At 70.7% G+C, this 92,398-nt stretch carries 82 protein-coding genes and 1 tRNA gene; 57 read left to right on the top strand and 26 right to left on the bottom strand.

Annotated elements, in window-relative coordinates:
- From AP234_RS02835 to AP234_RS02765, 15 genes are all read left to right on the top strand, one after another.
- A partial coding sequence (locus tag AP234_RS02835) for a pyridoxal-phosphate dependent enzyme (protein WP_152990236.1) occupies positions 1–435 on the top strand: 435 nt, incomplete at its 5' end.
- On the top strand, positions 432–1,745 hold the full coding sequence (locus AP234_RS02830) for an ATP-grasp domain-containing protein (protein ID WP_055477901.1): 1,314 nt from the start codon (positions 432–434) through the stop codon (positions 1,743–1,745). The genes AP234_RS02835 and AP234_RS02830, both read left to right, overlap by 4 nt.
- Positions 1,742–3,031: a hypothetical protein gene (locus AP234_RS02825; RefSeq protein ID WP_055477900.1), complete on the top strand. Its 1,290-nt coding sequence runs from the start codon at positions 1,742–1,744 to the stop codon at positions 3,029–3,031. Before AP234_RS02830 ends, AP234_RS02825 begins: the two co-directional genes overlap by 4 nt.
- On the top strand, positions 3,028–4,293 hold the full coding sequence (locus AP234_RS02820; RefSeq protein ID WP_200926192.1) for an MFS transporter: 1,266 nt from the start codon (positions 3,028–3,030) through the stop codon (positions 4,291–4,293). The genes AP234_RS02825 and AP234_RS02820 overlap by 4 nt, the downstream gene beginning before the upstream one ends.
- Before the next feature lie 63 nt (positions 4,294–4,356).
- On the top strand, positions 4,357–5,697 hold the full coding sequence (locus AP234_RS02815; protein ID WP_055477899.1) for an ATP-grasp domain-containing protein: 1,341 nt from the start codon (positions 4,357–4,359) through the stop codon (positions 5,695–5,697).
- A 5-nt stretch (positions 5,698–5,702) separates the two neighbouring features.
- Positions 5,703–7,016, top strand: a complete 1,314-nt coding sequence (locus AP234_RS02810) for an MFS transporter (protein ID WP_063842739.1) — start codon at positions 5,703–5,705, stop codon at positions 7,014–7,016.
- A gap of 42 nt (positions 7,017–7,058) precedes the next feature.
- Positions 7,059–12,785 (top strand): SDR family NAD(P)-dependent oxidoreductase, encoded by a 5,727-nt coding sequence (locus tag AP234_RS02805; RefSeq protein ID WP_055477898.1) that lies wholly within the window; start codon positions 7,059–7,061, stop codon positions 12,783–12,785.
- A 79-nt stretch (positions 12,786–12,864) separates the two neighbouring features.
- A complete protein-coding gene (locus AP234_RS02800; RefSeq protein ID WP_160330367.1) occupies positions 12,865–13,743 on the top strand; it encodes a 3-hydroxyacyl-CoA dehydrogenase NAD-binding domain-containing protein in 879 nt (292 codons plus the stop codon).
- Positions 13,744–13,781: 38 nt separating this feature from the next.
- On the top strand, positions 13,782–14,033 hold the full coding sequence (locus AP234_RS02795; protein WP_055477897.1) for a phosphopantetheine-binding protein: 252 nt from the start codon (positions 13,782–13,784) through the stop codon (positions 14,031–14,033).
- 10 nt (positions 14,034–14,043) lie between these two features.
- The gene (locus tag AP234_RS02790; protein WP_055477896.1) at positions 14,044–15,195 is read left to right on the top strand and encodes an acyl-CoA dehydrogenase family protein; all 1,152 of its coding nucleotides are present in this window, start codon (positions 14,044–14,046) and stop codon (positions 15,193–15,195) included.
- A complete protein-coding gene (locus tag AP234_RS02785; RefSeq protein ID WP_055477895.1) occupies positions 15,192–16,280 on the top strand; it encodes an HAD-IIIC family phosphatase in 1,089 nt (362 codons plus the stop codon). The genes AP234_RS02790 and AP234_RS02785 overlap by 4 nt, the downstream gene beginning before the upstream one ends.
- A 5-nt stretch (positions 16,281–16,285) precedes the next feature.
- Complete coding sequence (locus AP234_RS02780) at positions 16,286–17,608, top strand: aminotransferase class III-fold pyridoxal phosphate-dependent enzyme (protein WP_055477894.1); 1,323 nt, start codon at positions 16,286–16,288, stop codon at positions 17,606–17,608.
- A 210-nt stretch (positions 17,609–17,818) separates the two neighbouring features.
- Positions 17,819–19,870: an AMP-binding protein gene (locus AP234_RS02775; protein ID WP_083501701.1), complete on the top strand. Its 2,052-nt coding sequence runs from the start codon at positions 17,819–17,821 to the stop codon at positions 19,868–19,870.
- Positions 19,871–20,098: 228 nt separating this feature from the next.
- The gene (locus AP234_RS02770) at positions 20,099–21,784 is read left to right on the top strand and encodes a class I adenylate-forming enzyme family protein (RefSeq protein WP_055477893.1); all 1,686 of its coding nucleotides are present in this window, start codon (positions 20,099–20,101) and stop codon (positions 21,782–21,784) included.
- Positions 21,781–22,644, top strand: a complete 864-nt coding sequence (locus AP234_RS02765; protein ID WP_152990200.1) for a 4'-phosphopantetheinyl transferase superfamily protein — start codon at positions 21,781–21,783, stop codon at positions 22,642–22,644. The genes AP234_RS02770 and AP234_RS02765 overlap by 4 nt, the downstream gene beginning before the upstream one ends.
- 18 nt (positions 22,645–22,662) lie before the next feature.
- Here the strand turns inward: AP234_RS02765 and AP234_RS02760 are convergent, their stop codons facing one another.
- The 3 genes from AP234_RS02760 to AP234_RS02750 form a co-directional block, all read right to left on the bottom strand.
- On the bottom strand, positions 22,663–22,998 hold the full coding sequence (locus tag AP234_RS02760) for a hypothetical protein (protein ID WP_055477891.1): 336 nt from the start codon (positions 22,996–22,998) through the stop codon (positions 22,663–22,665).
- 127 nt (positions 22,999–23,125) lie between these two features.
- A complete protein-coding gene (locus AP234_RS02755) occupies positions 23,126–24,715 on the bottom strand; it encodes an SDR family oxidoreductase (protein WP_235557921.1) in 1,590 nt (529 codons plus the stop codon).
- Positions 24,712–24,918: a tryptophan-rich sensory protein gene (locus AP234_RS02750; protein ID WP_055477890.1), complete on the bottom strand. Its 207-nt coding sequence runs from the start codon at positions 24,916–24,918 to the stop codon at positions 24,712–24,714. Before AP234_RS02750 ends, AP234_RS02755 begins: the two co-directional genes overlap by 4 nt.
- Positions 24,919–25,163: 245 nt before the next feature.
- Here AP234_RS02750 and AP234_RS02745 point away from each other — a divergent pair, with 245 nt between their 5' ends.
- Both AP234_RS02745 and AP234_RS02740 read left to right on the top strand, forming a co-directional pair.
- On the top strand, positions 25,164–25,622 hold the full coding sequence (locus AP234_RS02745; RefSeq protein WP_235557920.1) for an Hsp20/alpha crystallin family protein: 459 nt from the start codon (positions 25,164–25,166) through the stop codon (positions 25,620–25,622).
- Positions 25,623–25,713: 91 nt separating this feature from the next.
- Positions 25,714–26,022, top strand: coding sequence for a MerR family transcriptional regulator (locus AP234_RS02740; protein ID WP_055477889.1), 309 nt, complete (start codon positions 25,714–25,716; stop codon positions 26,020–26,022).
- Between the two features lie 60 nt (positions 26,023–26,082).
- On the opposite strand, the gene AP234_RS02735 is transcribed toward AP234_RS02740, so the two are convergent.
- Together AP234_RS02735 and AP234_RS02730 are read right to left on the bottom strand one after the other, a co-directional pair.
- Complete coding sequence (locus AP234_RS02735; protein ID WP_152990199.1) at positions 26,083–27,150, bottom strand: hypothetical protein; 1,068 nt, start codon at positions 27,148–27,150, stop codon at positions 26,083–26,085.
- 458 nt (positions 27,151–27,608) lie between these two features.
- Positions 27,609–27,683: transfer RNA gene (locus AP234_RS02730), tRNA-Arg, on the bottom strand.
- 129 nt (positions 27,684–27,812) lie between these two features.
- On the opposite strand from AP234_RS02730, the gene AP234_RS02725 reads away from it, so the two are divergent.
- The 6 genes from AP234_RS02725 (at position 27,813) to AP234_RS02700 (ending at position 33,627) form a co-directional block, all read left to right on the top strand.
- Positions 27,813–28,205 carry a response regulator transcription factor gene (locus AP234_RS02725; protein WP_235557919.1) on the top strand — a complete coding sequence of 131 codons (393 nt, stop codon included), beginning with the start codon at positions 27,813–27,815 and terminating at the stop codon, positions 28,203–28,205.
- Between the two features lie 97 nt (positions 28,206–28,302).
- The gene (locus tag AP234_RS02720; RefSeq protein ID WP_235557918.1) at positions 28,303–29,466 is read left to right on the top strand and encodes an ADP-ribosylglycohydrolase family protein; all 1,164 of its coding nucleotides are present in this window, start codon (positions 28,303–28,305) and stop codon (positions 29,464–29,466) included.
- A gap of 317 nt (positions 29,467–29,783) precedes the next feature.
- Complete coding sequence (locus AP234_RS02715) at positions 29,784–30,770, top strand: siderophore ABC transporter substrate-binding protein (RefSeq protein WP_083501699.1); 987 nt, start codon at positions 29,784–29,786, stop codon at positions 30,768–30,770.
- Between the two features lie 113 nt (positions 30,771–30,883).
- On the top strand, positions 30,884–31,846 hold the full coding sequence (locus tag AP234_RS02710) for an iron chelate uptake ABC transporter family permease subunit (RefSeq protein WP_055477886.1): 963 nt from the start codon (positions 30,884–30,886) through the stop codon (positions 31,844–31,846).
- 3 nt (positions 31,847–31,849) lie between these two features.
- Positions 31,850–32,872, top strand: coding sequence for an iron chelate uptake ABC transporter family permease subunit (locus tag AP234_RS02705; RefSeq protein ID WP_083501698.1), 1,023 nt, complete (start codon positions 31,850–31,852; stop codon positions 32,870–32,872).
- The gene (locus AP234_RS02700; protein ID WP_055477885.1) at positions 32,869–33,627 is read left to right on the top strand and encodes an iron ABC transporter ATP-binding protein; all 759 of its coding nucleotides are present in this window, start codon (positions 32,869–32,871) and stop codon (positions 33,625–33,627) included. Before AP234_RS02705 ends, AP234_RS02700 begins: the two co-directional genes overlap by 4 nt.
- Before the next feature lie 12 nt (positions 33,628–33,639).
- Here the strand turns inward: AP234_RS02700 and AP234_RS02695 are convergent, their stop codons facing one another.
- The 3 genes from AP234_RS02695 to AP234_RS02685 form a co-directional block, all read right to left on the bottom strand.
- Complete coding sequence (locus AP234_RS02695) at positions 33,640–34,602, bottom strand: SMI1/KNR4 family protein (RefSeq protein WP_152990198.1); 963 nt, start codon at positions 34,600–34,602, stop codon at positions 33,640–33,642.
- 100 nt (positions 34,603–34,702) lie between these two features.
- Positions 34,703–37,405 carry a glycoside hydrolase family 9 protein gene (locus AP234_RS02690; protein WP_055477883.1) on the bottom strand — a complete coding sequence of 901 codons (2,703 nt, stop codon included), beginning with the start codon at positions 37,403–37,405 and terminating at the stop codon, positions 34,703–34,705.
- A gap of 231 nt (positions 37,406–37,636) precedes the next feature.
- The gene (locus tag AP234_RS02685; RefSeq protein ID WP_055477882.1) at positions 37,637–38,371 is read right to left on the bottom strand and encodes a protein phosphatase 2C domain-containing protein; all 735 of its coding nucleotides are present in this window, start codon (positions 38,369–38,371) and stop codon (positions 37,637–37,639) included.
- Positions 38,372–38,429: 58 nt separating this feature from the next.
- Between AP234_RS02685 and AP234_RS02680 the strand changes: the two genes are divergently transcribed.
- From AP234_RS02680 to AP234_RS02670, 3 genes are all read left to right on the top strand, one after another.
- Positions 38,430–40,445: an N-6 DNA methylase gene (locus AP234_RS02680; RefSeq protein WP_055477881.1), complete on the top strand. Its 2,016-nt coding sequence runs from the start codon at positions 38,430–38,432 to the stop codon at positions 40,443–40,445.
- 40 nt (positions 40,446–40,485) lie between these two features.
- Entirely contained in the window at positions 40,486–41,373 is an 888-nt protein-coding gene (locus AP234_RS02675; protein ID WP_055477880.1) for a serine/threonine-protein kinase, read from the top strand.
- Positions 41,374–41,524: 151 nt separating this feature from the next.
- A complete protein-coding gene (locus tag AP234_RS02670; RefSeq protein WP_055477879.1) occupies positions 41,525–42,418 on the top strand; it encodes a hypothetical protein in 894 nt (297 codons plus the stop codon).
- Here the strand turns inward: AP234_RS02670 and rodA are convergent.
- From rodA to AP234_RS02630, 8 genes are all read right to left on the bottom strand, one after another.
- Entirely contained in the window at positions 42,403–43,608 is a 1,206-nt protein-coding gene (gene rodA / locus AP234_RS02665; protein WP_063842738.1) for a rod shape-determining protein RodA, read from the bottom strand. The two genes, AP234_RS02670 and rodA, sit on opposite strands and share 16 nt — an antisense overlap.
- Entirely contained in the window at positions 43,605–45,578 is a 1,974-nt protein-coding gene (gene mrdA / locus AP234_RS02660; protein ID WP_055477878.1) for a penicillin-binding protein 2, read from the bottom strand. Before mrdA ends, rodA begins: the two co-directional genes overlap by 4 nt.
- Complete coding sequence (locus tag AP234_RS02655; protein ID WP_055477877.1) at positions 45,571–46,122, bottom strand: hypothetical protein; 552 nt, start codon at positions 46,120–46,122, stop codon at positions 45,571–45,573. Before AP234_RS02655 ends, mrdA begins: the two co-directional genes overlap by 8 nt.
- Positions 46,119–46,979: a rod shape-determining protein MreC gene (mreC, locus tag AP234_RS02650; protein WP_055477876.1), complete on the bottom strand. Its 861-nt coding sequence runs from the start codon at positions 46,977–46,979 to the stop codon at positions 46,119–46,121. The genes AP234_RS02655 and mreC overlap by 4 nt, the downstream gene beginning before the upstream one ends.
- Positions 46,976–48,001, bottom strand: a complete 1,026-nt coding sequence (locus AP234_RS02645) for a rod shape-determining protein (RefSeq protein WP_055477875.1) — start codon at positions 47,999–48,001, stop codon at positions 46,976–46,978. The genes mreC and AP234_RS02645 overlap by 4 nt, the downstream gene beginning before the upstream one ends.
- Before the next feature lie 221 nt (positions 48,002–48,222).
- Positions 48,223–49,236, bottom strand: a complete 1,014-nt coding sequence (gene speB, locus AP234_RS02640; protein WP_055477874.1) for an agmatinase — start codon at positions 49,234–49,236, stop codon at positions 48,223–48,225.
- A 197-nt stretch (positions 49,237–49,433) separates the two neighbouring features.
- Positions 49,434–50,876 carry an MFS transporter gene (locus tag AP234_RS02635; RefSeq protein WP_055477873.1) on the bottom strand — a complete coding sequence of 481 codons (1,443 nt, stop codon included), beginning with the start codon at positions 50,874–50,876 and terminating at the stop codon, positions 49,434–49,436.
- Between the two features lie 125 nt (positions 50,877–51,001).
- Entirely contained in the window at positions 51,002–51,529 is a 528-nt protein-coding gene (locus tag AP234_RS02630) for an ATP-binding protein (protein WP_055477872.1), read from the bottom strand.
- Positions 51,530–51,674: 145 nt separating this feature from the next.
- On the opposite strand from AP234_RS02630, the gene AP234_RS02625 reads away from it, so the two are divergent.
- From AP234_RS02625 to AP234_RS02610, 5 genes are all read left to right on the top strand, one after another.
- Positions 51,675–52,526, top strand: coding sequence for a helix-turn-helix domain-containing protein (locus tag AP234_RS02625; RefSeq protein WP_055477871.1), 852 nt, complete (start codon positions 51,675–51,677; stop codon positions 52,524–52,526).
- Positions 52,523–52,753: a DUF397 domain-containing protein gene (locus tag AP234_RS02620; RefSeq protein ID WP_055477870.1), complete on the top strand. Its 231-nt coding sequence runs from the start codon at positions 52,523–52,525 to the stop codon at positions 52,751–52,753. The genes AP234_RS02625 and AP234_RS02620 overlap by 4 nt, the downstream gene beginning before the upstream one ends.
- A 133-nt stretch (positions 52,754–52,886) precedes the next feature.
- Positions 52,887–53,045, top strand: a complete 159-nt coding sequence (locus AP234_RS37010; RefSeq protein WP_160330366.1) for a hypothetical protein — start codon at positions 52,887–52,889, stop codon at positions 53,043–53,045.
- A gap of 72 nt (positions 53,046–53,117) precedes the next feature.
- Entirely contained in the window at positions 53,118–53,339 is a 222-nt protein-coding gene (locus AP234_RS02615) for a DUF6158 family protein (protein WP_055478212.1), read from the top strand.
- A complete protein-coding gene (locus tag AP234_RS02610; RefSeq protein ID WP_055477869.1) occupies positions 53,336–53,602 on the top strand; it encodes a hypothetical protein in 267 nt (88 codons plus the stop codon). Before AP234_RS02615 ends, AP234_RS02610 begins: the two co-directional genes overlap by 4 nt.
- Before the next feature lie 85 nt (positions 53,603–53,687).
- On the opposite strand, the gene AP234_RS02605 is transcribed toward AP234_RS02610, so the two are convergent.
- The gene (locus tag AP234_RS02605) at positions 53,688–54,068 is read right to left on the bottom strand and encodes a hypothetical protein (RefSeq protein WP_055477868.1); all 381 of its coding nucleotides are present in this window, start codon (positions 54,066–54,068) and stop codon (positions 53,688–53,690) included.
- Between the two features lie 158 nt (positions 54,069–54,226).
- Here AP234_RS02605 and AP234_RS02600 point away from each other — a divergent pair, with 158 nt between their 5' ends.
- The 6 genes from AP234_RS02600 (at position 54,227) to AP234_RS02575 (ending at position 61,756) form a co-directional block, all read left to right on the top strand.
- Entirely contained in the window at positions 54,227–55,213 is a 987-nt protein-coding gene (locus AP234_RS02600; RefSeq protein ID WP_055477867.1) for a LacI family DNA-binding transcriptional regulator, read from the top strand.
- Between the two features lie 249 nt (positions 55,214–55,462).
- Positions 55,463–56,482 (top strand): LacI family DNA-binding transcriptional regulator, encoded by a 1,020-nt coding sequence (locus tag AP234_RS02595; protein ID WP_055477866.1) that lies wholly within the window; start codon positions 55,463–55,465, stop codon positions 56,480–56,482.
- Between the two features lie 245 nt (positions 56,483–56,727).
- The gene (locus tag AP234_RS02590) at positions 56,728–58,104 is read left to right on the top strand and encodes an extracellular solute-binding protein (RefSeq protein ID WP_055477865.1); all 1,377 of its coding nucleotides are present in this window, start codon (positions 56,728–56,730) and stop codon (positions 58,102–58,104) included.
- A 98-nt stretch (positions 58,105–58,202) separates the two neighbouring features.
- Complete coding sequence (locus tag AP234_RS02585) at positions 58,203–59,126, top strand: carbohydrate ABC transporter permease (protein WP_055477864.1); 924 nt, start codon at positions 58,203–58,205, stop codon at positions 59,124–59,126.
- 11 nt (positions 59,127–59,137) lie between these two features.
- Positions 59,138–60,136, top strand: coding sequence for a carbohydrate ABC transporter permease (locus tag AP234_RS02580; protein ID WP_083501697.1), 999 nt, complete (start codon positions 59,138–59,140; stop codon positions 60,134–60,136).
- 36 nt (positions 60,137–60,172) lie between these two features.
- Entirely contained in the window at positions 60,173–61,756 is a 1,584-nt protein-coding gene (locus AP234_RS02575) for a glycoside hydrolase family 13 protein (protein ID WP_055477863.1), read from the top strand.
- 99 nt (positions 61,757–61,855) lie between these two features.
- Here AP234_RS02575 and AP234_RS02570 read toward each other — a convergent pair whose 3' ends face one another.
- Positions 61,856–63,370 (bottom strand): serine/threonine-protein kinase, encoded by a 1,515-nt coding sequence (locus tag AP234_RS02570; protein WP_055477862.1) that lies wholly within the window; start codon positions 63,368–63,370, stop codon positions 61,856–61,858.
- Positions 63,357–64,361 (bottom strand): LacI family DNA-binding transcriptional regulator, encoded by a 1,005-nt coding sequence (locus AP234_RS02565; protein ID WP_055477861.1) that lies wholly within the window; start codon positions 64,359–64,361, stop codon positions 63,357–63,359. Before AP234_RS02565 ends, AP234_RS02570 begins: the two co-directional genes overlap by 14 nt.
- Positions 64,362–65,043: 682 nt before the next feature.
- Between AP234_RS02565 and AP234_RS02560 the strand changes: the two genes are divergently transcribed.
- On the top strand, positions 65,044–65,781 hold the full coding sequence (locus tag AP234_RS02560) for a DUF305 domain-containing protein (protein ID WP_055477860.1): 738 nt from the start codon (positions 65,044–65,046) through the stop codon (positions 65,779–65,781).
- A gap of 52 nt (positions 65,782–65,833) precedes the next feature.
- Here AP234_RS02560 and AP234_RS35840 read toward each other — a convergent pair whose 3' ends face one another.
- The gene (locus AP234_RS35840) at positions 65,834–66,538 is read right to left on the bottom strand and encodes a hypothetical protein (protein WP_235557916.1); all 705 of its coding nucleotides are present in this window, start codon (positions 66,536–66,538) and stop codon (positions 65,834–65,836) included.
- 91 nt (positions 66,539–66,629) lie between these two features.
- Here AP234_RS35840 and AP234_RS02550 point away from each other — a divergent pair, with 91 nt between their 5' ends.
- Positions 66,630–67,325 (top strand): response regulator transcription factor, encoded by a 696-nt coding sequence (locus tag AP234_RS02550; RefSeq protein WP_055477858.1) that lies wholly within the window; start codon positions 66,630–66,632, stop codon positions 67,323–67,325.
- 13 nt (positions 67,326–67,338) lie between these two features.
- Entirely contained in the window at positions 67,339–68,652 is a 1,314-nt protein-coding gene (locus tag AP234_RS02545; protein ID WP_055477857.1) for an ATP-binding protein, read from the top strand.
- Positions 68,653–68,776: 124 nt separating this feature from the next.
- On the opposite strand, the gene AP234_RS02540 is transcribed toward AP234_RS02545, so the two are convergent.
- A complete protein-coding gene (locus AP234_RS02540; RefSeq protein ID WP_055477856.1) occupies positions 68,777–69,691 on the bottom strand; it encodes a hypothetical protein in 915 nt (304 codons plus the stop codon).
- A gap of 47 nt (positions 69,692–69,738) precedes the next feature.
- Positions 69,739–70,275 (bottom strand): hypothetical protein, encoded by a 537-nt coding sequence (locus AP234_RS02535; RefSeq protein WP_055477855.1) that lies wholly within the window; start codon positions 70,273–70,275, stop codon positions 69,739–69,741.
- Positions 70,276–71,176: 901 nt separating this feature from the next.
- On the opposite strand from AP234_RS02535, the gene AP234_RS02530 reads away from it, so the two are divergent.
- The 17 genes from AP234_RS02530 to AP234_RS02450 all read left to right on the top strand — a co-directional run bounded on the left by AP234_RS02530 (position 71,177) and on the right by AP234_RS02450 (position 89,867).
- Positions 71,177–71,782, top strand: coding sequence for a hypothetical protein (locus tag AP234_RS02530; RefSeq protein WP_055477854.1), 606 nt, complete (start codon positions 71,177–71,179; stop codon positions 71,780–71,782).
- Positions 71,783–71,810: 28 nt separating this feature from the next.
- Entirely contained in the window at positions 71,811–72,614 is an 804-nt protein-coding gene (locus AP234_RS02525; RefSeq protein ID WP_055477853.1) for a glycosyltransferase family 2 protein, read from the top strand.
- Positions 72,611–73,840, top strand: coding sequence for a 2-phospho-L-lactate transferase CofD family protein (locus AP234_RS02520; RefSeq protein WP_055477852.1), 1,230 nt, complete (start codon positions 72,611–72,613; stop codon positions 73,838–73,840). The genes AP234_RS02525 and AP234_RS02520 overlap by 4 nt, the downstream gene beginning before the upstream one ends.
- Complete coding sequence (locus AP234_RS02515) at positions 73,837–74,529, top strand: HAD family hydrolase (protein WP_055477851.1); 693 nt, start codon at positions 73,837–73,839, stop codon at positions 74,527–74,529. Before AP234_RS02520 ends, AP234_RS02515 begins: the two co-directional genes overlap by 4 nt.
- Positions 74,522–75,271 (top strand): nucleotidyltransferase family protein, encoded by a 750-nt coding sequence (locus AP234_RS02510; protein WP_055477850.1) that lies wholly within the window; start codon positions 74,522–74,524, stop codon positions 75,269–75,271. Before AP234_RS02515 ends, AP234_RS02510 begins: the two co-directional genes overlap by 8 nt.
- A complete protein-coding gene (locus tag AP234_RS02505; RefSeq protein ID WP_055477849.1) occupies positions 75,259–76,548 on the top strand; it encodes a lipopolysaccharide biosynthesis protein in 1,290 nt (429 codons plus the stop codon). Before AP234_RS02510 ends, AP234_RS02505 begins: the two co-directional genes overlap by 13 nt.
- Positions 76,545–77,801 carry a glycosyltransferase family 4 protein gene (locus AP234_RS02500; protein ID WP_055477848.1) on the top strand — a complete coding sequence of 419 codons (1,257 nt, stop codon included), beginning with the start codon at positions 76,545–76,547 and terminating at the stop codon, positions 77,799–77,801. The genes AP234_RS02505 and AP234_RS02500 overlap by 4 nt, the downstream gene beginning before the upstream one ends.
- A complete protein-coding gene (locus tag AP234_RS02495; RefSeq protein ID WP_083501695.1) occupies positions 77,798–78,787 on the top strand; it encodes a glycosyltransferase family 2 protein in 990 nt (329 codons plus the stop codon). The genes AP234_RS02500 and AP234_RS02495 overlap by 4 nt, the downstream gene beginning before the upstream one ends.
- Positions 78,788–78,994: 207 nt before the next feature.
- On the top strand, positions 78,995–81,229 hold the full coding sequence (gene treY / locus AP234_RS02490; protein WP_055477847.1) for a malto-oligosyltrehalose synthase: 2,235 nt from the start codon (positions 78,995–78,997) through the stop codon (positions 81,227–81,229).
- Positions 81,230–81,281: 52 nt separating this feature from the next.
- Positions 81,282–83,135 (top strand): malto-oligosyltrehalose trehalohydrolase, encoded by a 1,854-nt coding sequence (gene treZ, locus AP234_RS02485; protein ID WP_055477846.1) that lies wholly within the window; start codon positions 81,282–81,284, stop codon positions 83,133–83,135.
- Between the two features lie 331 nt (positions 83,136–83,466).
- Entirely contained in the window at positions 83,467–84,138 is a 672-nt protein-coding gene (locus AP234_RS02480; RefSeq protein ID WP_055477845.1) for a hypothetical protein, read from the top strand.
- A 57-nt stretch (positions 84,139–84,195) separates the two neighbouring features.
- Positions 84,196–85,332 carry a transporter substrate-binding domain-containing protein gene (locus AP234_RS02475; protein WP_152990195.1) on the top strand — a complete coding sequence of 379 codons (1,137 nt, stop codon included), beginning with the start codon at positions 84,196–84,198 and terminating at the stop codon, positions 85,330–85,332.
- Positions 85,311–86,348: a hypothetical protein gene (locus AP234_RS02470; RefSeq protein ID WP_200926191.1), complete on the top strand. Its 1,038-nt coding sequence runs from the start codon at positions 85,311–85,313 to the stop codon at positions 86,346–86,348. The genes AP234_RS02475 and AP234_RS02470 overlap by 22 nt, the downstream gene beginning before the upstream one ends.
- Before the next feature lie 213 nt (positions 86,349–86,561).
- Positions 86,562–87,341, top strand: a complete 780-nt coding sequence (locus tag AP234_RS02465; RefSeq protein ID WP_055477842.1) for a helix-turn-helix domain-containing protein — start codon at positions 86,562–86,564, stop codon at positions 87,339–87,341.
- A complete protein-coding gene (locus AP234_RS02460; protein WP_055477841.1) occupies positions 87,332–87,622 on the top strand; it encodes a DUF397 domain-containing protein in 291 nt (96 codons plus the stop codon). The genes AP234_RS02465 and AP234_RS02460 overlap by 10 nt, the downstream gene beginning before the upstream one ends.
- 125 nt (positions 87,623–87,747) lie before the next feature.
- Positions 87,748–88,878, top strand: coding sequence for an acyltransferase family protein (locus AP234_RS02455; protein WP_055477840.1), 1,131 nt, complete (start codon positions 87,748–87,750; stop codon positions 88,876–88,878).
- A 104-nt stretch (positions 88,879–88,982) separates the two neighbouring features.
- Positions 88,983–89,867 carry a hypothetical protein gene (locus tag AP234_RS02450; RefSeq protein WP_055477839.1) on the top strand — a complete coding sequence of 295 codons (885 nt, stop codon included), beginning with the start codon at positions 88,983–88,985 and terminating at the stop codon, positions 89,865–89,867.
- A 1-nt stretch (position 89,868) separates the two neighbouring features.
- Here the strand turns inward: AP234_RS02450 and AP234_RS02445 are convergent, their stop codons facing one another.
- The 4 genes from AP234_RS02445 to AP234_RS37000 form a co-directional block, all read right to left on the bottom strand.
- Complete coding sequence (locus tag AP234_RS02445) at positions 89,869–90,543, bottom strand: hypothetical protein (protein WP_055477838.1); 675 nt, start codon at positions 90,541–90,543, stop codon at positions 89,869–89,871.
- Positions 90,540–91,370 (bottom strand): hypothetical protein, encoded by an 831-nt coding sequence (locus AP234_RS02440; RefSeq protein ID WP_055477837.1) that lies wholly within the window; start codon positions 91,368–91,370, stop codon positions 90,540–90,542. Before AP234_RS02440 ends, AP234_RS02445 begins: the two co-directional genes overlap by 4 nt.
- Positions 91,367–92,209, bottom strand: coding sequence for an ABC transporter ATP-binding protein (locus tag AP234_RS37005; protein WP_055477836.1), 843 nt, complete (start codon positions 92,207–92,209; stop codon positions 91,367–91,369). The genes AP234_RS02440 and AP234_RS37005 overlap by 4 nt, the downstream gene beginning before the upstream one ends.
- On the bottom strand, positions 92,206–92,398 hold a 193-nt coding region (locus AP234_RS37000), incomplete at its 5' end, for a hypothetical protein (RefSeq protein WP_160330365.1). The genes AP234_RS37000 and AP234_RS37005, both read right to left, overlap by 4 nt.

Genomic DNA, 92,398 nt, shown 5'->3' with positions numbered 1-92,398 from the left:
CTGGTGTGCGGCGTCGGCACCGGCGGGACGCTGAGCGGGACGGCGGGCTACCTCAAGGAGCGCAACCCGCTGCTGTGGTCGGTCGCGGTCGAGCCGGAGGCCTCCCCGCTGCTCTCGAAGGGGTACGCGGGAACGCACGCCATTCCCGGGCTCAACGGCGGTTTCATCGCCGACACCACCGATCGCGACCTCATCGACGAGGTGCTGACCGTGACCGACGACGAGGCCATGGACACCGCGCGCCGGCTCGCCCGCCGGGCGGGCGTGCTCGCCGGCGTCTCCTCCGGGGCCGCGGTCTGCGCCGCCCTACGGCTGGCCCGGCGCCCGGAGAACGCGGACAAGACCATCGTCACGATCCTGCCCGACACCGGCGAGCGCTATCTCAGCGTCTGGTTCCCGCCGGAGCGGGAGGCGAGCGAAGGAGCGGATCGATGAAGCGGGACGCGACCCTTCTGCTGGTCGGCGGCCACGATGAGACCGTGCGCAAGGCCAAGGAACTCGGCCTGCGCCTGCTGCTGCTCCAGCACCCCGACAAGGTCACGGCGGAGCAGGAGGGGCTCGCCGACGTCCTGCGGGTCGTCGACTACACCGACTGGACCGCGGTCGAGCCGGTCGCCCGGGAGCTGTGGCGCACACCGGGCTTCGACGTGGCCCTCTCCCTCACCGAGCCGGGGCTGGACAACGCGGGCCTGATCAACGATCTGTTCGCCCTGGGCGGCACCGGTTACGAGGTCACCCGGAGGTTCCGCGACAAGCTCGCCATGCGACGGCACCTCGCCGGGCTCGAACCGGGCGGGCCGCACGCCGCGCCGCTGCGGCGGCGCGAGGAGCTGGACGAGTTCGGCGCGCGCCACGGTCATCCGTTCATCGTCAAGCCGACCGACGCGACCGCCAGCATCGGGGTCTTCCGGGTCGACGGGCCCGAGGACGCCGAGCGGGTCTGGGCCGCGGTCGAAGGGCTGCGCGGCACCCGCACCGACCGCGTCTCGACGCTGTACGTGCTGGAAGAGTTCCTGATGGAGGAGTACGTCGACGGGCGCGAGTTCAGCGTCGAGTGCTTCAGCTTCGCGGGCCGCCACGTCATGGTGACGATCACGGAGAAGTTCGTCGACGAGACCTGCTTCGCCGAGCTCGGCCATGCCGTACCCGCCCGGCTGGAGGAGCCGGTGCGGGAGCGGGTGCGGGAGTGCGTGAGCCGCTTCCTCGACCTGGTCGGGCTGCGCGACGGCGTGTCCCACACCGAGATGCGGATCGGCGCGCGCGGTCCGGTGGTCATCGAGAGCCACAACCGCGTCGCCGGCGACGCCATCCCGGAACTGGTGCGCGGCGCGTACGGCATCGACCTCACCACGTACGCGCTCGGCTGGCCGTTCGGCCTGGTCCCGGAGCTTCCCGACCGGCCGCAGGCGCACGCGGGGGCGAGCGCCCGCTTCCTCGTGAGCGGGCCGGGACGGGTGGAGTCGATCGACGGCGTCGGCGACGCCCTGGCGCTGCCGGACGTGCTGGACGTCCGCATCACCGCCAAACCCGGCGACGTCGTGCACTCCCTGAGGGACAACTGGGACCGTCTCGGCCTGGTGGCGGTGACCGGACAGGACACCGCCGACGCGATCCGGCGCGGCGCCGAGGTCATCCGCGACCTCGTCCACATCCGGGTGGCCGGCGACGACGGGGAGAGCCGTCTCGCCCACCCGGCCGAGGTCGCGTCGCCGGCGTCGCCCGCATCACCGGCGGTGCCGGTATGAGCCTGCTCATCCTGCACCGCAACCCGCTGGAACCCTTTCCGTACGACCGGTGGCTGAGCGGGTACGAGGGCGACGTGGTGATCCTCGCGGCCCGCGACCGGATCGAGGCGGCCGGCGAGGAGGTGCCCGCCGGCGCTCTCGGCCGCGCGCGGCTGGAGGTCCTCGACGACTTCCACGACGAGGCGCTGGTCGCCCGGCGGGCGCTGGAGCTCGCGGCCGAGCACGGCGTACGGGACCTGATCGCCCACCACGAGGCCGACGTGCTGTTGGCGGCCACCCTGCGCGAGCGGCTCGGGCTGCCCGGTTCCTGGTCGGCCGACGTGCTGCCGTTCCGCGACAAGGCGCTGATGAAGCAGCGCGCCATGCTGGGCGGCATCGAGGTGGCGCCGCACGCGGTGCCGCGCACCCGCGCGGACGCGTCGGAGTTCGCGGCACGTCACGGGTTCCCCCTGGTCCTGAAGGACCGGGCGGGCTACAACTCCATCGGGCTGCGCATCATGCGCGACGCCGGCGAGCTGGAGGACGGCCTCGCCGCCGCCTACGGCGCGGGCTCCCCGCGGGACGACCTCCTGATCGAGGCGTACGTCCCCGGCCGCATGTGCCACGTCGACGGGCTTGTGGTGGACGGCAGGACCGTGCTGGTGTGGGCCTCCCAATACCAGTACGACCTCGCCTCCTACGGCACCGACCCGGGGGCCAGGGTGGACCTCACGCTGGATCCCGGCGACCCGCTCACCGGCCGCCTGACGGAGCTGACCGACCGGATCCTCGCCGCGCTGCGGTCACCGGGCGGACGCCTGCGCGACCACGCCTTCCACGCCGAGATCTTCCACACCCCGGACGACCGGCTGGTGCTGTGCGAGATCGCGTGCCGTACCGGAGGCGGGAAGGTACGCGAGCTCCTCGAGGTCGCGTTCGGGCTCAACATCGGGGAGTACGCCACGCGCGCGCATCTGGGCCTGCCCATGCCCGCGCTGGAGCCGACCCTGCGCGGCGGCCCGCGTCCGGAACCGGCCCGCATGGCCGGGCAGGTGCTGCTGATGAAGCGGCCGGGGCTGGTGCGGGCGGTGCCCGAGGTGCCGACGGAGCCCTGGGTGGAGCGCTTCTGGTTGTACGCCAGGCCCGGCGAGGTGATCCCGCCCGCCGCCGGCTCGGCCGACTTCCTGACCGTCACGATCGCGTCGGCCCCCAGCCGGGCGGAGTGCGAACGCCGGTTGCGCTCGCTCGGCGCACGCCTGGAGGAGCAGACCCGGATCGAGACCGGGCAGACCGTGGAGGTGCTGTGAGGGCGCCGTCCGTCAAGGCGCGGTACATGCTGGGCATGGTGGTCGACTCCGCGGGCAGCGGAATGTACCTGCCGCTGTCCCTGCTGTACTTCCACCATGTGACCGGGCTGCCGGTCACGCAGGTCGGGGCCATCATGAGCGCCGCCGCGCTGCTGGCCCTGGTCGGCAACCCGGTCGCTGGGGTGCTCATCGACCGGTGGGGTCCCCGCACCATCGTCGTCGGCGGCTACCTGGTGCGCGCCGCCGGGTTCGCCGCCTATCCACTGGTCGACGGACCGGTGGTGATGTTCGCCGCGGTGGCGCTGGTCGCGTTCGGGGACGTGTCGTTCCCGCCGTCGATCCAGTCGTTCGTCGCCGAGATCGTCCAGGGGGCCGAGCGGGACAAGCTCCTGGCCGCGCAGCGCAGCCTGCGCAACGCCGGGCTCGGGGCCGGCGGTCTCCTCGCCGGCTCCGTCCTCGCGCTGGACAGTGACACCGGCTACTACGCGATCGTCCTCGGCACGGGCGCCGCGTACGTGGTGGCAGCGGTGTTCCTCCGGACGATCCCCACCGTCGCGGCGGCGGCCCGGCGGCCCGCCGCCGCGACCTCGCGCAGGGGCGGCTACCGGCTGGTGGCGCGCAACCGCCCGTTCCTCGTGCTGGGCCTGCTGAACGTGCCGATCGCGTTCGGCTACATGGTGCTGTCGGTGAGCCTGCCCGTCTACGTCACCGGGGAGCTGGGCGCGCCCGACTCCCTGGTGGGCGTGCTGTACGCGGTCAACACCGTCGGGATCGCGGTGCTGCAGATTCCGGTCACCCGGATGCTCGTACGGTACCGGCGCACCCGGACCACCGCGCTCGGGGCGCTGGTGTTCTCGCTGGCCTTCCTGGCGTTCGCGGCGCTGGGCGCGGTCTCCACCGGTACGGTCCTGCTGACCGGGGTGTTCGCCGCCACGGCGCTGTTCACCCTCGGGGAGCTGCTGCACGGCGCCACCGCGTCGGCCCTGGTGGCCAGCGCGGCCCCCGAGGACACGCGCGGCCGGCATCTCGCCGCCTACCAGCTGTCCTGGGCGCTCCCGACCGCCCTGGCCCCGGCCGTGCTGACCGCGCTGCTCACGCTCTCCGCGACCGGCATGTGGCTGGTGCTCGCCGCGGGTGTCGTGGGCTCGGCCATCACCATGGTCCGGCTGGAGCCCCGGCTGCCCGCGCAGGCCGTACGGCCGTCCCCGCCTCCCGGGTCACCGGAGTCGGAGTCGCGGACCGCCGACGCCGCCACAGGCTGACGCCGCCATCTCCTGACGCCCCCTCCTCCTGTTCAACAGCTCCGCGTCCTCAGAGGAAGAAGCATGCAATCGGACGCCTTTATCCTCACCGGGTCATTCCTGGTCATCAGCCGTACACCCCGCTATATTCGCGAACTGGTTCGCCGGAACCTCAAGATCCTGGTGATCACACCCTCGGCCTGGCGGGAGGAGGCGCTCCGCGCCGCCGCCGACCCCGGGAATCCGGCGTCGGCGATCGCGGATTTCGCCTTCGTCGACGGCGACGTCAAACAAGAGAACTCCTACCTCCCCGGGGTGGCCGCCGCCGTCCAGAACTGGCGGCGCGAGTACCGCGTCGCCGGCGTGTGCGCCGTCGGGGAGACCCTGGTCGAGCCGACCGGCGTGGTGGCCGACGTGCTGGGGCTGCCCTCGCCGGGCCTGCGCGCCACGCGCGCCTGCCGGAGCAAGTATCTGCAGCGTCTCTACCTGCCGGAGTTCAGCCCCGCCTCGTGCACCATCCCGCCCGGCGCGCGGGCGGGCTTCGACACCCGCGACGTCGTCTTCCCGGCGGTCGTCAAGCCCGCCGCCCGGCACTCCAGCTCGGGGGTGTGGACGGTGCACGACGAAGCGGAGCTGCGAGCCCGGCTGGCCGGCTATCCGGAGTACGAGACGCTCCTCGTCGAGGAGAAGATCGCCGGGCCGGAGTTCTCGGTCGAGAGCCTGGTGCAGGACGGCAAGGTGTTCTTCGCCTCAGTCACGGCCAAGCGGACCACGGCGTCGCACGCCGACACCTTCGTCGAGCTGGGGCACACGGTCGGGGACCGGCCCGGCGCGGAGCAGGAGATCCTGCTGGAAGCCAACCATCGGATGCTGGAGCGGCTCGACTTCCGGGCCGGCATCGCCCACGCCGAGTGGCGGCTGGACGGCGCCGGACGGCCCCGGCTGATGGAGGTCGCGGCGCGCACGCCCGGCGACGGGATCACCGTGCTCTACCACCTCGCGACCGGGCGGCCGCTGGAACCGGAGATCATCCGCATCGCGCTCGGCGAGGACGCCGCCTACCCCCGGCCGCTCCGGCACGCCCGCGAGGTCTATCTGGAGCACGAGACCGGGGTGCTCGACGAGGTGACCGTCGACTGGCCCGGGGTCGTGCCGCACCTGGTCCGCCCGGGCGATCAGTGGCCGGAACTGACACCGGGGGCGGACGACGACCCGCCCACGCTGCGCGCCGTGTTCGTGCAGAAGGAGCGGGGCCGGCGGCTGGGGCCGCTGCACAGCTCAGAGGACCGGCTGGCGAACTTCTTCATCGACGCGTCGACGCTCGCCGAGCTCGACGCGCTGGAGCGCCGGGTCAGGGACGCCGTCACGGTGCGTCTGCTGCCCGACGGCGACGGCCGGTCGGCCCCCGCGCGTGAGGAGACCTAGGAGACATGACCACCCCAGAGCGGCGGCAGCAGGTCACGATCATCTCCACCTGGCGGGAGTCGCCCCTGGCCGTGAAGACGCTGCTGGCCGGGGTCTTCGTCAATCGGCTCAGCGGCTTCCTGAACATCTTCCTGGTCCTGTACCTGACCTCCAAGGGACACTCGGCCGAGGCGGCGGCGCTCGCGCTGGGCGCGTACGGCGCCGGCGCGATGGTCGGCGTCCTCATCGGCGGATCACTGACGGCCCGGATGGGCACGAGGAACACCACGATCGTCAGCATGGCGGGGTCGAGCCTGCTGATCGCGTCCCTGCTCTACCTCGACGGCTACGCCCTGGTCCTGGTGGCGGTGGCGCTGGCCGGCCTGATGGGGCAGATGTTCCGCCCCGCCTCGGCCGTACTGCTGTCGCAGCTGACCCGGGACGACCGGCAGGTCATGGTGTTCGCCATGTCGAGGTTCGGGTTGAACCTCGGGGCGATGGCCGCGCCGCTGATCGGTTTCGGGCTGTACAACCTCGACGAGCAACGCTACGACCTGCTGTTCCTCGGTGAGGCGCTGATCGCGCTGGTCTTCGCGGTCGTCGCGTGGGCCACGCTGCCCGCCCGTGACGAGCAGGACCCGGAGGCGGCCTCCGCCGGGACCGGCCGGCACGGCGGCTATCTCGCGGTGCTGCGGGACCGGCGGTACGTGGTGTTCCTGGTGTCGACCCTGGCGCACACCGCCGTCTACGGACAGTATCTGTCCACCCTGCCACTGGACGTCGAGACCTCCGGCCTGGAGATCTTCTGGTACACGATGGCGGTATCGCTCAACGGCTTCGTGGTCATCGCCTTCGAGCTGCTGACCACGAAGTTGACGCAGAACTGGCCGTTCCGGGTGACGATCGGCCTGGGCTTCGCCCTCATGGGCGTCGGGATCGCCGTGTACGCGCTCCCGCTGACGCCCGCCGTCATCGTCATCGGCACCCTCGTCTGGTCGCTGGGGGAGATTGTCGGCGGTCCGGCGATCTTCGCCTATCCGGCCGTCATCGCCCCGGCCCAGCTGAAGAGCCACTACCTCGGCGGATTCCATTTCGTCTTCGGCCTCGGCTCGGCGATCGGCCCGGTGGCGGGCGGCTGGCTGCTGGTCAGGCTCGGCCACGGCGTCTGGCTTCCCCTGGCGGCGGTGTCGCTGGCCGCCACCCTGCTCGTACTGACCGCGATCCGCGACCCCCGCGGGCCCGGCCAGGACCCCGCGGGATCGGACGACCCCGGCGGCCCGGAAGCCGTGGACGCCGGGACCGCCGCCGAAGCGGAGGCGCCGCCGGCCCGGCGGTCATGACCCACGCTCACCCATCCATCTGCCCGGAGGGGACCACTTCTCATGCCCGAAACCCTTGTCGGACAAGAAATCGCAGTGGTCGGCATCGGCTGCCGCTTTCCCGGAGCCGCGGGGCCCGCCGAGTTCTGGCGGCTCCTGCGTACGGGCACCGAGGCGGTCACCGTGTTCTCGGCCGCCGAGCTGGCCGAGGCCGGAGTGCCGCGGGAGCTCGTCGACGACCCGCACTATGTGCCCGCCGCCGGAGTGGTGGCCGATTCCGACATGTTCGACGCCCGGCTGTTCGGCATCAATCCCAGGGAAGCGACCCTGATGGACCCGCAGCACCGGATCATGCTCGAGTGCGCGTGGGAGGCGCTGGAGGACGGGGGCCGCGACCCCCGCGACCTCAAGGAAAGGGTGGGCGTCTTCGCCGGGTCCTACAAGAACGACTACCGGAGACTGCTCGGCCCGCTCACCGAGCCGTCCGAGCAGTTCCTGGCCGGGGTGTCCAACGACGCCGACTACCTGGCCACCAGGATCTCCTTCAAGCTCGACCTCACCGGGCCGTCGGTGTCGGTGCAGACGGCCTGCTCCACCGCTCTCGTCGCGGTGCACCTGGCCTGCGAGTCGCTGCTGGCGGGGTCCTGCGACCTCGCGCTCGCCGGCGGGGTGACGATCCGCTCCGGCGAGGCCCCCGGCTACCTGTTCCACCGGGGCGGCATCTACTCGCCCGACGGCCACTGCCGGGCGTTCGACGCAGGCGCGGAGGGCACCGTGATCGGCGAGGGCGCCGGGCTCGTCGTGCTGAAGCGGCTGGCCGACGCCCTGGCCGACGGCGACCGGATCCGCGCGGTCATCAAGGGATCGGCAGCGGGCAACGACGGCGCCGACCGGGTCGGCTTCTCCGCGCCCGGCGTGGCGGGCCAGTCCAGGATCGTACGGGCGGCGCTGGAGCGCTCCGGGGTCGACCCGGACACCATCGGTTACGTCGAGACCCACGGGAGCGGGACGCCGCTGGGCGACAGGATCGAGATCGACGCGCTGACCCGGGCGTTCCGCGCCGCCGGATGGTCGGGCGGCACCCGGGCGATCGGATCGGTCAAGACCAACATCGGCCACACGCACGCCGCCGCCGGCATCGCCGGGCTGATCAAGACGATCCTGACCCTGGAGAACCGGGAGATCCCGCCGAGCCTGCACTTCGCCGAGCCCAACCCGAGGATCGACTTCGCCGCCTCGCCGTTCCACGTCGCCACCGGGCTCACGCCGTGGCACACGGACGGCGCCCCGCGACGGGCCGGGGTGAGCTCCTTCGGCATGGGCGGCACCGGCGTCCATCTCGTGCTGGAAGAGGCCCCGCCCGCTCCGCCGGTAGCGGAGCCGGAGGGGCAGGGAGCGCGCCCGGATTCCGCGCGGGCCTGGCACGTCCTGCCGCTGTCCGCCGCCGACCCGCAGGCCCTGGAGGCGGCAACGGACCGGCTCGCCGACCACCTCGCCGCCCATCCCGGCGCCGAGATGGCGGCGGTCGCCCGGACCCTGCAGACCGGCCGGCACGCCTTCGACCACCGCAGGGTGCTGGCGGTGCGGGACCGCGACGACGCGGTCGAGACGCTGCGCGCCCGCACCCCCCAGCGTGTCCACACGCTCGGCTCGGCCGCGACCGCCCGGCGGGTCGCTTTCCTGCTGCCGGGGTTGGGCGAGCAGTACGAGAACATGGGCCTGGAGCTGTACGAGGCCGACCCCGTCTTCCACGATCGGCTCGACCACTGCCTGGAGATCCTCAGGGAGCGAGCCGGCCTCGACCTGCGGCCCGTCCTGTTCACGCCCGAGCGGCGGGACCGGGCCACGGAGAGAACCGGCCTGCGTGCGATGCTCGGCCGCTCCGGCCCGGAGCCCGGCCCGTCCGCGCTGGACGAGACCCGCCACGCCCAGCCGGCGATGTTCGCCCTCGAGTACGCGCTCGCGCAGGTGTGGCTGTCGCGCGGCGTCCGCCCGGACGCGCTGATCGGCTACAGCCTCGGCGAGTACGTCGCCGCCACGCTGGCGGGGGTGTTCTCGCTGGAGGACGCGCTGTCGCTGGTGGCGGAGCGGGCCCGGATGATCGACGGGCTGCCCGGCGGCGCGATGCTCGCCGTACAGCTGCCGGAGAAGGACGTGATCGGGCTGCTGGACGGTGAGACGTCCCTCGCCGCGGTCAACGGGCCCGACCTCTCCGTGATCGCGGGGCCAGATCGGTCGATCGCGGCCCTGCGTGAGCGGCTCGCGGCGGAGGGCGTCGCGGCCCGGCCGCTGCGCACCACCCACGCGTTCCACTCCACGATGATGGAGCCGATCTGCGCCGCCTTCACCGAACTCGTCGGGAGCGTCGCGCGCAACCGCCCGGAGCTGCCCTACCTGTCGAACGTGACGGGCGACTGGATCACCGACGCCGACGCGACCGACCCCGCCTACTACGCCCGCCACCTGCGCGAGGCGGTCCGGTTCTCCGACGGGGTGCGCAGGCTCTGGGAGCAGCCGGGACGGCTGCTGCTGGAGGTGGGGGTCGGCCAGTCGCTGGGATCGATGGCGCAGCAGGCCAGGCCGCGTACGGCCGATGCCGGGTCGCTGGTGCTCGGCACGCTGCCCGGCGCGGCCGAGCGGGACTCGGACGCGGCGGCCATCGCGGCCACGACCGGCAAGCTCTGGCTGTGCGGCGTCGACGTCGACTGGGACGGCGTACAGCCCGGGCGGCGCAGAGCGCCGCTGCCGACCTATCCCTTCCAGCGCCGCAGGTTCTGGCCGGCCGGAGGTCTCGCCGTGGCCGCCGCGGGGGAGGGCGGCCGGGCCGCCGACGGCGCATCGGCCGGTGGGCGGCAGGAACTCGCCGACTGGTTCCATGTCCCACGCTGGGAGTCCCTGCCGCCGGCTTCCCCCGGCCGCCGCGACGCCGGTGCAGGTGACGGCGCCGGGCCCGAGCGGTGGCTGCTCTTCGCCGACGAGCTCGGCGTCGCCGAGCGGCTCGGCCGGGAGCTGGCGGGCCGCGGCGACGAGGTGATCACGGTGCGGCGTGGCGCCGGCTTCGCCGCGACCGACGAACGGTCGTACCGCATCGACCCCGGCAACGACGACGACTACGTCGAGCTGCTCCGGCGGGTCAGGGCCGACGGCGGCCCGCCGACCAGGATCGCCCACCTGTGGCTGGTCACCGAGCGGCCCGACGACCCGACGGACCCCGCCGTGGTCGACGAGGTCACCCGGGACGGTTTCACCGGCCTGCTCGCGCTCGCCCGGGCGATCGGCAGGGAGACCCTCGCCGACGGCGTCGACGTCGCGGTGGTCTCCAGCGAGATGCACGCCATCGCCGACGGAGACGTGTCGCAGCCGGCGAAGGCCCTGGCGCTCGGGCCGTGCCGGGTGTGGCCGCTGGAGAATCCCGCGCTGACCTGCCGGAGCATCGACATCGGCCGCCCGGCGCCCGCGATCGCGGCGCGGCTCCTGACGGAGCTGGACCGGCCCGTGACGGCGGACACCGGCGCCGAGGTCGTGGCGATCAGGGGACGACTGCACCTGAGGCAGGAGTTCCACCCGGTCCGGCTCGACCACCCGGCCGAGCCCCGGCACTTCCGCGCCGGAGGCACCTACCTGATCACGGGTGGGCTGGGCGGGGTCGGCCTGTCCCTGGCCGAATACCTGGCCGGCCACGTGCGGGCGAACCTGGTGCTCGTGGGCCGGGCCGCCCTGCCGCCCCGGCAGGAGTGGGACCGCTGGGCGGACCGGCCCGAGGGCGACGTGGTCGCCGACCGGATCAGGGCCGTACGGCGGCTGGAGGAGGCCGGCGGCACGGTCATGGTGGCGGCGGCCGACGTCACCGACGCCGACCAGCTGGGCGGGGTCGTACGGCAGGCGGTCGAGCGGTTCGGCGCGCTGCACGGTGTCGTGCACGCTGCCGGAGTCCCCGGCGGCGGGCTCATCCAGCTGAAGGAGGCGGGGGCGGCCGAGGCCGTCCTGGCGCCCAAGGTGCGCGGCGCGCTGGCACTGCGCCGCGCCTGCGCCTCGCTCCCGCTCGACTTCGTGATGCACTGCTCGTCCGGCATAGCGGTGAGCGGCGGCGTCGGACAGGTCGACTACACGGCCGCCAACGCCTTCCTGGACGCGCTGGCCCACCACGACGACGAAGCGGACGGCCCCGCGGTCGTCTCGATCAACTGGGACGCCTGGCAGGGCGTGGGCATGGCCGCCAGGACCATCGGCGGCGCCGCCGACGGCGAGCGGCCACGGGAGGCCCCGGTGCGCCACCCGTTCCTCGAGCGGCGGCTGACGAGCGCGGACGGCGACTGCTTCGGCTACGTCGCGCACTTCGACGCCCGGGAGTCCTGGCTGGTGGACGAGCACCGCATGCTCGGCCGGCCGGTCGTCCCCGGGGTCGGGCACCTGGAGCTGGTCCGGGCGGCCTTCGCCGAGACCCGGCTCACTCGGGAACAGGGTTCGGTCGATCCGGGCGACCAGGGCGTCGAGCTGTCGGAGGTCACCTTCTACACGCCGATCGTGATCCCGGAGGACGGGCGCAGGCAGGTGCGCGTCGTGCTCGAACGGGACGGCGGCGGTCCTGAAGGGGACGACGGCATGAGGTTCGCCGTCGTCAGCGCGCACCGCGACGCCTCCACCGGCGGGGACGAACGCTGGCAGCTGCACTCGACCGGCCGGGTCGCCCGGCTCACCGGAGCCCGTCCGCGCCGTCTCGACATCGAGACGCTGATCGACGGCTCCGGGCTGCGCGACGTCGGCAGACCGGCGAACGACGGCCCGATGGGCTTCGGCGCCCGGTCGCAGTGCCTTCAGCGGATGTACGTCGGGGACGGCGAGTTCCTGGCCCTGCTGGAGCTGCCGGAGCCGTTCCGGGACGAGGTGGCGGAGCTGCCGCTGCATCCGGCGCTGATGGACATCGCCACCGCCTTCGTGGGCGTGCACCACGCGGCGGAGTTCCGGATCCCGATCTCCTACGGCCGGATCCGGATGTTCGCGCCGCTCACGTCCGCCGTCTACAGCCACCAGTCCTACCGCGACGGCGGCGACCGGGCCGGCAAGGAGACCGTGACCTCCGACGTCACGATCACCGACCTGGCGGGCCGCGAGCTGCTCCACGCCGAGCGCTTCGTCCTGAAGCGGGTCCACGACCTGGAGGAGCGGCTCACGGTGGCGCAGGCGGCCACACCCGGGCGGGTGGAGCTGTACGACCTGCCGCCTGCCCTCGACGACGGCCGGACAGACGGTCAGGCAGGCGGCGGGACGGGCGGTCGCGGCGAGCCGTCGGCTGACTTCCTCCGTACGGCCCTCGACCACGGCATGTCCCCCGGCGAAGGCGCCGAGGTGTTCGGCCGGATCGTGGCCGCGGGGCTGACGCCCCAGGTGCTGGTCAGCACCCGCGACCTGGCGAGCGTGTTCGACCAGGTGGCGCCTGCCCGTACGGCCACCGCCGACGCCACGGCGGCGGGGGAGGACGCCGGGACCGGGGCCGGGGGAGCCTCCCTGCACCCGCGGCCCGACCTGCTCACCCCCTACGAGGCGCCGAGGGACGCCGTCGAGGAGCGGCTCGCCGCCGTGTGGCAGGACCTGCTCGGCGTGGAGAAGGTCGGCGTCCACGACGCCTTCACCGACCTCGGCGGCCACTCCCTGCTCGGGCTCCAGCTGGTGCCGCGACTGCGCGAGGCCTTCGCGGTGGACCTGCCCATCGGGACGATCTTCGACGCGCGGACCCTCGCCGACCTGGCGGACGCCGTACGCGCGGCGGGCGGTGCGACCGAGGCGGCGTGACGGCCGGTTGCTCAACGGTCACCTGATCAACGGCGATCTGATCCAGACCCGATCCAGACCTGATTCAGAGAGGACAACCATGCCGGACATCGGCGTTAGGACCATCGGCGTGATCGGCGCGGGCGTGATGGGCAGCGAGGTCGCCCAGGTGTTCGCCCAGGCCGGATTCGAGGTCGTCCTGGTGGACGTCACCGACGACGCCCTGGAGCGGGCGCGCCAGACGATCCAGCGCAGCCTCCGTTTCCAGCGGATGCTGGGCGCGCGTACGGGGCTGGCCGCCCCGCCGACCGTGGACCGGGCCGAGGTCCTCGGCCGCATCCGCTTCACCACCGAGCTCGCCGACGTCGCCGACGCGGACTTCGTCGTGGAGAACGTCACCGAGGACTGGGACGTCAAGCGGCCGGTGTTCGAGGAGCTCGACGCCGTGTGCAAGCCCCACGTGGTCTTCGCCGTGAACACCTCGGTGATCCCGATCACCAGGGTGGGCGGGGTCACCGGGCGGCCCGACCGGGTCATCGGCGCGCATTTCATGAACCCGGTCTCGCTCAAGCCGATGGTGGAGGTGATCAGGGGATTCCACACCTCGGAGGAGACGGTGCGGACCATGCTCGCCGTCCTGGCGGCGATCGGCAAGGAGGGGGTCGTGGTCGCCGACTCCCCGGGGTTCGTCTCCAACCGGGTGCTGATGCTGACCGTCAACGAGGCCGCCTACCTGGTCCACGAGAGGGTGGCCGAGGCGAGCGAGGTCGACCGGCTCTTCAAGGGCTGCTTCGGGCACACGATGGGCCCGCTCGAGACCGCTGACCTCATCGGCCTCGACACGATCCTGCTGTCCATCGAAGGCCTCTACCGGAGCTTCGGCGACAGCAAGTACCGCCCGTGCCCGCTGTTGAAGCAGCTCGTCGACGCGGGCCTGCTCGGCCGCAAGAGCGGTCGCGGTTTCCACAACTACGAGTAGGGATCACCGGCAGCGATTACCGGTAGAAGGGTGAACGCATGGACGAGATCAAGGCGAAGGTCAGGCAATTCCTGCGCGGATACTTCAAGGAGCACGACTTCGCGGACGAGGAGGACATCTTCGCCTCCGGTTACGCGAACTCCCTGTTCGTGATGCAGCTCATCGCCATGGTGGAGCGCGAGTTCTCCCTGGTCGTGGCCGACGAGGACCTGGAGTTCGACAACTTCCGGTCCATCGACGCGATCGCGCGGTTCGTCACCGCGAAGACCGTCGTACCGGCCGGAACCTAGGAGGCCGGGCATGGCGACGATCGCCGGCGTGCACTCGCTGAGCGAGGTGCAGAACAAGACGCTGAGCGAGTATCGGAGGTTCACCGAGACCGAGATCGCACCGTTCGCCGGTGAGTGGGATCGCGCCGGAAGGCTGCCCCGCGATGTGATCACCGCGATGGCGCGGGCGGGCCATCTCGGGGCGCTCGTCCCCGAGGAGTACGGCGGCAGCCGGCTCGGCCTGGTCGAGTTCGGCCTGCTCAACGAGGCGATCGGGCTGGGCTGCTCGTCCGTGCGCAGCGTGCTGACCGTGCACAGCATGGTGTGCCGTTCCGTCGCACGCTGGGGGAACGCGGAGCAGCGTGCGCGCTGGCTGCCCAGGCTCGCCAGCGGAGAGTGGGTCGGCGCGTTCGGGCTCAGCGAGCCCGGCGCGGGCAGCGACGTCACGCAGATCACCACGACGGCGCGGCCCGACGGCGAACACTACGTGCTGGACGGCACCAAGAAATGGATCACCTACGCCCAGGCGGCCGACGTCTTCCTGGTGTTCGCCGGGTTCGAGGGGCGGTTCAGCGCCTTCATCGTCGAACGGGACACGCCGGGACTGACCGTGGTGCCGATCGACGGCATGCTCGGCACCCGGGCGTCGATGCTGGCCGAACTGCGCTTCGAAGGCTGCCGCATCCCCCGGTCCGCGCTGCTGGGCCGGCCCGGATTCGGGCTCGCCCCGGTGGCGAGCGACGCGCTGGACGTCGGACGCTACAGCGTCGCGTGGGGTTCCGTCGGCCTGGCGCAGGCCTGCCTGGAGACCTCACTCGGCTACGCCAGGGAACGCAGGCAGTTCGGCGCACCGATCGCCGACCACCAGTTGGTCCAGCGGCTGCTCACCGACATGGCCACCACGGTCTCGGCCGCCCGGCTGCTGTGCCTGCAGGCGGGTGAGCTCGTGGCCGAGGGTCGTCCCGACGCGGTCGCGGCGGTGTGGATGGCGAAGTACTTCGCCTCCACCGGAGCCTTCCGCGCCGCCGCCGACACCGTGCAGATCCACGGGGCGTACGGATGCGATCCGAGCGGGGCGCCCCAGCGGCTGTTCCGGGACGCCAAGGTCATGGAGATCATCGAGGGCAGCAGTCAGATCCAGCAGACGATGATCGCCCGGCTGATCCCCTGCGAGGAGGGATGACTGTGGGCAACGGCGGATCCGCCGCCAGACGCAAGACCGTGAAATGCCTGGTCTGGGATCTCGACAACACCCTGTGGCAGGGCATCCTGCTGGAGAACGACGAGGTCAGGCCGGTTCCCGAGGCCGTGGCCGCCGTCAGGGAGCTGGACCGGCGCGGCATCATCCACTCGATCGCCAGCCGTAACGACCCGGAGGCCGCGCTGGCCAGGCTCCGGGAGTTCGGCCTGGAGGACTACTTCCTCTGTCCGCAGATCGGCTGGAACGCCAAATCGGTGTCTCTGAAGGCGATCGCCGAGGACCTCAACATCGGGATCGACGCGCTGGCCTTCGTGGACGACCAGCCCTTCGAGCGCGAGGAGGTGGCGTTCGCCCTGCCCGAGGTCCTCTGCCTCGACGCCACGGAGATCACGACGCTCACCGAGCGGGCCGAGTTCACCCCGGATTTCGTGACCGAGGACTCCCGGAACAGACGCCTGATGTACCGGGCGGATCGGGAGCGCAAGACCGCCGAGGCCGATTTCGCCGGGGCGCAGGAGGCGTTCCTCGAGAGCCTGAACATGCGTTTCGCCATCACCGAGGCGACGGAGGACGACCTCCAGCGGGCCGAGGAGCTGACGCTGCGCACCAACCAGCTCAACACGACCGGCTACACCTACTCCTACGAGGAGCTCGACGCCTTCCGTACGTCGGACCGGCACCTGCTGCTCACCGCGGCGCTCGAGGACCGCTACGGCCCCTACGGCACCATCGGCCTCGCGCTGGTGGAGAGGACCGGAGAGGCGTGGGTCATCAAGCTGCTGCTCATGTCGTGCCGGGTGATGTCGCGCGGTGTCGGCACGATCATGATCAACCACATCAAGCGGCTGGCCCGCGCGGCAGGCGTACGGCTGCTGGCCGAGTTCGTCCAGACCGGCAGGAACCGGGCGATGCTCGTCACCTACCGGTTCAACCGGTTCTCCGAGGCCGAACGCCGCGACGACCTCGTCGTGTTCGAGGCCGATCTGTCCGACATCCCCTGCGATCCGCCCTACGTGACGGTCACCGCTCCCGCGTATGACGCGCGGCAGCACACCCCGAGGAGTTGATCCGAATGGTTCAGACATCAGCCGAGCTCACACGAGTCACCAGCGCGTCCCTGCTCGACGCGACCCGCGCGGTCGTCGCCGGCGGCGGCAGCAGCAACATGCGCAACCTGGGCATCCAGACCCCCCTCGTGCTGGAGCGGTCGGCGGGCTGCCGGATCTGGGACGTCGAGGGCAACGAGCTCATCGACGTGAACATGGGGTACGGCCCGCACCTGTTCGGCTACGCCGATCCGGACGTCCTCGGCGTGGTCGCCCAGCGGCTCCGGCTGGGCGCCATCACCGGCATCCCGCACCGTCTCGATCACGAGGCGGGCGAGCTGATCGCCGCCACCTTCCCGTCGATCGAGCAGGTCAGGTTCGCCAACTCGGGGACCGAGGCGATCACCTCGGCGCTGCGGCTGGCCCGATTCACCACCGGCCGCGATCTGGTGGTGACCTTCGAGGGGCACTACCACGGGTGGAGCGAGACCGTCCTGCGCAAGGCGGCCATCACCAGCGGCGGCGCGGACCCGCACGGCGCCGTCCCCGGGGCGCCCGGCATGATCCCCTCTGCTCTCTCGTACACCCTCCAGCTGCCGTGGAACGACACCGAGGCCCTGGAGCGGCTGTTCGCCGAGCGCGGCGGCGAGATCGCGGCCGTGATCCTCGAACCGATCTGCGGCAACGCAGGGGTGGTCCACCCGCTGCCCGGATTCCTGGAGCGCATCGCCGAGCTGTCCGCCTCGAACGGGGCGCTGCTGGTCTTCGACGAGGTCATCACCGGCTGCCGGGTGGCGCTGGGCGGCGCCCAGGAACTGCTCGGTGTACGGCCGGACCTGACGATCCTCTCCAAGGTCGTCGGCGGCGGTTTCCCGGTCGCGGCGTTCGGCGGCAGCAAGGAGATCATGGCGCCGCTCGCCCGCAACGAGGCGTTCCACGCCGGGGTGTTCTCGGGCAACCACGCCGCGGTCGCCGCCGTGGTGGCCATGCTCGGCAAGCTGCGCAACGATCCCTCGGTCTACGAGACCCTCGACCTGGTCGGCGGCGACCTGGAGCAGCGGCTGACCAAGACGTTCGTCGCGGCCGGCCGGCACGCCCGTGTCGTCCGCGCCGGTTCGGTGATGTCGGTGGCCCTCCTGACCGAGCGGCAGGACGGCGTGCCCGCCTACGACGCGGGCGTGCCGCTGATCGACTTCGCCGCGCACCGCCGCCTCCAGGACCTGTGCCAGCGGGCCGGGCTGTACTTCCACCCGAACCCGCTGGAGCCGTGGTTCCTCAGCGCGGCGCACACCCCCGACGTGCTCGACCAGGTCGTCGGCACGATCGAGGAGTCTCTGTCCCGGCTCTAGTGCCCCTCCCGCCGATCTTTGCCCCGTCGCGTCGTCCAGGGCGGCACCTCGCGGCGTTGGAGTCGTCGCTCGTAGCTCCGCGCTACTCAGCTCCTCCTCCGCCTTGCGATGCACCACCCTGGCCGCCGCTCCTTCCGGGCAAACCTTGGCGGTCGCGGCACTAGTGCCCCGTAGCGAGTGGTCGAGCAGGAGCGGAATGAGTGGACTGACATGAGCATCGAGGCCATCGGCGAGGTGCTGCGAGAGGTGGGCGTGACGACCGCCGAGATCACGGCGGAGGTCAGGTTGCGCGCGGACCTCGCGCTCGACTCGGTCGAGACGAGCGAGCTGGAACTGGAACTGGCGCACCGGTTCGGACTCAAGATCGATCTGTGGGACGCCACGGACTATTCACTGGGCGAGCTGGCGGCGCTCATCGCCCCGCCGGAACGTGGGAGCCCCGCGGAGCAGGGGACTCAGGCAGGGCAGGGGACCCACGCGGAACAGGGGACTGCGGCGGATCGGACGAAGGAGTCCGGTCCGCCGTCCGGGATCCCCCGCGTGCCGGACGACCGCGCGCGGCGATACCGCGAGGCGGGATGGTGGCGGCCGGAGACGCTCGACGCCGTCCTGCTGCGGCACGCGCGCGGCCGTCCCGGCGCGTGCGCGCTCGTCGCCGGGGAGCGCCGGGTCGGCTACGGCGAGCTGGCCGCCACGGTCGACCGGGTGGCCGACCGACTGCGGACGCTGGGCGTGCGCCCCGGCGACCCCGTGGTGGTCCAGCTGCCCAACTCGATCGAGTACGTCGTCCTCATGCTGGCGCTCATGCGGATCGGCGCCCCGCCGGTTCTGACGGGTTCCACGCTGCGGGAGTACGAGCTGGACCGGATCCTGCGGCTGACCCGCCCCCAGGCGGTCGCGGTGCCCGGCAGAACCCGCCGCTCCGACCACCTCTCCATGATCCGGGAGCTGCGGGACCGGCATCCGTACCTCACCAGGATCTTCGTGGCCGGCGGGACCGGCGCGGACGGGCCGGACGAGGAGGGGCCGGACGTCACCGATCTGGTACGGCTCTGCGAGATCATCGGCGCCGAGACCGGGGCCGAGACCGGGGCCGAGACCGGGGCCGGGGCCGAGACCAGGGCCGGGACCGCGAGCGGGGACGGCGCCCGGTCCGGTGGGGGAGCCGATCCCGCCGGCGCCGCACTGATGCTGCTGTCCAGCGGCACGACCGGGCCGTCCAAGGTGATCGTCCGTACCCACGAGGACTACGGCTACGTCGTCAGGTCCACCTCCGACGTCGCCGGGATCTCCGCGGACACCGTCTACCTCGCGGTGATGCCGGCCACCCACACCTTCGTCCTCGCCTACCCGGGCGTCATGGGGACGCTGGCCGCGGGCGGCACGGTCGTGCTGGGCGGCGCGGAGGACCCGCGGCGGGTGCTGGACCTGATCCAGCGGGAGCGCGTGACGCACGTCGCCGCCGTTCCCGGGCTCGTCACCCAGTGGCTCGGCGTGCTCCGCACCGAGAGCTACGACCTGTCCAGCCTGAGGGTCCTGCAGGTCGGCGGCGCCCGGCTCGACCCGGCGCTGGCCGGCCGGGCACGCCGGGCGCTGCCCTGCGCGATCCAGCAGGTGTACGGCATGAGCGAGGGGCTGGCCAACTTCACCCGGCTCGACGACCCCGACGAGGTCGCTCTCGCCACCCAGGGGCGTCCGGCCTCGCCCGGCGACGAGATCATGATCGTCGACGAGGACGAGCGGCCGGTCCCCGAGGGCGAGGTCGGGCAGCTGCTCACCCGCGGGCCCTCCACCGTCGCCGGCTACTACCGCGACGACGAGGCCACCGCGCGGGCCTTCACCCAGGAGGGCTTCTACCGTACGGGAGACCTGGTCCGGCGGCGGCCGGACGGCAACCTCGAGATCGCCGGACGGATCAAGAACCTGATCAACCGGGGTGGAGAGAAGATCTGCGCCGAGGAGCTGGAGGAGCTGGTGCGGCAGATGCCGGGGGTGGCCGCCGCCGGCGTCGCGCCCATGCCGCACCCGGTCTACGGCGAGATCGTCTGCCTGTTCGCCGTGCCGTCGGGGGACACCCCGCCCGGCCTCCGCGACATCAGGCGGCATCTGGAGTCGTGCGGGCTGGCCCGCTACAAGCTGCCGGAACGGCTGGAGATCATCGACGAGCTGCCGCTGATCGGCGTCGGCAAGCTCGACCGCGGCGCGCTGCGCGACCGTGTCACCTCCCTGACGAAGGCGGACGCGGGATCGCCGACCGGCTGATCGGCATCCGCGACCCGTCCCCACCCGGGCATTCGTGCCCACCGGGCATCCGAGCCCATCGCGACACCCGCCCATCTGAACACCTTTGCCCATCCGGACACCTTCGCCCGTCGCGGCCCCGGAGCCTTTCGCATCACCGGGCTCCGGGGCCGCGCCGTGTCCCGGCCGGCCACGCACCCCTGATTACCCCCACCAAAGAGGTCACCCGACCACGGGAAGGTGAGAACCATGTCGTTGTCAGAGAAGGCCCTGTTGACGATGGAGCAGCGCCGCAGGTTCGCGGAGAAGCCGAACGTCGGCGGCGGGAACCTGCTCACGTCGGCGATCGAGGCGAACCCGCACCCGGACGTGCCCTTCATCCACTCGGGCAGGCCGCTGACCAACACCGACGGTCTGCCGCAGAGCGACTTCAGCCTGCTGGACCTCGACCAGCTGGCGCAGAGCTGGTCGGTGTGGTACCTCAACCGGGGCGTGGTCCCGCGCGACCGGGTCGCGATCTACATGAAGGACTTCTTCGCCTACTCGGTGCACTATTACGCACTGGCCCAGATCGGCGCCGTCGCCGTACTCGTCAACAGCAACTCCCCGCGGGAGATCGCCGCCTCCCTGATCGAGCAGACGAGCCCGGTCGGCCTCTACACCGACCGCGCACACCTGCGTGAGCTCGGCGACGAGATCGAGCGGCTGCCCAGCCTGCGCTGGATCCAACTGGAGGAGGAGCTGCCCGCGCCCCCGGCCGCGGTGCTGCCGCAGGAGGGACGCTACCGTCACGCACCCGAGGACCCGGTCTCGATCCTGCACTCGTCGGGCACGACGGGCCGCCCCAAGCCGGTCACCCAGACTCACCGGTCGAGCACGGCCGGGCCGAGGTTCCGGCTCACCCAGGAGGACCCGACCCTGGTCACCCCGGGCGCCGTGATGCTCGCGGCGATGCCCCAGTCGCACCTGGGCTGCATCCACTACATGACGTACGCCATCTTCGCGGGCACCCCGATCGTGCCGCTGTACGACCCGACCGGGGAGGAGATGGTGGCCGCCATCCGCGAGTATCAGCCGACCGCGGTCATGGCCTTCGGCCACGCCTGCGCCGACCTGGCCGCGCTCGACCTCCCGCCGGGCACGCTCGACTCGGTCGGTCAGTGGGTCACCACCGCCGACGCCGTACACGAGGCGCACATGATGAAGCTCCTCGCCCAGCGCAGCCCCGAGCTGCCGCCGTCCTCCTTCCTGGACCGGCTCGGCACCACGGAGCTGGGCTGGGCCGTCCTGCTGAAGGTGCGGACGCTGCAGTCCAAGCGGCACGACCGCTGCGTCGGCAAGCCGGTCGGGGTGTCCCTGGTCGCCGTGCTGCGCAAGGACGGCAGCCTGGCCGACGCGCACGAGATCGGACTGCTCGGCGCCCGCGGGCCGGCGATCACGGCGGGCTACTGGAACGACTCCGACACCACCTATCGGAGCAGGCTCGGCGGCTACTGGCTCACGGGCGATGTGGTCTATCGGGACGAGGAGGACAACTACTTCCACGTCGACAGGGCGCAGGACACCATCGAGACGGCCCACGGCCCCGGCTACTCGGTCCTCATGGAGGAGGCCATCCTCAGCGACGTACCGGACGTCCGCGACTGCGCGGTCGTCGCCGGCGACCTCGACGGTGAGACCGTGGCCGTGGCCGTCATCACCTCCGAGACCAAGGGCATCGACCCGCTGAAGCTGCTCAGGCAGGCGAACGAGGTGCTGCAGGAGGCCGGATATCCGCGCCTCACGATGCTGGAGGTCGCCGACTCGCTCCCCGTCGGCGTGACGGGCAAGGTACTCAAGCGCCGGCTCAGGGAGAAGTACAGCGCGCTGTCCGACTACATCGAGGACAGCGAGCCGGGCGCCCTGGCCGTGCTCCCCGGCGTCGCCGCGGCGTGAACCCGGCCACCCCACCGGTCATCGCCCGGCCTGGCGTGCGGGAGACGCCGGGCCGGGCGGAGCCGTCCGTACGGCCCCCGGCCGGGCCGGGCCGGGGGGAGGTGTGGGTGTGGTGGGCCGGGACGGACTCCGCCGTCACCCACCGTGACCTCGTGACCGGACTCATGAACGAAGCGGAGCGCGACCGGTACGGCGCGATGCGCAGGCCGGAGGCACGCGACCGGTTCGCGGTGGGCTGTGCGCTGATCCGGGTGGCGTCGGCCCGTCACCTCGGCGTGGCGCCGGCGGACGTGCGGCTCGTACGGGACTGCCCTGACTGCGGCGGACCGCACGGAAAGCCGCGGATCGCGGGGAGCGGCACGCCGGAGATCTCCCTGACGCACGCGGGTGCGCACGTCGTCTGCGCCGTCACCTGGGACGGCCGGGTCGGGGTGGACGTCGAGGACGGAGCCCGCCTCGTCGACTGCGACCTGCTGGCCGGAAAGATCCTCGGACCGGAGGAGGCGGAGGTGTACGGCCGGCTGCCGGAGCGGGAGCGACGGGCCGCGCTCGTGACGTACTGGACCAGGAAGGAGGCGGTGCTCAAGGCCACCGGAGACGGACTGCGGGTGCCCATGCGAGCGCTCACCGTGTCCGGCCCGGCCGATCGGCCGCGGCTGCTCGACTGGGCCGGACGAGACCGGGCGGCGCGCGCCGATCCGCTGGAGGAGGTCGCCATGTGGACCCTGCGGGGGCCGGAGGGGATGGAACTCGGCCGCACGACCGGTGCGCTGGCCGTGCTCGGCGCGTCGCCGTCCCGGCTGATCGAGATCGACGCGGGTCCCGCGATGGCGGTCTTCGGCGGTGGATGCGTCCGCTGAGGCTCGCCGGCGGCCGCGCTAGCCTGAGAACCTCTTCGCGAGGTCCCGGGCCCATCGCGCGGCCTTGGCCGCCTGGTCGCCGGTGACGGGCGCGCCGGGCATCCGGCTCAGGCGCTCGACCTGCTCGGCGTAGCGCAGGTGCTCCCGGTGGGCGTGCTCCCGGCAGGCGAGGCAGGTGACGCTCTCCGGCCGAGGCGAGGTCATCGCGTAGGGCACCTCGAGTCCGCAACCGGTGACGACGACGCTCGGCGCGTCGGGCGCGCGCCCCAACGACGATGCGATCAGGTTGCGGAATGCGGCACCTGCCCGCATCACCTTCTGCTCGACGTGGATGTGCGGATCGGTCTCACTCATCCGCGTCCGCACCTCCGCCCGAGTCGTCCCGGAAATCAGACTAATGCGTCTGTGATCCATCGGGCCGATCGGGCCGCTCGCGGTCGGTGGTCATGTCGCCGACGGCATGGTCCGCGACGCGCGGGCGTCATCGAGAGAACGGGCGGGACTCCGTGAAACCGGAGTCCCGCCCTTTTCTGCGTTGTCCGCCCTGGTCGGCGGGAGGCGTGGCCGCGTGTCCGATCCGCCGGGCGGCTTCGGCGATGTTCCCCGGCATGCGGCCGAAGATCAGTCCGTGGAACGGGGTGATGCTCCACCAGTACAGGTGGCCGAGCAGGCCGTGCGGATGGAAGATCGCCCGCTGGCCGTACACGCTGCGCCCGTCGGCCCGGCGGCAAGTCAGCTCCAGCCAGGCCAGTCCCGGCAGCCGCATCTCGGCACGCAGCCGCAGCAGGGAGCCGGGCACGATCTCCTCCACCCGCCAGAAGTCGAGGGCGTCGCCGACGCGGAGCCGGTAGGGATCGCGCCGCCCTCTGCGCAGGCCGACGCCCCCCAGGAGACGGTCGAGGAAGCCGCGGATCCGCCAGGCGACGGGCAGGGAGTACCACCCGTTGTCCCCGCCGATGCCCTCGATCACCCGCCACAGGTGTTCGGATGGGGCGTCGACGGGGCGGTGCCGCTCGTCCACGTAAAGGTCGCCGCCGGCCCAGTCGGGGTCGCCGGGCAGCGGATCGCTCGGGGCTCCGGGCGTGGACGCCGACGACCAGCGGGTGGCCACGTCGGCCTCCTTGATGCGGCGGAGGGCGAGCCGTACGGCGTGCTCGAACCCGATCAACCCCTCGGGCGGGTCCGGAACGTAACGGGCGATGTCGTGCTCCCGGCAGACCGTCTCGTTGCGGAGCGACTCCACCAGTGGGCGGGCGACGTTCGCGGGGACCGGGGTGACGAACCCCACCCAGTAGCTGGCCAGGCGTGGAGTCAGCACGGGCAGCGGGATGATCAGCCGGGGCGGCAGCCCTGCGACGGCGGCGTACCTCCGCATCATGTCCTGATAAGTCAGGATGTCGGGGCCGCCGATGTCGAACTCCCGATGCACCTCCTTCGGCAGGTCGGCGCATCCCACGAGGTAGCGCAGCACGTCACGGATCGCGATCGGCTGGGTCCGGGTGCGCACCCAGGCGGGGGTGGTCATGGCGGGCAGCCGCTCGGTGAGGTGGCGCAGCATCTCGAACGACGCCGATCCCGAGCCGATGATCACCGCGGCGCGGAGCACCGCCGTGGGGACGCCGGAGCCGAGCAGGATCCGCGCCACCTCGCCTCTGGAGCGCATGTGCGGTGAGGGCCCGCTCACCGGGGTGAGGCCGCCGAGGTAGACGATGCGGCCCACCCCAGCGTCTTCGGCCGCGGCGGCGAAGGTCGTCGCCGCCGTGTGGTCCTTGCCGGCGAAGTCGCCCGCCGAGCCCATGGTGTGGATCAGGTAGTAGGCGACGTCGACACCATCGAGGGCGGCCCTGGTCTCGGCGTACTCCGTGGCGTCGGCCTTGCCGATCTCCACGCGGTCGTGCCAGTCGTGGTCACGGAGCCGGCGGGGAGTGCGGGCCATGCAGCGTACGGCGTGGCCGGCGTCGAGCAGCTCCGGCACCAACCTGCCGCCGATGTAGCCCGTAGCCCCGGTCACCAGACAGCGGAGCACGTGAATCACCCCCCGAGCACCGATCACCTGGTCGCCGCGGGTCACCGCGGGCATCGTCCGGTTTGGCCGCCACAGGAGGTCCAGACCAGGCCGAAGGCCCGTTCGGGCGGCTGCCACTGGGGCTTGCGCAACCGCCGATACCAGGCCGAGCCGGGGTCGGCGGCCCACCTGCCGGTGATCGTGGCGGCGCCCACCGCCGGCGCCGTCTTCAGAAGCGTTCCCGGGGCGTCGATGATCCGTGAGCTCATGGCGGTGCCGATCCCGTCGAGTCGAGAAGCCGGTACGAGAGCCCGGCGGTCCGCGGACAGCGCGCTGCCTGAGTAGTGGCCGTGCCCGCTGCGCCGTCCGTTAACCCCGTCGTTCCGGTCGGCCGCCGCCGCATGTCCTGCGGAGACCGTCGGATCTCCCGTACGCCCGAGATGGTGCCTCTTGCAATCCGGATGGAAGTAACTTATAACTGTAGTAGGAAGTTTCTTCCAAGGTGACACACATCATGGAGGAGGTTCGCGGCATGCTTCTCACCTCGATCGACCCGTTCATGCAGGAGTTCGAGCGCCAGTTCGACCGAATCGCCCGCGCGGCCTTCAGCACGGCCGGAGGCGGCCAGGACGTCATGCCGATGGACGGCATCCGCCGAGAGGACGAGGTGGTCCTGCGGTTCGACCTTCCCGGGATCGACCCGGCCGGCATCGAGGTCACCGTGGACCGCGGGGTGCTCAGCGTCGGCGCGCACCGCGAGGAGGAGCTCACCGACGACGACCGGCCGTTCGTACGGGAACGCCGGATGGGCCGGTTCACCCGCCGCATCTACCTGTCGGAACACCTGGACAGCGAGCGGATCCAGGCCGACTACGAAAACGGCGTGTTGACCCTGCGCATCCCGGTGACGGACACGGCCAAGCCGCGCAAGATCGAAGTGCGCGGCTCGGGCGCCAAGGCGATCACGCGCTGACCGGGATCGACGGTCCCTTGTCCCATACGGGCCCCGATGGCAGGGCCGGTGCCTGTCCAGCACCGGCCCTGCCTCGTTGACGGAGGTGCCGATGCCTTCTCTGCCTTTCGACGACGAGCGCGCACCGCTGTACTCGGTCGGCCAGGTCGCCGCGATGCTGGAGGTGCAGCAGGCGTTCCTGCGACGCCTCGACGAGTACGAGGTCGTACGTCCCCAGAGGTCACCTGGAGGGCAGCGCCGCTATTCGCGGTACGACATCACCCAGGTGCAGTACGTCACGGTGCTCGTCGACGAGGGGATGACGCTGAACGCGATCCGCCGCATCCTGCAACTGGAGCAGGAGGTCGCCCGGCTCAAAGCCGAGCTGGCCGAGATGCGGCGCCGACTGGGAGAGCAATAGTTCGGGCACACCGCCGCATCCGGCAGGGCGTATCGGCATCGAACGCCGCCGACCGCGCCACTAGACAGCTTTGCGATTGGCGGATTCCTCGTAGGCACTCCTCAGGAGCGCGAGCACCTCGTCGCTGATGTCGCACTTCAGGTAGTTGTTCTGACCGATCTGGCCGGGAAGCCGTTCGTCCAGGAGGGCAAGTGTGTTCGGCGCCTCGGCTTCGATGACAGTGCGCTGCGGGCTGACATAGGCGCCTCCGTCGTTCCAGATCGTGAACATCCCACGGCTCTGACCGGGAAGACGCGGATTGAGGATCCAGCGGCCCTTGCCCACGGTGGTGAAGAGGGTGGCCAGATTGTCTGACTGCAATCGCTCTGCCCAGTCACACAGCCGGCGGAGCAACTCGCGATGGGAGGGATCGGCGCTGTCGATGCTGTCGCGGAAGGAAGCCGATCCCGAAGTCGGCCTGGCCTCCCGTTGAATCCTCGAGGGCGAAACCGAGGCCGCCAGAGCGCGCTCCGGCTCGACCAGTTGTGGGACGAGCACCCGGCTGCCACGCACGTCGTAGGCCATCACCGTCACCAGATCGATATCCAGGCGATCGTTGGTGACGGTCTGCAGATACCCGGCGAGCTCGATCAAGTCGGTCGGCGCGGCGTCGAGGACCACAACGCAGCGGGCATTCCCCTTCTCGAATTCCTCAGCCATGCCGTTGCGAAAGGTCTCGATGTCGAATGATCCATCACCGACCTCCGCGGCCACCGCATCGGCGACGGTGGCGTGTCCGCGTTCGGTCACATGAGGCTGCATCAGCTCTTCGAACGCGGTCGCCGACAGCCGGAAAATATAGGACGCGTAGCCGAGTACCTGCGCGAAGACGGTTCTCCGATCCGAATTTGCGGCGAGTTTCACCTCGATGACCACTGGTCGCCCGCTATCGGCGTCCACGGCCACGAGATCGGCGTAGCCATTGCCGAGCTGTACCTCCCGACCCAGGATCACCAGTCGTGGCTGACCGGGAAGCGGCAGCATCGCGGGAGCGCGTTCGATGCTGTTGTGAAGCGCCTGCTCGTTCGCGTACGGCTGCGCGGGAAGAGGTACCAGCCTATTTCCTTCGTCATGCCAAATGCCCGTCACCGATGCTCCCTTGTCCGCTACCCGTCACTGCTGACCGCAATGGCGCCGGTACCTGCACCCACGTTCTTCTGACACTGAGCGCCATGCTCGCCGACCGAGAGCCTCGCAGACCTTGAGCACGACCGGCTCACTCTCCTGGCCGCCGACCTCGCCGACGCTCCTGCGGAACTCCGGCGCGAGCTGTTCGAAGTCTTCCATTTGGAGGGTCCGCTATGACCCCCGCACGAACATCGCCCTGATCCGGATCACGCTGGACAGCGACACGATCAGTGACATCGTCAGCCTGAGCGAGAGGTCACGCATTCATGATCGAATCCGTCATCGGAGCGGGTGATCGTGAGCAGACCGGTCGCCTATGGCCTCGACCTCCGATGGCAGTCCGGCAATCCATTCCGCAGAACGGAAAAACGGGCACCCTCTGTCCCGAGATGGGATGGATGCCCGTAGCGCAGATCTTCTGGTGCCCCCTGCAGGATTCGAACCTGCGCACCCGGCTCCGGAGGCCGGTGCTCTATCCCCTGAGCTAAGGGGGCTTGACCGCTTCATAAGGCTACCAGTCCTCGGGGGTGTCTCGTCACACTGTTGGGCGGCGAGGCGCCACCGTGGCCGGAGATCCACGAAACCGGCACGGGACCCCCTCGCGGGAGGTTAACTTTGCGGCTGTGGGCGAGATTATCGGGCGAGTGCTGGTGGTGGACGACGACGAGGTCATCCGCCAGCTCATCGCGGTCAACCTGACGCTGGAGGGGTTCGAGGTCGAGACCGCCTACGACGGGCAGAACTGCCTTGATCGCGTGGCCGAGGTCGACCCGGATGTGATCACGCTGGATGTGATGATGCCGCGACTGGACGGCTGGGAGACGGCGACCCGGCTGAGGGCCGACGAGAACACCAGCCACATCAAGGTCGTGCTCATCACGGCGAGGGCGCAGGAGGACGATCGTCGACGTGGTCTCGGCATCGGCGTCGACGCGTACCTGACGAAGCCTTTCGACCCGGCCGAGCTGATCCAGGTCGTCCGCGACCTGGCGACCCGCGACTCCTCCGCCGCCTGACCGGCGGGCGGGTAAGCGGATGCGTACGGGGACCGGGTGCCGTCGGCCCCCGGAAGGTGGTATGCCTTCCTGTACGTGATCGCGAGAGGAGCGCCCGGTGGTGGACCGCCCTGCCGAAGACCTTTCAACATACGGCAGCCGCGTCAGGGGCTGCGTCCTGGGCGGAGCGATCGGGGACGCCCTCGGCGCGCCGATCGAGTTCTCCTCGCTCGCAGGCATCCGCGAGGAGTACGGTCCGGCCGGGATCACCGGCCTCGTCCCGGACGGACAAGGCAGGATCGGCCTGATCACCGATGACACCCAGATGACGCTCTTCACGCTGGAGGGGCTGCTGCGGGCGGATGTCCGGTTCGCCCAGCGCGGCGTCTGCCACGTGCCGTCCGTGCTGCGCTCCGCCTATCTGAGGTGGCTGGACACCCAGCAGTACGCCGCCCCGCCGGCCCGTGAGCCCGAGCGGTTCTTCCGTACCGGCGGACTACGCGAGCAGCGCTGGCTCTACGCGCGCCGCGCGCCCGGCAACGCCTGCCTGTCCGGGCTGCACGCCCAGCTGGGCGGCCAGGCGGGTGGCGGGACGGGCGGCGAGGTACGGCTCGGCGAACCCGGCCCGGTCAACCCCGGCTCCAAGGGCTGCGGGACGGTCATGCGCTCCGCGCCGTTCGGGCTGGCCGGGGGAGCCCCGCGTCAGGTCTTCGAGACGGCGGCGGAATGCGCCCGGATCACCCATGGCCATCCGACCGGTTACCTGGCCGCCGGCGCCTTCGCCGTACTGATCCATTTCCTCGTCCGGGGCGCCACGATCCGCGCGGCCGTGACGGACGCCATGGAGATCCTCGCCGACTACCCGGCGCACGAGGAGACCACGGAGGCGCTGCGCGCAGCGGTCGCCCTCGCCGATCGTGGCGACCCCACCGCCGAGAAGGTGGAGTCCCTCGGCGAGGCCTGGATCGCGGAGGAGGCCCTCGCCATCGCGGTCTACTGCGCGCTGGTGGAGCACGGTGAGGCGCCGGCGGACCGCGACCCATCGCGGCGGGCCCTGCTCCTCGCCGTCAACCACTCGGGCGACAGCGACTCGACCGGCGCCATCTGCGGCAACATCCTGGGCGCAAGGTACGGAGATCTCGCGCTGCCCGGCGAGTGGCTGGTCCACCTGGAGGGACGCGCCGCCATGACCGAGCTCGCCGACGACTTCGCGCGGCAGATGACCGACGGCCGTTCCGCCAGCCGCTCCGAGGGCTGGCTCGCCAGATATCCGGGCGATTGACCTCGGCCGAGGCAAGCGCCGGCTCCTGCGACCGCTGACGAACTCACCCCTGAGCGGGCCGCCGTGCCCGGCAGCGGATACAGCGGCAGGGCTGCTTCATCTCTGACCTGACCTGGAGGGCTTCCTCGGTCTCTAGAGGGCCGGGCCGGCCTGCTGATGTTATCGATAACACTCAACGACGAGGGGTCCGGTCCTCACAAGGATGTGCCGTAGATCACGTTTGACCGGTCTTGATGTGTGGGGTCCTAGTTAGGTAAACCTAATTTAGGTAAGCCTAACCTTCACTCTCGATCGAGAGTCCGTGACCAGAGGTCTTCGTGCGCTCCAATTCCCTCAGGCACCGGCTGTTCGGTGCGCTCGTCATCCCCGCGCTGTTCGTCCTGGGCGCCTGTGGCGGCACCGCCGCCGGTTCCGGTGACTCCACCGCCTCATCATCGGCCTCGTCGGCGGCCGCCGCCTCGGCGGAACCGGTGACCGTCACCCATGCGCAGGGGACCGCGACCATCCCGGCGACGCCGCGGACCGTGGTGGTGTTCGACATCGGCGTGCTGGTCACGCTGGACGAACTCGGCGTGCCCGTCGCCGGCGTCCCGCAGCTCGACACGCTGCCCGACTCCCTGGCCGAATATCGCTCCGACGACTACGCCAAGGTGGGGTCGCTCTTCGAGCCGGACTACGAGAAGGTGGCCGCGCTCGATCCCGACCTGATCATCATCGCGGGCCGGTCGTCGGCCGCCTATCCCGAGCTCAGCAAGATCTCCACGACGGTGGACCTGACGGTCGATTACGAGAACTTCCTGTCCAGCTTCCGCCGGCGCACCGAGGCACTGGGGACGATCTTCGGAAAGCAGGACCAGGTCAGGCAGCGGCTCGACGCGCTCGAAACCACGGTGGGCGAGGTCGCGGCCAAGGCGCAGGGCAAGGGCACGGGTCTGGTCGTGCTGACCACCGGCGGCAAGCTGAGCGCGTACGGACCCGGCTCCCGATTCGGGCTCGTCTACGACCCCCTGGGCGTGAAGCCCGCGGCGGACGACCTCGCCAAGGACAGCCACGGAAACGCCATCTCGGCCGAGTTCCTGGCCAAGGCCGACCCCGATCTCCTCTACGTCGTCGACCGCGACTCGGCCATCGGGGAGAGCGGCAAGGCCGCCGAGCAGGTTCTGGACAACGAACTGGTCAACCAGACGAAGGCCGCGAAGAACGACAAGATCGTTTATCTGGACGCCTTCGTCTGGTACATCGCACCGAACGGCCTGAGCTCGGTGGAGGCGATGGTCAAGGCGATCGGCGACAGCCTGTCGTGAGCGGTCTCCTCCCGTTGCGAGGGGAGGCGGAGCGCCCGCCTGTGGAGTCCGTGGAGTGTACGGACTCCACAGGCGGGCGTCCGGTCCGGGGCGGCTCTCCGGATCGGGGCAGGGTGAGACTCTGGCACATCGTGACCGGAGGGGTGCTGCTCGTCCTGTCGGCCTTCGGATCGCTGTTCGTCGGCGTCGCCGAGGTCACCCCCTGGGGGCTGCTGCACGCCGACTCCGCCGCAGTGCTGGTCTTCCTCGAATCCCGGGTGCCCCGGCTGCTGGCGATCCTGCTCGCCGGCATGGGGATGAGCGTGGCCGGTCTGGTGATGATGCACATCACCCGGAACCGCTTCGTCTCGCCCTCGACGGCCGGTACGACGGAGTCGGCGAGTCTGGGCGTGCTGGTGGCCACCCTCCTCGCCGGCTCCGAGGCGGTCTTCGTGAAGATGGGCGTCGCCGTGGTCTTCGCGCTGGCCGGCACCTTCCTCTTCCTGGTGATCCTGCGCCGGCTGACCTTCAGCGACATGATCCTGGTCCCCCTCGTCGGCATCATGTTCGGCGCCGTCATCGGCTCCGTGACCACGTTCTTCGCCTACCGGGCCGACCTGCTGCAGACCCTCGCGACGTGGACCAGCGGTGACTTCTCGGGCGTGCTGCGCGGTCGCTACGAGTTGCTGTGGCTGGCCGGCGCGGTGACGCTGCTCGGCTACCTCTACGCTGATCGCTTCACGGTCGCCGGGATGGGCCGCAGCTTCTCGATCAACCTCGGTGTCGCCTACGACCGGATCGTCAACACCGGCCTGGTGCTGGTCGCCGTGATCACCGCCGTGGTCGTCGTCACCGTCGGGGACATCCCCTTCCTGGGGCTGATCGTGCCCAACCTGGTGACGATCGTGCTCGGCGACAACCTGCGGCGCATCCTGCCCGTGACCGCTCTCACGGGGGCGTTCTTCGTGCTGATCTGCGATGTGATCGGGCGGCTCATCCGGTTTCCGTACGAGATCCCGGTCGCGACCGTGGTGGGGGTCGTCGGCGCGGGCGTGTTCCTGGCCCTGGTGCTCAGGAACCGGAACAGGACGGCCTGAGCGATGACGACGAGAACCGTCCAGGTGACGGCGACACACCTTCCCCCGGCTTCGGCCGGGGCGTTCCGGGACGCCCGCCGCCGCGAGCGCCGTACCCTCGCGGTGCTCGTCGTGGTGGCAGCGGCCGTCCTGGTGGGCTTCTGCACGATCGGTCTGGTCGGCAACTGGGAGTACGCACTCGGCATCCGGCTGCGCAAGCTCGCCACGATGATCGTGGTCGGGTACGCCATCGCCTGCTCCAGCGTGATCTTCCAGACGGTCACCGGCAACCGCATCCTGACTCCCGGCATCATGGGGTTCGACGCGCTGTTCGTGCTGATCCAGACGCTGATCGTGTTCTTCTCCAGCGGACTGGCACTCACCGCCGCCGACCCCCGGCTGCTGTTCGCCGGCCAGGTGGTGACCATGGTGGTGTTCGCGAGCGCCCTCTACCGCTGGCTGTTCGGCCGCCGGAGCCGGGACCTGTACGTCCTGGTCCTGGCCGGTGTCATCTTCGGCACGCTTTTCTCCAGCCTGTCCTCCCTGGCCTCGCGGCTGATCAACCCCAACGACTTCGTCGTGCTGCAGGACACCCTGTTCGCGAGCTTCAACCAGGTGGATCCCGGCCTGCTGCTGCTGTCCGTCCTCCTGGTGCCGGCGATGACGGCCTGGGCGGCCCGCCTGTTCGCCCGGCTCGACGTGGTCGCACTCGGACGGGATCACGCGATCGGCCTCGGCGTCGACCATTCCTCCGTGGTGAACCGGGCCCTCGTGGCGATCGCCGTCCTGGTGTCGGTGTCCACCGCGCTGGTCGGCCCGATCACGTTCCTGGGGCTGCTCGTGGCGAACCTCGCCCGGCAGCTCACCGGCACCTACCGGCACCGCGTCCTGGTCCCGGCCGCGGGCCTCGTCTCGGTGATCGTCCTCCTGGGCGGCCAACTCGTCCTGGAGCAGGTGTTCTCGCTGAACACCGCGCTCAGCGTGATCATCAACTTCGCCGGCGGTGTCTACTTCATCGCCCTGCTCGTCCGGGAGTCACGACGGTGATCCAGATCGACCATGTCACCAAGCGGTACGGCGAAACCACCGTCGTCGACGACGTCTGCCTGTCGATCCCCAAGGGCGGCGTGACCTCCATCATCGGGGCGAACGGCGCGGGGAAGTCGACCCTGCTGTCCATCGTCAGCCGGCTCCTGCCGTCCGACAGCGGCTCGGTCACCGTGGACGGCCTGGACGTGGCGACCACCCCGAGCGGGAAACTGGCCCGCCGCCTGGCCGTACTCCGCCAGGAGAACCACATGAGCGTACGGCTCACCGTGCGCGAGCTGGTGGCCTTCGGCCGCTTCCCGCACTCGGGGGGCCGGTTGACCTCACACGACCTGGACCTGGTGGACGAGGCCATCGGCTACTTCGAACTGACTGACCTGGCCGACCGCCACCTCGACCAGCTCTCCGGCGGGCAGCGCCAGCGCGCGTACGTGGCGATGGTGCTCTGCCAGGACACCGACTACGTGCTGCTGGACGAGCCGCTGAACAACCTCGACATGCGGCACTCGGTGCAGATGATGCGCCGGCTGCGCCGGATGGCCGACGAGTTCGCCAAGACCGTGGTCCTGGTCGTGCACGACATCAACTTCGCGTCCTGCCACTCCGACACGATCGTGGCGATGAAGAACGGGAAGGTGATCGCTCAGTGGGACACCGCCGCGATGATGTCCCCCGACGTGCTGCGCGAGGTCTACGACCTGGACATCGACGTCCACGACTTGTCCGGCCACCGCATCGGCGTCTACTTCTCCTGAGCCATGCCGCCGTCACGGACGGGGATCACCGGCACAGCCGGGGGGCGGGGTCTTCATCGGTTCCTCGGCCCAGCGCAGCTCGCAATCGCCCGTGACGATGGGGTGCCGGCCGCGCAGTGCCGTACCGGCCTCCAGCGACCCGGCCAGTGCCTCCAACATGGCGACGTAGGACGGCCAGCCCATCGGGCCGTCGTACCTGAGGTTCTCGTTCCACCCGACCTCGCCGATCCGGCCGGTACGCGGTTCGACGAACAGGTTCTTTCCGGTGCCCGTCGAGCCGATCGCCAGCAGGCTGCCGTGCCATTTTCCGCGCTCGGGGTCGGCCGCCTCGAGGTCACCGCCCACCACGAGGTCATGACACCTGTTCCGGTTGACGGAGTCGATGCCGGTGAGCCCGAGGAGTCCGTAGGTCGGGGGCAGGTGGAACCCGTTGCCGAGGTTGCCGCCGGCACCGTCGTGGCGCAGTAGAGAGGCGTACAGGTCGTCGGGAAGCCTCCGGTTGTGGCTGCCCTCCCACTGGGCGAGGTGCTCGGGTTTCGCCGGGGGGTTCAGCCTGCGGAGGGTGCCCGACGCGTGTGCGCCGAGCCGGCGTTCGATCCGGTCCCACGCCCGGTTCACCCGTACGGCGACCGCCGGGTCGGGCGTTCTCGGGGAATACGTGGGCTCAGGTCCGAAGGTCGTGACCACCTCCGGCTCCGGTCGGGATGCCGGATCGGCGCCGGACTCGTCGTCCCAGATGATGGGCTCGCAGCCGACGGCTCGGGCCTCCTCCGGCGTGAGCGCCTCGGCCCTGAGCCGCGCCTCGAACTCCGGATCGCTGCAGGAGAACGAGACCGAGTCACCGAACAGGACGGTGGAGCACGAGACGAATTCCTGCTGTTCCTCCTGCTCGGCCGTGTCAGCGACGACACCGCCCATCAACAGCGCCACGGCGATGATCGATCGCACGGCCCGTAACCGTCGAACCAAGATCACCGCAGTACTTTACCGATTCCCGGCCCCCGGGGGACGTGCGCCCGGCGGGGTGGCCGGGCGCACGCGAGCCCGTACGGCTGCCGCGTTCAGGGGCGACCGATCAGGAGCAGGTGGTGCCGTTGAGGGTGAACGAGGTCGGTCTGGGGTTGGCGCCGGTGTAGGTCCCGTTGAAGCCGATCTGCACCGACTGGTTGGGGCTGATGGTCTTGTTCCAGTCGAGGTTCGTGGCGGTCACGGCGGTCCCCGACTGGGTCCAGGAGGCCGACCAACCGGGCAGGCCGACCTTCTGGTCGCCGGGGAAGGCGAACTTCAGGGTCCACCCGCTGATCGGCGTGGTCCCGGCGTTGGTGATCGTCAGGTTGGCCGTGAAGCCGCCGCCCCAGTCGTTGACCGAGTAGGCCACCTTGCACGCCGCACCGGGGGAAGGCGACGGTGATGGAGACGGGCTGGGGGAGGGGGTCGGGGTGGGCAGGCCGGACTGGGCGATCGCGGTGAGGGTCTCGGACGGTGGGCTCGTGTTGCCCGCGGCGTCCCTGGCCACCACATAGAAGGTGTATGCCTGCCCCGTCACCAGGCCGGTGGCTATGTATATCGTGTTCGAGGCCGACCCGATCTTCGAGAACGTGCCGTCCTTCTCCATGTAGATGTCGTAACCGGTGACGCCGACGTCATCGGTGGCGGGCGACCAGCACATCGGGATCGCCTGGTTGAAGTCGTACCCGCACACACGAAGCGAGGTGGGGGCGGTCGGCGGCGTGGTGTCCGCCGGCGATGGGCTGGGCGATGGACTGGGCGAGGGACTCGGGGACGGGCTGGGCTCGGCGCCGGGCGGCGTGCCCCAGATGAGGCGGCCGTCGTCGTCGTAGAGCGTCATGTTGGCCGCGCCCTTGGCCGACCAGTCATTGCCGGGATCCCAGCTCGCGCCCTCGGCGACGCCGATCTTGAGCTGCACCTCACGCCGGTACTCGGACTGCCCGCCGGGGAAGATCAGCGTGCCGGTGCAGTCGACCTCGGCGTAGTAGGTGCGGCCTTCGAACGGATGCGGCCCGGTCGGCGTCTTGCACTGGCTGTAGGAGGTGCCGACGGTCACCTGGTCGGGTGTGGTGGACCCGTCGAGCGTGAAGTAGTAGCGGAACCTCGCCCGTTCGAGGACCGTCGCCGGCCAGGCGGACTTGTTGATGATGTACGTCTTGGCCGCCGTCTCGCGGGCCTGATGCGTGATCGTCGGCTCAAGGTAGAACTCCGGGCCGTCGGGGGTCTCCTGCGGCAGCGTGGTCAGCGGCGTTCCGCCGTACCGGCCGTAGAGGACGGCGAGCGAGCTGGTGATGCCGGAGTTGAAGTCGAGCGCGACCTCGTTCTTGACGTAGTCGCCGCGGCTGTCGGTGTAGGAGTCGGCCGCGTCGGGGCCGCCGACGAGTCCGCCGTACAGGATGTGCCGGCTGACCGCCGGCTCGCCGTCAGGCCCGGCGTTGGTCCACGAGCCGTGCGCGCCACGATGATGCGGGTTGCGCGGCGGGTTGACGCCGAAGCCGATCATGTAACTGGAGTGCCGGGGATTGTCGCCGAGGGCGTAGTCGATCTGCCGCTTGCCGAAGTCGTGATAGCGCGAGTAGAGCGGGTCGGCCTCGCCGAGGTGGTCCGCGTACCTGAGCGCGACGAAGGCGGTGTTGGCGGCCATGCGCAGTGAGGCCCAGTGGAAGATGTACGCCAGGCCGCCCGGGGTGATCGTGCCCTTCTTGCCCTTGTATCCGACGGTCCAGTAGTCCAGGTAGCGCTGGACGTCGCTCTTGTACCGCTGCTCACCGGTCAGCTCGGCCATCTGCTCGTAGACGGCGTACTGCTTGTCGTTCCAGCCGAAGCCGAAGTTGAACACCGGCACCTGCGCCCCGTTGCCTCCGGGGTCTTCCTGGGTGCCCATCTTGGGGTAGAACTCCCGGGCCCGGTCGAGGTAGCCGTCGGTGCCGGTCGCGCGGTAGAGCCAGACGGCGGCCCAGGCCAGCTCGTCCCAGTACATCTTGGTCGCGCCCTCGACCTGACCTCCCTCACCGGTCGAGTTGTAGAAACCCTGGGCCGCGCTGACGCAGTTGACGTACGCGGTGTCGCGGCCGTTCACGCCCTTGGTCGTGTCGGCGAACGTGAAGAGCTGCTTGGCGTGGGTGAGCAGCTTGTCGGCGTACGCGGGGTCGGTCGGCCGGAAGACCATCGAGGAGGCGGCCATCGCGGCCGCGGTCTCCGCCGCCACGTCGGTGCCCGGACACGAGGAGGTGATCTTGTATACCGGCCGCTTGTGCCCCTTGGCCTCTACCGTCTCGGGGGCGCCCCAGTAGGAGTGGTCCTCGCCGCCGTCGCCGACCTGGACGTACAGGACATTCGGCTCGGGGTGGGCGTTGACGAAGTAGTCGCCCGCCTGGCGCAGCGTGTTCAGCAGGTACGGCAGCTGCCCGGACCTTTCGTAGGCGGCCCGGTAGTCGACGCCGCCCCAGGCGAGCGTCGTGGTCATCGCGGCCATCGGGAAGCCGAACTTGACGTGGTCTCCGGCGTCGTAGAAGCCGCCTGACAAATCCACCCCGGCGGCCTTGCCGTCGTTGACCGTGGAGTCGGCGCGCCAGGTCACACGATTGGACGCGGGCAGGCGTCCCGACTCCTGTGCCTCGTAGAACAGGAACGATTTCTGCAGTGCCTCGCCATAGTTGAAGCTCGGCTCCGCCGCGAGGGCGGAGGTGGAGATGTTCGCGATCGCCAGCATCGCGCCGGCCAGTGCGGCCGCCGTGCTCGCGCTCAGCAGCCGTTTCGGTAGTCGCATCGAGTGCCCCTTGTGAGAATGGGGGAAGGCTCCCGTCGCGATCGTCCGGCGAGGTGGCGGCGTGGTCCAAGGGGCGCCCAGGCGGCGCGGTGGCCGCTCCAGGTCAGGGGCGATCCGGCGACTGAAAGTTTCAGCCGCCGACGCGGCCTGACGTGCGCTCATTCGGCCGGGCGGGGATGCCCGACCTGTCGGCTCCGCGAGGTCGACCCGCGGCGTGATCCGCTCAGCCGCTCAGGAGGAGACGGCCTCGACGTCGGCGACGATGCAGGAGATGTTGTCGGGGCCGCCGCCCTCGTTGGCGAGGTCGATCAGCCGGCGCACCGCCTCCTCGGGTTCGCCCGCGGTCGTCAGCACATGGTGCAGCGCCTCGGGATCCAGCACGGCGGTGAGTCCGTCGGAGCACAGCAGGTAGCGGTCCCCGGGAAAGACGTCACGCATCGAGAGATCGGGGTCGGCGGCACCGGTGGTCTCGAGTGCCCGCAGCAGCAGCGAACGGTTCGGATGCCTGGCCGCCTGGTCCGGGCTCAACCGTCCGTCGTCCACCAGCGACTGGACCAGCGTGTGGTCTCTCGTGATCTGGTAGAGGTTCCCCTCGCGCAGCATGTACGCCCTGGAGTCGCCGACGTGCGCGAGCGCGAACCTGCTCGCACCGTCCCACAGCATGGCCGTGACCGTCGTGCCCATCCGCTCCAGCGCGGGATCGCGCTCGGCCAGCTCACTCAGCCTGCGGCCGGCCTCCAGCACCGCTCCCTCGATCGCGGCGACGGGGTCCTCGGGCGGCGGGCCGTCCTCCAGCGCCGCCAGAGCCCCGATGGCGACCGCGCTGGCGACATCGCCGTGGCCGTGCCCGCCCATGCCGTCGGCTATGGCGAAGACGCGCTCGCCCGCGTGCACGGAATCCTCATTCTTGCTGCGGGAGCGACCGACGTCAGTGCCGGCGGCGTGACGAATGCGGTTGTGCGTCATGGTTTTGAGTAAACCACTGGTTGAATCGCTTCACAAGCTTAATGCTACTCTGAACTTCATGAGCCACGAGATCCCGGCTGCGCACGAGGCCACGGTGAACGCCGGCGAGATCGCCAGGCTGGCCGACGTCGGCCGGGCGGCGGTCAGCAACTGGCGCCGCCGCTATGAGGACTTCCCGCAGCCGGTGGGTGGCACCGCCTCCAGCCCGCTCTTCTCCCTTCCCGAAATAGAGGCGTGGTTGCGCCGCAACGGCAAGTCTTTCGAGCTGTCGATCGGCGACCGGGTCTGGCAGCGGCTGCGGGCGTCGGCCGGCGACCTGCGGCTGGGGGAGATGGTCGGCCATGCCGGGGCGTTCCTGCTCTACCTGAGGCGCGATCCGGCCGGCTGGGAGCGGCTCGCCCGCGATCCCGGCCTGGCCGTACGGCTCGGGCCCGCCGTCGAGGCCGTGACCGGCGACCTGCCGGCCAGGCTGCCCGGCCCTGGCCTCACCGACCCGAAGCTGATCCACCTGATCGCGGAGATGGCCGCACGGCAGGGCGACGCGGCGGCGTTCGAGTTCCTGTGCGAGCGCTACACCGAGGCGCACAGCCGGCGTCTGGCCGTCACCCGGCACGACCTCGCCGCGGTGATGACGCGGCTGGCCTGCGCCGACGCGAAATCCGTCCTCGACCCAGCCTGCGGCATGGGGACCCTGCTGCTCGGCGTGCCGCGGCCGGTCCGGCTGCTCGGGCAGGAGGTCAACGAGACCGTGGCGGTGCTGACCGCCGTACGGCTGCTGCTGCACGGGCACAGCGCGTGGATCGTCGCGGGCGACACCCTGCGCGCGGACGGCTTCGTCGAGGAGCGGGCCGATGCCGTGGTGTGCGATCCGCCGTTCAACGAGCGGGCATGGGGCCACGAGGAGCTGGTCGGCGACCCCCGCTGGGGATATGGCATGCCGCCGCGAGGCGAGTCCGAGCTCGCCTGGGTGCAGCACTGCCTCGCCCATGTGCGACCGGGCGGGCCCGTCGCCATCCTGATGCCGGTCGCCGCCGCCGGACGGCGCTCGGGCCGGCGGATCCGGTCGAACCTGCTGCGCGGCGGGGCGCTGCGTGCCGTGATCACACTGTCGGCCGGAGGCCCGGACCTGTGGCTGCTGCGCCGTCCGGTCCCCGGCGAGGCCCGGTCCGCGACGTTCCTCGTGGCCGACGCCTCCGATGACCTGTCGGTCGTCGAGTCTGCGTGGCGGGCCTGCCTCGCCGGGGCCGAGCAGGCCGAGTCCGGGTCGTCCGAGGCGCCGCGGGGCGGCCGGGCCGTACGCATAGTCGACGTCCTCGACGACGAGGTGGACGTCGCCCCCGCCCGGCATCTGTCGGCTCCCGGCGACGCCCGGGAGTTCCCCATCGTCCGCGACCGGTTCCGTACGGCGGTGGCCGCGCTGGCCGATGCCGTACCGGACCTGGCCGTGCTCGCCGAGGCGAGCGCGGACGGCGTGGGCGGGACGCGCGCGGCCGACGGCTGGGACGGCTCGGCCACGACCATCGCCGAGCTGGCCAAGGCGGGCATGGTGACCGTCCGGCACTCTTCGCTCAAGGCGCTGCCCGAGGCACACGGCCCGGTCCGCGTGCTCACCGTCGACGACCTGGCGGTGGGCGGGCCGCCGTCCGGATCGATGCCGTCCGGAGGGGGCCTGGTCACGATCCAGCCCGGGGATATCGTCGCCTCCGCGATCACCGCTCGGGTCGCCGAGGCGGAGGGCGCGGTGCTGGGCCCGCACCTCAGCGTCTTCCGGGTGGACCCCGGCAGGATCGACCCGGAGTTCCTCGCGGGCCTCCTGCGCTTCGCCGCGAGCGGAGGGACGAGCAGGCCCGGGACCAGCAGGGTGGGGGCGAGCCGGGTCGGGGTGAGCCGGGTCGACGTCCGCCGCACCCGCGTCCCGCGGCTGCCCATGGCCCGCCAGCGCGCGTACGGCAGGGCGTTCCGGCGGCTTCTCGCCCTGGAAGACGGGCTCAGGGAGGTGAACGCCGCGGGGGAGACGCTCGCCCGCGCCGGGGTCGAGGGGTTGATCTCCGGCACTCTTCTTCCCCCTGCTTGAAGGTGTAGCTTTTTCCGGGACAGGCCGAGGGGAGGGGTGCATGGTCATCGGCGACCGCTACGAGCTCGACGACCTTCCGCTGGGCCAGGGCGGGATGGGCGCGGTCTACGGTGGTCACGATCGGCATCTCGACCGCAAGGTCGCGGTGAAGTTCCTCCGGCTTCCCGGCGGCCAGGACGAGGAACTGGAGCGCAGGTTCATCCGCGAGGCGCGGATCCTGGCCCGGCTGGAGCACCCGGGGGCGCCGGTCCTCTACGACTTCGGCACGTTCGAGCAGCGCCTTTTCCAGGTCATGCAGTTCATCGAGGGTGTGACGGTCGCCGACCTGCTCGGCGAGCACGGCCCGCTTCCGGTGCCCTGGGCCGCGGCCATCGCCGCTCAGGCGTGCGCCGTGCTGACGGCCGCGCATGAGCTGTCGATCTGCCACCGCGATCTCAAGCCGACCAACCTCATGCTCTGCCCGGACGGCAGCGTGAAGGTCCTCGACTTCGGGCTCGCCATGCTCCGGGAGGGGGACGCCCGCCCGTTCACGAGGATCGGACAGATCCTCGGCACGCCCGCGTACATGTCGCCCGAGCAGATCCAGAGCGGGGTCGCGGGGCCGAAGAGCGATCTGTACGCCCTCGGCTGCGTCCTGCACGAGATGCTGACCGGCAGGCAGCTGTTCACCGGGCCGACGGAGTACGCGGTGTTCGACAAGCAGGTGAAGGCACGGCCCCCGCGGGTCCCGAACGTGCCGGCCGCGCTGGACCGGCTGATCGCCGGCCTGCTGGAGAAGAAGCCGGAGAACCGGCCGGCCGACGCCTGCGAACTGTACGAGCGGCTGCAGCCCTTCGCGGTCGATCTCCCCATGCTGCCCGGCTTCCTCAACCCCCCGTCCGTCCCGAGCCCCGGCCGGATGTACGCCCGCATGGTCGGCCGCGTGTGATGACGGTGTGAACAGGCTGATCTGACTGTCCCGCGCAAAATCCGTATGATCTGGAACTTTGCCGAAGAAAAGAGACCCCTGTGGGGGACGGGACGCGGGAAGGAAACCAGACGCCATGACGGTGAATCCGTGCGGGCGCTGTGGATGGGCTGTGCAGCCTGACCGGCAGGCGCCGGGGTTCTGGGTGGACCAGTGGAACGGCAGACACTGCGGTGGTGATCCGCGCTATCCCCACTACACGGCCGTGGCCAAGAAGAGCAACACGGCGCTCATCGTGGTCGGCTGCGTGGGCGGTGTGGTCATCCTGGCCGCCGCGGCGGCGTTGGTCGCAGTCGTGACCAGAGGCGCCGACGGGCCGATCGCCGCGCCGGCCGAGCGGTCGAGCTCTGGCATCCCGACCGCGGAGGCCGGCGCACCGCCGAGTGCCGATGCCCGGTCCGGCGAGGAGCCGGCCAAGCCCCGCGATCCCGAGGCGCCCGTGCCCTGCGAGGAGCGGAGTCGTGTCATGCACTGCTTCCCCGTGTCGGGGCCGGAGCTCGTGGCACGGATCGAGAAGACGCCGAAGTGGCGTTGCCACAAGGCGGGTGAGAAGGACGACAGCGGCCGCACGCTCAGGGAGCCCGAGTGCCGCACCCGCAACCAGACCAACACGAGAAGCGCCTCCATCCAGTACGCCGCCTACCCGCGCGGGGACGGGTCGAAGATGGAGGGGGTGCGCATCTCGGGCGCGGCGCGCGCCCTGAACGGGGCCGTGACCGCTCAGGACGCCACCAAGGTGAGCACCGAGGTGTTCGAGATGGCGGTGACCCATCTGTGGCCCGATGACACGGCGCTGCAACGCGAGGCGCGCAAGGCTCTGGCCGGGCTGCGGAAGAAGGAGTGCAGGCCCGCCGTCGAACCGGAAACGGTGAAGCTGTCGGCGGGGTACGAAATCTCCTGCATGACCTGGAAGCCGATCACGGTGAAGCACAACGACGGCCAGGTGGTGACCACCATCTCCGACTCCGTGCGTATCTCGGTGCCGCTCGACTACGGCTGGGACTGACCGGTCGGACGGCCCGGCAGGTCCGTACGCCGGCGGACCGTGCCGAGGAGGCCGATCGCGGTGAGCGTGGAGATGGTGGCCGACCCGCCGTACGAGACGAACGGCAGCGGCAGCCCGGTGATCGGCAGCAGCCCGATGGTCATGCCCACGTTGACGAACGTCTGGAACGCCAGCCAGCAGACCACGCCGCCCGCCAGCACCGTGCCGTACGGCGTGGCGCTGCGGGCGGCGATCAGCAGCCCGCGCCACAGCACGAACAGCATCAGCAGCACGATGAACGCGCAGCCGAGGAAGCCGAGCTCCTCGCCGGCGACGGTGAAGATGAAGTCGGTGTGCTGCTCGGGCACGAAATGCCCGGCCGTCTGGTCCCCGCGGAACAGCCCCTTGCCGAGCAGTCCGCCGGAGCCGATCGCGATCCGCGCCTGCGTGGCGTTGTAGCCGAGGCCCATCGGGTCGGCGTCCGGGTCGGTGAGCACCATCAGCCGCTGGATCTGGTAGGGCTGGACGAGGCCGAGCAGCCACACCAGGAGGACGGCGAGGGCGCCGGCCGCCGCCAGTCCGGCCAGCCAGCGCTTGGGCGCCCCGGAGACCAGGATCATCCCACCCGTGATCACGGCGAAGACGAGGATCGTGCCGTAGTCAGGCTGGAACATGATCAGGCCGATCGGCGCTGCGGCGAGCGCCAGGGCCAGCAGCACCGCGCCCCGGCCGGGCCGCCGCTCGCCCTCCCGCAGCTCCCCGAGAACCGCGGCCAGCGTCAGGATCAGCGCGACCTTGGCGAACTCCGAGGGCTGGAACTGTAGCCCGGACCCTAGGAAGATCCACGCGTGCGAGCCGTTGACGGTCCGGCCCAGCGGGGTGAGCACGGCGACCAGCCCGGCGAGCGTCAGCAGATAGAGCACCGGGACGTAGGCGCGCAGCACCCGGGGATCGCGGCGGGACACGAGCCACATGAGCACGAAGCCCAGGAACACGCTGAGGACCTGCCGCGAGAGCAGGGAGACGTCCGGCTCGTTGCGGGTCGCCGACCAGACCAGCAGCAGGCCGATCCCGCACAGGACGGCCGCGGGGACCGTCACCCACCAGTCGAGGGACGCCGACACGGACCGCCGGGCCGTACGCGCCCGCGCGAGTCGCGAACGGCCGCGGGCGAGCGCCGGCCGGATCCCGAAAGGACGCGGAATCGTCATCGCCCACCACCGCCGCGTGCGGACGACCTGGCCGGGAGGCGGTAGATGCCCTCCCAGATCTCGCGGGCGGCCGGGGCGGCGGTCGACCCGCCGGTGCCGCCCTGCGACACCACGACGACCACCACATACTTGGGGCGTTCCGCGGGGGCGAAGGACGCGAACCAGGAGGTGTCCTGCCTGCCATACGCCTCGGCCGTGCCGGTCTTGCCCGCGACGGCGAGCCGGTCGAACGGGAAGCCGGCGAAGGCGCCGGCGGCGGTGCCCTCGCGGGGAACGTCGGCGAGCGCGTCGCGGATGTAGCTCAGGGTCTTGCGCGAGACGGCGACCTTGCCCACCACCGGGGGCTTGATCTTGCGGAGCACCGTGCCGTCCGGCCCGACCACGGCCTTGGCGATGCGCGGGCTGAACAGCTTGCCGCCGTTGGCGAGCGCGGCGTAGCCCCGGGCGAGCTGCAGCGGGGTGACCAGCACGTCGCCCTGGCCGATCGAGAAGTTCGCGGCGTCGCCCGCCCACCAGACGCCCCCGCTCCGGCAGTTCTCCGCAGCCAGGGCCTTGAGATAGGCGGCCCGCTTCCGGTCGGACTCCTCCGGATAGCCGGTCTTGGCCCGGCGGCAGGTGGCCTCCTTGGTCCGCTCCCAGGTGGCCTTCTTCCAGTCCCGGTCGGGCACCCGGCCGGCGGCCTCGTTCGGCAGGTCCACCCCGGTGCGGTCGCCGAAGCCGAACTCCCTGGCCATGACCTGCATCGGGTCCTTGGGACGGCGGACCGGATCGAGGCCGCCGTCGCGCCGCCACATCTGGTCGGCGAACCGGTAGAAGATCGTGTCGCACGAGACCACCAGGGCGCGGTGCAGGTTCATCCGGCCGAGCGCGGCGCCCTCGAAGTTGCGAAACGAACGCCCGCCCACCTGGTAGGAGCCCGGGCAGTCGTAGGAGGCGCCGGGTTTCCGGCCGGCCCGCACCGCCGCGGCCGTAGAGACGATCTTCCAGGTGGAGCCGGGCGCCCACTGCCCGAGCACCGCGTTGGAGGCCAGCGGCAGCGACTCGAAGTCCTGCTGGGACAGGTCGCGGCCCCACACCGCGGGGTCGTAGCTGGGGTGGCTGGCGAGCGCGGTCACCCGCCCGGTCCTGGCCTCCAGCACCACGGCGGCGCCGGCGTCGGCGGGTTCGCCCCGCTTGCGCGCCTTGGCGATCGTCGTGGCCAGCGCGCGTTCGGTGATCTTCTGGATCCGCGAGTCGATGCTGGTGACCAGGTCGTCGCCGGGCTCGGGATCCTGCTCGCCGAGCACACCGGTGACCTTGCCCGCGCTGTTGACGGCGATCTCCCGCACCCCGGGACGGCCGGCCAGCACCTCGTCGTACTGTGCCTCCAGCCCGTCGCGGCCGACGAGTCGCGCGCCCCCGCCGCTCCCGGCGGCGGCCGACGCCGGTTGCAGGTAGCCGAGCAGGTGGGCGGCCGCCGTGCCGAGCGGGTAGACGCGGACCGGCCGAAGCGCCGTACCGACCCCGGGGAACTCGTCCTGCCGCTCGGCGATGGACAGCGCCGTCCTGGCGTCGACGTCGTCGGCCACGATGATCGGCTCGTACGGCGAGCCGGGCCAGCACGGCCGTGACACGCCCTGGCCGCACAGCCGCGCCCGGTTCGCGATCTCTTCGTACGGCCGGTCGAGTGCCTCGGCCAGCCGCGCCAGCACGGCCCTGCCGCGGTCGGGCTGGTGGATGAGCGTCATGTAGTCCACCGACACCTGCGGCCTGGTCCGGTTGGTCACCAGGGGACGGCCGTGTACGTCGAGGATCCGGCCGCGCACCGGCGGAAGAGAGACGGTCCGCACGCGGTTCTCGGTGGCCGCCCTGGCGTACTCGGGGCCGGTGGTGATCTGCAGGTACCACATGCGGCCGAGGAGCGTCAGCATGAGCGACGTCACGATCGCGAACAGGACCGCCAGCCGCCCCCGATGCACCCGGTCACGCATGGCGGCCCCAGAGCCGGCGCCGCGACGACGGCCTGCGCCAGGGGAGGAGGGAGATCACGGCCGAGACGGCGACCGCGCCGAGGACGGTCCAGGCGAGCGAGCCGGGCAGCGAGGCGAGGACCGGGTCCCTCGGCTCGTCACCCAGCAGGACGGCGAGCAGGGCGTCGAGCAGCACGGCCACGAGGGCGACCGGCGCCGCCCTGACCGGCGGCGGCGCGGAACGCAGCCCCGCCCGGCGCGGACGGCCCGCCCGGGCCGCCAGGCCGAACCCGGCCGGCGTCTCCGACGGGATCCGGGCGAGGAACCATCCGGCCAGGCATAAGACGAGGGCGTGGCGGCCGATGGTGTGGTCGGCAGGAGGCGCGATATCGGCGGCCAGCCCGGCGGCGAACCCGAGCAGGGCGCCGTGGCGTGTCATCGGCGCGAGCGCGACGACGCCGATCAGGACGAGGTCGGGGCCGCCCCACGGCAGGCCGTTCACGACGGCGGCCTGAACGACCGGGGCGAGGATCACGAACGCCGCCGCGAGCAGGAACGCCCTCACCGCTTGTCACCCTTCGTCTTGTCATCCTTCGGCTCGGGGGACTTCGGCTCGGGAGACTTCGGAGCTGAGGACTTCGGCGTGGTCTCGGGTCCGAGCACCACGGTGACGAGGTCGAGTGCGGTGAAGCGGGCGAACGGCCGCACGAGCGCGGTCCGGGTCAGCCCGCCGGACGCGGCCTCCACCGAGACCACGCTGCCGATGGGGACGCCGGGGACGTAGGGCCGCAGGTTCGGCGACCCGAGCGTCACCACATCGTCGCCCACCTGGACGGACGCCTCGGGGTTCAGCAGGCTGAGCCGGAGCAGGCCCCGATCGGGCCCGCCCTTCGCCACGCCGCCTTCGACCATCCCCGCCTCACGGGAACCGGCCAGCCTGGCGCCGACCGAGGCGGACGGGGAGGTGACGAGCTGCACGGTCGCCGTCGCCGGCCCGGCCTGGACCACCCGGCCGATGAGGCCGTCGGAGTCGAACACCGTCATGTCACGGGCCACCCCGGCGGCGCTGCCGACGTCGATCGTCACCGTCTGGTCCCGGCCGAAGCCGATGGTGTGGGCGGGCACGACGCGGTAGCCGTCCTCCGGACTCTTGTCGCTTTTATCGCCTTTGTCGCGTCTATGCTGCTCGTCGTTCCGCGCGAGCAGCGCGGCGCGCAGCCGGGCGTTCTCCCGCTCCAGGCTCTCGATCCGCCCGGTGTCGGAGGGCCACCGGGCCGCCGAGGAGGCGGCGCTCTCCAGCGAGCCGAAGACGGCCGACCCGAATGCCCGCAGCGAGGTCAGCGACACCCATCGGTCGGTGGCGATCAGCACGATGGACAGGAGGACCAGCAGTACGGGCACCCGCCGGCCGAAGGTCCTCATCGCCGGGTTTCGGGAAGGAAGAAGTCCTGCATCTCGTCGAACTGCTCGACGCAGCGCCCGGCGCCCAGCACGACCGACTGCAGCGGCTGATCGACCAGATGGATCGGCATGCCGATCGCATCTCTCAGCCGATCCGGCAGTCCGTCGAGCAGCGATCCCCCGCCGGTGAGCACGATGCCGTTGTCCAGCAGATCGCCCGCGAGCTCGGCGGGGCACTGGTCGAGCGTCGTCTGCACCGCGTCGACGAGCGTCTGGACCTGGTCCTCGATCGCCTTCCGGACCTCGGCCCGCGAGATCGTGGCCGTCTTCGGCAGCCCGGTCACCAGGTCACGGCCGCGGATCGGGATGGCGTCGTCGTCGCCCTCGGTCCCGGTCGTGCCAAGGGTGATCTTGATGTGCTCGGCCGTACGCTCGCCGAGGAGCAGGGAGTGCTGCTTCTTGACGTGGTTGACGATCGCCTCGTCGAACTCGTCGCCGCCGACGCGGACCGACTTGGACACCACGACGCCGCCCATGGAGACGATCGCGACCTCCGTCGTGCCGCCGCCGATGTCCACGACCATGTTGCCGGTCGTCTCGCCGACTTTCAGTCCGGCGCCGATCGCGGCGGCCATCGGCTCCTCGATCAGCCGCACCCGCCGGGCCCCCGCCTCGTAGGCCGCCTCCTTGACCGCGCGCTGCTCCACGCTGGTCGTGCCGCTCGGCACGGCCACGACGACGCGGGGCTTGGCGAGGTATCGGTTCGGGTGCGCCAGCTCGATGAAGTGGCGGAGCATGCGCTCGGTCGCCTCGAGATCCGCGATCACGCCGTCGCGCAGCGGGCGGAGCGTGGCGACGTGGGGCGGGGTGCGCCCGATCATCTCCCGGGCCGCCGCGCCCGCGGCCATCATCTTGCCGGTGTGCAGGTTGATCGCGACCACGGAGGGCTCGTCGAGGACGACGCCCCTCTTCCGTACGTACACGAGTGTGTTCGCCGTACCGAGATCTACCGCGATGTCCCGGCCGAGGAACGCGAAACCCATCGCCGACCAGCTTTCAGTTGAGGAGAGCACGGCTCGCCGCTGCCCGGCGCCTGAGCCACTTAAACAATCGCGGGTCCCCGAAAACCCTCATGATCGACGGCTGCCGATCACCAGTAGTGTGAAGCACCGAGCGACCGAAATCAACTCGATCAGGGCTCTCCGTGACCGATTGGATACAGTCCGGCACGCCCGTCCCAATCACCGGGGGTCAGGGACCCGGGTCAGCGGCCGTCGAGGAGCGGCCGGGCGGGATCCCAGTGGGTGCCCTCGGCGGTGTCCTTGCGGCGGCGGGCGATGGCCGAGAGCGCTTCGAGGACGACACGGTTGCCAAGATAGGCCGTGATGTCCGCGTGATCGTACGGCGGGGCCACCTCGACGATCTCCACCCCGACGACGGGCAGCTCGTAGCAGGTCCGGCGGACCGCGTCGAGAAGCTGACGGGCCGACAGGCCGCCCGGCTCGGGCGTCCCGGTGCCGGGCGCGTGGCCGGGATCGCAGACGTCGACGTCCACCGACAGATAGACGCCGTCACAGTCGTCGAGGGCGATGCCGTACGCCTCCGTGAGGCACTCGTCGAGGCCCCTGGCGACGATCTCGGTCATCTCGTACGAGCGCATCCGCTGACCGGCCATCCAGTCCAGGGTGTCCGGCTCGGGCCAGTAGCCGCGCAGGCCGATCTGCAGGAACCGGTCGCCGCGGATGGCGCCCGACTCGATGAGCCGCCGCATGGGCTGCCCGTGGCCGTACAGGTGGCCGAACTCGATGTGCCCGGTGTCGGCGTGCGCGTCGAAGTGCAGCATGGAGATCCGGCCGAACCCGTGATGGCGGGCCACTCCGGTCGCGTCGGGCAGGGCCACGGTGTGGTCTCCGCCCAGCACGATGGGGATCGCGCCGGAGGCCGCGATGCGCGCGACCGCGTCCTCGATGGCACGCAGGCTGCCCTCGATGTCGCCGGAGTACGTCTCGACGTCGCCGGCGTCCAGCACGCGCAGGTCGCGCAGCGCGTCGACGCGCATCGCCAGGCTGGGGCGCGATCCGTCGTGCGGCAGGTAGCAGGTCTGGCGGATGGCGTTCGGCCCGAAGCGCGCCCCCGGCCGGTGCGAGGTGCCGCCGTCGAACGGCGCCCCCACGATGATCACATCGGCGTCCGCGTAACCGGCGGGATCGTTCAGATCGCAGCGGTCCACGCCGAGGAAGGTGATGTCGGGGCCGAACATCTGGCCGTAGCGGGTCAACCGTACTCCTTCGGACGGCTATGGCGGCGCCTCGCAGCGCACCTGACGTGCCCAGTCCTATCGCAATTGGGGCAATTTACGCCATTTGCCAGCCCGTACGGCGGCTCGCCCGGACACCGCGATCACGGCATGTCACGCCAGCGGCGACGGCGGGAGTGTGGCCGCAGGGCGGAGACCGCCGAGGAGACGTGCCGTGATCAGGCGATCTCCCGCTCCTGGATGCTCAGCGGTGCGGCGATGTCCTCCAGCGACCGCCGGGCCGCCTCGACGCCCATGAACCACTCGACCAGCCCGGCGAGGATCATGAGTGCGGCGCCGATCGTGTAGCCGAAGACCACGTTGCCCACGACCTGGCTCTCGACCAGGCGGCCGAACAGGACCGGCCCGATGATGCCGCCGAGGCCGGTGCCCACCGCGTAGAACAGTGCGATCGCCAGGGCCCGGGTCTCCATCGGGAAGATCTCGGAGACCGTCAGATAGGCCGAGCTGGCCCCGGCGGAGGCGAAGAAGAAGACCACCATCCAGCAGACGGTCAGCGTCCCGGCCGACAGCGCCCCGCCGTTGAACAGGGCGGCCGTGCCGAGCAGCAGCAGGCCGGACAGGACGTAGCAGCCCGAGATCATCACCCGGCGGCCGATCGAGTCGAAGAACCTGCCGAGCAGCACCGGTCCGCAGAAGTTTCCGATGGCGATCGGCACGAGGTACCAGGGCGTGCTGCCGTCGGGCACTCCGAAGAACGTCGAGAGCACCAGGGCGTACGTGAAGTAGATGGAGTTGTAGAGGAACGCCTGCCCGATGAACAGCGCGAGACCGACGAGCGTCCGCTTGGGGTAGCGGCGCAGCAGGGCGGCCGCCACCTCGGTCAGCGGGGTGTGCCGGCGCTGGCTGATCCGGATCTCCCGGCCCGGCGGGTCGAGCCGCCGCTCCCCGATCTCCTCCCGGACCCGTGCCTCGATCTGGCTGACGATCTCCTCGGCCTCCCGTTCCCTGCAGTGGATGAACAACCATCGGGGGCTCTCCGGCACGAGCCGCCTGACCAGCAGGATTCCGATGCCCAGCACCGCGCCCATGCCGAACAGCACCCGCCATCCGACGTCGATGGCGAGCACGTCCGGGTCGAGCATCGGGATCGCGACGGCGGCGCCGATCGCGGTGCCCAACCAGAACGAGCCGTTCACCACGAGATCGACCGTGCCGCGCACCCGGGCCGGGATGAGCTCGTCGATCGCCGAGTTGATCGCGGCGTACTCCCCGCCCACGCCGGCGCCGGTGAAGAAGCGGCACAGGTAGAAGTACCAGGCCTCGGTCGAGAAGGCCGTGGCGACGGTCGCGACGAGATAGACGACCAGCGTCACCAGGAAGAGCCTCTTACGGCCGAAACGGTCCGTCAGATGGCCGAAGAAGAGGGCGCCGAGACAGGCGCCGGCGACGTAGACGCCCGCGGCGACCCCGACCTGGCTGTCGGTCAGGCCCAGCCCGCTGCCGGGGTCGGTGACCCGGGGGCCGATGACGCCGACGATCGTGACCTCGAGCCCGTCGAGGATCCACACCGCGCCGAGCCCGATCAGCACCAGCCAGTGCCAGCGGGCCCAGGGCAGGCGATCGAGTCGGGCCGGAATATCGGTGCTTATTTGCGCCATATCGCCCCCTCGTTCGTGCGATATGGCGGCGTCTACCCAGAATCAGGCCTAATAGCGGCAAAAGACCGTATTGCCGAGTTGTGGAGGGGGACTGTGGGGCGGCGGGACGGGCCCTCGGCGCCGCGTCAGCGCCGGTGGGGGTCCCTGGCGACCGGCTCGGTGCGGACGGGGTCCGCACTGACCCGGCCCGCGCCGGCCCGGTCAGGGGGCGAGTCGGAGGTGGCGGCCGTGGGCGCGTTCTTGTGCCCGAGCTCGAACCAGACGGAGACCCCGCCCCGGCTCGTGGAGACGCCCCATCGCGCGGTGAACAGATCGACGAGGTGGACACCGCGGCCCGGCGTCAGCTCAGGAGCGGTCCAGCAGCCGCAGGCCTGCGTGGATAAGGCCACCCGGGTCCAGCGGCCGGTGGCCCGGACGGTCACCGTGTAATCGGGACGGCTCGCGCAGGCGTGGGCGTGGCGCAGCGACTCCGCGATCAACTCGCCGATCAGCTGAACGGCGTCGTCGCGGCAGGGGTGCCCGCCATGCGAGCGGATCTCCTCGGTCGAGTCAAGGACGGCGGCGACGAACCGCCGGGCCTTCCCGGCCTCCGAGGGCTCTCCCGAGTAGGGCCGCGAGATCGCGATTCTCCCCGGGAGGTTGAGAATTGTCATCCTGTGATAACTCCCTGTATACCCGCCTGCCTATGACCGGTCGCCGTCCGTGCCAGACTGCATTCATCCTGCACTTTGGAATTCGGCCACGCAATAGTGCGAATGCACCATTGCACACTTCCTGGCAAAGGGGGTATTCGGTCTCATGGGGACAGGACGAAGCCCGACGGTCAGGCTGCGCCGGCTTTCCGGCGAGTTGACACGCCTGCGACGAGAGGCCGGATACAGCCGCGAGGACGTGGCCCGGCGGCTGGGCGTGGCGGGTTCCACGGTGTATCGGATCGAGACCGGACACACCCGGCCGCAGGGCCGGACCATGCGCGAACTCCTCGATCTCTACGGGGTGGACGGCACCGAGCGCGAGGCTCTCCTCGACCTCGCCCGGGAGGCCGGCCGACGAGGCTGGTGGCACGCCTACGGGGACGTGCTCCCCGGGCCGTACGTCGGGCTCGAGGCGGAGGCCGCCTCGGTCCGTAACTACGAACCCCTCCTGGTGCCCGGGCTGCTCCAGACCGAGGCCTACGCCCGCGCGGTGGTCGGCGCCGCGCTGGTGAAGGATCCCGCGGAGATCGAGCGGCGGGTCGCGGTCCGGATGGAGCGGCAGCGCCGCCTCGCCGGACCCGGCGCCCTGGACCTGTGGGCCGTCCTCGACGAGGCCGTGCTCCGCAGACCCGTGGGCGGCCCCGCCGTCATGGCGGAACAGCTGCGCAGGCTCGGGGAGGTCGCCGTCCAGCCGAACGTCACCATCCAGGTGCTCCCGTTCGACGCCGGCGCCTACCTCGGGATGGGCAATCCGATGGCGGTCCTCACCTTCCCCGATCCGGAGGACGCCGACGCGGTGCTGCTGGAGAACATGGGCGGCGAGCTCTATCTGGAGAACCCGGAGCACGTCCGCGGATATGTCCAGGTCTTCGATCACCTTCGTGCCGCCGCGCTCGGCCCGGAGAAGTCCATAGAGAAGATCGAGTCGGTCGAGAAGGAGATGGCAGGAAGATGAGGGGAATCGAGGCGGCGGACGACCTGGCCGGGGCCGCCTGGCGCAAGGCGGCCCGCTCCAACACCGTGGGGAACCAGTGTGTCGAGGTCGCCCGGATCAGTGGCGGCATCGCCGTACGGGACTCCAAGGATCCGGAGGGTCCGAAGCTGCTGTTCACCACGGGGGAGTGGGAGGCATTCCTCGACGGCGTCAAGGGCGGGGAGTTCGACCTGTCCTCGGCGTCCTGACGTCTTGACATCTTGACGTCCTGATGTCCGGTCGTACGGTCCGTGCCCGGGGCGGGGTGCGGGCCGTACGACGTCGCGATGTCTCGCGGCTCCGCCCATGCATGGCGGCCCGGCAAGGGGGCAGGAGACCGGCATGCGACGTGAGAACGATCCGAATATAAAGGACGAACCGGACTTTGAGAGCGAGCCGGATTTCGCCGAGGAGCACACGCCGTCGGCGACGGATCCGCCCATCGCCCGGCCCGACAACGGAAATCCCGACGAGCGGTGGGACAAGCCGACAGAGGTCTGAGGAGGAGAACCCGCGATGACCACGATGGGCCCCGCGGAGAGTACGAGCCCGCGAGGAGTTTCCGCGGGCGCCATGGGTGTCGACCCGCGTGCGCTCGAGGACGAGGACCTGTTCCGCGAGCTGCGCCACCTGCACCAGACGCGGTCGGACGCGCTCTTCCACGGCTCCGACGACGCGCTGGAGCGGCACACCTCCCGGACGGAGGAGCTGGAGCGGGAGTACCTCGAACGGTTCCCCGATCGGCACATCGACCCCGAGCGGTTGCGCAGCGGGGCGAGGATGCGCGGCCTGTGACGACCATGGACGACCGCGACCGTGACGACGAGAGCCTGGAGGACGTCCAGGAGATGTCCGGCGCCGACCTGGCCGTCTACGAGGCGGCCGCCGCGCTCAACGTGGCGGAACGCCCGGCCACGGCCGCCGAGATCACCGGGATGACCGGCCTGCCCGAGGAGACCGTACGGCACTGCCTCGACACCCTGGTCGGCGGTGGCCGCCTCGTGCCGAGTGGGGAGAGCTACCTGCTCGGGCCGCACGACTGGGGCCTCGACTACTGACCCGTGATGGGCGGCGAAGCCGCCCGGCCGGGAGGAGACCGGGCGGCTTCGCCGACCGCGTCAGATGGTCAGCGGGGCGGACATGTCAGGAGCACGCTGTGGCGAGCTCCTGAGTGGCACCGTTGATCTCGGAGACGAGCTCGGGCAGCTTCGCCGTCGCGGCCGCCGGATCGGATGCGTCGATCTTGTAGTTCTTGAAGGACTCGGCCATCTTGGTGAGGGAGCTCTTCACGTCGCCGTCGGCCTTGCCGGCCAGCTCCGCCAGATCGTTCCCGAACCCGGCCATCGCCTTGTTGAAGCCCTCGAGGTCGCCGGCCGCGGCTGTGATCTTGGGGCTGAAGTCGTTGAACGCCTTGATCGCCTCCTGGCAGGTCGCGGCATTGGCGGCGGCGCCGCACGCGGTGGCGGTCACGGCCAGCAGGGCGGACGCGCCGGCGACGGCGAGAACCTTCTTGAGATTGTTCATGACGTCTTTCCAGGTGATGTGTGTGTGCACAGACGATGTGCGACGTCGCAGAACCTAGAAAGGGGCGCTTGCAGATCACTTACATGGGGCTTACGCGGGGATCGCGGGTCGCGACTGATCGACAGGAGCGCCGGGCCTCCCGTCGTATGCTTGCGGCCATGACGCGACGGCTTGCCGAGGTGGCCAAGAAGGTCGGGGTCAGCGAGGCGACGGTGAGTCGTGTGCTGAACGGTAAGCCGGGGGTGTCGGAGACGACGCGCGAGGCGGTGCTGACGGCGCTGGACGTGCTGGGCTATGAGCGGCCGACGCGGCTTCGGGGGGAGCGTGCGCGGCTGGTGGGTCTGGTGCTGCCGGAGTTGCAGAATCCGATCTTTCCGGCGTTCGCCGAGGTGGTCGGGGGTGCGCTGGCCCAGCAGGGATTCACCCCCGTGCTGTGCACTCGGACCGTGGGTGGCATCTCCGAGGCGGACTACGTCGATCTGCTGCTGCAGCAGCAGGTCTCCGGCGTGGTGTTCGCCGGCGGGCTCTACACGCAGGCCGGGGTCGTGCACGAGCACTACCTCGGGCTGATCGACCGCCGCCTGCCTACCGTCCTGGTCAACGCCGCAGCCGACCACTGGGATTTCCCGCGTGTCTCGTGTGACGATGCGATCGTGGTCAAGGAGGCGCTGAACCATCTGCGGACCCTCGGGCACGAGCGGATAGGCCTGATCGTCGGCCCGGCCGATCATATGCCCTCTGTGCGCAAGTTGGAGGCGTTCCGGGCATTGGGCGGTGAGCTGGTGGAGCACACCATGCACTCGCTGGAGGGCGGTCACGCGGCGGCGCTGAAGTTGGTTCGGCAGAGGGTCACCGGTCTCATCTGCGGCAGCGACCCCCTGGCCCTGGGCGCGATCAGGGCCGCCCGGAGAGAGGGGCTGCGCGTGCCGGAGGATGTCTCGGTCATCGGTTACGACGACTCGGCGCTGATGAACTGCGTCGACCCGCCGCTCACGACGGTCCGGCAGCCCATCGAGGCGATGGGCCGCGCGGCGGTGGAGCTGCTGGTCAACCAGATCGAGGGGGTGGCCGTGACCACGGGGGAGCTGCTCTTCGAGCCGGAGCTCGTGGTCCGCTCCTCGACCGCCCGTGTGCGCACGCCCTAGCCAGTCCGGGAGTACAGCACAGCCGGTCCGGGAGTACGCACGGCCGTCCGGCCCTTCCTGCGGCTCGCGCAAGTTTCCGACGAGATCTGGAAATCGTCGACTCCCGTGTTGCGTACCTGGTGTGCAGGGGAGGGTCTGCGGGATCGTGTCGGCTTTCCGGCCGTGCCGCTCGTTTCGCGGTCGTTATGGCGAGTCGACTGACGCAAGTTGATGAAAGTCGCTTGCGTTAATTGTCGTATGCTTGCGGCCATGACGCGACGGCTTGCGGAAGTGGCGAAGAAGGTCGGGGTCAGCGAGGCGACGGTGAGTCGTGTGCTGAACGGTAAGCCGGGGGTGTCGGAGACGACGCGCGAGGCGGTGCTGACGGCGCTGGACGTGCTGGGCTATGAGCGGCCGACGCGGCTTCGGGGGGAGCGTGCGCGGCTGGTGGGTCTGGTGCTGCCGGAGTTGCAGAATCCGATCTTTCCGGCGTTCGCCGAGGTGGTCGGGGGTGCGCTGGCCCAGCAGGGGTTCACGTCCGTGCTGTGCACCCGCACGGTGGGCGGGGTCACCGAGGCGGACTACGTCGATCTGCTGCTGCAACAGCAGGTGTCGGGAATGGTGTTCGCGGGCGGGCAGTACGCCCAGGGCGAGGCATCGCACGGCCACTACGAGCGGATCCTGGCGCGCGGGCTGCCGGCGGTGCTCGTCAACGCGGCCGTCGAGCGTCTCGGCTTCCCCCAGGTCTCGTGCGACGATGTGGCCGCCGCTGAGATGGCGCTCGGCCATCTGCTGGCGCTCGGGCACCGGCACGTGGCCATGCTGCTCGGCCCGCCCGACCATGTGCCATCCCAGCGCAAGCTGGCCGCTTTCCGTTCGTTCGCAGCCGCCCGCAGACTGGAGCTGGATCCGTACCACGTCGAGCACACGATGTTCTCGTTGGAAGGCGGTCACGCCGCGGCGGCCAGGATGGTGCGTCACGGGGTGACCGGCATCATCTGCGCCAGCGACGTGCTGGCCCTCGGCGCGATCCGGGCGGCGCGCCGAGCCGGCCTGTCCGTCCCCCGGGACATATCCGTGATCGGTTACGACGACTCCGCGCTGATGAACTGCACGGATCCACCGCTTACGACCGTGCGGCAGCCGATCGAGGCGATGGGCCGCGCCGCCGTCGAACTGCTCGTCGCCCAGATCGAGGCCGCGCAGCTCGACACGGCACCCGTAGCCGGCGACGAACTCCTGTTCGAGCCCGAACTCGTCGTGCGCGGGTCCACCGCGCCGGCCGTGTGAAGCCGCGCCCTGTGAAGTCGGGTCCGGTGAGGCCGGGCCGAAGCCCGAACCGCTCTGCCTCTGTTCCGTCCTGTGCTTGTCAGTTTTTTGCGAGGTGAAGCCAAAGTCTTGCTCACTTCTGTCTGGCTCTGTATGTTTCTCGCAACCGAGCGGATCGGGGCGCTCCAGTCGGTCTGAGCCGTGTGCTCCAACGTGTCGTGGTGCAGCGGTTCCAGAGTGGTGCAGCGGTTCCAGAAGGGAACGAAGTGAAATCCCATAAACTCTCGTTACTGCTGGTCACGGGACTCACCCTGACAGCGGCCGCGGCATGTGGCTCCGACGACGGCGACGACGGCGGCAGGCCCGGCGCGGCATCCGGCGGCACGGCGCCGGTGTCGATCTCGGTCAACTGCGAGCCGCCGAAAACGAACAAGGCACAGCGTGCGACCTTCGAGGAGGACCTGGCGGCCTTCCAGAAGGAGAACCCCGACATAGAGATTTCGAAGGTCACCGACGCCTTCCCCTGCTACGACCCGCGTACGTTCGAGCCCAAGCTGGCCAGTGGCGATCTCGAGACGGTGTTCTTCGTCAACTTCCCCAACGTGGGTCGCCTGATCGAGAGCGGCCAGGCCGCCGACATCACGCCGTACGTCGACGAGATCAAGACGTTCCCCGACTACAACAGCTCCATCGACCTGTTCAAGAAGGACGGCAAGATCTACGGCCTGCCGACCGACGGCTACGGCATGGGCCTCGTCTACAACAAGGAGGTCTTCACCAAGGCCGGCCTCGACCCGAACACCCCGCCCAAGACCTGGGCCGAGGTGCGGGCCGCAGCCAAGAAGATCGCCGAGCTCGGTCCCGGCTACGTCGGGTACGGCGAATACAGCGGCAACAATGTCGGGGGCTGGCACTTCACCGCCTCCATCTACGGCCGGGGCGGATCGGTCATCACCCCCGACGGCAAGAAGGCCGCCTTCAACACCCCCGAGGGCAAGGCCGTGCTGGAGAACCTCCACCAGATGCGGTGGGTCGACAACAGCATGGGCTCCCAGCTCTACATCGACTGGCCGGCGCTGATGAAGGCGATGGCCGGCGGCAAGATGGGCATGATGCTGGGCGCGCCCGACGTGCTCATCGCGCTGCGCAACGACTTCGGCGGCAAGTTCGAGAACTACGCCATCACCGCCCAGCCCGAGGCCAAGGCCCTGTTCAACGGCGGGGCCGGCTACATGATCAACCCGAAGGCCACCCCGGAGCAGATCAAGGCCGGGCTCAAGTGGATCGAGTATGAGTTCCTCACCCCCGGCAAGGGACAGCTCGACTATGTGCGGGCCAAGGGCGCGAACCTGACCGTCGGCCAGCCCTACCCCGACCTGTACCGCCCGGACACGCCGTCCGGCCAGGCCGTCGACGAGCTGCGCAAGGCGAACGCCAACATCGACGCCGCGCAGTTCGCCGGATGGGTGGAAGGCTCCAGGGGCATCCCGCCCAAGGCGGAGCCCGGGCCGTACGCCCAGGAGATCTACAAGGTTCTCGACACTCCGATGTCGGCCGTCCTCACCAGGAAGGACGCCGACATCGATCAGCTCCTCTCCGACGCCGAGGCGAAGGTCAACTCCCTGCTGGCCTCGAAAAGCTGACCGTTCGATAATCCGGGGCGCCGTCCGCGGCCGTCACCGTGTGGCCGGCGCCCCGGCGATCGGCGTCCAGTAGTCATGTCGAGAACGGATTCACAACGATGACCACAGCGAGCGTCCCGGCAGCGAGCGGCAGGCGGGGACAGCCGACGAGACTGCGGCGTGCCGTCAAACGCAACCTGACCGCCTACGGCTTCCTGTGCGGGGCACTGATCTGTTTCGCTCTGTTCTCCTGGTACCCGATGGTCCGGGAGGTCATCCTCAGCTTTCAGAAGACCAACTTCGTGGATCCGCCCGAATGGGTTGGGCTGGAGAACTTCCGTACGATCCTCCAAGACCCGGCATTCTGGCCTGCCTGGATCAACACCGCACTGTTCACCTTGCTCGCCCTGGTGTGCGGGTTCGGGATTCCCTTCATCACCGCGATCGTGCTGAACGAGTTGCGGCACGCGCGCGCCTACCTGCGCTTCGTCGTCTATCTGCCGGTCATTCTGCCGCCCGCGGTGGCCGTCCTGCTGTTCCAGTGGTTCTACAACCCCGACTACGGGCTGTTCAACCAGATTCTCGGCTTCTTCCACCTGCCGGGGCTGCAGTGGCTCAACTCGACGAGCACCGCGTTGATCTCGCTGGTCATCGTCTCCACCTGGATGAACATGGGCACTGGCACGTTGATCTACCTCGCCGCGCTGCAGACCATCCCGAGTGAGCTGTACGAGGCCGCCGAACTCGACGGCGCCGGCCTCTTCAAGCGGATCAGGCATGTCACGATCCCGCAGACCAGGCTCATTCTGCTGGTGATGCTGCTGCTGCAGATCGTGGCGACCATGCAGGTCTTCATCGAGCCCTATCTGCTCACCGGCGGCGGCCCCGAGAACGCCACGGTCAGCGTCGTCTACCTCATGTACCAGTACGCCTTCAGCTTCGGCAACCTCAACGGCGGCAACGCGCTCGGCCTGATGCTCATGATCGTGCTCATGGTGTTCTCCGCGATCTACCTGCGTGTCTCGCGCGACAACACGGTGTGAAGGGAGTGACCATGTCCGATGTCACGTCGTCCGGCATCACCGTTATGCCGGGCCGCTCCGCCGGGATTCCGCCCACGTCCCCGCGGCAGGGGCACAGCGGACGCCGGCAGCGGCGGCCCCGCAAGCCGATCAACACGCAGTTCCGCACCGCCGTGTCGCCGCACCAGCTCAATACGGCCCGCGGCCGGATCGTCTATTGGGTCGTGCTGGTGGCCGTGTTGGTGAGTTTCACCGCCGCGTTCGTCTTCCCGTTCTACTGGATGCTCACCGGCGCCATGAAGTCCACCGAGGAGCTCAACTCGATCCCACCGACCTTCCTGCCGTCGCACTTCTCGCTGGACGGCTACCTGCAGGCGTGGGATCTGCTGGACCTGGGCAGGCTGCTCGGCAACACGGCCGTCTACGCGGGCGGCGCCTGGCTGCTGACCCTCACGTTCGACGTGGCTGCGGCCTACGCCCTGTCCAAGCTCCGCCCGGCGCTCGGCAAGGTCGTCCTGGCCATGATGCTGTCGACGCTGATGATCCCGCCCATGGTCATCATGCTCCCCGCGTACCTGACCGTGAAGGACGTGCCGCTCCTCCACTGGAATCTGCTCAACACCCCGTGGGCGATCTGGCTGCCGGCCGTGGCCAACGGCTTCAACGTCTTCCTGCTCAAGCGCTTCTTCGACTCGATCCCCAGGGAACTGCTCGAAGCCGCCGAGATCGACGGCGCGTCGTCCGGACGCATCCTGTGGTCGGTGGTGATCCCGATCTCCCGGCCCATCCTCGGAGTGATCTCCATCCTCACCGTCGTGAACGTCTGGCGGGACTTCGTCTGGCCGCTGCTGGTCCTGCCGGACAGCGAAAAGATGTCCGTGAGCATCGGCATCGCCTCGCTCTCCTCGCAGATGCCGCAGAACGTGCTGGTCGCCTCCCTGGTGATCGCCAGTATCCCGACGATCGTCGTCTTCTTCCTCTTCCAGCGGCACATCATGGCCGGTCTCACGGCCGGCAGCCTCAAGGGCTGACGCCGTCGCCTTTCCCGGTAAGGAGTTGTATTCAGCATGCCCGCCAACACGTCCCCGAGGACGGTCTCGGACTCCGAATGGTGGCGAGGGGCCGCGATCTACCAGGTCTACCTGCGCAGTTTCGCCGACGGCAACGGCGACGGCACGGGGGATCTGTCGGGGCTCCGGTCACGCCTGCCGTACCTCGCGGATCTCGGCGTCGACGCCATCTGGCTCAACCCGTGGTATCCGTCCCCGATGGCGGACGGCGGCTATGACGTCGCCGACTACCGGAGCATCGAGCCGGTCTTCGGCACGTTGGCCGAGGCCGAGAAGCTGATCGAGGAGGCCCACGGCCTGGGTATCCGCGTGATCATCGACGTCGTACCCAACCACGCCTCGGACCGCCACGCCTGGTTCCGGGAGGCGCTGGCGGCCGGTCCCGGTTCGAAGGCCCGGGAGCGGTTCTGGTTCCGTCCCGGTGTCGGGGGCGGGCCGCCGAACGGCTGGCAGTCGATCTTCGGCGGCCCGGCGTGGACCCGGGTTCCCGACGGCGAGTGGTACCTGCACCTGTTCGCCCCGGAGCAGCCGGACTTCAACTGGGACAACCCCGAGGTGCGCGAGGAGTTCCTCGACGTCCTTCGCTTCTGGTTCGACCGGGGCGTGGACGGCGTGCGCATCGACTCGGCGGCCGTCCTGGTCAAGGACCTCGACAGCGTCGAGGAGTCGTACACCGATCACGACGGCGTCCACGACATCTACCGCGAGTGGCGGCGGGTGTCGGACTCCTACGGCGGGCGGATCCTGATCGGCGAGGTGTGGCTGCCCGACCAGGAGCGGTTCGCCAACTACCTGCGCCCGGACGAGCTCCACACGGCGTTCAACTTCGACTTCCTGTCGAGCGCGTGGGAGCCGGCCGCGCTGCGGGCCGGCATCGACCTCACGCTCACCACGCACCTCCCGCTCGGCGCGCCCGCGACCTGGGTGCTGTCCAACCACGACGTCGCCCGTCCCGTCACCCGCTACGGCAGGGCCGTCACATCCTGGGACAATGCGGAGCGCAGGGACGGCATGCCCGCAGACCTGGAGCTCGGCCGCCGCCGGGCGCGGGCCGCCGCTCTGCTCGCGATGGCGCTGCCGGGCAGCGTCTATGTCTACCAGGGTGAGGAACTCGGCCTGAACGAGGTCGAGGACATCCCGGAGGAGCTGATCGACGATCCGATGTGGGAGCGTTCGGGCCGCACGGTCCGCGGGCGCGACGGCTGCCGCGTGCCGCTGCCGTGGTCGGGGACCGAGCCGCCGTTCGGGTACGGCACCGGCACTCCCTGGCTGCCCCAGCCCGCGACGTGGCGCGATCTCACGGTCGAGGCCCAGCAGGCCGACCCCGGCTCGATGCTCAGCCTGTACCGGTCGGCCCTGCGGATCCGCCGCGAACTGCTCGGGGACGGCACACTGTCCTGGCTGCCGCTCGGCGACGACGTGCTGGCCTTCACACGCGACTCGGGGCTGATCTGCGTGGTCAACCTCGGTTCTGCGTCCGTCGAACTGCCGCCGCACGAGTCCGTCCTGCTGGCGAGCGGCCCGCTGGACGGCGCACGGCTCCCCTCGGACACCGCCGTCTGGCTGGGTCGAATTCCGTAGACCTTGCCTGCCGATGGTGAGGCCTGAACCAATGAAAGTTGCATGGGAGCGCTCCCAGAAAGTGGATTCCGGGCAAAAGTCGGTCGATTTGGGGGAGGGTCAGACCCCGCTCGCCTGAGCGAGAGCGTCGGCCACCTTGTCCAGCGCGAGCTCCAGCTCCTGTCTCAGCAACGGGGTCAGCCGGCCTTCGCGGAACCGTACGGCGATTTTGTCGCGCACCGAGAGCACACCCGACCCGTTGGCGATCGAGTTGTGCAGCACCTGCTTGAGGTCGAGCGCGACGTCCTTGTCGACGTCGTCGGTCGCCTCGGCGCCGTCCAGCAGCAGGTTGAATCGTCTGACGGCTTCGTCGACCGCGATCGGCCTGGCTTGGGTGGCCAGCGGAAGCGGGTCGACCTCGTGTTTTCTGGTCTGGGGCGTGCGGGAGATCTGGGGTGTGCGGGTGGCGTGCGGCGCCGGCCTGCGGGGCGTGGCCTCGGCCCTGGGTTTGGTCCGCCTGTGGGTCGGCGTCCGGGTCACCTGCGGCACTCCCGCTGTCGCCCGCGGGTTGGTGACGGGTTTCACCTGCGGCACGCTGGGTGACGAGGTGGGCAGCGGCGCCCCCTCGTCGGAGACGCTCGTCTGCGCCGTCACGGAAGGAAGCGCCGCCGCCAGAGTCGTGGGGTCGTCCGTTCCCTCGGCGCCGGCCTGGTAGAGCCAGAGCACGCCGGCGATCGTCAGGGCTCCGATGGCGGCTCCGGCTCCCCAGCCGGCCGCGCGAGAACCATCGGTGCGGCGCCGGCCCGGCGGCGGTGCCGCCAGCGCGGCGGCCACCGCGGCGGCGCGGGGCCGCGCCGCCGGGTCGGCCGACAGGCAGCTGCGGCACAGCTCCGCCACCTCCGGGGGCAGGTCGGTCACCCCATCGGGCGTCGGAGGCGGCCCTTCCCGCCGGGCCGCCTCGATCGCCTCCCAGGTACGCTCCGGGTACGGCAGGGCACCCGTGAGCATCTCGAACAGCAGCACGCCGAGGGCGTAGACGTCCACCGCCGGGTCGGCGGTCGTGCCCTTGAGACGCTCGGGAGCGACGTACGGCGGCGTGCCGAAATCGGCCACGAGCTGGTCGTCGGTCTCGCCGATGAAGGCGGCGATGCCGAAGTCGAGCAGCTTCGGCCCGTCGGCGGCGAGCAGCACGTTCTCCGGGGTCACGTCGCGGTGGACGATGCCCTTGTCATGGGCGGCGGCGAGCACCTGGGCCAGTCCGGCGGTTATCGCCACGGCCTCCGGCCACGGCAGTGGTCCTTCCGCTATGCGTTCCGCCAGCGGCCGGCCCTCCAGCAGGCGCATCACGACGTACGCCGCGAGTCTGCCGCGGTTCGTCACGGTCTCGCCGTAGTCGTACACCTCGATCGCGTCGGGGTGGATCAGCCGGGCGGTGGCCCTGGCCTCCCGGCGGATCAGTTCCCGGCCCGGATGATCCTCGTCGAGCGAGCCGTCCAGCACCTTGATCGCGACCATCCGCTGCAGGGACTGGTCGAAGGCGCGCCAGATGACCGACATCCCGCCCGTCGCGATGCGCTCCTTGAGCAGATAGCGACGGGTCAGGACGTCGCCTTCTCGAAGCTCAGGCCGATTCACGAACCACCAGTTCCGTGGGCAGTACGGGATTGCCCTTCGGCTTCTCCTCGTCCCCCAGCGTCATGAGAAGCATCCGGGCCGCCAGCGTGGCCATCTCCTCCACGGGCTGGCGGACTGTGGTCAGCGCCGGTGTGACATGGCGCGCGACCGGAGCGTCGTCATACCCGATCACGGCCACGTCCTCCGGCACCTTGCGCCCGGCGCGGCGCAGGGTCTGCATCGCGCCGGCCGCCATCACGTCGGAGGCTGCGAACACGGCGTCCAGGTGCGGCGCCCGTTGCAGCAGCCACTGCATCGCATGCGCGCCCGAGGCGTGGGTGAAATCCCCGTATGCCACGGGCATCTCATGCACGCCCGCGTCGCGCAGCGTCTGCCGGAAGCCTTCGAGCCGGTCCCGCGCGGCGGGCAGCGTGGGCGGCCCGGCGATCGTGGCGATGGCTCTGCGGTTGTTGAGAAGTAGATGTTCGGCTGCTTGCCGTCCGCCGTCCATGTTGTCCATGTCGACGTACGGCAGGTCGATGCCCTCCGGTGGTCGTCCGGCGCAGCGTACCGGAATCCCCGACGCCGCCAGCGTGACCGCGAGTGGATGCCGGGTGCGCGCGCTGATCAGCAGCACTCCGTCCACCGCCCCTGCGACCAGCGGGGGAGCGGTGATCGAGGCCGTGGCGGGGGTCGCCGTCATGACGACCATGGGCACGCCGTGGGCCGTGAGCACCTCCTCGCAGGCCGACAGGAGCCGTGCGTAGAACGGCTCGCTGAAGAGACGCGGACTGTGTTCGCAGACGACGGCGGCGATGATCTGATCCGTCCGCCGGCCCGCTGAGCCACGGGGAGCCCGGCGCCGCACATAGCCCAGGCGCGACATCGCGTCGTGGACTTGGCGGCGTGTCGAAGTGGTCACGCGCACCGAGCCGGTCAGGACTCGGGAGGCGGTTGCCGGGGAGACGCCAGCTGCGGCGGCTACCTCTGCCAGGGTGGGAAGATCGGCCATGCGGTCTCCTCGGCCCGAAGTTTCACACGGCTTGGGAGCGCTCCCAAGGGGAAAGTATCACTGTTTCGTTCGTGTCAACAGAGGTTTCCAGGGTGTGAAACTTTTCGTTGAGTTTCAGTGACGTTGCCCATGAAGGGAGGCTAGAGGACGGTTGTGGTGGCTGGAAAGCGAGTGGAGTATTTATCCACTTTTTATGGCATTTATTGTCGTTAGTTGTAGTTTAAACTAGTTTGTCCGGTTCCTCTTCGCGGCATTGAGCGACCCCGTATCGGGCCCATCCCTGCCCCGGTCGTTCCATGATCCACCCTCCCCTCGCCGTGATCTTGCGATTGTCCGCACGCTTGCCGCCTGACCTGCCAGAACCTGCGTCGTGATCTTGCAGATTCTCGCACGGATGCCGGTTGACCTGGGCGAACGACTGCGGTGATCTTGCAGTGGAAGTGTATTCACCACTGAAAGATCACGAGCAGCCTTTCACCTGGTCGGAAGGTCCGGCCGGAGAATCCCCAAGATCGCGATGGGGAGGGGAGCGGCACCGCCGGAGGGGGCGCGGCGGTAGGGTCCTTTCGAAAGGGATCTACCGTGGTCGGCCGGATGCGCGCGCGCCGTTCTCACCCGGCGGATGCCCTTCCCGACCGTGCCGGTCCGTTCGCCGAGCCGTGATTCGAAAGGCTGTTTCAGCATGATCTCCATCCGTCGGATCGTCTCGCCCCGCCTGACGGGCGTGCTAACGGGCGCGCTGGCGATGGCCGTGATCGCCGGATGCGGCGGATCGGCGGGGAGCGACGCGGGCTCCACGGTTAGTCCGGCCGCCGCGACGCCCTCGGCGCAGCCTTCCGCGACGCCCGCCGAGTCCCCCACCGAGCCCACCGCCGAGTCACCCTCGGCCGCTCCCGCCGAGGATCCGTCCGCCGCCACCGCGAGCCCGTCGCCGGTCGTGACGCCGGCCGCCGGTTACAACGCCGCCGATGTCCGGTTTGCCCGGATGGTGATCCCGCATCACCTCCAGGCCATGGACATGACGATCCTCGCCCGGACCCAGGCGGGCGACCAGTGGGTCAGGGACCTGGCCATGAAGATCACCGACACCCGCGACCCGCAGATCCGTACGGCCAAGGGCTGGCTCGACGAATGGGGTGAGGAACCGCTGCCGCGCGACCACCGCATGCCGGGCATGGCGTCGAAGGCCGACATCTCCCGGCTGTCGCAGTTGTCCGGGCTCGAGTTCGACCGGCTGTTCATCGAACTGATGATCGAGCATCATCGCGGTTCGATCGAGGTCGCACAGCAGGAGCAGACGGAGGGCGCATTCGCCGAGGCCAAGGCCATGGCCGACGCGCTGGTCACCGGCCAGCGCGCCGAGATCAAGGAGATGCGCGACTACCTCAAGAAGCTCAAGTCGATCAAGCCCCGGGGCTGATCGACGTTCAAGCCCCGGCGGGCCGCCCGCTCATCCGATGTCGCGGCGCGGGTCAGTTCTCGTACGTGTCCAGCCGGGGCGGCAGGGCGTTCCACGTGCAGAACGCGGACGATTCGCTCGATCCGCGCAGGAAGGTGACGCGAAGCCAGTACGGCTCCTCCCAGACCTTCACCTCATAGCCGTCGTTGGGCGTGGCGGTCACCACCCGGCATTTCTCCGCGGTGACCGCGATCGTCGCGCGGCCGCCCCTGAGCGTGAACGTGTGCAGGGTCTCGTCGGCAGCGGCGGCCGTCGTCGGTGTGGTCGTGGTCGGCTTGGCCGTCGGCTTGGTCGTCGTCGACTTCGTCGTCGTGGCCGCCGTCGTCGGAGCCTTCGTGGCCACCGGCCTGCCCGTCGGAGCCGGCCGCGATATACGGGTGCGCGGCGGCCGCGGCGAGGCGGAGGACACCCGACCGGTCCGGCCGCCGGTCGGCGCGGCCCCGGCCGTACGCCGAACGCGAGGGGTGGAGGCCTTCGGCGTCGCACCGGTCGGAGCGTCCGACGTGCCGGATGAAGCCGACCCGGTGGGGACGGTCCCGGTCGGAAGGGGACCGGGTGAGGGGGAGTCGGGTAAGGGAGTGCCGGACCCGGCGGCGGCCACCACCGGGGAGAGCGGCGCGTCGTCCAAGATCGCGCTGTGCAGCACGTCGCGCACGCCGAGCCAGGACACGCCCACCGCCAGTGCGGTCGCTCCGCACCAGGCGAGCGTGTAACTCAAGGGCCGTCTCATCGGACGCTGAGTTTAACCTTCAACAGACAATTCCCGATACCAATGCGCGGCATCTGCGGCAGGTGTACGTTTCTGCCCCATGGCGACCGTTTTGGTGGTGGAGGACGACGAGTTCGTCCGCTCCGCGATCATCCGTGATCTGGCCGGCCGGAGCCATGCCGTACGCAGCGCGGGCCGGGCGCTCGACGCGCTGCGCGAGATAGCGCAGTCCGCCCCCGACGTGGTCATCCTCGATCTCGGCCTGCCCGATCTGGACGGCGCGGAAGCGCTCAAGATGCTCCGCGCGATCTCCGACGTACCCGTCATCGTGGCCACGGCGCGCGACGACGAGGCCGAGATCGTCAGGTTGCTGCGCAGCGGCGCCGACGACTACCTGGTCAAACCGTTCTCCGGCGAGCACCTGAACGCCCGGCTGGAGGCGGTGCTGCGGCGGGCCAGATCCGGGTCCGCCACCGCCACCACCGTGATCAGCGTCGGAGGTCTCGTCATCGACGTCGACGGCCGGGCGGCCCGCCTGGACGGTGTTCCGCTCGACCTCACGCGGCGGGAGTTCGACCTGCTCGCCTACCTGTGCGCCAGGCCGGGACGGGTGATCTCCCGTAAGGAACTGCTGGCCGAGGTCTGGCGGCAGTCCTACGGCGACGACCAGACGATCGACGTCCACCTGTCGTGGCTGCGCCGCAAGCTCGGGGAGAGCGCCTCCCGCCCGCGCTACCTCCACACCGTCCGGGGAGTCGGCGTACGGCTCAGCCCGCCCGGCGCCTCCGACTCATGAGGGAACGGCGGCGGTGAGGCGCAGCCTGGCCCTGGTGTCGGTGGCGGTCACCGCCATGGTGGCGCTGGCCTTCCTGATCCCGCTTGCCGTCGCGGTGAAGGAGATCGCCGAGAGCCGCGCGCTCGGCGAGGCGGAACGGCAGGCGAGCATGATCGTCCCCGCGCTGGTGGTCACCGATGACACGGCCGCGCTCGAACGCGCGCTGGCCAGCACCCCGGCGGGGGCGGGACGGCTCGCCGTGCACCTGTCCGGCGACCGCACGATCGGTTCGTCCAGGGTCCGGGTCGCCGACGTCGCCGCCGCGTTCGAACGCGCCAGGACCGTGCCGGTCTCGGATGGATACGTGCTGCTCAGGCCGGTGGCGCTCGACAGCGGCCGGCGGGCGGTCATCGAGGCGTACGCCCCCGACGCGAACGTGAAGAAGGGCGTCACGGCGTCATGGGCCGTGCTGACGGCCGTGGCGGTCGCCCTGGTCATCGGATCGGTCGTGGTGGCCGACCGGCTGGGGGCCAGGGTGGTCCGGGCGGCCCGCCGTCTCGGCGCCGCCGCGACCTCCCTCGGGGCCGGCGACCTGTCCGTACGCATCAAGCCGGATGGTCCGCCCGAACTCGTCGCCGCGGGGCAGGCGTTCAACGCGATGGCCGACCAGGTGGTCGGGCTGCTGGCGGCCGAACGCGAGCTGGCGGCGGACCTGTCCCATCGGCTGCGCACCCCGCTGACCGCGCTGCGGCTCAACATCGGCGGCACCGGGCCGGAGGCGGAGCAGCGCAGGCTCGCCGTCGAGCGGCTCGAACAGGCGGTGGACGAGATCATCCGGGCGGCCCGCAAGCCGGCCCGGCCACTGCCGGGCGGATGCGACGCGGCCGACGTCCTGCGTGAGCGGTTCATCTTCTGGTCGGCGCTGGCCGAGGATCAGGGACGCCCCTGGCAGCTCGTCGGCGCGGACGCCCCCGGCCGGGTGCCGGTCAGCGCGGCCGATCTCGGCGCGGCCATCGACGCGCTGCTCGGCAACGTCTTCCGGCACACGCCGCAGGGTACGGAGTTCCGGGTCACGCTGCGGCGGCGGGCCGACATGGTCGGCATCCTCGTCGCGGACGCCGGGCCGGGCATCGACGATCCCGAAGGCGCGCTCACACGCGGGCACAGCGGCGCTGGCTCCACCGGCCTCGGTCTCGACATCGTCCGCCGCCTGGCCGAGGCGGCCGGCGGCGGCGTGCGGATCGAGGGGTCGGAGCTCGGAGGGGCCTGCGTGCACATGTGGCTGCGGGCCGACGGCGGCGCTCCAGATCGCGCCCCCCGCCGCCTGCTCCGCCGCCGGGCCAGGTGAACCCGCCCCCGGCGCCCGTACGGGAGCCTTGGCGGACAAGGGAGACCCCGCCCGCCGCGACGGGCGGGGAGGGGCCGTGTTCTCGGGGTTTCCCCGGTCGCTCCCGATCACCGGGGGAGAGGCGTCAGGTCATCCAGGTGACCTTGCCGGGCAGCGGCGCCCGCTCCTGGACGTTCAGGTAGTACTCCAGCTTCGGCGAGCCGTCGCAGTTGCCGAGCCGGTAGTAGTACCCCTTCGCGGTGACCTCCTGGATGCCGGCGTGCAGGGTCGCCTTCTTCCCGGCGGGCACGGTGAACTGCACCGTCTCCCCCTTCTTGACGCGCATCTGCTCCGTGGTGGTGATGCCGTACGACCCCTTCAGTTCGGCGCTGAAGGCGGAGAAGCCGACGCTCACGCCGGCCGAGATTTCAGCGGAGTTGGTGAAGGTGGAGGTGGTCTCCCGCTCGATCGTCTCGGTGACGGTCCAGTCCTTCTGACCTCCGGTGTTGTCCAGCGTCCACCATCCGATTTCCCGGCGGGTCTTCTTCGGCTTCGCCTGGCTCTTCCAATACCACCGGTCGCAGCGGGAGACCTTCGGCAGCGTCGGGCCGGCGACATCGGTTCCGACGGAAGCCCACGGATAGCTGGTATAGGTGGACGCCGACTGCGCGTCTATTTTGACGAGGGCGTTCTTGGTGGACAGACCGATCGGCGGCGTCTCGACGGAGGCCCCGGCCTTGAGCGTCCGCACGTTGTACTGGATTTCGAGGCCGCTGTCCTCGACGTTGATTCCTATGGGCCTGGGCAGGGGCGTGCCGTTCTTGATTTGAAGCGTGTATTTGGGGACGCCGTTCGCGTTGGTGACCGCGCACGCGGTGACCGTGAAGCGGCCCTGCGATGCCGGGATCTCGAATGGCAGCGTGCATTTCCGCGCGGCCTCGGCCGTGCTCGCCTGGGCGTTCCCGGTGACGATTCCGGTGACGGCCGCGGTCGCCGTGAGCGCCGTGGCGCCGGCGAGGATCAGCCGGGGGGTTCTCCGATCGGGTCGCTGCGAAAACATCTCATGTCCTCTGGTCGGGTGGTGACGTTCAACGGATTTCGACACGCTCAGGTGTCCTTCTGCCAGGTGATGTCGATGCGGTGGCCCAGATGGGCGACCGGCACCTTTCCCTCGTACCTGTCGGTGTGGGCGCCCCACTCCTTGGCCTTCGCGTAGATCAGGAAGACGCCTTTCTGCACGGCGCTCCGGTCGACGGTGAGGATCTTGGTGTGGTGCTTGGCGTCCTGGGTGAAGTCGGCCTGATCGGCCAGGGTATTGCGCGACCCGTCGACGAGGCGGATCTCCTTCCACCAGGTGACGCCGGGCACGGTGTGCAGCACGAACTGGATCTGGTCGGCCTGCGGAATCGGGGTGAAGACGGCCGTGACGACGTCTTCCTTGTTGCGCACGTCGTAGAGGTCCGCTTCGGGGATCGGACCGACCTCGACGGCAGACGCCGCGCCTGGCGCGTGGACGGCGGCCGCGGCCGGGGCCGGCCGCGAAACCGAGACACACAGCGCACCGCCGGCCACGAGAACGGCCGCGCCGGCGATCAGGCACGCCCACCTGGGGGGAGCGGCGGGATTGCGGGGAATTTCGGACATGCTGAACTCCCAAGGTCGATTGATTTGCGGTCGGGCGCGGACGTTCTCGCCGGAAAAGGACGCGTTCGTAAGCCTCGTCTTTCGGCGTGCCGGACATCGGCTCCTGTTTCCGGGCACCGATGATCGCGCTGTGACCTCGGTCATTCTCGCCTGACGCGGGATCCGGAAATCGGTCGACCGTCCATGATTTCAACTGGAAAACGTAAACGTTCGCCAATCTGAAGGCAGTTCGAGAATGAATATCCCGATGTACTGCGACCGGCGACATCGCACGATTTTTCCGGTGCGGCGGATCCCGGATCTCGCCTTCGCCGCGGCGGCGCGCTCCGCCGGGATGTGTCGGAAAATCGGGCGTCCGCGCCTGTCGCCGATCCCGTGTGCGCGGCACGGGACTCCGGAGCGGACGCGGGGTGCCGGACGCGCGGTGCCGGACGGACGAGGACCGGGATCGCGCCATTCCGTGATGAGAAAGGACCGATCCAAAATTGACATGGTCCCGCAAGAACAATTGACTGCGATCGTGTCGTGGCGGAAAACGCCGGACCGCCGCCGAATCGAGGAGATCAGTGTCATTTCCTGATCTGATCCATGCGGTGAGCTGCGGAAATGTGCGCTCACCTGCCGGGGTGACCGGCTTTCGATATTGCGGATACCTCTGATGGTGATGCCATAATGCGTGGGAGCGCTCCCGCGCCCCGGGGTTGATTCCCGTGGGCGCTGTCCGGCACGTCTGTCCACCGGCATGTTGGAAGGAAGGTGCCGCGTCTTCATGACGGCATTGGGCGAAGATTCTCCGGCCGGCTCGGGCCCCGACGGAAATGTTCTTACGCAGAAAGCGGGCCCCGCCACAGACGCTGTGGAAGGGGCCACGGCCCGCCGCTGGGCGCCCCACCTGTGGTGGATGTCCCTGACCGTCGGCGCCGCCGGGGCCGCGTTCGTGTGGCTGGCCACGCCGCATTCCAGGGAGATCCACTCGGCGTGGGATCTGGTCGCCAAACTGATCGCGTTCGCCTGTCTGTGCTTCGCGATCGCGGTCTTCCCCCGGACGTCGCCGCGCCTGAGCTGGCTGCTCTACGTCCCGTTCGTCTTCTTCACCGGCTACCTGATCCCGCGGATCAGCTGGTTCTACTACGGCGACGGCGCACGGGCCCAGGGCGACAGCTTCTACACCCACCTCTACCTGCTGCTCTATCCCGGGATCGTGCTCACGGTCGCGGCCGCCTACCGGATCGGCGGGGGCACCCCCGGACGCTGTCTGAAGGTCATGGCGACCGGCGTCGTCATCGTGTTCTCCGGCTTCCTCGACATCATGTGGCAGGTCGTCAACCCCGTCGCGATCCCCGACGTCATCGACGCGCCCCACATCAACCTGTTCACCGGGGGCCCGATCTCGTTCGGCGCGACGATCGTGTTCGCCCTCGCGCACGTGCCGATCATCGTCGGGATCAACCTGCTTCCGCTCGACCGCTGGATCGGCCGCCTGCTCGGCGCCGACCCCGCCCGCTGACCACCGTCCACCCGTCCGAGGAGGTGACATGCCGGATCCGCACGTCACACCGCGCACCGTGGACATCTCGGTGGCGGCGCCCGCGTACAACGAGGCCGACAACATCGCCATGGCCGTACGCGAATGGCAGGAGTACCTGGAGAACAACCCGGCCGTCGGCGACTGGGAGATCGTCGTGTGCGACGACGGGAGCCGGGACGCGACCGGCGAGATCCTGGCCGGGCTGCGGGACCGGTGCCCGCGGCTCGTCGTGGTCGGCTTCGAGCGCAATCGCGGCGCCGGCGCGGCCATCGCCGCCGCGATCGCCGCCACCCGGCTCGACTGGGTCGTGCTGCTCGACTCCGACGGCCAGTTCCCGATCGCCAACCTCGACCAGGTCATCCCGCGCATCCAGGCGGGTGAGGCCGTGGCGTTCTCCGGCGCGCGGATCAGGAAGGCCGACGGCGCGGCGTACCGGTGGGGCTCGGCGGCCAGCGGCGCGGTGAGCAACCTCCTGCACGGCACCCGCTACCGCGACTTCAACTCGATCTTCAAGGTGGTGCACGGCCCGCTGTTCCGCGCCCTGCCGCTGGAGTCGGGCGGGATGAACTGCTCGACCGAGATCACCGCCCGGGTCGCCGAGCTCGGGCACCGGTGGGTCGAGGTCCCGATCGAGCACCGGGAGCGCGGCGGCGGGCGCCGCGGGTGGCGGTTCTGGCGGGGAGCGTGCGACCGCGCCCTGTTCGTCGTCTATCTCGGCTACCGCCACTGGCTGCTGCGCCGCGGCATCCTGCGCCGGCCGGGCGACCTGCCGGCCGTGCCGGTGAGGCCGGTCGCCGAGGAGGTCCGATGACCGTCGCGGTGACGATGTTCAGCGGCGGGCGCGGAGCGGCCGCCATCTCCCGCGGCCTGCTGCGCACGCCCGGGGTCGAGCTGTCACTGGTGATCAACGGGTACGACAACGGGCTGTCCACCGGCGCGCTGCGGCGGCACCTGCCCGGCATGCTCGGCCCGTCGGACTTCCGCAAGAACCTCGCGCTCCACCTCGATCCGGCAGACCCGGCCCAGGCCGCGCTGGCGTCCGTGCTGGAGCACCGGCTGCCGGAGGGGGCCACGACCGGTGCGCTCATCGAGGCGGTCGGGGAGCGGCGGGGTCCGTTCACCGCGCTGCCGCGCCGGATCCGCGACGCCGTCGTCGCCGACCTGTGCGTGTTCGCGCGGTGGTCCGCCACCGCCGGTCTCGACCTGGCCGACTGCGCCGTGGGCAACCTCGTGTTCGTCGGGGCCTACCTGCGCCACGGCGAGGACTTCAACGCCGCGGTCGACTCCTGCGCCCGCACGTTCGGCTCACCGGTCCGGCTGCTCAACGTGACCAACGGAGAGAACGCGTTCCTGGTCGCGCTCAAGCGGGACGGGAAGCTGCTGGCCGACGAGGCGGACATCGTCGCGCCGCAGGACGCCACGCCGATCACCGACCTGTTCCTGCTGCGCGAGCCGCCGGACGCCCGGCTGCGGGCCGAGCTGGCGGAGCTGCCGCCCTCCTGGACCCGCGAGGTGCTGGCCCGGGACCGGGCGGAGATCACGCCGAATCCGATGGCGCTGGAGGCGCTCGGGGACGCCGACCTCATCGTGTACGGCCCCGGCACCCCGCACTCCTCGCTGCTGCCGAGCTATCTCACCCCCGGCGTGGCGGACGCCATCGCGGACAACAGGGCCGCGGCCAAGGTGTTCGTCGTCAACACCCGCCACGACCACGACGTCAGGGGGTTGACCGCCCCCGACCTCGTCGATCGCACGCTGGCCTACCTCGGTGACCCCGGCAACGAGCGGCGGATGGTGACCCACGTCCTGAGCCACCGGGCCCAGCACCACAGGGGAGGGGACCACCGGGGAACCGGGCTCACGCCGGACGCCCCGATGGTGCCGGGAGACGTCCTCGACCGGGGCGAGTGGGCGGGAGCGCGCTGGGTCGTCGCCGACCTGACCGAGCCCGGCCGCTCCGGCGCGCACAGCGGGGACCGCACCGTCGAGGCCCTGCTCGCCATCCGCGGCGAGACGGCACTGGCGCGGGCGCGATGACCCCCGTCGCGAGCCCGCCGGCCGAGATCCTCGTCCGCCGCGGTCACTGGCTCTTCGACCTCGACGGCACCCTCGTGGACTCCTGTCCGGTCCACGAGGCGGCCTACCGCGAGGCGATCGCCGAGATCGCGCCCGAGGCGCTCGCCGGCTTCCGGTACGCCGACCACGCCGGGGCGAGCACCGGATCCGCGGCGCTGCGGCTGACCGGCGACGCCGAGCGGGCCGGACGGCTGGCCCGGCGCAAGCAGGAGCTGTACCGGGAGCACGTCGCGGCGGGCCGCGCCGCGCTGTTCCCCGGTGCCCGCAGGCTCCTCGACCGGATCGCCGCCGCCGGCCGCACGGCGTACCTGGTGACCGGCGGCAGCCGGGCCTCGGTCGAGCGGGTGCTCGCGGCCTGCGCGCTGACCGGCCGCTTCCGTGCCGTGCTGACCAGCGACGACGTTCCGGCGAGCAAGCCCGATCCGGCCGTCTACGCCGCCGCCTGCGCGCGGTGGGGTGTCGACCCGCGCGACGCGGTGGTGCTGGAGGACTCCGCGCACGGGGTGGCGTCGGCGGTCGGCGCCGGGCTGGCGACCCTGCACGTCCACGTCGCGGAGCCGGCTCCGGGCGCGGTCGCCGTGGGGTGCCTGGACGAGATCACGTCATTACTTGAAACATCATTGCTCGACTCGGAGGTGGGCGGTGGCTGAGCGGCGGCTGTGCGCGGTGATCCCGGCGGCCGGGCGGGGCGCCCGGCTGGGGTTCGAGATCCCGAAGATCATGGTCGAGATCGCCGACGGGGTCGCCGTGTGGCACCTGCTCCACCGGCGGCTGCGGCCGTACGTCGAGCACGTGCACGTCGTCATGTCCCCCGAGGGGGAGGGACCGTTCCGCGCGCTCGCCGCCGAGGAGATCGCGGGCGGCGGCGTCTCGGTGAGCGTCCAGGAGCGCCCCACCGGCATGGGCGGTGCGATCTTCGGCGCGGCTCCGCACTGGGAGTCGTACGACGCGATCCTGGTGGTCTGGGGCGACCAGGTGAACCTGTCGCCGCTGACCGTCCGCCGGGTGACCGGAGCCCACGAGAAGGGGTTCACGTTGCCGCTGGTGCCGATGCCCGACCCGTATGTGGAGTACGAGACGGACGGCGGCGCACTGGTGCGGGTGCGGCAGTCCAGAGAGGGAGACGAGTGCCGCCCCGGCGGGCTCAGCGACGTGGGCGTGTTCTGCCTGGCCACGGACGGGCTGCGCGAGGAGTGGACCCGCTATCTGGCCGGGGCGGCCGTGGGCGCCCGCACCGGTGAGGTCAACTTCCTGCCGTTCCTGCCGCACCTGTCCCGGCAGGGATGGCCGCTGTCGGTGGTGCCGGTGACCGATCCGGACGAGGCGCGGGGCATCAACACGCCCGACGACCTGGAGTTCGCCCGGCGGGCGTACCTGCGGTGCGATCACTGATCGACCGGGCGGCCTCGCTTCTGGCCGCCCACCGCTGGGCGGCCGGTCCCACGCTGGTGAGCACCGCGGCCAGCGGCACGGCCGCCGCGACCACGCTCGTGATCGCCCGTGGCATCGGCGCCGCGGCGTTCGGGCACTTCACCGTGGTCCTGTCGATCGCGCTGATCGCCACGGTCGGCATGCTCATGAGCGTCAACTACGTCATGTTCCAGGAGCTGCCGCGGGCCGAGCCCGGCGACCGGCCGGCCCTGGTGACGACGGCGCTGGCGGCCACGCTCGTGCTGGGGTCGGGCCTGTTCGCCGTCGGCCTGCTGGCCGCCCCGCTGCTGACGGGCGTGCTCGGCGTGGACACCCGCACGCTGGCCTTCGCGCTCGCGCTGGCGCTGTCGATGACGCTCAACCAGCTGACCGAGAGCTTCCTGCGCGGGCTGCGGCGCTTCCGGCTCGTCGCCGGTCTCAAGCTCGCCGTGGCCGTAGCCTACCTCGGCACCGCGGCGTACTGCCTGCTCGTGCTCGGCCTGCGTGAGGCCGAGCCGTACCTGATCGCGCTGATCGTCACGAACCTCGTCTTCGCCGTCGTGTCCGTCGCCGGGTTCGAGGTGCGGCCCCGCGCCTGGTCGGCGGCGCTGGCCCGCTCGATCTACCGGCACGGCGCGTACGTCACCGCCATCGCCGCGCTCAGCGCCGTGGTGTTCGGCGTCGACGTGCTCTTCCTCAACCACTGGGCGCCGCGGGCCGACGTCGGGGTCTACTCCATCTACAACGGCTTCCCCAAGCGGCTGCTCGGCGTGGTCTTCACCGACGGCATCGGCCTGATCCTGCTGCCCACGCTGGCCGTCTCCGACAAACCGACCGTGATGCGGCGGATCGCCCGGCTCGTCGTGGTCGTCTTCGGCGCGACCGCGGTGTTCTCGTTCGTCGCCAGCACCGTGTTCTTCTCGCTGATGGGCGAGGAGTATCCGTACTCGCTCGGGCTGATGGCGCTGTCGGCGCTGGGCATCGGCGTGCACACGGTCTTCAACCTCTACTCGGTCGCCCTGTCGATGGACGGCGTGCGCGGCGCCCGGGTGCTCATCGGCTGCCTGCTCGTCGGCACGCCGCCCGCACTGGCCTGCCAGGCCGTGCTCATCGCCTGGCAGGGGCTGGTCGGCGGGCTGGTGGCCTTCGCTCTGAGCAATCTCATCCTCGTGGCCGTCGTGATGACCGCCGCCGCCCGGCTCTATCGCCCGGACGGCGCGGCGACGGCCACGACCGGCGCAATGGAGGCACGGCGGTGAGGATCGCCCACGTCATCAACCAGTTCCCGCCCAACATCACGGCGGGGCTCGGCCGGTACGCCGAGCTGATCGCTCCGTATCTGTCCCAGGGCCGTCCCATGGCCGTCCTCACCCTCAACGACGGCCGCCTGCCGGTGTGGGAGCGGGCCGGCGGCATCACCGTCTACCGGCCGCGCGGCCGCCTTCTCGGGGCGATCTCCCGCAGGCGGCGGCTCAACCGCACCCGCGGCGTCGAGTTCGCGCTGCTCGCACTGACCGTCGTGGTGAGCAACTGGCGATATTTCCGGATGTTGCGTGCCCTGCCCCCGGAGCGGCGGCCCGACCTCGTCGCGGTGCACGACTCCACGAACTTCCTGTGCGGCCTGCTGTGTCACTACGCGCTGCGGCTGCCGGTCGTGTTCCACGTGCACACCACCGAGTACGGCGTCGCCCCGCAGCGCAGCATCGCCGACCCGCTCAACCTGTTCGCGGCCCTGGAGCGGTGGCTGGCGCGGATCTCCCGGCGGGTCGTGGTGGCCACCCCCGAGGTGCGCGAGCAGCTGGCGGCGGCCGGCTGGAGCCGTACCCCGATCGAGGTCGTACGGCTCGGCGGCACCTACGAGCGGCTGCTGTCCGATCCCGGCTTCGACCGGGACGGGCTCCGCCGGGGAGCGGCTGATCTGCGCGCCCGGCTCGGCATCGCGGCCGGCGATCCGGTGCTGCTGTTCGTCGGCAGGATCGAACGGCAGAAGGGCGTCTACCAGTTGCTGGAGGCGATGCGCCGGATCGCCCCCGTCGTGCCGGGGCTGCGGCTGGTGATCGTGGGCGAGGGCGACGAGGCCGGCGTCGCCCGGATCGTCGCCGAGACCGGGCTCGACGGCCGGGTGCTGACCTCCGGCGGATTCGTGACCGGCCCGGACCTGCTGGAGTTCTACGAGATGGCCGACGTGTGCGTCTTCCCCTCGCTGTTCGAACCGTTCGGCCTGGTGGCGACCGAGGCGATGGCCCTGGCCCGGCCGGTGGTCCTCGGGGACGGCTTCTCCCGGGTCTTCCTCGGCGACCCGGCCGAGCCCGCCGTACGGTTCGTGCGCGCGGCCGACCCCGACGACATCGCCGACGGCGTGATCGAGGTGTTCGCCGACCCCGACCTGCGCCGCGCCCTGGCGGAACGGGGCGAGCGGCTGGTGCGGGAGACGCTGAGCTGGAGCCGGGCGGCCGACGAGACGCTCGCCGTGTACGAGGACGCGCTGGCGGCCGAGGGGAAGAAGCGATGATCTCTGTGGTCGTGCCGTGCTACAACGCGGCCAAGACCCTGCGGCTCTGCCTGGAGTCGGTGCTGGCGCAGACCCTGCGGCCGGACGAGATCGTCGTGGTGGACGACGCCTCCACCGACGGATCGGCGGCGATCGCCGAGGAGCTCGGCTGCCGGGTCGTCCGCCTGCCGGAGAACCGGGGGGTTTCCGCTGCGCGCAACGCCGGGACCGACGCCACCACCGGCGACGTCGTCTTCTTCCTCGACTCCGACGTGGCGCTGCGGCCGGACGCCGTCGCGAACGCGATGGAGATCCTGTCGCGCGACCCCGAGGTCGGCTGCGTGCACGGCGTCTACGACACCGAGCCGCTCATCGACGACGGGCCGGTGGAGCGGTACCGGATCCTGCACGCCGTCTACTGGCGCAGCCGCCACCTGGGCGAGGTCAACAGCGTCGTGTTCGCGCTCGCCGCGATCCGCCGCGACGTGCTGCTCGCCGTCGGCCGGTTCGACGAGCGCCTGCGCGACTGCGAGGACGTCGAGTACAGCAGCCGGCTCGCCGTACGCACCCGGATCGTGCTGACCGACACCGTCGTCGGCCGCCACGACGACGGCAGCCGCCTGCTGCCGATCCTGACCGAGCAGTGGCGGCGCGCACTGCCGCTGATCCCGCTCGCCCTGACCACCACCCGGCGGGGCGCGGCCAAGCCCGAGCACGCCAACAGCCCGGCCGGGATCCTCGCCTGCGCGCTCGCGCTGGCGAGCCTGGCGCCGGCCGTGATCGCCCCGGTCTTCGGCCTGTTCCACCCGCTGCTGCTCGCCGTGCCCGCCGCGTTCGTCGCCTGGTTCGTCCTCGCCGATCCGGCGATCATCAGGTTCGTCCACCGGCAGCGCGGGCCCGCGTTCGCGGCCTACTTCATGACCGTCCACCTGGCCGTGCACGTGGTGCTGGTCACCGGCCTGGCCGTCGGCTCGCTGCGGCTGCTGTCCCCGGCGCGGGCGACCTGACCGGCGGGCGTGAGCTGACGGCGGGCGTGACCTGAGGGCGGCGTGAGCTGACGGCGGGCGTGACCTGAGGGCGGGCGTGACCTGAGGGCGGCATGATCCGATGGCGGTGCGATCCGACGGACCGGCGGCCGTCTGGCTACCGGTCCGCCCGGCGGGCAGTATGGAGACGACCGGACTGTCCCCGCGAACCCAGAGGAAGGCGGCTTCGTGACATCCACCTATCGCGTGCAGCTCACCCCGGACTTCGGCTTCACCGAGGCGGCGCGGTTGGTCGGATATCTGCGGGAGCTGGGCGTCGGCCACCTCTACCTGTCGCCGATCCTGCAGGCCGTGCGCGACTCCCGGCACGGTTACGACGTGGTGGACCACAGCAGGGTGCGGGCCGAGTTCGGCGGGGAGGAGGGGCTGCGCGAGCTGGCCGCGGCCGGGCTGCCGCTGATCGCCGACATCGTGCCCAACCACATGACGATCCCGGTGCCGGAGTCGCGGAACGTCCAGCTCTGGTCGGCGTTGCGGGACGGCCCGGACTCCCCGCACGCCCGGTGGTTCGACTTCCAGTGGCCGGTCGCCTTCCCCATCCTCGGCGACGAGCCGTACGGCACGGCGGTCGAGGTCGCCGACGGGGTCCTGCGCTATCACGATCACGAGTTCCCGATCAGACCGGGTACGGAGCACCTCCCGCTGCCCGAGCTGCTGGAGGCGCAGCACTACCGGCTCGTCAACTGGCGGGAGAGCCCCGGCTATCGGCGCTTCTTCGACGTGTCCTCGCTGATCGGCCTGCGTGCGGAGGACCCGGAGGTCTTCGCAGCCACCCACGCCGTGACGTTCTCCCTGATCGAGGAGGGGGTGCTGGACGGGCTGCGCGTCGATCACCCCGACGGCCTGGCCGACCCGTGCGGTTACCTGCGACGGCTGCGCCCACACGTGCCCGGTCCACTCTGGGTGGAGAAGATCCTCATCGACGGCGAGCGGCTGCCGGCCGACTGGCCGTGCGACGGCACCACCGGCTACGACGCGCTCAACATGATCACCCGGCTCTTCGTCGACCCCGCGGGCCGGGACGCGCTGGTCGAGACGTTCCGGCGGCTGACGGGCGTGACCGGCGACTACGAGGCCGTGCGGTACGAATCGAAGAAGCACGTCATCGAGCTGTTCTTCCGCGGGGAGGTCGACCGGCTGACCGCCGATCTCGGCGACGCGGGGCTGCGCGAGGCGGTCGTGGAGCTGCTGGTGGCGATGCCCGTCTACCGGGCGTACGTGAACCCCGGTGAGCGGCCGCCGGACGAGACGGTGCGGATCATCCGGGACGCCGCACGCGAGGCCGCCGCCCACGCCGATCCCGGCGCGGTGGCCAAGGCCGCCGACCTCGTCCTGTACGGCCCGGCCGAGGCGGTCACCCGGTTCCAGCAGACCTGCGGCCCGGTCATGGCCAAGGGGGTGGAGGACACCGCCCTCTACCGGTGGTACCCGCTGGCCTGCCTGAACGAGGTCGGCGGCGAGCCCGACAGGTTCGGGGTCTCGGCCGCCGAGTTCCACGAGTTCTGCGCCGGGCTGCCCCCGAAGACCATGACCACGCTGTCCACCCACGACACCAAGCGCTCGGAGGACGTACGGGCCCGCCTGGCCGTACTGTCCGAACTGCCGAGTGAGTGGGCCGAGGCGGCCGCCTCGTGGACGGCCGAGGTGTCGTTCGACCCGGGGCTCGACTACCTGGCCTGGCAGTCGCTCATGGCGGCGTGGCCCATCTCGGTCGAGCGGTTCACCGACTACCTGCTCAAGGCGGCCAGGGAGGCCAAGACGGCCATCTCCTGGATGGACCCCGACCCGGAGTACGAGTCGGGCCTGCGGGACTTCGCCCGGCGTGCCATCGAGGTCTGCGGTCCCTCGGTCGCCTCGTTCACGGCGGTCGTCGACCGGTACGCCCGGGTCAACTCGCTCGGACAGAAGGCGATCCAACTCCTGATGCCGGGCATTCCCGACGTGTACCAGGGGAATGAGACCACGGACTTCTCGCTGGTGGACCCCGACAACCGGCGGCCGGTCGACTTCACCCGGCGCGGCCGCCTGCTGGCCGCTCCTGACGACACATGGGACGGCCAGAAGCTGCTGGTCACCACCACCGCGCTCCGGCTGCGGCAGCGCATCGACCCGGCCGGGCCGTACGTGCCGATCGAGGCCGGGGAGCACGCGATCGCGTTCGGGCGGGGGATCGGCGCCTCCGCCGGCGTCTCGACGGCCGTCGTGGTCGCCACCCGGCTGCCCGTGAAACTCGAACGGCGGGGCGGCTGGGGCGGCGAGACGATCACACTGCCGCCGGGCCGCTGGCGCGACCTGCTCGGCGGGGACGAGCACACGGGCAGGGAGTACACGGGCAGGGTGCCCATGGCACACCTGCTGTCCCGCTGTCCGGTCGCGATCCTGGAGCAGGATCCGCAGGCGTGATCCCGCCGACCCGCGGGCAGGTGTGCACGTGACGAAACCGGAGGGACATGTCGTGAAAGGCACCTTCGAGGTCGGCGCCGTCGAAGGCTGGGCCGTCGAAGTCTGGGCACCGAAGGCGGCGCGGGTCGAGGTCGAGTTCGGCGAGACCAGGCACGTCATGACGCCGACAGGGGGCGGCTGGTGGCGCCATTCCGGCGCCGGCCTGGGGCACGGCGTCGACTACTTCCTCCATGTGGACGGCCACGGGCCGTACCCCGACCCGAGGACGCGGCGGCAGCCGTACGGCGTGCAGGGGCCGAGCCGGGTCTACGAGCACGACAGGTTCACCTGGGGCGACCAGGAGTGGCGCGGCCGTGACCTGCGCGGTTCCGTCATCTACGAGCTGCACGTCGGCACCTTCACCCCGGAGGGGACGTTCCGCGGCGCGGCGCGGCGACTCGACCATCTGGTGGACCTCGGCGTGGACTTCGTCGAGATCATGCCGGTCGCGCCGGTCCCCGGCAGGCGCAACTGGGGGTACGACGGAGTCGACCTCTACGCGGTGAACGAGGAGTACGGCGGGCCGGACGGGCTCAAGGGCTTCGTGGACGCCTGCCACCGGGCCGGGATCGGGGTCATCCTCGACGTGGTCTACAACCATCTCGGTCCGTCGGGAAACCACCTGGCCAAGTTCGGGCCCTACTTCCACGACGCCAAGGGGTCGTACTGGGGCGACGCGGTCAACCTGGACGGGCCGGGCTCGGACGAGGTGCGGAGCTACTTCATCGGCAACGCGCTGCAGTGGCTGCGCGACTACCACGTGGACGGGCTCCGCCTCGACGCGGTGCACGCGCTGCACGACAAGCGCGCCGTGCACTTCCTGGAGGAGCTGGCCGCCGAGGTGGACGCGCTGGCGACGGTCGTGGGGCGGCCGCTGACGTTGATCGCCGAGTCCGACCTGAACGACCCGCGCATGGTCACCCCGCGCGAGGCCGGCGGGCTCGGCATGCACGCCGCGTGGAACGACGACGTCCACCATGCGATCCACTCGGCCGTCACGGGGGAGACCCACGCCTACTACGGCGATTTCGGCTCGCTGTCGGCGCTCGCCAAGGTGCTCACCAGCGGTTACTTCCACGACGGCACCTACTCGACGTTCCGCGGCCGCTCTCACGGCAGGCCTGCGGCCCACGTGCCGGGCTACCGCTTCGTCTGCTGCGTGCAGAACCACGACCAGGTGGGCAACCGTCCCGAGGGCGACCGGATGGCGGCCGACCAGCTGTGGGTCGCCGCCGGGCTGCTGCTGACCGCACCGTTCACGCCGATGCTGTTCATGGGGGAGGAGTGGGGGGCGACCACGCCGTTCTACTTCTTCACCGACCACTTCGAGCCCTCGCTGGCGGCGAGCGAGGGGGAGCGGCGCAGGCGGGAGTTCGAGGGCTTCGGCTATGACTGGAAGGCGCCAGACCCGCAGGAGGAGGCCACGTTCCTGCGGTCGAAGCTCGACTGGGCCGAGCCTGCCGAGGACGGTCACGCCTCGCTGCTCGGCTGGTACCGCGATCTGATCGCGCTGCGCAAGACGCATCCCGATCTCACCGACCCGCGGCTCGACCGGGTCCGGGTCGACTTCGACGAGGACCGGCGATATCTGGTGATGGAGCGCGGCTCGCTGCGCGTCGCGGCCAACTTCGGCGCGTTCCCGGTCTCCGTACGGCTGACGCTCGGCGCCGGCGGCACGGGTACGGGAACCACGGGCGGCGGGGGCACGGGTACGGGAACCACGGGCGGCGGGGGCACGGGTACGGGAACCACGGGCGGCGGGCGGATTCTGCTCACCTCCTCGGAGAGCGCCCTGATCGTGGACGGAGACCTTCGTCTCCCCGCCCAGTCCCTGGTCATCGCCCAGCTCCAACACCCCCTCCCGTGATCTTGTAAATTCTCGCAGAGAGCAGCGCTGAGCTGCGGATATTCCATTCGTGATCTTGCAGAAACTCGCACGCTCCCACGTCTGCCTGCGGCTTTGCGCTCCGTGATCTTGCAGTGCAAGGTCACGGACGGTGTTCGCCCTGGTCAACGAATGGGCGTGCGAGTTTCTGCAAGATCACGCTAGTGGTTTTCGCAGGTGGAGGGCACTCCTGCAAGCATTCGCAAGATCACGGTGGGAGGCCGGTGGCGGTTGACATCGTTGCTCTATAGAGAGAGCATTGCTCTCGATATAGAGCGATGAGATGCTCTGTGTGCACTGATCGGAGAGTTCCATGACCATGCCCAGGCCGTCCGCCCCGGCGCTCGCCTCATCCCGGGCCCGCCTGGGGGCCGCGGCCCTCGCCGCGGCCGGCGTCCTGTTTCTCCTCTATCCGCTGGTACGGCCCTGGGCCGACGAGACGACCATGGACGGCGCCCGCGCGATGGCCTCCGCGGCATGGGTCGCGTCGCATCTGTTCGCCATGGTGGGATTCATCCTCGCCTCGCTGGGCCTCCTGGCCCTGCACCTCGTTCTCGACCGGCGATTCACACTTCCGGCGGCCGTGGTGACGTGGCTCGGCGCCGGACTCACCCTGCCTTACTACGGGGCCGAGGACTTCGGTCTCAACGCCATCGCGGTCCGGGTGGTCCGGGAGCACGAGGCCTCGCTGATCGATCTCGTCGATCAGTTCCGATACGCCCCGGTGGCGATCACCACGTTCGCCGTGGGGCTCGCGCTGCTCGGCGTCGGCGCGGTCATCGCCGCCGTGGCCGTCTGGCGCTCGGGGGTGCTGCATCGATGGAGCGCCGTTCCGCTGGCCGCCGGATTCGCCCTGTTCATTCCGCAGTTCTTCGGCACCCCCGCGATGCGGATCGCGCACGGGGCGTTGACGGCGGTCGGTGGACTCTGGCTCGCCGCGGAGCTGTGGCGGGCAGGCCGTGCCCAGGACGGCGCGGCCGGTTGAGGTCATGTGTCGTCGAACGGTGTCGCCCCGGGGCGTACCGTCGCTAGCCTGCCATCGGTGATCCACGTCACGGCGAAGGCGGAGCGGATAAAGATGGCGCATGACCGGATGGACCGGATGAACAGGGTGAAAGCGTGGCGATTACGGCGTGGGCCGAAGGACGAGCCCGCCGACGATGACGCCGCGTCGGCGGGGAAGCCACCGGTGGAGGCCGTCTCGGTGCCGGTGCCCCCGCCTCCGCCCGACGACCGGGGGCGCACCCTGCGCCTGGCCGGGTGGCTGGCCGCGGTCACCCTGGCCGGTGTGGTCGCGGCCGGGACGATCTGGGCCTCAGGCTCGCCGACCGAGGCGGGTCTGCGCGAGGAGGCCGGGCTCGTCGGCAAACATGAGCTGCTGATCGGCGTGAAGGACGACTCTCCCGGCGTGTCGTGGTGGAATCCGGAGACCGGGCGGTACGAGGGCTTCGACATCGACATCGCCTACATGGTGGCGGCTGAGCTGGGTTTCTCCCCCCGTCAGGTGCGGTTCCTGGCCATCGAGACCGAGGACCGGGGCAAGATGCAGGCCATGGACCGGGAAGGCGGGTTCGTGACCGTCGATCTCGTCGTGGCGACCTACAGCGTCACAGCGGAACGGACGGGCGAGGTCTACATGTCCGAGCCGTACCTGCAGACCGAGCAGACGGTGGTCACTCGCAGTGACCACGAAAAAGTGTCCTCGCTCGGCGACCTCGCCGGAGAGAAGGTGTGCACGCTCGCCGAATCCACCTCCGCCGACCAACTCAAGCAGGCCGGGGCGGCCGACGTGGGGAAGAAGAACCGGATCAGCGAGTGCGTCGACGGCGTGCTCGCCGGCGAGTACCACGCCGTCACCACCGACGCGGCCATCCTGGCGGGATTCGTGGCGAAGCATTCCAACGAACTGCGCGCACACGACGTCGGGCTGGCCGCAGCCGAGCGGTGGGGGATCGCCACGGGGCGTAACCGCGCCCTGCGCACACTGGTGAACCTGGCCCTCTACCGCTCCTACGCCGACCCGGAGGACCGCCGCTGGGAGAAGGCGTTCGACGACTATCTGGCACCGTTGCAGCAGGCCGAAGGCATGGCACGCATACAGCAGGTCGCGGTGGCCGAGCAGCCCTCGATCGACGAACCGGACGTACGGCGCTGGCCGTGGGAACGAGACGTCTCCTGACGATGGCCGACGGCTCAGAGGACTTCCCGCCCCGCCTGCGGCGCGGCCGCGTGGCCCCGCGCAACCTTGAGTGGCTGCTCGCCGTGCTGCCGGCGTTTCCGCTGGTGCTGCTGGTGCTGCGGCTCTGGTACGCGGGCCGCCAGGACACCCAGACGCTGCTCCTGCTCGTCCAGCACGTCAGCCCGCTCGGCCTGCTCAGCTCGGTCCTGATCACCGGAATGTGGATCATTCCCGCCGTGGTGCTGCTGCTGCGGGTGCTCAGCGCCCTCTATCTGGTCAGCGCCCGCCGTTCGTCGCTGCTGGTGCGCGCGGCCGATCGGATCCCCGACTGGGTGCTGGTCGTGGCCGTCGCGGTCGCGCTCCTCGCCTGGCAGCTGCGGTTCCTGCCCACGTTGCTGATGCTGACCCTCGCCGTCCTCGGGCTGACCGTGCGCGAACGCGGCCACCGCCGCTCCGCCGTACGGTTCGTCGGCGTCGTCCTGCCCCTGCTGGCCGCCGTGGCCTGCTACGTGCTGCTGGCTCCGGCGATCGCCGACGCGATGCGCGAGCGGGATCCGGTCGCCCTGCTGCTGCTCGCCATGCCGCCGGGCCTGGGCGTGCTGCTCACCGGCCCCGTTCCACGGGCGTCCGCCTGGGTGATCAGCCATGGCATCGCCCTTCTGGCCGCCCTGGTGCTGCCCGTCGTCGTGGGCGTGGTCTTCCTCCGGGTGCCGGTCCTGCCGCTGGTCGCCGTGGAGACGACGGGTGAGGACGGCCTCCCACCGGTGGTCGTCGGCTACACGATCGCCGTCGACGACCGGACGACCACGTTCCTGTCCACCGAGGGCACGGTGCGGTTCGTCGCCAACGATCATCTCGGCGCCCAGACGCTCTGCCCGGACCCCGCCGAGATCCTGCACAGCCGCGTGGACCTGTACGGATGGTACGTGGAGGAGAGCATGATCTCCTGGCTGGCCCCCGAACGCGCCCCGACCCCCGACGACCCCCGCTGCCAGGGCCGCCGCGCTTCCGAGTGACCCCGCTCGGCGGGGCTGATCCGGCGAGCGCGGCGGTCCTCCGTACGTCGGGCTCGATTGGGGCCCCCAAGCTCTCGGGTTTCGACCACGGACAGCTCAAATATGACTACTCTCTGTAGGTAACCCGTTACGTAAACCGACTTTCGTCGGCCGGTCACGTGGTTGCACCCTGCCGTGGGGCCCCGCTCCTCGACTCCGGGCAAAGGAGGCATTGTGGTCGATGCTTATTCACCACAGGCGATCTGGGGCAGGGAGCTGCGTCACTACCGGCAGGAGGCGGGGCTGACCCAGGCGCAACTCGCCCAGAAGATCCATTTCAGCGAGTCCCTGATCAGCGGCGTCGAGACCGGTCAGCTTCCGGCCAGCCCGGAGTTCGCCCAGTGCTGCGACGACGTCCTGTCGACGGGCGGCGCGCTGCATCGGCTCCTCGACTGGCGGAAGGGTCAGGTCTTTCCCACCTGGTTCGGGAAGTGGCGCGACAAGGAGCAGGAGGCCACGACGCTGCGGACGTACGAACCGCTCGTCATCCCCGGCCTGCTGCAGACCGAGTCGTACGCGCGTGTGGTCCTGCGCGGCAACGAGACGGCCCTGGCGGCGCGGCTGCACCGTCAGCTCGTCCTCAGCCGGAAGGACCCGCGGCCCCCGATCTTCCGGTGCGTCCTCGACGAGGCGGTGCTGTACCGGCCGATCGGCGGGCCGGAGGTGATGCGCGAACAGCTCGATCACCTGATCGCGATGGCCGGTCCGCGGCTGAGCGTTCAGATCGTCCCGCAGGGCATGCACTCGGGGCTGCTCGGTGGGTTCGTCATAGCCACGCTGGATGACGGGTGCGACGTCCTGTACGCGGAGACCGCCATCCGTGGCATCACGACGAGCGACGCGGACGATGTCTCGGCGGCGATCGAGCGTTTCGAGGCCATCAGGACCGAGGCGCTTCCGCTGAACATGTCGCTTGAATTGATCAAGAAAACGATGGAGGAGAGATGGACCTGAACGGGGCGCTCTGGCGCAAATCAAGCTTTTCCGGCGACAACGGCGGAAACTGCGTCGAGGTCACCGAACTCGAACACGTCGCCCTGACCACTCAGCGCATGAGCGGGCATGGCGCGGGCGGCCCCGCCCACAAGGCCGGACAGGGGAGGTTGATCGCCGTACGGGACTCGAAGGACCCGGACGGCCCCAAGCTGTTCTTCACCTCCGACGAGTGGTCCGCCTTCATCCAGGGCGTGAAGGCCGACGAGTTCGACCTGGAGGGAGCACCCGGCGCGTCCTGACGGGAGAACCGGGCCGGAGGGAGCGGCCGGCCGGGGGACGGGCGTCGATCGCCCGGGCAGTGTCGAGGGAACCCGGTCCTGACCCGGCAGGACAGGATCTCCGAAACACGACTAAGGTCACCCCAATGGCCGCAACTCCCTCCCGCCTGGGCTGGCTGGACGCCCTGAGGGGCCCCGCCGCCCTGGCCGTGGCACTGCACCACGCCGCCTGGACGTTCATCCCGGGGGTCTGGGGCGCCGTGGACGGCCGGATCGACGTCGGCACGTGGGGCGTCTTCGTGTTCTTCATGGTCAGCGGCTATATCATCCCCGCTTCCCTGGAACGCCGGGGCGACGTCCGGGCCTTCTGGATCGGCCGGGCCTTCCGCCTGCTGCCGCTGCTGCTCGCCGCCATCGCGCTGGCGCTCCTGCTGGCGTGCGTCGGAGCGTTCGATCTCCATGCCGGTCTGGGCCGGCGGCCCGTTGCCGTCGTCGTCCTCGGCAACGTGACGATGCTGCAGGAACTGCTCGGCGTGCCCGCTGTCATCAACGTGATGTGGACCCTGTCGTACGAAATGGCCTTCTATCTGCTGACGGTCGGGCTGTTCGTGGTACGGCAGGCGCGGCGGTCGGCCGCCGTCGCGGTGGCTCTGGCCCTGGCGGCGGTGCCGCTGGGGATCCTGCTGCCCAGGGCGCTCATCGGCGGACGAGCGGATCTGCTCGCCGTGCTCCTGGGCGGCGCGGCGCTCGTGGCGATCGTCGTGACCGCGTGGGCGGGCGGCCGGACGCGCAGGGTCGCCGCGTTGAGCGGCGGCGTCCTCGCCCTGGCGTTGGTCGTCCTGGGCAGCCGGATCGGCGCCTGGCAGGGTTTGATCATCTTGGCCATGATGTTCGCCGGCACGGCCGTCCACCGCGCGGAGCAGGGAATGATCCGGTGGCGTACCGCCATCGGCGTCGTGGTGACGGTGCTGGCCTGCGGGATCTTCGCCAAGGACGATCCCGGTTGGGCGCCCGCGCTGCTGCTCGCCGCCGCGTTCTTCTTCGCCGCCTTCGCGCTGCGGCACCGGCGGTTTCCCCCGGTGGTCACCCACCTCGGGGTGATCAGCTTCTCGCTCTATCTGCTCCACCCGCTCCTGCTGCGGCCGAGCCCGAATCTCCCGCTGTTCTTCCTCGTCCTGGTGCCGCTCGGACTCCTCACGTACCACCTGATCGAGGCTCCCGCCCAGCGCCTCGGCCGGCGGGCGGCGGCCAGGCTGCGGACCCCGGTGTCCACATGAACCTCTGTGGATAAGCGCCGCTGTCCACAGAACGGCGTTCGGCTGAGATTCGCCGGATGCGATCGGCGCAGTCTGGGGACCTCCGAGCGTTCCGAGGAGGATCCGTGAAGATCACATATCCGGTGCCGGCCGAGACCACGACCGTCTTCGTCGTCGTGACCGAACGCACCCCGACAGAGCTGTCCTCGATCGTGCCGTGGCGGATGGGGCGGCCGCACCGGCGCGCGGCGATGGAGGTGCTGGGCACGCCACGACTCGAACTCGACGCGTTCCGGGCCGCGCAGTCGCCGTGGCGGCGGATGGACCTCGACGGTGACGAGATCCGCAGACAGGTGCGCAGAGCCCGCCATCACATCGTCGTCTCCAGCACCGCCCCCGTGGCCGCCCAGCCGGAGGCGGCACAGATCGCCCGGGCGGCCGCACGCGGGGTCGCCGAGGCCTACCACGGGACGATCGTCGATCCGCTCACCCGTACGGTCTTAGCCCACTGCCCGGAATGTCCGGGGGAGCGGCAGGAGTTCCGGCTCGACGACGACTGGCTGGGCTGGACATCGGAGATCGACGAGACCGCCGCCTGTCCGCCGGTTGACCCGGCCGCGGCCGGGCTCTGCCCGTACCCGCCCGTGAAGAGCCGGGGTCTGCGCCGGTTCGGCCTGCCCGAGATCATGCTGGACGGCGCCGCGTGCGCGCACGGCCTCTGCGCGGTCGACATCCTGCGTACCGTGGCCGATCGGCTGCTCACCGGCCATCTCGACTGGATCACCGGCCATCCGGGCGCCCCGTCCCGGACGATCGGCGGGCACCTGCGGATCGGCGAGGCGGACTTCGCGGTGTTCTCCGGCAGCCCCGACCTCGACGGCGAGCCCTTCCGCGTACGGCTCACGCGAGACGCCGCCGCCCGGTCCTGCCTGCGCGTCGGGCCGCCGGACGGCTTCGACGGCGCGCCCGGCGACCGACCCTGCCGTGCCGCCGGCCTCCTGGCCGCATGAACTACGCCCGGCGGCGCCGCACACGGGAGGGGTCGCGGGAGGTCGCCCACAGGACCACCACTCCCAGGCCGAGCAGCAGGCCCCAGCGGACGTGCGCGGACACCAGGTCCTGGGACCGCAGGGTGAACAGGGCGAGCGGGCCGGGCAGCGCCAAGATCCCCAGAAAGCCCCCGGTGACGGCTGCGGACGCCACCGTCCCGGGCTCGCTCAGGCCGTACCTCCGCGCCGCCAGGGCGGCCGTCGACAGCCCCGCTACGAGCAGCGCGGCGAACTCCAGGCTCGACCAGAGCAGCCACACCGCCGAGATCCACGGAGCCATGACGAGGAGGGACACGCCCCAGACCGGAACCGCCCAGGCGAGGGTCAGCCACACCCGGAACATCGTCCGGGCGCGGAGCGTCGTGGGGGAGGACGCGACGACCTCGGCCGCCGCGTCGTCCAGCGCGAAGACGCCGCCCAGGGTCAGCAGCATCGCGATTGCACGCAGGGACCAGACCCCGGTCCTCCACGAGGTGTCGTCGTCCCACGGCCAGGCGAGCAGCACCGCCGCGACGGCCGTGACCAGCGCGGCGGGCTGCCACCGCGTCAGCCGCCCGCTCATCCGGGCCAGCTGCCGCAACTGTGCCCATCGGGGCCCGCGGGAAGCGGCCGAGATCGGGATCGAGGAGGTGTTCATGGGATCGTCAGCGCTCCTGCGACGGCGGAGACGACCACGGCCGCCGCCCCGACGGTCAGCCACAGCGACCGGCGGGAGGGACGGGCCAGCATCGCCAGGGCGCCGGCGCCCAGGCACATGCCGAGCAGGTAGACCGCGTGCCAGCCGGCGGATCCGGGTCTGAACCCCCTGGGCGCGAGGAAGGGCTCCGGCCCCCAAAGCGCGAAGTCGACATAGAAGCCCAGCATGTGGAGGGGGCCGGATTCCTCGCCCGGTGCCGCGCCGGCCGTGTCCAGGTGCTGGTTGACCCGGATCAACGCGACCATGACGAGCAGCGGCGCGCCCGGCCACGGCAGCCACCTGGCCACCGCGATCCCGAGCAGGCAGGCGCCGAGCAGGTTGAGCGGCCCGCCCGCCAGCTCCGCGATCGTCGGATATCGCTCCAGCGGGTTGTCCGTCACCAGGTAGAGACCCAGCAGCGCCGCCTGGCCCAGGACACCCGCGAGGAATGGGGCGAAGGCGGCCAGGCACAGTCCGCCCGCCCGGTCGGCCCAGCCCCGGGGGAGCACCCCCAGGAGTTCCTCCGTACCGGCGCGACGCGAGGCCGAGGCGACCAGATTCGCGGCGAAGAAGAGCGGCACGCCCCAGAACATGGTCATGGGCGCGGTGAGCGCGGTGAACGCCGGTCGAGGACCGTCCCATCCGGAGGTCGCGACATCGAGGATCCACAGCGCCGGGCCGAGCAGGCTCAGCGGGTGGCACAGCAGCCGGCGGCTTTCGTTCAGCGCGAGCGTCGGCAGGATGCGCGGGCGGGCACCGGCGCGGACGACAGACGTGCGGGCGTTCATCGCGTCGCCTCTTCCGGCAGGCCGCCGAGCAGCAGCAGGTAGCCGTCCTCGATGGTGGGCTCCACCAGACGGCTTCCGCCCGGCGCGTCGCCGAGGTTTCGGAAGAGGCCGTCGCCGGTACGCCACGAGAGCATTCCGGCCTTCTGGTCCGACAGCCAGGTGCGGCCCTCGGCGAGGGCGCGCAGCTCGGCCGGCGTCCCCTCGAACGCCTGACGGCCGCCCTTGAGCACGACCACCCTGGCACACAGGGCCGCCACGTCCTCGGTCTGATGGGTCGAGAGGATCACCGTACGGTCCTCGCCGATCCGGGAGATCAGCTCCCTGAACCGGAGTCGCTGCTCGGGGTCGAGGCCGACCGTCGGTTCGTCCAGGAGCACCAGCGCGGGCTCGCCGAGCAGGGCCTGCGCGATGCCCACCCGTCGCCGCATGCCGCCGGAAAGGGCGCGGATCTTCTTGTGGCTCACGTCGGAGAGGCCGACCTCGGCCAGGACCCGGCGGACCTCGTCATGCCGCGCCCGCCGGTCCACCATCTCCTTCAGAATCGCCACGTAATCGACGAATTCGAAGACCGTGAACGCGCGGTGGTAGCCGGTCTCCTGGGGGAGGTAGCCGAGCCTGCGCCGGATCGCCGCCGGTTCCTTGGCGGGGTCCATGCCGAGGAGCCGGATCGTCCCCCCGTCGGAGGCCAGCGCGGTCGCCAGCAGGCGGATCAGGGTGGTCTTCCCCGCGCCGTTCGGGCCGAGCAGACCGGTCACGCCCTGACCCGCGCTGAAGGACAGACCGTCAAGCGCACGGCTTCGGCCATAGGTTTTCGTCAGGTCATCGACGACCACGTTCATGAGAACTCCCTGCGCCCCAGGAACAGGAGCACTCCGGAAACGACAGTGATGATCAGGTAGGCGAGCTGCTCGGCGCCGCCGAACATCGCCAGGCTCGGCGCGTGCAGGTTCGTCCAGACGACCCCGGTCAGCCAGAGCGCCGACACCCCGGCGGCGGCCTGCACCGGCTCGAACCATCGGGACAGCAGA

The organism is Sphaerimonospora mesophila, from assembly GCF_001417795.1.
GTDB classification, from domain to species: domain Bacteria; phylum Actinomycetota; class Actinomycetes; order Streptosporangiales; family Streptosporangiaceae; genus Sphaerimonospora; species Sphaerimonospora mesophila.
This window is presented reverse-complemented; position numbering and strand designations above follow the sequence as displayed.

Excerpts from the sequence above, each read along its gene's own strand:
- AP234_RS02830 (WP_055477901.1), top strand. The coding sequence starts at position 432 with ATGAAGCGGGACGCGACCCTTCTGCTGGTCGGCGGCCACGATGAGACC.
- AP234_RS02825 (WP_055477900.1), top strand. The coding sequence starts at position 1,742 with ATGAGCCTGCTCATCCTGCACCGCAACCCGCTGGAACCCTTTCCGTAC.
- AP234_RS02815 (WP_055477899.1), top strand. The coding sequence starts at position 4,357 with ATGCAATCGGACGCCTTTATCCTCACCGGGTCATTCCTGGTCATCAGC.
- AP234_RS02810 (WP_063842739.1), top strand. The coding sequence starts at position 5,703 with ATGACCACCCCAGAGCGGCGGCAGCAGGTCACGATCATCTCCACCTGG.
- AP234_RS02805 (WP_055477898.1), top strand. The coding sequence starts at position 7,059 with ATGCCCGAAACCCTTGTCGGACAAGAAATCGCAGTGGTCGGCATCGGC.
- AP234_RS02800 (WP_160330367.1), top strand. The coding sequence starts at position 12,865 with ATGCCGGACATCGGCGTTAGGACCATCGGCGTGATCGGCGCGGGCGTG.
- AP234_RS02795 (WP_055477897.1), top strand. The coding sequence starts at position 13,782 with ATGGACGAGATCAAGGCGAAGGTCAGGCAATTCCTGCGCGGATACTTC.
- AP234_RS02790 (WP_055477896.1), top strand. The coding sequence starts at position 14,044 with ATGGCGACGATCGCCGGCGTGCACTCGCTGAGCGAGGTGCAGAACAAG.
- AP234_RS02785 (WP_055477895.1), top strand. The coding sequence starts at position 15,192 with ATGACTGTGGGCAACGGCGGATCCGCCGCCAGACGCAAGACCGTGAAA.
- AP234_RS02780 (WP_055477894.1), top strand. The coding sequence starts at position 16,286 with ATGGTTCAGACATCAGCCGAGCTCACACGAGTCACCAGCGCGTCCCTG.
- AP234_RS02775 (WP_083501701.1), top strand. The coding sequence starts at position 17,819 with ATGAGCATCGAGGCCATCGGCGAGGTGCTGCGAGAGGTGGGCGTGACG.
- AP234_RS02770 (WP_055477893.1), top strand. The coding sequence starts at position 20,099 with ATGTCGTTGTCAGAGAAGGCCCTGTTGACGATGGAGCAGCGCCGCAGG.
- AP234_RS02760 (WP_055477891.1), bottom strand. The coding sequence starts at position 22,998 with ATGAGTGAGACCGATCCGCACATCCACGTCGAGCAGAAGGTGATGCGG.
- AP234_RS02750 (WP_055477890.1), bottom strand. The coding sequence starts at position 24,918 with ATGAGCTCACGGATCATCGACGCCCCGGGAACGCTTCTGAAGACGGCG.
- AP234_RS02745 (WP_235557920.1), top strand. The coding sequence starts at position 25,164 with ATGGAGGAGGTTCGCGGCATGCTTCTCACCTCGATCGACCCGTTCATG.
- AP234_RS02740 (WP_055477889.1), top strand. The coding sequence starts at position 25,714 with ATGCCTTCTCTGCCTTTCGACGACGAGCGCGCACCGCTGTACTCGGTC.
- AP234_RS02705 (WP_083501698.1), top strand. The coding sequence starts at position 31,850 with ATGACGACGAGAACCGTCCAGGTGACGGCGACACACCTTCCCCCGGCT.
- AP234_RS02690 (WP_055477883.1), bottom strand. The coding sequence starts at position 37,405 with ATGCGACTACCGAAACGGCTGCTGAGCGCGAGCACGGCGGCCGCACTG.
- AP234_RS02685 (WP_055477882.1), bottom strand. The coding sequence starts at position 38,371 with ATGACGCACAACCGCATTCGTCACGCCGCCGGCACTGACGTCGGTCGC.
- AP234_RS02680 (WP_055477881.1), top strand. The coding sequence starts at position 38,430 with ATGAGCCACGAGATCCCGGCTGCGCACGAGGCCACGGTGAACGCCGGC.
- AP234_RS02675 (WP_055477880.1), top strand. The coding sequence starts at position 40,486 with ATGGTCATCGGCGACCGCTACGAGCTCGACGACCTTCCGCTGGGCCAG.
- rodA (WP_063842738.1), bottom strand. The coding sequence starts at position 43,608 with ATGACGATTCCGCGTCCTTTCGGGATCCGGCCGGCGCTCGCCCGCGGC.
- mrdA (WP_055477878.1), bottom strand. The coding sequence starts at position 45,578 with ATGCGTGACCGGGTGCATCGGGGGCGGCTGGCGGTCCTGTTCGCGATC.
- mreC (WP_055477876.1), bottom strand. The coding sequence starts at position 46,979 with ATGAGGACCTTCGGCCGGCGGGTGCCCGTACTGCTGGTCCTCCTGTCC.
- AP234_RS02645 (WP_055477875.1), bottom strand. The coding sequence starts at position 48,001 with ATGGGTTTCGCGTTCCTCGGCCGGGACATCGCGGTAGATCTCGGTACG.
- AP234_RS02635 (WP_055477873.1), bottom strand. The coding sequence starts at position 50,876 with ATGGCGCAAATAAGCACCGATATTCCGGCCCGACTCGATCGCCTGCCC.
- AP234_RS02630 (WP_055477872.1), bottom strand. The coding sequence starts at position 51,529 with ATGACAATTCTCAACCTCCCGGGGAGAATCGCGATCTCGCGGCCCTAC.
- AP234_RS02625 (WP_055477871.1), top strand. The coding sequence starts at position 51,675 with ATGGGGACAGGACGAAGCCCGACGGTCAGGCTGCGCCGGCTTTCCGGC.
- AP234_RS02620 (WP_055477870.1), top strand. The coding sequence starts at position 52,523 with ATGAGGGGAATCGAGGCGGCGGACGACCTGGCCGGGGCCGCCTGGCGC.
- AP234_RS37010 (WP_160330366.1), top strand. The coding sequence starts at position 52,887 with ATGCGACGTGAGAACGATCCGAATATAAAGGACGAACCGGACTTTGAG.
- AP234_RS02615 (WP_055478212.1), top strand. The coding sequence starts at position 53,118 with ATGGGTGTCGACCCGCGTGCGCTCGAGGACGAGGACCTGTTCCGCGAG.
- AP234_RS02605 (WP_055477868.1), bottom strand. The coding sequence starts at position 54,068 with ATGAACAATCTCAAGAAGGTTCTCGCCGTCGCCGGCGCGTCCGCCCTG.
- AP234_RS02600 (WP_055477867.1), top strand. The coding sequence starts at position 54,227 with ATGACGCGACGGCTTGCCGAGGTGGCCAAGAAGGTCGGGGTCAGCGAG.
- AP234_RS02595 (WP_055477866.1), top strand. The coding sequence starts at position 55,463 with ATGACGCGACGGCTTGCGGAAGTGGCGAAGAAGGTCGGGGTCAGCGAG.
- AP234_RS02585 (WP_055477864.1), top strand. The coding sequence starts at position 58,203 with ATGACCACAGCGAGCGTCCCGGCAGCGAGCGGCAGGCGGGGACAGCCG.
- AP234_RS02580 (WP_083501697.1), top strand. The coding sequence starts at position 59,138 with ATGTCCGATGTCACGTCGTCCGGCATCACCGTTATGCCGGGCCGCTCC.
- AP234_RS02575 (WP_055477863.1), top strand. The coding sequence starts at position 60,173 with ATGCCCGCCAACACGTCCCCGAGGACGGTCTCGGACTCCGAATGGTGG.
- AP234_RS02565 (WP_055477861.1), bottom strand. The coding sequence starts at position 64,361 with ATGGCCGATCTTCCCACCCTGGCAGAGGTAGCCGCCGCAGCTGGCGTC.
- AP234_RS02560 (WP_055477860.1), top strand. The coding sequence starts at position 65,044 with ATGATCTCCATCCGTCGGATCGTCTCGCCCCGCCTGACGGGCGTGCTA.
- AP234_RS02550 (WP_055477858.1), top strand. The coding sequence starts at position 66,630 with ATGGCGACCGTTTTGGTGGTGGAGGACGACGAGTTCGTCCGCTCCGCG.
- AP234_RS02540 (WP_055477856.1), bottom strand. The coding sequence starts at position 69,691 with ATGTTTTCGCAGCGACCCGATCGGAGAACCCCCCGGCTGATCCTCGCC.
- AP234_RS02535 (WP_055477855.1), bottom strand. The coding sequence starts at position 70,275 with ATGTCCGAAATTCCCCGCAATCCCGCCGCTCCCCCCAGGTGGGCGTGC.
- AP234_RS02530 (WP_055477854.1), top strand. The coding sequence starts at position 71,177 with ATGTCCCTGACCGTCGGCGCCGCCGGGGCCGCGTTCGTGTGGCTGGCC.
- AP234_RS02525 (WP_055477853.1), top strand. The coding sequence starts at position 71,811 with ATGCCGGATCCGCACGTCACACCGCGCACCGTGGACATCTCGGTGGCG.
- AP234_RS02520 (WP_055477852.1), top strand. The coding sequence starts at position 72,611 with ATGACCGTCGCGGTGACGATGTTCAGCGGCGGGCGCGGAGCGGCCGCC.
- AP234_RS02515 (WP_055477851.1), top strand. The coding sequence starts at position 73,837 with ATGACCCCCGTCGCGAGCCCGCCGGCCGAGATCCTCGTCCGCCGCGGT.
- AP234_RS02495 (WP_083501695.1), top strand. The coding sequence starts at position 77,798 with ATGATCTCTGTGGTCGTGCCGTGCTACAACGCGGCCAAGACCCTGCGG.
- AP234_RS02480 (WP_055477845.1), top strand. The coding sequence starts at position 83,467 with ATGACCATGCCCAGGCCGTCCGCCCCGGCGCTCGCCTCATCCCGGGCC.
- AP234_RS02460 (WP_055477841.1), top strand. The coding sequence starts at position 87,332 with ATGGACCTGAACGGGGCGCTCTGGCGCAAATCAAGCTTTTCCGGCGAC.
- AP234_RS02455 (WP_055477840.1), top strand. The coding sequence starts at position 87,748 with ATGGCCGCAACTCCCTCCCGCCTGGGCTGGCTGGACGCCCTGAGGGGC.
- AP234_RS02445 (WP_055477838.1), bottom strand. The coding sequence starts at position 90,543 with ATGAACACCTCCTCGATCCCGATCTCGGCCGCTTCCCGCGGGCCCCGA.
- AP234_RS02440 (WP_055477837.1), bottom strand. The coding sequence starts at position 91,370 with ATGAACGCCCGCACGTCTGTCGTCCGCGCCGGTGCCCGCCCGCGCATC.
- AP234_RS37005 (WP_055477836.1), bottom strand. The coding sequence starts at position 92,209 with ATGAACGTGGTCGTCGATGACCTGACGAAAACCTATGGCCGAAGCCGT.